We start from the raw sequence: 99,539 nt of genomic DNA, 5'->3' as shown, positions 1-99,539 counted from the left end.
AAAGTACTCAAATTATCGGAATTAACGTTGACATATTGTCATTCAGTTTTCAATGTTCATTTCATTCTGTTGTTAACATCATTAACTAAGTTTACTATAAATCAACTTAATTAACAACACTTTTAACATTTTATATTTATTCTCACATATTTGCAATAGTAAATTTTACACCATTCAAATATTTTTGAATAAAATTCTTTTTTGTCGCTTTTAGCGACTTTTATATCTTATCATCGTCTCAACGATGTGTCAACAATAAATTAATAATTTATTTTATTGTTGAATTAGTGATTTGTTTCGCTCACAAGAATATATTCTATACAGATTGATATAAAAAAGCAAGTCTAAATTTCAATTTTTTAAAATTTATTTTAATAGTCCAAAAACTGCTGATTCTGATGGTATTCTCCCCTTATCAATCACTCTAATACAGATTATACAAATTTCATAAACACGTCTATTAAAGCAGTCAGAATTTAATAAATGGCATTAGATGTTTGGATCGCGCGTGCAATTATCTATTACTTTACGCAATCCTAATCATCCATGCCATTACAGACCATATCACCTGTTTAACTTTTCCCGCTTCATAACATCTATGAAACAACTTTACTTATTTTGTTTTATCAATAATTTTGAGTGCAATGTCTCGATAAATTTGCCCTAAACGATCTTCTGGTTGATAAATAGAAGGTGAGAAATCCACTGGTTTCCATGAAGGTTGTTCTAACGGCAATTGACCAAGTAACTCTGTACTTAATTCATCAGCTAACTTTTGGCCGCCGCCTTGTCCAAACACATATTCTTTATTGCCAGTTTCCTTACTCTCAAAGTAAGACATGTTTTCAATAATACCGAGAATAGAGTGCTCTGTATGTTTAGCCATAGCACCAGCTCTTGCTGCAACAAATGCCGCAGTTGGATGCGGTGTTGTGACAATTATTTCTTTACTAGAAGGTAACATCGTATGTACATCTAATGCGACATCTCCAGTACCCGGTGGTAAATCAAGAATTAAATAGTCTAAATCTCCCCACTTTACCTCTGTGAAAAAGTTCGTAAGCATTTTACCTAACATAGGACCACGCCAAATTACTGGCGCATTTTCTTCTACAAAGAAAGCCATCGAAATCACTTTAACACCGTGACGTTCTACTGGAATAATCGTTTTACCTTCTATGCCCGGCTTTTCATCGATACCCATCATATCAGGTACACTAAAACCATAAATATCAGCATCAATGAGACCGACACGTTTTCCTTCTCGCGCAAGTGATACAGCCAAATTGACGGCTACGGTTGATTTACCAACGCCCCCTTTACCGGATGCAATCGCAATAAACTCTAGCGGATTGTCTTTTGATAAAAATTCTTCTATTGTCTGTTTTTTTGCTTTTTGATTCCCTTTGTATTTTGCAACCGTTTCTTCTGGCAAGCTTTCAAAACGAATACCAACTGTTTTAGCACCGTTTTCTTTCAATTTCTCAACGATAGCCATTTGCAATTCAAGTTGTGGCTGTCCCCCTAACTGTGCCATCGCAACTTTGACACTAACATGTGCTTTTTCTTCTTTTATAGAAATATCAATGATACCTTGCGTTTCTTTTAAAGGTACATTAATAATTGGGTCTTTAATTTCTCCTACAAGTGCGCTTACCTTTTCTTCTGTTAACACTTCCGACATCTCCTTTTGAATACGCTTTAATCTTAGTTTAACAAAACTCTCTCAACTTTCATAAGGTAAAAAACTATAAAAACTTTATTTTCATACATAAAAAATGAGATAGCTCACTCAGTGCTCTAACTCAGTTTGCCATCTCGTTTCATTTTGTTATTCTCATACACTTACTTATCGATTGGGTTGACGCACATAATTTTGCTTTCTTGCCTTTTTCTCTTTACCACGATCATAAATAAAAAAGCTAATGATGAGGCCTATTAATAGAAATCCAGAAGTCACATAAAAAGCTAAATCTACACCAAAAGCAATGGCTTCTCTATGAATCATTCCTTGTGCTACAGAATGATCCGGATGATACCAGCGCGCTCCTATACTCATAAGGGTCACCATCAAGGCTGTCCCCATAGAACCAGATATTGTCCGTAAAGTATTCATAATCGCTGTTCCGTGGGAAACCATATCATTAGATAATGAATTGATACCTGCCGTATTTAAAGGCATTGTCAATAATGATATAGAAAAGAGTCGGATTGTAAAAATACTAATGACATATAAATAAGAAGTATGCGCTGTCAGTTGCGCCATCATTAAAGTGGTAATCAGTAATAAGATAAAGCCAGGAATGACTAAAACCCTTGCTCCCACTTTATCATAGAGGCGACCATTGACAACAGACATCACACCGTTGATTACAGCACCCGGAAGCACAACTAAACCAGATAATAAAGCAGATAAACCTAATGCATTTTGGATATATACAGGAATTAATAATGCCGGGCCAACCATAGACGTAAATGCGATCATAGATGCAACTGACGTAAGTGTAAAGGTTCTCGATTGAAAGACATGTAAATTAAGAATTGGGTTATCTATTTTTAATTGTCTGTGAATAAAGATACCGACAATCACCAGTCCAGCAATCAAACTGATAATAACTAGCGGATTATGAAAACCTTGTGTACCTGCGATACTAAAGCCATATAACATCAGACCAAAACCGAATGTAGAGAGTAAGACTGATGTTTTATCGAGTACAACTTCTTTCGTATCACTAAAGTTTCGCATTGACAGCCAACCAAAAATAAAGCCAAATGTTGCTACAACGACCACCACCATTAAAGGCGCACGCCAAGTATAATGATCAACGAGAAGCCCTGAAAGTGTAGGTCCTATAGCTGGAGCAAATTGTATCACTAAGCCTGATAATCCCATCGCAAATCCACGCTGACTTTTAGGAAATAGCGTAAAAAGCGTGAATTGACTTAGTGGCATAATGACTCCAGCACCCATTGCTTGAATGACTCGTGCCAACATAAGTACTAGAAAGGTAGGTGCAAAAACAGCTATCACAGAGCCTAATAGAAAAGTCCCCATCGCTGCAAGATACAAGTAACGCGTAGGGACTCTATCCATTAAATAAGCAGTTAATGGAATCATGATCCCGTTAACAAGCATAAAACCAGTGACTAACCATTGTGATGTACTTTCATCAATGTTTAGCCCTCTCATAATACTAGGAAGTGCGGTATTCAATAGCGTTTGATTCAGTATTGCTATGAATGCACTGGCCAAAATGACGGCGACGATAAAGTTACGTTGTTTTTTATCAATTTGAATACCCTCGTGCATACACTTTCCTCCTTCATAAATCTTTAGCATTGACTTATTTTATGTCTAATCAGTTAGCTTAGCAAAGTATTTGCTTTCATTCCGTTTTCATTCTGTGCTAGTGACGTTTATTCTGATTTAGATCTTCTGATTCAGGATAAAATATCTCTTTACAAATATATAAAAGCGCAATAATCAACATAAGTACCCAATAGTCAATGCGTATATATTGATAATGAATATGAATTACAAAGAAAAACATTGTCATAATTATCGAGTACGCTATCAAATGAAATGTAAAGCCTTCTAAATAAGGATTTGGATATAATTTTTTTCTGAGCCAATCCATTAAATATTCAACACAGTAAATCACAAAATATCCTAAGATGATATAACTACCGTAATAAACTAAATTATCATAAAAGCCTTTGTTGTAAGTAAAAGACCCTAAATGAAAATAAATCAACAAACGACTCAATCCAAACAAACCAAAACCTAATAGTGTTAAAAAGATAGCCCCTGAAATAATAAAAATGGAGAGTATGATCATTAAAGTGACTAAGTTAAATAAATTAAACTTACCTTTCATGCTCAAACCCTCCTTTTTTTATACTATATCACGCTTCTGAAATTGAACGTAAAGTTTTATCTTTTTGCACGAACCATACAAAACCTAGTCCTATCAATACAATCATACAAAATATCATTACATTTTGTATTGAATTATGAAATAGTGTGTGTTGCATCGCATAAATATAACCAATCACTGCTGATCCTACTGAATTCCCCATATTACGTGTCAATGTAAAGAGCGACATCATTTTTTTCATACTCTCAGGTGAGGTTTTTTCTTGAACCATTACGCTATCTTTTGTATACGCTGTACCAAAACTCATTCCTATGAAAATTAAAGCAATCGCAATAATAATCGGATGATATGCACTGATAATAATAAGAATACTTCCTACAACTAAAATACCTATTGCGATTAAATATAAACCTCTAATAGACCGATTTGCTTCGATTTTTTCAAGCGTAAAGTTCACAAGTAGCCAACCAATTGAAAGCGGAAAAATGACCAAACCACTTTGTAGTGGACTTAAATGAAGATGATCTTGTAAATACGATGGTATAAAAACATTAAATCCAATCAGTGCCATAGCAATGAAAAAATCTGTAAAAAAGGCTAAACGCACAGTGGACTTAAATTCCTTAATTGGTAAAAATGAAATTTTAGCTGTCTTGCCTCTACGGATGATGTACCAAAAAACAAGGAGAAATGAACAAAACGCTAAAATATTGATCCACACATGTCCTGAAACTAAGACAGTTATCATTAAAAGCGCTAATAAAATATAGAATAAAACCATACCCATCACATCAACTTGATGATTGGATGTTGTTTCCGCTTCAAAACGATAAGAAGCAAGTACAATCCCCATGACAAGAATCCCAATTGGAATATTGATATAAAATAGCCAATGCCAAGATGAAACTTCTAAAATAAAGCCCCCTAAAAAAGGACCAAGTATACTCGAAATGCCCCAGACACTTCCGACTATCCCCATTACTTTGTATCGAAACGGAATTTCAAAAGCTAACTTAGGTACGATTTGAGCTAAAGACATATTCACACCAGCACCTATTCCTTGTAGTAATCTTGCAAAGATAAGCATCTCAAAGTGTGTGCTCATTCCAGACATAAGACTCCCGATAATAAATAATAATAAGCCAATTATCGTCACATAAATAATTTTAATACGTGACATCAATTCACTTAAAATTGGAATGGCTAATACAATACCTATAAAGTAAACCGTAAATACTAAAGAAATCGGTTGTGTCGCGTTAAGATCATCACGCATAGTTGGCAATGCTAAAGACACAATGGATGTTTCTATAGCTGCCATAAACATAATCAGGACAAGCGAGCAAATAATACTAACTTGTTTTAATTTCATAGTTATCGACCTTTCTTTAATGACAATGTCGACGGATGCGGAAAGCTTGAAAAGTCTTTATCCATCCCAGACATCTACTGAGCCATTGTTTATTTTTAAGTGATTTAATAAATTAAAGTATATCTCATTCATTTTGTTTTAAAAGTACAATTAATCATCAAAGTAAATTGTAAAAATGAAAACCCGCTTTGGATTCAATTTACCCCCTATTAAGAAGAGGTTAATTGTTAAACCACCACTTCTAAATCACTCTCTACTTCGTTACTTTACTTTTTAAAACGTTCTATTAAAACATGTACATTATACACGTTACAAAATGGATACGTATTCGATTCTGCTCAAATAGCGCGATATCTGACCCACGCATCCATCTTCAATTTTAGATAAAGTGATTTAATCAGACGCGATGTTCTAATGATTAAAATGATCTATAGTTTCAAAATATGTGTAAACATGTTATAAAAGACTGCCAAAGTCCCCTCACTTATCAATTGATGATGATAAAGAGCGCCTATAACAGTCTTTTTTATCTGTATTATTTATTTTTTTGATGATAACGATAAATAGAAGCCATAATCATCATTAGGATAACACCTAAAAATAATGACACTACACCAAGGTACGGAGAAGATGTAACTGCTCCATCCCCTAACAAATAATAATAGCCAAAAAACATTTGAAAGAGGATTAATACACTTAGTGCAAACATTAACAATTTATAATTTGATTGCATGCTAACACCTGCCTACATAAAGTATAAAATACCTATAAAGTGAAAGATTGATGCAATAAAGATAAAAATATGCCATATCATGTGAAAATAGGGTCTATTTTTTTGCGCATAAAACCAAGCGCCGATCGTATAAGCTAATCCACCTAACAAAATAAAAATAAAGAAGAGCCACGCGCCCTTATTTATAATAATAGGCAAATAGATGACACCTACCCATCCCATAATGAGATAGATGATGAGACTTAATTTAGCATTGACTTGAGTGGCAATCGCTTTGTATAAAATGCCCCAAAGCGTCGTCCCCCATAACAAAATCATGATGCTCCAACCAAGCCATCCCCCTACAAGTACTAGTGATACAGGCGTATATGTCCCAGTAATCGCTACGTAAATCATACTATGATCAATGATACGCATGACGTATTTATGAGGCGAAGCTTGTTGCATTGAGTGATAAACAGTAGACGATATAAACATCAAAAATAAACTGATTACAAAAACAGATACACTCACCGACATTAACACGCCGGAATGTGCATAACTATGGACAGCTGCATATGGTAGTGCAATTAACATCAAAAACGCAGCAACGCCATGTGAAACTGCATTCCCTATTTCTTCGCCGAAAGATAAGGGATTCATTTCTTTAAATGTTTCTAAAGTTGTTTTCTTCTTTTTCTTTGTGGCACTCGTCACAGTTGGCATATGGCCACCCCTATTCAATAATATTCATACGTTTAAGGTCAGCTGTCGCAGTTTCTACACTATCTCGACCTTCTTTGTTTTTGAGCGGACTAAATTCTTCCGCTCTAGGCACTTGTAGCGTCATAAATGAAGTTGCATATTGAAAAATATCAAAATAAAAAAGTTCGAATTTTAGCGTTTCTTTTTTTACAACCCCAAAATCTTCATCTAATTGCTCTAAATTTTTAATTGCTAAATGATAAGGTAATGCTTTATCAACAGCGGCTTCGATAAAGGAACGTCTAAAAGCATGAATCCCTATATTCGCGTTTTTAAATTGGTCAGCAATTTCATCTTTATCAAATTCAGAATACTCTAAAACAGTATCTTTCCCATCTTGAACAACTAATCGACCGACACTTTCACCTAACTTAGGTTCGATGGACTTAGATGTTACATCTTTATGATGATGTACGGTAAAGCCTGCAAATACAGGATCTAAAACTTTAACGAGTACATTATCTATATTATTCATAAAAATATATTCATTACCGCGTTCAGCCATTTGGTCTAATAAACCAGATGCTTTAAGAGATTTAAAAACGCCTCCGTTCCCATTTGGTGTTTCCATAATTAAAGCATCTTTATCAAGAACTAATTGACCATTTTTCGTTAAAGCGACGATATTATCTTGTTTGAAAAAGTATACATGCTCTGGATGATAGCCAAAATAATCATGTTCAAGAAAGAATGCTCTCGTCTCTCCATCGTTGACATCACTAGTCATAATATACCAATCTACAAAACGCCCAGTTTCACTTTTCAATTGCAGTAACTGCCTCGCTTGTAATTCAAATAGGCTGATTCCTTCTATTTGAAATGAACCTTTTGGTCCTTGATAACCAAGACGTGTCCCTTGTCCCCCCGCTAAAAGCAAGACCGCAAATTGTCCTTCACGAATCGCATCGATACCTTTTGATTTGTATTGTTCAATTGTCTCTTCTTGCAATTGAGCTTTGACTTCATAGTTTACCTCTTGAACTGAAGAAACATCTTTAATGGTTTGACGATTAACGTAAACCTGTTCATATAGTGAATGAATTGCCTCTAAGTCTAAAGTATCAATTTTTTGGTTAAGTCGTTCTTTTTCATTCGTACTCATCAGTTTTTCATACTCATTCAGATGACCCTGTCCATACTTTTCAAGTTTATTCTTATCTAACATATCAATTATACGCTCCTTTAATAAAGCTGTGATTTGACGCTAAGTTGGTTTGTTTGTATTCTGTGCCTAAAATCAATACAACAACAGTTATAATCCATTTAAAATAAGATGCTTTACACTCGATTCAAATAAGACATATATCGTCACAAGACTGAAAGTTGTTGCCAAAGATAAATCCATCAAACCACCTGTTTTGAAATAAATTGGGAAACGTACTCGAATCGGTATTGGAAATAATAAATGTACGCCTCTAGGTGTTAACATATCTAATATTATATGTGAAAGCATACCACAAATGATGCTAATCATATAGTAAATCGGTGTTTCTATCATATGTAAGACAAAATATATACTTAAAACAAAAACCAACGAATGGGTTAATGTCCGATGACCAAACAAATGTTTGATAATAAAGCTAAGCAAAGGAAGTTTTTGGCCAATTTTGCTCTTTGTGTGGCAAATATCGGGAAAGATGCTCGCTAAAGCTGATAAAACAATACTTGTAGTCATTTCAAAAATATCAAGTTGATAATGTGTGGCAACTGCTGCACCCACTAAAATACCTGCAGCAGAGTGTGTTTTACCAGTCATGTTCATCACCTCACTATTATGAAAGGATTATAACATAATCTATTCTCTCATACGAACATATTTTCGCTCTTTCATCATCTTTTTAATTAGTATGTCATAATTAATCAAAAAGTATCACATAATGGTTGCAAAAACGTTTTCAATAAGATACAATAACTGTACAAAATTTGAAAAAGGATGTGTCAGTGAAATGGCTATGACAGTTAAAAAAAATGAAAATGAAGTCCATATTCAATGGAGAGTTGCAGATATTCGAATTCCGAATGACCAAATTCGTAATGTAACAGAGGATCAAGATATCCACGCAGTTCCTGAAACAGATTCTAAAAGAGTATCACGCATTGGCTCTACTTTTGGTAAAACAAATCGTGTCATCATCGACACTGACGACCAACAATACATTATTTATACATTTAATGATAAAAAAGTATATAACGAAGTCACGAAGTAAACTAAGATTATTTAGGATTCCCAGTTAACTAATTTACAATATAAAGATTCCGGGTCATTAATCCCAAAATAAAAAGCGCTAAGATGATTCTCAATAGAAATCATCTTAGCGCTTCCTTTTTAATATTAAACTTCATACGATATGACTCCGGTAATGCATATAATCATTCATTATTGTAATAATAGAAAATGATATTTCAGCTACACTAGATACGAAGTAAAATTTGATAAAACTTAATGCATAAACAATTAGAAAAATAAATGCGCGATAAGCACGATAATAGGTAACGTAATGATAGTACGAATCAAAAAGATCATAAATAGTTTTCCAATACTTACTGGTATTTTAGACCCTAAAATAACGCCACCGACTTCAGATAAATAAATCAATTGACATACACTTAACACACCGACAACAAAACGTGTAAGGTCACTGTGAACGCCCTCGATTAATATTGAAGGTAAGAACATGTCTGCGAACCCAATAATCATTGTTTCAGATGCAGCATGTGCTTCTGGAACATGAAGAAATTCTAAAATTGGAACAAAAGGAATACCTATCCAAGTGAATATAGGCGTATATGTCGCAAGAATTGTAGCTAATGTCCCAATCGTCATAACAACAGGAATGACCACAAGCCACATATCCATTACCGTTTTAAAAGCGGTCACCATATATAATTTTAATCCAGGCGCTTTATAGCCTGTGATAACAGCATCTTCATAACCTTTTTTAAGTGCTTCTTTATAATCATATTGTTTTTCAGGTCTTTCTTTTGCTGAAACACCATCAACGTAATGGTCCTCTACTGAACGTAACGGCCATATTCGTGGCATAATGAACGCCGCTACTAAACAGGCTATGATCACAGTACTATAAAATAACGCAAAGTGATCAATGAGACCAATTGTTTCAGCAATAACAATAGCAAATGTTAATGAAACAACACTAAACGTTGTAGCAATAACTGTCGCTTCACGGCGTGTATAAAATCCTTGCTCATATTGCTTACTTGTAATCATGACACCCACAGTACCATCTCCAATGAAAGACGCCAAGTTATCAATTGTAGAACGCCCTGGCAACGTAAACAATGGTCGCATGACAGGTCTAAAAATCGGACCTAAAAATTCAAGGAGCCCGTATTCAAGCAATAATGGCAAAAAGATTGCCGCAAAGAAAAACACCGCAACTAACGTAGGTAACAATCCTGTAAAAATAAGCCCACCTGTATCTTCTGAATAGACCCATGGCAATCCGATTTTTAAAAATGTAATCCATACAAAAATGATTGATAAGAGTCGAATCACCAACCAAGGCCATGTCACGATAAATGCATTTGCTCTAAAACTATCTTTTTTTACTTTTGATTTTAATACGGTGCTATATAATAACGTTAAAATACCAGAAATCGTAATAATCCCAACGATAACCCATGGCATTAAACCCCCAAAAAGTGCTTGAAACTGCTTGGCTAAATAAGCAATCGGTAATGTTGAAGTATGCTTACCATCTTCTACAACAGGTATAGGAATTAAAAATAAAATCACACCCATAATCGAAAGTAAGGTAAACTTTAATTTTCCAATTGTCCACTGTTTCTTAGTATATTTTTCCATAATTAACGCCTTTCTCTTTTTCAAATATGTCCCCCATTAAAATAAAAAACGTCTCCAATAGTTGGTATTTATTATACCGATATTGGAGACGTTATGCAATGTTTATTTGAATATTCATACGTTTAAATGCATATTTTGGCATTACATTTTACGTAAAACATATAAAAAGTATGGTGCACCAATCACAGCAATTAATACACCGACAGGAATATCAATAGGTGGTGCAATGACACGTGCTAACCCATCGCCAATCACCATTAATAAAGCACCTACTAAACCTGACATCGCTATAATATGACCGTGTCTATGTCCTACAATACTTCTTGCTATATGGGGTGCGATTAGTCCAAGAAAACTCAAACCACCCACAACTGAAATCGCAGAACCTGCTAACATAACGGCTGCAAATAGCAAAATCATTTTCGTTCTTTTCACAGGTGTACCTAAGGCAGTCGCAACTTCTTCTCCTAAATGAAGAATGTCTAACTTTTTAGCGTAGAAGAAAATCACCGGTAACGAGACTATCATCCAAGGTAAAATGGTTAATACATGATCCATTGAACGCCCAAAAAGACTTCCCGTTAACCAAACTAATGCAATATTCGCTTCCATTGGGCTTCGAATCAATAAGTATTGAACTAACGCCATTGCGACAGCACCGATGGCCATCCCAATAAGCGCAAGTTGCGAACCTTTAATGCCTTTTAAACTGATTAAAAGCGATAAAATCAAACTAATGACAAGTGCCCCTACAAATGAAGCAAGTGGTAAGACAAATAAAGGTGCAGTTGGAAACACGATAATAACAATAACCGCAGCCAAACTTGCTCCTTTAGTAATCCCAATCACGTCTGGAGATGCAAGTGGGTTTCGAATCACACCCTGAATGACTGCACCTGAAACGGCTAAGGCAAAACCGACTAAAATACCAAGCAACATTCTTGGTACGCGATATTCTGTCAAAATAAATTGCTTGCCCGTCCAAACCTCTTTAAGCACAGTGATTGGCGAAATCCAAACTGCTCCAGCGCTCAAACTTAAAATCGCACACACAATCAGAAGTAGCGTGACAATAACGTAACGTTTTGTATAGTTAATCTTCATCGCGCTTTCACCCCTCTCATTGTGATCCATAAGAAGTACAATGCACCAACAAAGGATGTCACAATACCGACTGGAGATTCAAATGGGAAAGTGATAAGTCGACTGATTACATCCGAAATCAGAAGCAAGTTCGCTCCCATAATCATAGATAATGTAATGATCAAGAAATAATTGCGATTTAGATAGTGCTTCACGATGTGAGGGACAATTAAACCCACAAAGCCAATAGGTCCTGCAATGGATACACTAGCACCTGCAAGAACAATGACGATTAATCCAGATAAAGCACGAATTAATTTCGTATTTTGTCCAAGGCCCGTCGCCAATTGATCTCCTAAATCCATAATCGCCAACTGGCGTGCGAGCAGTAATGCAGCAATTAAACCACTTATAATCCAAGGCAAGATTTGAAATATTTGTGGCCATTTAATCGTATGCAGTGCACCAACAAGCCAAAACATTACTGTCGTCGTCGCATCTTCATTTAATAAAATGATACCTTGCGTCAGACTTGTGAAAAATAAATGAATAGTCATCCCCGCGAGGGCCAGTTTTATCGGTGTCATCCCTTTAGTTGTATCCGCTAAGGTATATACCGCTAAACCACCAATAAAAGCCCCAACAAATGCAAATACTATCGTGTTGCTAGCTAAACTAGGGACTAAAACCGTAATTAATACAACAGTAAATGATGCACCCGCATTAACACCAAAAATTTGAGGTGATGCTAATGGGTTTCTTGTGATTGCTTGCATTAAAACACCTGCTACACCAAGTGCAGCACCAATTAAAATACCTGCAATTAATCGCGGCATACGAACACTATGTATTAAAAATGTTTCTTTCGTTGACTTAAGATGAAAGAAATAGTCGATAAGTGATTGAAATGAAATTTTTGATGAACCAATTGCAAGATTTAAATAAATTGCAAAAATAAGAAAGCACACGCTTACGATAAAAGTAAGCGTAGTGCGTCTTCTCTGGTGATGTCCATCATAAATTTTTTGATTGAATTTTGACATATGAAATCACCTTTTATATTGCATTGTAAGGGAAAGGAAAAAGTCGTTCACTTGAACACATGATGATGCATCATCCCTTCCCTTTCATTCAAAAGCAACTTATTTTTTCTCTTTTTCCGAAATTTCTACTAATTCTTTGGCAATTTCTTCAGAAGAAATGAGACCTCTAAACTTAGCCCATGTTTGACGATCTACAACGTGAACGCGATCATTTTTAACAGCATCGATTTCGTTCCATACTGGATCCTTTTTCATTTTAGCTAAGTGCGGATCGTTTTCACCATTAACCATAATAAACATACGTTGTGGGTTAACATCAGAAAGCTGTTCCGAGTTCATATTTAAGTATGGTGCATTTAAGTATTCAGGTAATTGATCAGCCACTTCTTTTGTTAAAGCTTCTTTAAAACCTAAGTCATGTAAAAATTGACCTACGTATGATTGGTCAGAATGTGCTAAGAAACCTGATTGAGAAATAACAGCTGGTAAAACTTTTTTACTTTTATCCATTGTAATTTCTTTTTTGTATTTCTCAATTTTTTCTTCATGCTCTTTTAAACGTTGATCTGCTTTGTCTTTTTCTGATAAAGCTTTACCGATTGTTTTAAACGCTTCGATGTTATCTTTATAGTTTGAGTCTAAACTTGGTAATAAAATTGTCGGTGCAATTTTGCTCAATTGTTCATAGTTATTTTTATGTCTGTTACTATCTGCAATAATTAAGTCCGGTTTCAACTCACTAATTACTTCTAAGTTCGGTTGTTTACGTGAACCTACTGATTTATAGTCGCCTACTTTATCACGAATAGGTTCGATGATATTTTTCTTCTTACCATCGTCCGCAATACCTACAGGTTTAACACCTAATGCAACAAGCGCATCAACAAATGAATATTCTAAAGCAACCACTTTTTTAGGTTTTTTATCAATTTTAGTTGTGCCACCCGCATGTTTAATTTCTACACTTTTCCCAGTTGATTGTGTGTCATTTTTAGAATCTGACTTGCCAGAATCACTGACATTCCCACATGCTGCAACAAGAAGCATGATTGCCACGATTGCTAAAAACCCCATCCATTTCTTCATCTTCACTGCATTGCCACTCCTTTAATGATGTTGTTTTATTTACATAATTCTATAATAGTTGATAACGATTCTCAATGTCAACTCTGTTTTATAAAATTATTCTTTTTTATTTCTACAAATCCATTAATGAGTTGTTCAATACCTTTATCTTCAATATAATTTTTCGGTATATGTGGCATATGCATACTCTGAGCTAAAGATGAATAGTTTAATTGGAAAGTAATTTCATCACCTATTTGATAATAATCCGAGTGACCTAGATCAATCATTAAAGCATCACTTGAGCTTCCAACAATTTTCAAATGGGATTCGATAGGTTGGATACCATCAATGACTGTATCAAGTTGTCCAACATCGACAATAGCCTGCATATAAGCTTGTCGCTTTTCAATATCTAAGCGCGGTTTAATTTCTAAAATCCGTCCACTCAACAAAATTGCATCGTCATACAAGTATGGTAAACGCATGTTGTAGGAAGTCTCATATCCTCTAAATAGCGCCTCACCAATTCTAAGTTCATTAATCCTGCCTAAGTCAGTGTACATCGCTAAAGTCAACAGACTTGAATTACCTCCTGAAATAGAGTTAAAACGCACGCCTGTATCACGTTCAACCGATTCTATAAAATAATTCATATAAACGATATCTTCTTCTGTCGGTTGGATTGGACGAAAACACATAAAATTAAATGCTAAGCCTTTCAGATATATACCTTTGAGTTTGATAATTTTTTTAACAAGATGCACGACTTCATATGTCAATGCACCTTCTCTGCCGTCTTTCCAATCAACCATTAAATAAATTGCGTGCTTAACCCCTTTTTGGACAGCCATATCATTCAATGCTTGAATCGTTGAAAATTCTGTTTGAATACTCACTTGACTCTTCAAGACCACATCTTCAATCTCATTTGGCAAAGTACCTTTAATCATCATATCTTGTTGCGTAGGTTGTTTTTGATGATGTGTCATCTTGGAAAGTCGAGACTCAGCAAGTGTGCTAAAGCCGATGTCACGTAACATTTCTCTAACCTTGATATCTCCACCTACACACTTCGTTACAGGAATCATTCGAACACCTTGTGCTGAAAGCATATGTTGTAATGCCATTGCATTATATTTGATTTTACTTAAATTAACATGAAGTTGTGGCATAGGCTACATCTCTCTTTCTAGCGGATTATCAATTTCTATTTGCACATATTGCTTCACTTTTTGTTCCATTCTCATATTTAGCAACGCCTTAACCGTCATTTTCTTACCAAATAATAATCTTTTTAGCGCTTCCGCATGATTTAAATTCGACGTTATTGCATTTTCAATGATTTCACCGGCAACGTTGTAAAGTACCTTCTCATTGATTCCGTGTCGATGATGAAAGTGATGGATTACCGTGCCAAGTTGATTTTGAATGACTGCATGCTGAAATTTAGCAATGACTTCATCTATGTTTTCAGTGATTAAACTTTGATTTGATACAGTCAACTCTGGCACCGTCTGTTTTAATGTTTGAGGTTCAATACGAGAACCTCCTAAATCACGCACAATAAATGACAATGCATGTGTATCTTTATCGATTTGTAATACCGTATTTTGTTGATGCGCTTCTAAAGCAATGCCGTATTTTTGAATATAGCCGATAAGAGGCGGGATTAATGCCTGCATATATTGTGTCATAAACTGTACGATTGTATCTTGGCTGATTTCTCCGTATACGTATTCAATCAAACTATCGATCACGATTTGACCATCAACGGGATTGATTTGTGTCAAAGCCGCTGTAACAATCTGTGTATGATTTTGTTTTTTATCCTCTATTGCGTATCTCACAATCATCGCAAATTGGCGTGCAAGATCCGCTTCAACATCTAAGTGTGCACCATAAGGTTCAGCAGCAATTGTTAAAGTTGGATAAATGTCCAACATTTCTTGAAGTTGATAACTCAATTTTGGACCATCTACTGTTGTCACTGTTGATACCGTACGGACAGCACTTGTCGCTTGAACATTCATAGGCAATTTAATATGAAACGGATATTTGAGCAATCTCATTGTTCGAAATGACAACGTCGCTTTTGAATCTACAGTAAAAGGGGTTGGGATAACGAGATGTTCAGCAATCCATTGACCAAACTCTTCAGTAATCACATTTTCATATTGCCACGGATGTACAAACATCACCCGATATTCATCTAAAGATGACTGATACATTTGCATCCATTGTCTCAATTGACTTTCCATATCTGGAATAATTTCACTTAATACAAAATCTTCTTGATCTGTCATTGACGTAAATTTTAAAATACTTTGATGGACAAGTACAATTTTTAAAGGAATGACTTTCATAAACTCAGGCGCATACTTTTGAATTTCATCAACAGTAAGTGGTAATTTTGTTTTCGTTAAAGGATGTGAAGGATGGCCGTCCCAAACCATCCCCTCTGTATAACCTAAAGCTGAAAAATCAGAGTCATCATTAATATGGTTTAGCCATGCAATAAAATTAAGTGACTCTGGCATTCGTGAAAATTTCAAAGAATGACGCATCATACTTTGGCGTTGTCTTAGCTGTTGATAACTCAATTCAAGTCCAAGACGACTATGTAATAATTCCTTTACTAACTGTTCATGAAATTCAATACCAAATTTGCCTTCAAGTATTGCTAACAATTCCTCAACCGTTTGAACTTCTATGTCTTCATGATTCACTTTCTCATAAATCGGTCCCTCTAATTCAAATTGAAAAAGCATACTTTTCGCGACACACGCAACATGTAAAATGTGTTGGTGCAACTGAATCACAAGTTTATCTTTTTCGTATTGAACTGCTGTTTGTTCAGGGAATAGCCGCTCTTTGATACATGCAACGAGAATACGATATTGTATATTTTGATCAGCATTTAGATGATGAATGGTTGTCATGGATTGTCTTTCCTCCGTTTATTTTAAGATTCATTGCATACCCCAATATTGCGATAAGTGTCGTTGCCACTCCCATTACTAAAAAAGTAGTTGTAATCCCAATGCGTTCCGTAAAATAACTCAATACCACTGCGCCTAATGGAATCATACCTCTGTCCATCATGACAATACTTAAAATTTTTCCCCTGTTTTCTTCTTCTACATCATTTTGAAAATATATTCGATTTGTTGTACGTGCAAATTGACCAAATAACCCCACACAGAATATAGCGATAAATAAGCCTGTCGTTCCAAATGGGTAGAGTAACATTAAAGCGAGACCGAATAAGACCGAACTCAAGAAATAAAATTTATCTGTCGACACTGTTTTTAAAATATATGGAATAATCAAAGTAGCAAGTATTCCACCTATTGCACTAAAAGTCATTGCCGTGCCGAAGATAGATGCTTTTTTAGGAAATAACTCATTGGTCAAAATGGGTAACATAGTAGTATAGGAATACCCCATCGCCATAATTAATAACGATGTCGTAAATATTCTTCGACTCACAACGTTTAATTTAAAGTAGTTCCATGCGATAGGTAAAGAAAATTTGGGTGCCTTGTTTTGTTTTTTTACCATCAATTGTAGTGGTAAACTTAGAGATAATGCTAAAAGGTAACAAGCCGTTTGGATGACAAATGCAATAGAAATATCCCAAATTGCAATAATAAAGCCCGATATTGCTGGGCCGATGGAGCGACATACATTTAATATAAAAGAATGATAAGAAACGACTTTTGAGATGGATAACCGTTCAGAGATATCAGGTAGGACTGCTTGTCTGACCGGTGTTTCAATGGCACTCATACATCCACGTAAACATGAATAGATGTATAAAAATGTCATTGGTAATTCACCCATTGTTAAGACAAAAATTGTGAGCGTACCCGTAATAAGGAATGAACTCGTTAGTGTCAATTTAATCAAAGTGCTTCGTCGATAACGATCTGCTATGGCGCCCGCCCATAAGCTTAATAAGAAGATAGGGGCTAATCGAAAAAAGTTGATTAATGCAAGATCCATCGCATTATGATTTAATTGATAAGCGTACCAGTTAAGTGCAATTTGCCCAATCCAGTTACCCAGAAATAGTAAAAAAGGTACTCGAAAAAAACCACTTTGCCAAAATCTTCACCTTCTTTAATTGATAACGGTTCTCATTTCCGATATTATGGATTATACGAATCATCTTACTATTTGTAAAATAAAATGAATGAGGTGTACTCATGAATAAAGAGAGAAATCAGCAAAAAACTGACATTCTTTTGACAAAAGATGAACAAGAATGCTTTCAAACGCTCGTCGAAATCGATTCGAACTGGGCGCAATTATTTAAAGAAAACATATTATCCAGCCGCGATAAAATAACTGCTCGTTTAATGGCATCGATTTATCGTGAAAACTTAGTTGGCGGCTTTGATCATTGTGAAATCAAAGAGGCACAACATTTTCAAAATTGTGCCATTCCTGCTGGCCAATTATTATGCATTCATTTTACATATACTGGACGAACATTATTCGCAAAAATCAAAGGACAACATGCATTCAACCGTATCGACTTAGAAGGCCCTTTTTATTGGTATCATGAAAGTAGCGAAGATGAACGCGTTTTACATCCAAATGAGATTTTGGATGTTATCATTCAAGAAGATACACAATATGACGGAGAAGCGGCGAAGCAATTTCGAGATGATTTAGAAAACAGTGCTGCTCATATGGCTTTAGCATTGAGCTATCAAGCGCAGCATTCATTAAATGTCTTTCCGACGCTTCTTGATTACATTGAAGCTCAAAATGATCGCTATCTAACTTCAGAGCAACTCGTCATTGAGGGGCATCCCGTTCATCCTGGCGCAAAACTTCGAAAAGGGATGACTGCCAAAGAAAGCATATGTTACTCGTCAGAGTATCAGCACGGCATTCCAATGCAATTTATTTTAATACATCGAGATTACGCAAGAACGATGTCTGCGCATTCAAATTATGCTGAGGTCGTTTATGATGCATTTGAAGGATTAAAAGAAGCAGCTCAAAATCAGTTGGAAGGATCATCGCAGTCATTGAATAACTATGTGCCTTTGATTGTACACCCTTGGCAATACGCACATATCATTACTGAAGAATATCAAGATGCTATAAGTCAACAAATCATTGTTCCTTTATCGTATCAACAAAACTATTATGCCGGTCTGTCATTCCGTACGTTAATGCCTGAAAAACCTGAGCAGACACCTCATATAAAACTTTCGACGAATGTCCATATTACAGGGTAAATTCGTACATTGTCAGAGCAAACAACACATAATGGTCCTTTAATGACAAATATTTTAACGCATATCGCACACAATGATCCATTATTTAAAGATGTCGCCACACAAGCGGTTCCGGAACTTGCAGGTGCGCATTTTTATAATCCAAATGATAAAAATCCCGCATATCAAGAGCAACGAAGTGAACAATTGGGTACACTTTATCGAGAAAATATATATGATTTACTCGATGATAATGCACTACCGCTAATTCCATCAAGCTTTGTTGTCAATAAACCTAGCGAACATCGTACATTAGTCATCGAACTTATCGAGCGTTTTGCCGCACATCAAGGACGTTCTGTCGACATGTCACCACTGTGTCAAGACTGGTTTTCACCTTATGCACGTGCACTGATTGATTATGTTGTACCTTTACTTGTGAAGTATGGAATTGCATTAGAAGCGCATCTACAGAATACGATTGCAGTGTTCGATGATAGAACAGGTGCATTCCAACAAATGCTTATACGTGATTTCGAAGGTTTGAGAATTGACCAGCATCAACTTTCATCTATGGGCTATGACACATCTGATTTTCACGAGAAATCTAGAATATTAACTGAGAGCCAGACTTCAGTTTTTAATAAAGCTTTTTATTCTACGATTCAAAACCATCTAGGTGAAATCGTCGCAGCCATTGCACATTACTACAAAGATGAACAGTTAGAAAACAAATTGTGGCAAATTGTACAAACACAAATCCAACAATGCTTTGAGCGAATCAAACAAACGCAAATGAATCAAGATCGAATCAACAGTATTTACCACACATTTTTCAACCCAGTTATTGACTATAAATGTGTGACGACGATGCGCCTCATAGATGAAGCACATCATTACACCTATATTAAAGTAGACAATCCGCTTCACATGACATCAGAATAAATATATGGAATATCAAACGGCTGTGGAAATAGAGGCACATTAAGATGACAATTGCGCTTTTGGAAATGTATGTCATTATAATAAGGACTATATGCCCCCTCCCCATAGCTCTAGGATCAGACTGAGACATTAATTCCATAAATATATATAGCGCTAGGATGATTTTAATAGAAAACATCTTAGCGCTATTTATTATAAAACTTCGTATACTACGACTTCTTTTATACGTACAATGTCACTTCTCAATGACAAATTTTTATGACTAAAATTATAATCAACTTACTTCTCTCTCATACAGATAAAGGCGTAAGTATTTCTTATTGTAACCAATTGTATTAAAATGAAAAACAGAACTGAATATACGATTAAGGAGTATTGCTATGACTATCATGAGAACCTTAACTTTTATGTTAAGTATTTTCATTGTAGGTATGGTTGAAATGGTCGTCGCGGGAATTATGAATCTTATGAGTACTGATTTAAATATTTCTGAAGCATGGATCGGTCAGCTTGTTACGATTTATGCTTTTACTTTTGCGATTACAGGTCCTATTTTAGTCAAACTTACTGAAAAATATTCACCAAAGTATGTATTGTTATATTCAATTGCTTTCTTCGTATTAGGTAATTTGATGATTGCACTATCTCCTAATTTTACGATATTAATTATTGGGCGTATCCTTTCATCTGCCGCTGCTGCCCTAATAGTTGTTAAAATATTAGCCATAACAGTTGTGCTCGCAAAACCTGAAAACCGGGGTAAAATGTTGGGTCTCGTTTATACAGGTTTTAGTGCGGCAAATGTTTTCGGTGTCCCTATTGGAACATTAATTGGTGATTGGATAGGATGGCGCTATACTTTTGGATTAATTATTGTCGCGGGATTACTTGCTGGTCTATTGCTCACGCTCTACTTACCCACACATTTAAAAATGACCTATGCGACGGAAAACACCTATCCAACTCGAATTCGAAGCAAATTAGAAGTGAGCAAATTGTTATCAGTCACTTTTATTATTTTAACAGCAAATTCTGTAGCTTATATTTACATTAACCCATTAATTTTATCTGGTGGTCATGACATTAAATTCGTTTCTTTAGCATTACTGATTATCGGTGTTGCGGGAATGTGTGGCACATCGTTAGGCGGATTTTTTACAGATAAATTCTCATTCAAAACATGGCTCACAGTGAGTGGTTCAGCTTTTGTAGTTGTTATGCTATTATTAAACGCTTTGTGGCAAACGACGATTTTACTTTTAATTGGATTATTTGTTTGGCATATCATTCAATGGAGTACAAACCCTGCTGTACAATCGGGCTTGATTGATCAAGTTGAGGGTGATCATAGTCAAGTGATGAGTTGGAATATGTCAGCTTTAAATGCAGGAATTGGATTTGGCGCCATGCTTGGAGGTTTAATCGTTTCACACATTCACCTCCATGCAACAATCTATTTTGCAGCTGGCATAGGGTTTATAGGTTTTATCATTATTTTATCGCTCAAAGGAAAGCAAGCAATAATGCAATAAAAAGAAGCGGCTGGGACAATAATCTTATCCCAGCCGCTTTTTTTACGTCAGTTTACCTGATTTTTAATTACATTGAAACCTGTCGCTTCAATGGTTAAACCTTATTGTAAACCTTTGTTTTCGTTTTGGTCTCTATTTTTTTCATTTTTTTGTTGCCATTCTTTACGTGTCATCACATCATCAACTTGCATATTTACTTCCACAACATCTAAGCCAGTGATGTGTTTCACTTGCTCTTTGATTAATTCAGTTACTTTACGGAAAATTTTAGGTGCTGATTCACCGTATTCTAAAATCACTTTAAGATCGATAGCGGCTTGTTTTTCACCTACTTCAGCAGATACACCTTGTGTTACGTTGTTTCCACCGTTGAATGAACCACTAATGCTATCTACAAAGCCGCCTTTCATGTCTAAGATTCCGCGAACTTCACGTGCAGCAATACCTGCAATTTTTTCAACAACTTCATCAGAGAATGTTAAGCTATTAGAAAATTGTGGTCCTTGATTTTCTTGTGATTGTTGTCTTTCTCTTTCGTTTACACCAGTTTCTTTATTGTAAGTTTCTTTTGCTTTGTTATTTTCTACAGCCATAATTAAAAACTCCTTTATTGTTTATTTTAAATCGAAATATTTTAAATGCTTGTCATTTGCATGTATTAACTTAACCGATTTAGGAAATTCAAGAAATCTTGCGTACAATCTTTAATATACCCTACACCAACTCCGATTAAACATAACACGATGATAAGAACAGTCTTCCAGAAGCCAAGTGTTAAAAACAAGATAGCAATGATGAGGAAAAAGAAGAACCCAATGATTCGCCATTTATAATTTTGCAAAAGTGTTGCAAACTGCTCAACTGCATCTCGTTTACCTTGACCATTTTGGTTTTGGTTAGACATAGGACCCCTCCTTTACACAACGCGTGGACCGTTGTCTCGTTTTTGGTCACGCACATTGACTTTTACTGTTTTAACTTGTAATTCAGAAAAACGTTCAACGCTTTCTTTAATATCTAAGCGTAATTGTTCAACTAACGATTGGACATTCGTCGCTTCTGATGGCACCAGAAAATCCGCTGTGATATCAATGAAACTATTATTTTTCTTATTATATAGTTTTGATACAACATTAGGTTGACGAATGGCATCATATTTCGCAATTGTATCGTAAACCGTATTTTCAATTGATTTACGTGAAATGTAAATATGACCATCATTATAGTCTTTATACAATCCTGGTTTACGATATGTAGGTTTAAATGCTCTAAAGAATAGAATTAAACCGATTAAGATTAAGAACGCTGCTAAACCTATCAGTAATGGATAGAACCAGTTAAACTGATAAAAATAGTCTTGGTAACTTTTGATCGGTTTATAATCGATATACATAAACAATAGAAAACCTACAATTATGACAATCAATAGGCCAAGAATAAAATTTTTGATCCGTGTCATTACGAATGCCACCTCCTATTCAATTTGTTACATCAACTATTTACCCTTAATTTTGTAATAAAAACTAAAATCATGTCATATTGTTCAAAAAAATTTAATATTTTTGTAATTATCTCTTTTGATATTTTGTTATATTTTTCTTTAAACGTGGGTGTTCAGCTGATAATGCTTTAAATAACGCCCATACCATTAAAATGATGACAAATGAGAAAGGTAAAGCAGCAATAATGAGTATGTTTTGAATCGCTTGTGTGCCCCCAGTGAATAACATGATGAGCGCAAACAGAGCTAACATAATGCCCCAAGTGACTTTTACCCAATTTTTAGGATGATTATCACCTTTTGTACTTAACATACCTAAAACATAGGTTGCAGAGTCTGCAGAAGTGACAAAAAATATCATAATGACAACGAGTGTGACAATACTGATCACATAACCGAATGGAAAATGTTCAAGCGTCGCAAAAGTCGCAGTTTCCATAGCTTCTGATGCAATATCTGCTATCCCACGATTCTGTAAATAAATCGCAGAAGCACCAAAGACTGCAAAGAAAATAAAACAAATGAATGACGGAACAAAAAGAACACCTATGATAAATTCTTTAATCGTTCGCCCTCGTGAAACACGTGCAATAAAGATTCCAACAAAAGGCGCCCATGATATCCACCATGCCCAATAAAAAATAGTCCAATTTTGAATCCATTTCGTTCTTGAAGGATTATCAATGGATAAACGTAAACTCATATCAAAAAAGTGAGCGATATAGTTGCCTAGACTATTTGTAAACATATTTAAAATATAAAGCGTTGGCCCTATAATAAAAACAACAAGAAGCACAGCAAAAGCTAAAGACATATTAATATTGCTTAACATTTTTATTCCTTTACTAATGCCTGACCATGTCGACCATGTAAACAAAACCGTTGCGATAACGACAATAATAATTTGTGTTGTAAATGTGGCTGGTATACCAAATAAAAACTTTAATCCTTCGCTAATCTGTAATGCACCAAAACCTAATGTGGCAGCGACACCCGTGACTGTCGCAATAATCGCAAGCACATCCAACATCTGTCCTAGAGGTCCTTGCATACGTTTCGCACCAAATAAAGGTGTTAACGTTGCACTGACTAAACCAGGATACCCTTTATGGAAATTGAAATACGCAAAAGATAATGCGACAATCGCATAGACTGCCCAAGCATGAATGCCCCAATGGAAAAACGAAAACTGCAAACTGTCATTGATTGCTGCCTGTGTTCCAGTTTTATGTATCGGTGAGGCTTTAAATGCATGAGAAATTGGTTCAGCTGTCGTCCAGAAAACTAATCCGATTCCCATGCCAGCACTAAATAACATTGCGAACCAAGATTTTAATGAGAACTCTGGTTCCTCACCTTCTTTACCAAGTGTAATGTGACTGTATCTAGAAAAGAGTAAATAAATGCAAACTAAAAAAAATATAAGTACGAGTAATAAATAGTACCAACTAAAATGGTAACCAATCCATTGTGTGATTGCTTGCGTTTGTTGTTCCATTTGTTCTGGGAATATCGCCCCAATTAGAACAAATAAACTACACAATACAACAGCAATCCAAAAAACTAAACTCACCTTTTGATTTTGTTGCTTTAACATATAGACTTTCCCCTTAAACTAATGATTTACAGTCACATTCCCTCTTTCAATTAATTTAATCAGCTATTTTTATAACTAACTTACCGATATGTGCTTGTGATTCCATCTGCTGATGCGCTTTAAATATATTATCGACTGTTAAACCTTCTAAAACATCATTTAGTGTAGACTGATAGACACCCTGTTCAATCTTTTCTGCGACATCTTTTAGATAAGTTTGATACATCTGTTCTTCCACACCATGTACTGCTCTTGTAAACATAAATTCATGTGTCAAAGTAATACTTTTAGCTTTTAACGCATTTAAATCTTGCTTATTTTGAAAAGCAACTATTGTCGCAATATGCCCCCTAGGTTGAATAAGGTCAATCATTGTGTCGTAGTAACCATCTGTATCATATGTACAGAAAATATAATTTGGCTGCTTAAGTTGTTGCGCCTTAAACTGAGCTTTCAAATCACTTTTATGATTTAAAACAACATCGGCGCCCATTTTTTGAGACCATTCGATTGTTTCCTCGCGTGAAGCTGTTGTAATCACGTTTAGTCCATAAGCTTTTGCAATTTGCGTTGCAATACTACCCACGCCCCCTGCGCCATTAATAATTAACAACGTTTGACCTTTGTTTTTTTCAGTATCTGTGGAAATTCCAAATACATCAAATATCGTTTCATATGCGGTAATCGCTGTGAGCGGTAGTGCCGCTGCAGCCTCGTAGGAGAGGTTTTTAGGCATATGCGCAACATATTGTTCATTCATTAATTGATAGGTCTGATTTGAGCCTTCACGTTGATTTGAACCCGAATAGAAAACTTGATCTCCCGGTTTAAAACCTTCCACCGCTGATCCTACTTGTTCTACAACACCTGCTGCATCAAAACCTAATACACGCTCCGATTGATTCAATGGCGTTTGACGTATTTTCGTATCAACAGGATTGACCCCTGTTGCGTACACTTTAATTAAAATATCATGTCCTGTCGGTTCTGGACGTTCACGTGTTACCTTTTCAAAACAATTTCCTTCTGATAAAGAAAAAGCTTTCTTTGCGATAATGGCTTCCATTTCATTCCCTACTTTCTTTTTATTTTTAAGCATTGTACTCGTGTTTATGCTTATTTTGCTTGATAATTGTAGTATAACACGCTTGGAAAGGAAGTCTTATATGCAACTCAGCATTCTAGATTATAGTCCTATTTTTGAAGGACGCACACCGCAAGAAGCACTCAATCATAGTGTGAATCTCGCGCGTTATGCTGAAAAATTGAACTTTCACCGCTATTGGCTAGCTGAGCACCATCAAGTGCACTCCGTCGCATCAACAGCGCCTGAAATTTTAGCAACGATGATTTTAGAACAAACATCACGTATCCATGTTGGCGCCGGGGGCATTATGTTGCCACACTACAGTCCATATAAAGTAGCAGAAACTTTTAAAATGCTAGAAGCACGCCACCCTGGACGTGTTGATATAGCACTTGGAAAATCACCTAGTTTTCAAAATGTGTCTCAAGCATTGAATGAAGGCAAACAAACTTTAACAGACTTTGATCAGCAATTGATAGATTTAAAAAAGTATTTTAACAATGACACCTCGTCCCCACATCGTTTTCAGCATTTAAAAGCAATGCCTATCATTGAAACGCAACCGCAATTTTGCATCTTAGGTACGAGCGAAAACAGTGCAGAACGAGCCGCACAATTAGGAGCTATTTTTGTATTTGGGACATTCGGGCAAAGAACTGCAGAAAAACAACGTATTGTTCAACATTATCGAAAACAATTTCAACACTATCATCCTGCAGGTCAACCTTATGTCATCGTCTCTACTTTCGTCTTAGCACATGAGGATAGTCAAATCCGTGCACAATTAGAAGACAGTCTGCATTACTGGTTGCAACGTATTCATTATTTAAAACAGCCGAAAACGCTATTAAGTCTAGAAACGATACAACAGAAAAATTGGAGTGAACGTGAACTTGAAAAACGCGCCGAAAACGAACCACGTATCATTAGCGGGGATGGGGAAATCGTAGCGCAAGAACTCCACGAATTGCAACGTACATTTGATGCTGATGAACTTTTATTATTTCCTCAACTTTATGGTGAGGAGAATAGAAAACATTGTTTAGCACTCATTGCAAAGCATGTATAACACATCAATAAAAAGGTAATGCTGCTCATAACGATAAGCTTTTATCGCTAATGAACACATTACCTTTTTTCATTTCTTAGTGATCTGTTGATTTCCGTTGTGATCTATTTTAATTATCAAATACGTACTAACTTGGGAATATTGAGTCAGAACAGTGTCATCGATTAGATTTTTGTCTTACTTCTGAATTTCTTTTTTGTTTTGCATAACTGTAATGACCCGGATAATAATGAAGTTGTTTATTGTCAATCCAGTACGTTTTTGAAAAATGATTATCCAGAAAATATCGATCATGTGAAACAGCAATAACAGTGCCGTCAAACTCCTCTAAAGCTTCTTCCAATGCTTCTTTGGCATCAATATCTAAGTGATTTGTCGGCTCATCAAGTATGAGCACATTGAATTGTTGAGAAATCATTTGCGCCCATCTTAAACGCATCTTTTCACCACCACTTAAATCTTTTACTTTTTTATAGACATCGTACCCATAAAAAAGATATTTTGCCAGATGGTTTCTCGCTTCTCCTACAGACACATGTGCATATTGTCTAAAAGCCTCAAGTACTGACATCTCTCCAGTATTAAATTGATGTTGGGACAAATAACCAATGCGGTGTGTTTCAGCAATTTGAACATGACCTTCGTCAGGCACAACTTCTTTTAACAACAATTTTAACAGCGTGCTTTTACCTGTTCCATTTGCACCTACAATGGCCACCCTATCATGGCGTCTAATTTTCATATTTACCCCTTCAAATAAGATATCATCATACATTTTAGCAACATCTTTTAAGACAAAGATATCTTTTGAAGCACTTTCTGTTTGGGCGATATCTAATTTCATTTTGTTATGCTCTAATCGAGGCTTAGGTTTGACTTCAATCCGCGCTAGAGCTTTTTCCATGCTTTTTGCACGACGATGCATCGACGCATTGGGTGGCTTCGCTTGGTTCGCCCAAATTTTTAATTGCTTAATTTGGGCTTTCATTTTTTGAATTTTCTTTTGCTGGGTTTGATATGCTTTAAATTCGCTTAAAATACGTTTCTCTTTTTCAATGACGAAATTTGAATAATGACCGGGATATACATATAACTGATGTTGATCAATTTCTAATATTTGAGTGACCGTTTCATCTAGAAAGTAACGATCATGTGAAATTACCATCACGGCACCTTTATATTGTTGGATAAACTTTGTTAGCCATTCTATACTTTCTATGTCTAAATGATTCGTAGGTTCATCAAGCAGTAACAATTCTGGTGATTGGAGTAACAACATCGCTAAACCTACTTTTGTCTGCTCCCCTCCAGATAGATCGGACCATTTTTTCGTTTTAAGGTATGCAATTTTTAAACCGTTGAGCACAAAATCAATTTTGTAATCTCTCTCGTAACCCCCTAAAGTCTCAAATTCATTTTGCAATCGGTCATATTGCTTTAAAATCTGATCGATGTCATCCATTCCTTCAACCATCTTAGCTTCCAGCTGTCTCATTCGTTGTTCGATACCATTCAAAGTGTCGAAGGCTTGATAAAGCTGGTTTATTACAATAGCATCGGCTGGTAGATTTGGAATTTGTGCTAGGAGTCCTACTTTGACATCCTTAGCAATACTAATAAAGCCTTCATCTGCTTGCTCTTTTTTAGCTAATAATTTAAATAAAGTCGTTTTCCCTTCACCATTTCGACCTATTAAACCAATTCGATCATTTTTATTCACTTCAAATTTAATATGATCAAAGACTTTATCTCCGGCATATGATTTCGTGAGTTGACTCACATTGACGATATTCATTTTTTATTCCTCCATATCGCTAGAGGAATTTGTGTCAGTATTCCTCTAGAAGATGTATTTGTTTAAAATTAGACAGACTCCACCAATTTTTAACAAAAAACGCAAATTTCCCACGTATAATAAGGACAAATCTTACACGCTTCACATCTTCTAAAAACATACTGACACCTCCGTTCATATAATGATATATCTAATTATATTCTAGTTTCACTTGTGTTTCAAATCGCTTATACCTATTTTAACTCAAACAGAATTTTAGCCCCAACCTTATTTTATTGCTATTATGATGAATAAGCGGTGTTGAGACATGATTTCCAATTCTCTACTTAAGTTGAACTTCGTATCATACTTTCAAACTATTGAATGATTTGATTTCTGAATGAGATTTGACGTAGAAATTCATTCTCTTTCAGAATCTGTATTTTACGATTATGCCCAATTTCTAAAAAACTAAAAATAATATTTAAGCTGGAATGTTTGATGTCTCGGTACACGATGAAAGTGATTTATTATTCTTATTAAGAAGGAGCGTATACGAAAATGACAAAACAAGGTTTACTTATTATAGATGTTCAGAATGATTACTTTGAAAACGGCAAAATGCCTCTCCATAATCCTGATGAGGCATTAGCTCACATTAACTTACTTGAAACATGGTTCCATGAGCATGATTTTCCAGTATTTTACATCCAACATATATTTCCTAATGACGACGCTGCATTTTTCGTACATGACACAGAAGGCGTTCAATTACACCCTCAACTTAAGCGTAATGAACAAGACCCGGTGATTACGAAGCAAGCGCCTAACAGTTTCTTTCAAACAAATCTTGCCAATCAATTAGCTGATTATGGTGTCACTGACATAGTCATTACAGGAATGATGACACATTTATGTGTAGACTCAACCACACGTGCTGCTAAAGAACTCGGTTATCCATCCACATTAATCCATGATGCGACTGCAACACGTGCATTATCACTAAATGATCAAACTGTCGCACCTGAAGACGTCCAAAATGCCTTTATCTCCAGTTTAAGTAACTTCGCAGAAATTCAATCGACTAATCAATTTTTAAGCCAACATGAGTAAATAAACCTATAAATCCCAACAAAGTTGACTGGGGCTGTACACACTTGCTTTAGCGTTGAACAGCCCCTTCATCTATTGCAATTTAGAGATTTAAAGTGCTTTGAAGACTCACATTTTATATCTCAGTTGTTATTTTTAATACATGATTGTGCCAAGTGATAATGAACCGCTTCAACGATAAAGTGAGTCAACTTTGGATGATCAAATTGCTTAAAATAATCTTTAAATCGTTCATCTTGATGATAAGTTGTTGCAATACAGCAGAGTGTCTCATCATCAAAGTCAGCAAAAGTGCGCATGAGATTTTTCCATTCTATTACAACATGATAAACTTCCGTATCGTTGATATCCCGCTCTGATACATGTACAAAAGCTTTAAATATTGTCATCATTTTATCTTTAGACTCAACACTATTTAATTGATGGTCCTCATTATGTTCAATAAAACTACGATAAGCGGGTGTATTACCATATTTTATTTTAGCTTCTTCTTGATATTGAGCTTGTAAGTTATTGTTCAACTCATCAATTTCTAGAACCGGCATGCCCTCTATCCATTTGGACACTGCTTTTTTCGCTTTTTCTAATCGTTCAATTTTTTCATTCAAAATGACCATTTCATCTTTTAATGATGCCATTAAATTTGTTTCGTCCATTGCCATTATTTTAATGATTCTTTTAATACTTACATCCATCGATCTCAGTAATAAAATTTTTTGTAATTGCATTAAATGACGTTGCGTATAGACTCTGTGATGATTTTCATTTTTTTGGGGTGATAATAAACCAATTTCATCATAATAATGTAAAGTCCGCTTCGTTACGCCAGTGATTTTGATGATGTCTTTTATACGATATTCGTATTCCAAAATGATTCCACCTCGTTTAAAATTTCTTGTGCTGACCTCATAGTTGCTTCTTCAATCCCGCAGTTTGTCTTGTCTAAATAAGTTTTAACAAGATAATAACCGCAAGTATAACCTGCTGAGTGAGGTAACCCTACTTGATTGCCACTATATAATTGAGCAATCTCATCCCCGTATAAATAAGGCATTGCTTCAAACATGTTATCAATGTCTAGATGTTTTCCTATGATATTTTTTATTAATGCTTGTGATTGATTCCAATCTATCGCCGTTACCCAAGGTCCTAAATATGACTTCCCATACATGGCCTCAACAAAATTCTCAGCTAAACCTTCAGAAATAATTAATTCTGCAAGAGAGCCACCGTCCCATTGAATGTATTGGTATCTCAAGTTATGATTGAACTCATGTGCAATGGCACTTTTTGTTCGCTTCAAAGTATACGCATTTGGAACTAATGAAAGCCATACATATCCCGGTATTCCGCCTTCTCCTCCATAGTTTTGATTAAGGAACATCGTTGGCTTTTTTTCATCTCCTAATAAGACCGTAAATGTATACTAACTAACCTTTGAATGCATCCCCTTCTTTTCAAAACGCTTCAGTACATCTTCAATCGCACTTATACAATTATCCCAAAAATCATCATCAAGCATATCCATTTGTTTTTTATAACTCGAATTAAATTCTGCAGGCGAAACATGGGTTTGATTCATCAGCATTAAGGCATCAAAACCTGATGCTGTTGGTTCAAAGGGTATCTGTTGAATTTCAAATTTTTCTCGAAAATGCTTTAATAAATTTTCTCGAAAATAAGCGTCTCTCTGTGCGCGATCTAATTCCAATAATTTCAAATAAATTTTATCAGATTTTATGATATGAATGGGTGGCATTGTTATCCCTCCTTAACCTCAATATAATGGATGACGTAACGTGACGCGCAAGACTTTCAACGTTATTTTTTTATATTTATAAAGTTCTTTTATATTTATGTTTGAGGTTATTCATGATTATATATGGGAGCTTTATTTTTTTGAAAACGCGTATAAAAAAAGAAGCGAGTAAGTAAATATTTTTTACTTAGTCACTTCTTTTTTTGATAAGGATATTATTCTTCAACTATATTTGTTTAGCAATATAGAAATATCATGTGTAAAAAAAGAGTATTGATTCATGCTTAGCCAGACAGCATTTGAGCTTTCTTGGGTTTAACGCAATCATTTCATGCAGGACAGAAAATATTGTTAACTTTACAATTCGCGTGGTGATTTAATACCTAATAATCTCAAACCTTCTTCGATAACTGTAGATACTGATAATAAAACGCCGATTCTATCGTTAAGCATCTCTTGATCATCTAATATTCTCACTTTTGCATAGTAAGTATTGAAGCGACGTGCTAACTGCAATAAATATTTAGCAAGTTCAGCTGGCGACTTTCTTTCCATTGCTGATATTAATACTTCATCAAATAAATCTATAGTTTTAACAATATCCCACGCTTCTTTATCTAAATTTTTTATTTTTAATTTCTCACTTTCTACATTTGCTTTACGAATAATAGCGTGGATTCTGGCGTTGGTATACTGAAGATATAGACACGTATTACCTTCTGGCTTTAACATTTCTTCTAAATTAAATTCGATATCATTCTGACGATCATGCTTCAAGTCATTAAATATAACAGCACCTATGCCTACTTGTTCACTCACTTCATCAATATTTTTCAGTTTTGTTGATTTTTCTTTAATATTATACTTTGCTAATGCGACTGCCTCATTCAATACATCTTCGAGAAAAATCACTTTACCTTTACGTGTCGACATTTTCTTGCCATCTTTTAAAATCATACCAAAGGAAATATGTTTCATATGGTTTGCCCATTGATACCCCATAAGTTTCAATACTTCTATCAGCTGTTTAAAATGAAGCGATTGCTCATTACCAACAAAGTAATATGAATAAGAAAAATCATACGTTTCCTTTCTATAAATGGCTGTGGCTAAATCTCTCGTTATATAAAGGGTAGAACCATTATTTTTCTTTATTAAAGCTGGAGGCATATCAGAAAGCTTTACAACTTCTGCACCTTGATCTAGGACTAATAAGTGTTTTTTCTTCAATAATTCTACAACGCTCTCCATTTTATCATTATAAAAAGCTTCTCCATTATATGAATCAAAAGTGATGTTCAAGCGCTGATATAACTGATTAAAAGCATTTAATGAGACTTCTCTAAACCACTGCCACAACTCAGTATACGCTTGATGATTCTGCTCGAGCATTAAAAATGCATGGCGCCCTTCTTCGTTAAGCTTTTCATCATGCTCAGCCGCTTCATGAAATTTTACATAGAGTTTGAATAATTCAGTAATAGGGTCTGCAGTAACAGCATCCTTATCTCCCCATTTCTGATAAGCTACAATTAATTTTCCAAACTGCGTCCCCCAATCCCCTAGATGATTGATCTTAACAGGCTGATAATTCAGTTTCTCCATAATAAGTGCCATTGCATTCCCAATTACAGTTGATCTCAAATGTCCCATCGAAAATGGTTTAGCAATATTAGGTGAAGAAATATCCATCGTCACGACTTGTTGTTGACCTATATCCTGCTCGCCAACAGATTTACCTTTTTGTAAAACATCATTAATGACATCCAATCCTACATAGTTTGGAGCAAAAAACACATTTAAATAGCCGTTGATAGCTTGGATTGACTTAATTTCTTTCCTTTCAATATTGTCCTTTAGTTCTTCTGCAATAACTCTAGGATTCTTTTTTAAATGTTTACTTAAAGCAAAACAAGGAAATGAAAAATCGCCTTGTTCTTGATATTTAGGTCGCTCTATTAGTTTTAAAATCTCTTGTACTGTTAAGAACGAGATATGTTCAGATAATATATTAGCTAACAATTGCTTCATTAAAAATCACTCCCTATTAAAATAAAAAAAGTCCACCCCCTATCATAGAGGTGAACTTTACATCCACGGTACCACTCATATTTATGCCTAAAAACATACACTCTCATTGTTAACGATGTGACCACCGAACGTACCTACTTAAGTTCAATACGTTACCCACAAGACGCGCTTCATCAATATAATTTTTGCTATTCTCCCACCCTCAATAGCTCGCTATAAAAAAATATACAATTACTCTTCTTGTGCAAAGTTTGCTTATATAATTTTAATTATAATAACATAAAGCAATTTCTTTATCTAGCCCGTATGGATAATTAGGTATATACATTCATCATACATATATTGTTAGGGTTTCTTTTAGGGCCTCAAGCAAAAAAGATTAAGCAACACGATGCTACTTAACCTCTATAGTATGCTCATTAGTCCTATTTGACAGAGGGCCTAATATAGGACCAAACTGCTTGTGCCATTCTTTATCTTTAACAAATTCATTTACATATTCAGTTGCAAAAATAATATCTTAATCTTGAAGTCGATCATTCCCACTATAGGGATTAGCTCTTGACCCATTTAGTAAGACGGATACAATACGTTCATCTTGTTTAGCTATATCGAGAATTAGTTTCAATATATCACGAGCATCGCGCATAAGTAATCTCCTTTATTACATTATCTAGTAATTAGATCAATAGTCACATGATTGCATAAACTGAACAGTTTAAGTTATCTTTAAATTACTTCTATAGTATCCAAATATCACCTAAGTCAATATGATCAGGCTCAACAACCAATTCAAATAAAAAATTTTTAGCATACTCTTCCTTTGTAGCGTTACAGTACTCGAAAGTTTTTTATTTTACTCGAAACTCTTCGAACACCTTGATATTATTGGATTTTCTATATAGCTCAGCACTCTACCTTTTGAGCTACTCGAAAGTTTTTTATTTTACTCGAAACCCTTCGAACACCTTGATGTTATTGGACTTTCTATATAGCTCAGTACCTTTCCTTTTGAGTTACTCGAAAGTTTACAAATTATTTATCAATCTAATAAGTAATACGTTCTTTTCGGATCATTTTTACTTGATCCATGCGTAGATATGACATTCATTTCTTCTAATTCTTTTAACCTTTTTCTTGCTGTAGGAACAGATCTTTGAATTATCGCAGCAATTTTCGATGCTGTTAATTCTCCTTGGTTATATAAATGTCTCACAATTAATTCTTGTTGCTCATTTAAGCTATCAAATAACTCAGGCGTGATTATATTGCTTACTCGACCTGTTTCTCTTTCTTTCCTAGCAACAATATTATTCTTCAAAGTCAGCTGAACTGAACTATTATTGGGCTCTGAATAAACAGGATCATCTAGAAAATAGTCTTTCATTTCATCAAATATACGTCCAACACCTTCATTTGATTCTCTAACCCACTTATATTGAGTTAATGCAGCGGCTAATTTAGGATTTCGTGAATACCTTTCTTCTTTAATATTTTCTAAAGTAACAGAAGCAGGAAGTGCACCTGGACTACTAATTTCTAATCTATCATCAAACATTTTTATTCTAATATGATCACCTTGATTATCATATCTGCGATGTATAATCGCATTAATCATCCCCTCAAACCACGCAAATTCAGGATATTCAGGTAGCGTGACAAATTTGCCTTCTTTTCCTAGAAAGGTGTATTCTCGTAATTGAGTATTGATAAAAGCTCTTGCTTCTCTGATTGCTATCGGTAAGGCTTTTTCAAAAGTAATATCTTTAACTACATTAAGTCGAGCACCTGTCTCTTCTTTAGTACCTTCATATCTCATAAATCGAATTCTAGCACTGGGTAAGTAAACATTGATATTATTACTAAATAATAACAAACCAGCTACTGTCAATTTACCTTCACGCATGAAGCCCCTAGCTTTTAATAGTTTTTCGTTTTCTACATTTGTATTAAGTAATTGTTTAAATTCATTTACTAGATTTTCATCCACATCTTCAAAACTCGAGTACTCCACTAATTCTTCTTCAAAGCGACGTGCACCACGATCGTACTCTAAATTTGTAATTTGGTTATGTGTAAGTTTTCTACTCTTATCGTTAATTCTTAAATAAACTGAATCATCCTTTAAAGTGATAATAGCATCATAACTAGGTTCAATATCAAAAACCAAAATTTGATCTAGGGTTCCATCAAGTTTTTTCACGTCTATTAATTCATATGTATATTTAGGTATTCTGTATAAATGTTCAAATGGTGCTTCTATATATAATTCTTTCTTTTTTGCTTTTGCATGATTAAAACCTGAGATCTCTCCATTGTCCTCAATACCAATCACTAATTTGCCACCTTCCGCATTCGCAAACGCACAGATATGCTGAGCAACATCTTTAGGGCTTATTGATGCTCTCTTTCTATCTAACAGTTGCCCCTCAACCTCAGTTTGTAAGAAATGTAGATAATTACTAATAGTCATATTTAAACCTCTCAATCATGCATATTATTGATTTCATTATATCATTCAATCAAATATCAATCGATTAACATTTGCAGCTATACCATCTTTATGAATAAATTATAGAGTAAAAAATATCAATTGATATAGTTACATTAGGTTGAACTTCGCATATTTTACTAAACAAAATAGGCTCTCTGTCAAAAATCGGACTGGTGATTGATAGAATCACCAGTCCGATTTATATAAAGCCATTTAAATTCCTGGATTGTATAATTAACGGTCTCTTATTATATTTGCATCATACAACTTTATGGGTATATCGTTACTTATCTTTTATTATATCTACTGTACTTTCCTTCTAAGTAAAAAATTGGCTACGTTAAGTGCTTATTATATTTTATGTTATTTCAATCCCTATGATTCGTCAGTAATTTTAAATACTATAAAATATTCCATTAAACTATCAATAATAGCTACTGTATCAACCCTTATCATTAAATGACTTCAAAAAATTATTTTTAATGTTTCTTATATCTGGTTTTTAGTATTATAAAATTTATTATTATTAAAAATAAACTAATGTATACGAACGTTTCCCAAGCATAAAAGACATCTCTTCGCTCTGAAACATACCCATTGAATGGTAATAAAGACATCGTTACAATAGATTCTATAGTATAAAACGTAGATATAAAAGAAGATCTTATGCTGTCATTCTTAACTAAATCTCTATGCATATATACACTTGTCTTAACACTAATAATAGTGAATATAATTATATGTACCATAAAAAATATGGTAGAATATTCACTATGTGTCATGATAAATATAATTATTATATCAATGAATATATATACCATAATTTCTTTCAGACCATCAAAAATTTTAGGGATTTTTGGAATAATTAAATTTGTTAGCATTCCAATCAATGATATTCCTACCCATAAATATGCTATGTTGCTTTTAAAAGCTACTTGCCATTGGTTTGATGGACCAATGTCAAGAATAGTAGGTACTACTAGCATTATTAATATCAAAACTAAAGATTTGTCTCCTCTAAATATTGATATAAGTTTTTTGAAATTTGTGAACCATATTGATTTTATTTGTAGTACTCCAGCATTGAGATTTTCAACATCTGAGTTACCTTTTCTTTCCGGTAATAAAATGTATATCAAGTATGATAGTACAATAAAATATAAAGCACTTAATATTATAGGAAGGTTAATGTTTATTTTAAATAAATACTCAGCACTAATGAATCCTACAACCAAAGAAAATAAAGAACCAAATAATGCCACTTTAGAAAATACACGCTCTAAATTCATAGCTTTTTTGTCAGTCAGTTGGTTCATGTACCAACTTCCTAAACTTCCAGATAACATGGATTCCGCTACACCTGTTATAAGCCCCGAGACAATTAGTAAAAAGAAATTTTCACTAACTAGAAGAATTAATCCACACGCTCTCATTAAACAGCTGTATATAACCACTCTTTTCTGGCCTATAGTATCAGCTAAAATTCCAGTAGGTAATTCACTGATGGCTGCCGCACCCCAGAAAATAGACAAGTATAGTCCAGCTTCAGTAAAGCTATATCCCAAGTTAATTAAAAAAATATAGATAACTGGCGAAAAGAGTGCAATCCCTGATAAAATTGATGTATTGAATCCAATAAATAATTGGGTTAATTTATACTCATTCATTTTAGCTAATCTCTTTTCCCCTAGTTGTTAATTTATACTCTTGTCCTTCCTTATCTCGAGATAATAGCGAGTAATCAACCAAATATCGTCTCAATAACACATAATCATCATAAAAAGAACGTAGTATTAAATTTATTTCTTTTTCTTTATAAGTTCTATTTTCTTCAAACTCCATAGCCAATATTTTCATTAACTCTCTTTTATCTTTTTCTTTTCTAGGTATTGTATGAATTTTATTATTTTTCATAAATCTTTCTTTAATTTCACTCATTTTTCCGCCTCCAATATAATTTCTCAATATATATATTTGTATATTTCTCTTTCTTTTTCAATGTCTACGCCCATTATTCTATTATTACTCATATGAATAATTGATAATACTTCTTCTATATTAGATATATCGTAATTACTTTGAATAATTTTCTCATCAAAATCGATACGTCTATCTCTTATAACACCTGTAATGTACTTCAATCTTTCTCGATCACAATTTCCAACTTTATATCGTTTGAAAGCTTTTAATACTTGTTCATTGCTTAATTTAAATTCTTCAATTAATGTCAATGTGTTACATAATAAATCTCAGTATTTATTTCTTTTAGACTAAAAAAATCAGTTGCAGATTTATTATAAAAAGAGAGGATTCTATTCGTATCTTTTAATGACATTTGTTCAAAGTTTTCAATTCCAATATCTTTATACCTTAGATTTTCTCGAAAATATGGTTCTAAGATATAATAATCAACCAATTCGCTTTGATTAAAATAACTTTCAATACTTAAAGCATCTTCTTTATAAAATCTTATTCTTAGATACTCTTTATTATTGTCTTTGTAATTAACATAAAAAAACCGTTGAAAAACCGTTCTTAAATTAATCAAAAATTCAACTACATCCATATTATATTCATATAAATATACTTTATAATATTTCCACTTTCTTAATGATAATTCATCATTATTATCTAATTCATATTTTTTTATAATTTCATTACTTATACTATTCGAGTTCGATTCATTGTCTACAACAGAATATATCAATTCATTGTTATGTATATTTTTATCTACCGAGAAATTTAACTGTGATGACAATAATTCCTTTAAAATTATTTTATTATATAATCGATACTCTTTAAATAAATAATCAAAATCTTCTTTGAGATTCAGGATTAATTCCTGGTCTTCTTTGATATAGACGACATACATTTCTATCTTACCAAGGTGTAACAGACTATCAATATAATCTTTTAAACTAGCTCTACTTCCAAATACATTTCCAATAATCCATGTTCTTCGAATAATGATATACTTATTATCTATAACCACTCTAGGTATATATATCAAGACGTCATAAAGTTTAGGATGAATAATATTTTTATCTAAATTATTTATATCTCCTAGTAAAAGTAACGCTCTTAATTGTGGTGTATAATGCAGCATAGATAAATTAGTTAGCTTTCTTATATTAATCAGTTTCTTTTCTGCATTATATATGCTTAAAATTTTTTTATTCTTATCGTATCCAACATATAAATCAGAAATATTATATCCACTTCTACTGTAAATATTAATATTTAAGTTGTTAGATTTCACAGGAGGCATAAACTTAGCTAAGTCTTTATCTTCCGTACTTAAATTCATTCCTAATAAGTTTTGTTTTATTGCTATATTTGTACTACCTATATTTTTGACTGTTCTTAAGTTATCCAAGTTATACTTGTTATCCAATACATTTAAGTGAATATCTACAGATCCTATATCATTTTTACAAGTTGGTATTTCTTTTAATGATAGGTTAATTTCTTCTTTATTATTGTTTCTTTGAGCAAGATAGTTTAAATATTCAAATAACTCGTTTTCACAATTATATTCGTATCTTACATTACAACATAAATCTATAAAACCCTCGTCTTTCAACACTTCTTCAAGAGGAACTAAATAATTATTATATTCCTCAAAAAAGTAGTCTGTTAGTTCAGAATACCCCTCTAGCTCATTAATACCCGAAAAATTTTGTATAATTTTATAATTTTTGGTTGTATATTTTTTGAACTGAACCCCTCATTTTAGACACATAAAATAAAAATTAATTCATTGATTTTTTTAATATATAATATGAACTTATTAAGTCCAGAGGTATTAACGGGGTATTATTCATGCACAAATCATATAAAAAGCACCTCTCGAGTATTTTCGAGAAGTGCTGTAAATGTTGATATAACAACGATATTAACGTTTTGAGAATTGTGGTGAACGACGTGCTTTTTTAAGACCTGGTTTTTTACGTTCTTTCATACGTGGGTCACGAGTAAGTAATCCAGCACGTTTTAAAGAACCTCTGTATTCAGGATCTGCTTCTAATAATGCACGTGCAATACCGTGACGGATTGCTTGTGCTTGACCAGTGAAACCGCCACCGTGTACATTAACTAAAACGTCATAGTTACCTTTAGTTTCTGTTACATCAAATGGTTGGTTTAAGTCTAAGATTAATGATTCGAATGGTAAGTAGTCGCGTACATCGCGATCGTTCACTTTGATGTTACCTTCACCTGGTACTAAACGTACACGTGCTACTGAGTTTTTACGACGGCCTGTGCCTTTATATTCAACTTGTGCCAATGTAATTTCCTCCTTCTAATTAACCACGTAACTCGTAGTTTTCTGGTTGTTGTGCAGCGTGTGGATGTTCAGCGCCACCATAAACGAATAATTTTTTACCTTGTTTTTCACCTAAACGTGAACTTGGTAACATCCCTTTAATTGCGTTTTCTAATAAACGTTCTGGGTTTGTACGTCTTAATTCACCAGCAGTGATTGATTTTAAACCACCTGGGTGATTTGAGTGACGGTAGTAAATTTTATCGCTTTCTTTTTTACCAGTAAATTCGATTTTTGAAGCGTTAATGATGATAACGTAATCACCACTGTCAACGTGTGGTGTGTAAGTGACTTTATTTTTACCGCGTAAGATAGCTGCGACTTCTGAAGCTAAACGTCCTAAAGTTTGTCCTTCAGCATCAACAACATACCATTTGCGCTCAATGTTTGATTCATTTGCCATAAATGTTTGACGCATAATATTGTCCTCCTAGTGAATAAATCTTTCCTATTTGTCTTTCAGCTGGTTGTGACAGCACAACCTAGAGCGAGATATTTATTCCGTTAACTGTTGTTCTTTCCTGCTTATATATCTTTGTAACACAATAAGTTTCCGGGGCTTATCGTGGGGTGATATAAAACAATACCGTTAACTATCTTATAAGTTTTACGCCTTAATGTCAATGTATTTCATTAAATTTGTGACGATTTTTTCGTATGAATATTAATTGTTTCACCAAAGTCTATTTTGAGCTGTTCTGGCGATAAATATACCTTTTCTAAATAGAGACCTTCTGCCGGTGCTGTATGTGGTACAAGCGTTCGATCTTTCATTTTAAGAATATGTGGAATATCCTCACCTTGTCGCTTACCTTTTCCGACTTCAAGTAAGTAAGCCATAATGACACGTACCATATTATATAAAAAACCTGACCCTGTAATAATAAAATCTAAGCCATCTTCAGTGACTTCAATGCGACTTTCATAAATCGTACGTGTTTTACTTTCAACTTCAGTCTTTTGAGAACAGAAACTAGTAAAATCATGCGTTCCAATAAAATGACGTGCAGCTGCTTGCATCGCTTCAATATTAAGTGCATGGGCCTCGAGCGTTTTTAAATGCGCGAGAAATGGATTGCGATGTGCATCTTGATAAATAGCGTATCGATAGCGTTTACCTACACAATCATAACGACAGTGAAAATCTGAATCGATTAAAGAGACTTCATGAACATAAATATCATCTGGTAACGCACTATTCATGGCATGTTGCCACTTATTAGGCGTAATATTCAAATCCGTATCGAAATGGAAATACTGTTCTTTTGCATGAACACCACGATCTGTGCGACTTGTAGGATGAATTCGAACAGGCTTTTGATGCATGCGTTTCAATATTTTTTCAAAATAGCCTTGCACTGTACGACCTTGGTTTTGAATTTGAAAGCCTAAAAATTGTGCCCCATTATAACTGATTTTCACTAACACACGTTGCATAAAATTCTCCTTTTCTCAATCTAAAAATGATGGCCTAACCATATCGAAATGACTGCAATTGGAATGATACTTAGTAAGGCAAGCGTATCTTTAACGTGCCATTCTAGTACACGATAACTTGTTCTCTGCTGATTTGCATCATAGCCTCTCACTTCCATAGCGATAGCCAATTCTTCTGCACGTTGAAAGGCAGAAATAAACAATGGAATCATTAAAGGGATAAACGCCTTAATACGTGCCACAATGGAGCCAGAACTAATATCTGAGCCCCGAGATTTTTGTGATAACACAATTTTATCTAATTCTTCCATCAAAGTAGGAATAAATCGTAGTGCAATAGACATCATCATACTTAACGCAGCTACAGGGACTTTGATATATTTCAACGGTTTAAATAAACGATCAAAAGCTTCTGTAAGGTTTAGAGGACTTGTCGTCAAAGTAAGTAGTGTTGAAATAATCATAATGTAAGCAAGGCGCAGTACAATTAAAATCCCTTCTCTAATTCCATTAGAATCAATAGACAGAATGCCCCATTCAAATAATCGTGTTCCGCCTTTCGTTAAAAACAGATGCATCACTAGTGTTAATAGTAAAAAGATAAAAATTGGAAGTAACCCTTTTAAAAGAAACCCCAGTGGAATACGTGCGGCTTTTAAAATCATTAACAATATGAAAGCAAGCCACAAATAACTATACGGATGGTGACTCAAAAAAATAACAATAATAAATAAAAATACAAAGATGAATTTACCACGTGGGTCTAAGCGATGAACGAAAGTGTCTAATGGTAAGTAACGTCCAATAATCAATTTATCTTTCATGACGTTGCCTCCATTCTTTGAACATCGTAGCAAACGCCTCTTCTGTCATTGCAAGCTGTTCAAATTGAATCCCTAAGCGCGCTTCAATATCTCTTTGTAAACGCACGATATCAGGCAAACAAAGGTGCAAAGCTTGAACGTCTCCAGTACGTGAAAAAAATTGTTGTGGTGTCGTCGATTCAATAAGGCTCCCTTTTTGCATTATTTTAACTTCGTCAGCAAATCGTGCCACATCATTCATATCATGTGTCACTAAAATGACCGTTTTATGCTGTTCCAGTTGCAATTTTTTAAATAACTGCATAACCTGTTCTCGACTGCGTGGATCTAATCCTGCTGTAGGTTCATCTAAAATTAAAATATCAGGATCCATCGTGAGAATTGCAGTGAGTGCGACTTTTCTCATTTGACCGCCTGACAGTAAGAAAGGAGATTGCTTCATTGTGGCTTCTGCATCAAAACCTAACTCTGTTAATAAGCGCATCGCTTTGGCACGCGCTGCTTCAATATCCAGTCCGTAGTTTTGAGGACCAAATAGTACTTCCTTTTCGACTGTCTCTTCAAAAAGTTGTGACTCAGGAAATTGAAACACCATCCCAATTCGTTTTCTAATTGACTTTAATTTTTTATCTTTTGTCTTTGGATTGATGGCGACGTCTAATACTTGCATATGGCCTTGTGTAGGTTTTAAGAGCCCATTGAAATGTTGAATTAAAGTTGATTTCCCTGAGCCTGTTTTTCCAATAATGGCATAATAACGCCCAGGTGAAAATTCAGTTGATATTTGATTGAGTGCTTGATATTCATACGGCGTCTTTTTCTGATACGTGTATGAAACTTCTTCAAATTTAATCATATTAAACGCTCCAATAATCCTTCATAAGTCATAAAACCTGGTTCCATATTTAATAGATTCGCGACACGCATTTCAAATGGCAAGTCTAAGCCAAGTGTCACTAATGACTGCCCGTGTTTAAATATCGAATCTACTGAACCATTTAAATAAACTTCACCTTGGTTCATCACGATTACTTGATCTGAGCTGACAACTTCAGAAAGGTCATGCGTAATCGCAATCACTGTCACCCCTTTTGTTTCGTTCAAGTGTTTGACCATGGCAAGTATGTCACGCTTTCCTTCTGGATCCAACATGGCTGTCGCCTCATCTAAAATAATTAATTGTGGCTCTAATGCAAGGACACCCGCAATCGCAACACGTTGTTTTTGTCCCCCTGACAATGCGGTCGGCTCATGATTTTGCTTGTCATACATATCGACGTCTTTCAAAACAGCTGGCACAATTTGATGCATCTTATCATAAGAAACATTTTTATTTTCTAAGCCGAAAGCAACGTCATATTTCACAGTTGAGCCAACAAACTGATTTTCAGGATTTTGAAATACGATTCCAATATGATGGTGAAAAGCTGGCCGATCTTTGCCTTTAATCGATATGCCATTGACCTTTATATCTCCAGTAAAATCTTGCTCGATGCCTGTTAGAAGTTTCGCTAAAGTAGATTTTCCTGAGCCATTGTGACCGACAATCGAAACCCAATCACCTTTTTTAACTTTAAATTGAACATCATTCAAAACACGCGGTTGTTGTTCGTCGTATTGAAATGATACATGTTCAAATTCAATCAGGTTTTCGTCTTTCATTCAGCGTCCCTCCATTTGTACTAATACGCTTATTTTACAAAAAAAGACATGATTTGTATATGTATCAAGCCATATAAATAAAGAGCGGAACAGAAATCGAATGGATTTCGTAGTTCCGCCCTTCGCAGAGATGATGCGTTTTTATAAAAAATTGAGTTCACATGCATAAAGCATCGTTTACTCATTTTTATCGTTGATAGTACATGGCGCAGTTATAAACCAAGCATGAACAACTTCTGCTTGGTTTATTCGATGTTAAAATGAATCGCTAAGTATTATGAGTGCACCATTCAGCGACACATACGTGTAAAGAAGCTGGATGTGATTCAATAAGATTTGGCGATGTCATCTTGATTTACGACCGATTACACTAAAAAAGCGCGCACCCCATCCTCATTGAGTTCACGCTTTGTCGTCAATATTTAGTTGGATGGGGTACTCTGAGCTAGACAATATTTGTATGTGGCAAACATTATCGTTGCACTCATTTGCTTTAATGTAGTAGTAGTGTATTAATTAAACTAATTCGATAATTACTTTTAATGCGCCATCGCCGTGACGTGGAGCAACTTTAAGAATACGAGTGTAACCACCTTGACGTTCTTCATAACGTTCAGCGATTTCACCGAATAATTTTTGAAGTGCTGTTTGTGTTGTTTCATCTTCGTTTAAGATTTCAACATTACGTAAAGTTTTTGCTGCTTGACGACGAGAAGCCAAGTCACCTTTTTTACCTAAAGTGATTAGTTTTTCAACTACGCTACGAAGTTCTTTCGCACGTGCTTCAGTCGTTTCGATGCGCTCACTTACGATTAATGATGTAGCTAAATCACGTAACATTGCTTTACGTTGATCTGAAGTACGACCTAATTTTCTGTAACCCATGAGTTAACCTCCTTTATCAATCTTCTTTTCTTAGACCTAAACCTAAGTCTTCTAATTTATATTTTACTTCTTCAAGAGACTTGCGACCTAAGTTACGAACTTTCATCATATCAGCCTCTGATTTATCAGCGAGTTCTTGTACAGAGTTGATGCCTGCACGTTTAAGACAGTTGTAAGAACGTACAGATAAGTCTAATTCTTCGATAGACATTTCTAATACTTTTTCTTTTTGATCTTCTTCTTTTTCAATCATAATTTCAGCATTTTGTGCTTCATCAGTTAAACCAACAAAGATATTTAAATGCTCAGTCATGATTTTCGCTGCTAATGAAACAGACTCTTGTGGTGTGATTGAACCATCAGTCCATACGTCTAATGTTAATTTATCAAAGTCAGAACTTTGACCCACACGGGTATTTTCCACTGTGTAATTCACACGTTCTACTGGTGAGTACAATGAATCAACTGGAATAACACCGATTGGTAGATCACTTGAGTTGTTTTGATCAGCTAATGCATACCCACGCCCTGTACTTGCAACTAAACGTAATTTAAGGTGACCACCTTGCGCTACTGTTGCAATTTTAAGATCTGGGTTTAAGATTTCAACATCACTGTCATGTGTGATATCTTTTGCAGTGACTTCGCCTTCTTCTTTAACATCGATTTCAAGTGTTTTATCTTCTTCTGAATATATTTTAAGTGCTAACTTTTTAATATTCATAACAATTGTTGATACGTCTTCAACGACATGATCAATTGCTGAGAATTCGTGTAAAACACCTTCAATTTCGATATATTTAACAGCCGCACCTGGTAATGATGATAGTAGGATACGACGTAAGGAGTTTCCTAGTGTAGTACCGTAACCACGTTCTAGTGGTTCAACAACGAACTTACCGAATTTAGCATCATCACTAACTTCAATTGTCTCAATTCTAGGTTTCTCAATTTCAATCATTTACATATCCTCCTTAAGTACGTCGACTTGCATAAACTTTAAATTCAAGTGATTTGTGACAAAACAAAAATTTAATTATACGCGACGACGTTTTGGTGGACGGCAACCATTATGTGGTACTGGAGTAACGTCTTTAATCGCTGTTACTTCTAAACCTGCTGATTGTAATGCACGGATCGCTGATTCACGACCTGGACCAGGGCCTTTTACAGTTACTTCTACTGATTTTAAACCATGTTCCATTGCTGCTTTTGAAGCTGTTTCAGATGCCATTTGTGCTGCGAATGGAGTAGATTTTTTAGAACCTTTGAAACCAAGCGCACCTGCAGATGACCATGATAAAGCATTACCGAATTCATCTGTAATAGTTACAATTGTATTGTTGAATGTTGAGCGGATGTGTGCCACACCGTTTTCAATATTCTTTTTCACTCTACGTTTACGTGATACTTGTTTACGTGCCATAGTATAATTTGCCTCCTTTACCTATTATTTTTTCTTGTTAGCTACAGTTTTAACTGGGCCTTTACGCGTACGCGCATTGTTTTTAGTTTTTTGACCATTTACTGGTAAACCACGACGGTGGCGGATACCACGGTATGATGAGATTTCCATCAAACGTTTGATGTTTAAGTTTGTTTCACGACGTAAGTCACCTTCAACTTTATAGCCGTCAACAACTTCACGGATACGACCTAATTCATCATCAGTTAAGTCTTTAACACGTGTATCTTCTGAAACGTTTGCTTCTGAAAGGATCTTTTGTGCTGAAGTTTTACCGATACCGTAGATATAAGTTAATGAGATTACTACGCGTTTATCACGTGGGATATCAATTCCTGCAATACGTGCCATTATATTTTACACCTCTCTTTTAATTAACCTTGTTTTTGTTTATGCTTAGGATTTTCACAAATTACCATTACTTTACCTTTACGTTTAATGACTTTACATTTTTCGCAAATTGGTTTTACTGATGGTCTTACTTTCATTTTTAAACCTCCTTCAATGTTGGAGTGACAATTATTTATAACGATATGTGATTCTTCCGCGTGTCAAATCATACGGAGACATTTCTACTGTTACTTTATCGCCAGGTAGAATACGAATATAGTTCATTCGAATTTTACCACTCACATGTGCTAGAATTTCATGACCATTTTCTAATTCTACTTTAAACATTGCGTTTGGTAAAGTATCTAATACTGTACCTTCAAGTTCGATAACGTCTTGTTTTGCCATTGGAATAACGCCTCCTTTTTGTTGTAAGGATGTTGAATATTAACTCAATAATCGCTTGGCTCGTTTCACTTTCAAAATATCGTTATAAAGCCTTATCACAATCAAATACATTTATGATACTAAAGATAACGACTTAAGAAGTGATAACCAAGTCGCTATTATTTTAATGATTCCAAAATATTTATGACGTCTGCTGTAACTTCATCAATATTTCTAGAACCGTCAATATTTTTCAGAACACCTTGTTTGCTGTAAAAATCTAAAATAGGTTTAGATTGTTTTACGTTTACTTTCAAACGATTAGCAACAGTTTCTGGGTTGTCATCTTCACGTTGATAAAGCTTACCACCATCAAGATCACAAACACCTTCAACTTTTGGAGGGTTGAAAACAAGATGATACGTTGTGCCACAAATCTCGCAAATACGACGACCTGTAAGACGATTCATTAATTCCTCTTCTGGCACTTCGATATTCACAACTGCATCAATTGTTCTACCAAGTTCTTCTAGAATAGAATTTAAAGCTTCTGCTTGCTCAATCGTACGAGGAAATCCATCTAATAAGAAACCTTTTTTCGCATCGTCTTCAGAGATACGTTCTTTGACAATACCTACTGTTACTTCATCTGGTACGAGTTCCCCACGATCCATAAATGATTTTGCCTCTTTACCAAGCTCAGTTTCATCTTTAATCGCTTTTCTAAACATATCCCCCGTTGAAATATGAGGAATAGGGTACTTTTTGGTAATCTCAGTCGCTTGAGTCCCTTTACCAGCACCAGGTAATCCCATTAAGATAATGTTCATGAGTGCCCTCCTACATATTATCGTCTACCAAAGCCTTTATATTCTTTTTCATTCACTTGTGCTTCTAAGCTTTTCATTGTCTCAATCGCTACACCGATAACGATGAGTAAGCTTGTCCCACCTAACTGAATGGCTTGAGGTAAGTTCATTACTTTAGTCGCAATAATTGGCAAGATTGCAATGACTGCTAAGAAAATTGAACCTACAAAAGTTAAGCGATAAAGGACTTTCGTAATATATTTTTTAGTTTGTTCACCAGGACGAATTCCTGGAACATAACTGCCTTGCTTCTTAAGATTTTCTGCCATTTTTTCTGGGTTAACTTGGACAAATGCATAAAAATAAGTAAATGCAATGATCAAGATCACATAGACAACCATACCCATATTATTAGATGGGTCTGCATAGTTCCCCACTTTTTGTGCCCAATCTGCTTTTGGGAAAATCAATGTTAACGTTCTTGGCAATAAGAAGAATGCCATAGAAAAGATAACTGGAATAACCCCTGCAGAGTTCACTTTTAACGGTAAGTACGTTGCTTGTGAACCAAGTCGCATGTTGGATTGTTTTTTTGCATATTGAATCGGTATTTTACGAATGGCTTGTAAAACATATACAGCCCCAACAGTAAGTAAAATCATACCTAATACGAGACCGCCTACTTTTAACCAAGCAAGTGTCACATCATCTTGACCGATAAATTCTTGTTGATAGAATTGGATCAAGGCAGATGGAAGTGTAGATAAAATACCTGCAAAGATAATGATAGAAATACCATTACCCACACCATATTGTGTGATTTGTTCACCCAACCACATTAAAAACGCAGTTCCTGCTGTAAGCACTACTGCAATAAGCAAATAAGACATTACACTTTGCTCTTTAATAAGAGTTCCGTTCAAATAGTTATTGAACTGAAACGCCATACCAATGGACTGAATAAATGCTAAAACAATTGTAAAATAACGCGTAAAGTTAGTTAACTTCTTACGTCCTGTTTCACCTTGTTTTGCCCATTCAGTAAATTTCGGTACAATGTCCATCTGCAACAATTGTACTACGATAGAAGCAGTGATGTAGGGCATGATTCCCATTGCGAAAATGGAAAAGTTCTTCAAGGCTCCGCCACCAAAAGTGTTTAACAAGTCAGTGACGCCTTGAGAACCTTGTCGATTATCAAAAGCTTCTGGATTAACACCAGGTGCTGGGATGTACGTACCTATTTTGAAAATGACTAACATTGCAAGAGTAAAAAGTATCTTGTTACGAACTTCTTTTGTTTTGAAAAAGTTCACAAGCGTGTGAAACATTAGATCACCTCGTGTGCTCCGCCTTTCGCTTCAATAGCGTCCTTAGCTGATGCTGAGAATTTATGCGCTTTGACAGATAATTTCTTTTCTAATGAACCATTACCTAAAACTTTAATGCCAGATTTTTCACTTTTAACTACGCCTGTTTCGATTAATAATTCAGGTGTTACCTCAGTACCATCTTCAAATTTGTTAAGTTGGTCTAAGTTAACGATAGCATATTCTTTACGATTAATGTTTGTGAAACCACGTTTAGGAATACGACGGAATAATGGTAATTGACCACCTTCGAAACCTGGTCTTACGCCACCACCTGAACGTGCTTTTTGACCTTTTTGACCACGACCACTAGTTTTACCGTTACCTGTAGCCGCACCACGACCTACACGGTTACGTACTTTACGTGAGCCTTCTGATGGTTTTAATTCATGTAATTTCATTTTGGCACCTCCTTAATTATTTTTCTTCTACTGATACTAAGTGACTTACTTTGTTGATTTGTCCACGAATTGCTGGGTTGTCCTCAACGATAACAGAAGAATGGATCTTGTTAAGACCTAAAGCTTTAACTGTTTTACGTTGTGTTTCTGGACGCCCGATAACGCTTCGAGTGAGGGTGATTTGTATTTTAGCCATTTAAATGTTTCCCTCCTTAATTATAAAGTTCTTCTACTGATTTACCACGTAAACGGGCAACATCTTCAGCATTTTTTAAGTTTTGTAAACCATCAATTGTTGCGCGCACCATGTTGATTGGTGTGTTTGAACCTAAAGATTTACTTAAAATGTCAGTAATACCTGCAAGTTCTAATACGGCACGAACTGGGCCACCTGCGATAACACCAGTACCAGGTGCTGCTGGTTTCATTAAAACACTTCCTGAACCAAAACGTCCAGTAATTGTGTGTGGTGTTGTACCATCAACACGTGTTACAGTGATAAGATTTTTCTTCGCTGCTTCAACTGCTTTTTTGATTGCTTCAGGTACCTCTTGTGCTTTACCAGTACCGAATCCAACGCGACCATTTTTGTCACCTACTACTACAAGTGCAGTAAAACGGAAACGACGACCACCTTTTACTACTTTAGCAACACGGTTAATCGTAACTACGCGTTCTTCAAATTCTTTAACTTCTTCTTCTCTACGAGCCATTATATATTGTCCCTCCTTTTAAATTAAAATTGAAGTCCATTTTCACGAGCTGCATCTGCTAATGCTTTCACACGGCCGTGGAATAAGTATCCTCCACGATCAAATACAACTGCTTCGATTCCTTTTTCGCTTGCTTTTTTAGCAATTGCTTCACCGACTTTAGATGCTAATTCAACTTTTGTAGCTGAAGCGTCTGCATCAACGTCTTTAGTAGAAGCTTGTGCTAGAGTTACGCCTTTAGTATCATCAATGATTTGTGCATAGATGTGTTTGTTTGAACGATATACGTTTAGACGTGGCTTTTCGCTAGTACCTGACAATTTCGTACGAACGCGTGCATGTCTTTTTAAACGTACTTTGTTTTTATCAATTTTGCTGATCATGTCAATACTCCTTTCTGTAGAGTTTATTTATTATTTACCAGTTTTACCTTCTTTACGACGAACATATTCGCCTTGGTAACGAATACCTTTACCTTTATAAGGTTCTGGTGGACGAACGTCACGAATTTTAGATGCTGTTGCACCTACTAATTCTTTATCGATACCTTCAACCTTAACAGTTGTATTTTTATCTACTGAGAAAGTAATGCCTTCAGCAGCTTCGATTTCAACTGGGTGAGAGTAACCAACGTTTAATACAAGATTTTTACCTTGTACTTGAGCACGGTAACCTACACCGATAAGTTCAAGTGATTTTTCGTATCCTTTAGATACACCTTGTACCATGTTATTGATTAACGCACGAGTTGTACCATGAACAGTTCTGTGTTCTTTAGAATCTGATGGTCTAACAACTTCAAGTGTGTTTTCTTCTTGTTTGTAAGTCATTTCTTCATTTAAAGTTCGTGATAATTCACCTTTAGGCCCTTTAACTGAAACTGTATTACCTTCGATAGTTACAGTAACGTCGCTAGGGATTTCGATAATTTTTTTACCAACACGGCTCATGCTATGGCACCTCCTTATTTATTATATCTTACCAAATGTATGCTAATACTTCTCCACCAACATTACGTTTTCTTGCTTCTTTATCAGTGATTACACCTTCAGAAGTAGAAACTAATGCGATACCTAAACCATTTAATACTTTAGGTACTTCGTTTGCTTTCGCATATACACGTAAACCAGGTTTAGAAATACGTTTTAAGCCTGTAATAACACGCTCGTTGTTTGAACCATATTTTAAGAATAAACGGATAACACCTTGTTTATCATCTTCGATATATTCTACATTTTTGATGAAACCTTCGTTTTTAAGGATTTCAGCAATTTCTTTTTTAATATTTGATGCAGGTAATTCTAATTTTTCGTGACGCACCATGTTTGCGTTTCTTACACGAGTAAGCATATCTGCAATTGGATCTGACAATGTCATAGTTTGTTGCCTCCTTTCAAGAGTTAAATTTTTACCAGCTAGCTTTACGTACGCCAGGAATTTGACCTTTGTAAGCTAATTCACGGAAACAAATACGGCAAAGTTTAAATTTACGAAATACAGAATGTGGGCGACCACATTGTTCACAACGTGTATATTCACGAACTTGGAACTTTTGTTCACGTTGTTGTTTAGCAACCATTGATTTTTTAGCCATTTAATTCGCCTCCTTCAGAAATTATTTTTGAAACGGCATACCGAATTGAGTTAATAATTCGCGCGCTTCTTCGTCTGTATTAGCAGTAGTAACAATAACGATATCCATACCACGTACTTTTGATACTTTATCGTAGACAATCTCAGGGAAGATTAATTGTTCTTTAACACCTAAAGTGTAGTTACCGCGACCGTCAAATGCGTTTTTAGAAACACCACGGAAGTCACGTACACGTGGAAGTGATACTGAGATTAATTTATCTAGGAATTCATACATTCTTTCGCCACGTAAAGTTACTTTTGCACCGATTGGCATACCTTCACGTAAACGGAATGTTGCAACTGATTTTTTCGCTTTAGTGATTAATGGTTTTTGACCAGTGATTGCAGTTAATTCCTCAACAGCGTTATCTAAAACTTTTGAGTTTTGTACTGCGTCACCAACACCCATGTTCACAACGATCTTTTCGATTTTTGGTACTTCCATTACTGAACTGTAGTTAAATTTCTTAACTAAGTTTTCAGTAACTTCTGAGTTAAATTTTTCTTTTAAACGGTTCAAAGTGGATCCTCCTTTCAACTATTATGAATTAGACTTGATTTCTTCGCCAGATTTTTTAGCGATTCTTACTTTTTTACCATCGACAAATTTGTATCCAACACGAGTTGGTTCGTTTGTTTTAGGGTCTAATATTTGTACATTAGAAACGTGAATTGCTGCTTCAGTTTCTAAGATTCCACCTTCAGGATTAAATTGAGTTGGTTTTTGGTGTTTTTTAACGATGTTTACACCTTCCACAACGACACGGTCTTTTTTAGGTTCAGTTGCTACAACTTTACCAGTTTTACCTTTGTCTTTACCTGCGATAACGATTACGTTGTCACCTTTTTTGATATGCATGTGGGCACCTCCTTAAGATTTATGATTATTATTTACGATTAATTATAGTACTTCTGGTGCAAGGGAAACGATTTTCATAAAGTTTCCTTCACGTAATTCACGTGCTACTGGACCAAAGATACGTGTACCACGTGGTCCTTTGTCATCACGAATTACAACACATGCATTTTCATCAAATTTGATGTATGAACCGTCTTTACGACGTACACCTGATTTAGTACGTACGACAACAGCTTTAACAACATCGCCTTTCTTAACAACGCCTCCAGGTGTAGCATTTTTAACAGTAGCTACAATAACGTCACCGATGTTAGCAGTTTTACGGCCAGATCCACCTAATACTTTGATTGTAAGTACTTCACGAGCACCAGAGTTGTCTGCTACTTTTAAGCGTGTTTCTTGTTGTATCATGATTAAACCTCCCTTATCTTTTAAATAGTCATTAAATAATTACTGATTCTTCGACGATTTCTACTAAACGGAAACGTTTTGTCGCTGATAAAGGACGAGTTTCTTGGATTCTAACGATATCTCCGATTTTAGCTGTATTGTTTTCGTCATGTGTTTTATATTTTTTAGAGTATTTTACACGTTTACCATATAGTTTGTGTGTTTTATATGTTTCAACTAAAACAGTGATTGTTTTGTCCATTTTATCTGAAACAACTTTACCAACGTAAACTTTACGATCATTTCTTTCGCTCACTTTAGTAACCTCCTCTTTCAATCATTATTGGATTGCTTTACCTTGTTCTAATTCTCTTTCACGTGCAACAGTTTTTAGACGTGCAATTGTTTTTCTTACTGTTTTAATGCGTGCCGTCTCTTCTAATTGACCTGTAGCTAATTGAAAGCGTAGGTTAAAAAGCTCTTCTTTTGAAGATTTGATTTGCTCTTCGATTTCTGAAGTGGTTAAGTCTCTAATTTCCTTAGCTTTCATTTGTTTCACCACCCAATTCTTCACGTTTTACAAACTTCGTTTTAACTGGAAGTTTGTGACTCGCTAAACGTAATGCTTCACGCGCAACTTCTTCAGATACGCCTGCAACTTCAAATAAAATTCTACCTGGTTTTACTACTGCAATCCAGCCTTCAACCGCACCTTTACCAGCACCCATACGTACTTCTAAAGGTTTTTGTGTATATGGAGTGTGAGGGAAGATTTTAATCCAAACTTTCCCGCCACGTTTCATGTAACGTGTCATAGCAATACGAGCTGATTCGATTTGACGAGATGTGATCCATGAAGTTGTTGTTGCTTGAAGACCAAACTCACCGAATGTTACAAAGTTACCGCCTTTTGAACGACCCTTAGTGTCAGGACGATGTTGACGACGATATTTTACACGCTTTGGTAGTAACATAATTATTTTCCTCCTTCACTATTTTTCTTAGTAGGAAGAACTTCACCACGATAAATCCATACTTTAACACCTAACTTACCATAAGTTGTGTCAGCCTCTGCATGTGCATAATCGATGTCTGCACGTAAAGTATGAAGTGGTACAGTTCCTTCTGAGTATTGTTCAGCACGTGCGATGTCTGCACCGCCTAAACGACCTGAAACTTGAGTTTTGATACCTTTAGCACCTAATTTCATTGCTCTTCCGATAGCTTGTTTTTGAACACGACGGAATGAAGCACGGTTTTCTAATTGACGTGCAATGTTTTCAGCAACTAAACGTGCATCAAGATCAACTTTCTTGATTTCAATAACATTGATGTGAACTTTTTTATCAGTTAATTGATTTAATTTGTTACGAAGTTTTTCGATTTCAGAACCGCCTTTACCGATAACCATACCTGGTTTACCAGTATGAATTGCAATGTTGATGCGGTTAGCAGCACGCTCAATCTCAACGTGAGATACTGAAGCGTCTTTTAATGCGTTATCAATAAATTTACGAATTTTTAAATCTTCATGTAAAAGTGATGCGAAATCTTTCTCTGCGAACCATTTCGCTTCCCAGTCACGGATAATACCAACACGAAGACCGATTGGATTAATTTTTTGACCCACGGTATTCCCTCCTTAATATTTGATTAAGCTTCTTGAGCTTCCTCTTTACCATCACTCACTACGATTGTGATGTGGCTTGTTCTTTTGTTAATTGCGCTTGCACGTCCTTGCGCACGTGGACGGAAACGTTTTAATGTTGGTCCTTCGTTAGCATATGCTTCTTTAACAACTAATTCATCTGTGTTCATGCCATAGTTGTGCTCTGCATTAGCTAAAGCGGACATTAATAATTTTTCTACTACTGGAGAAGAAGCTTTGTTTGTTAATTTTAAAATCGCTACTGCTTCTCTAACATCTTTTCCTCGGATTAGGTCTAATACTAATCTTACTTTACGAGGTGCGATTCTGATCGTTCTAGCAACCGCTTTTGCTTCCATTCGTTTTTCCTCCTCTACTGATTAAAGATTGTTTATCTTCTTGTTTTCTTATCGTCTGCAGCATGTCCTTTGAATGTACGTGTTGGAGCAAATTCACCTAATTTGTGTCCAACCATATCTTCAGTTACATATACAGGTACATGTTTACGTCCATCGTATACAGCAAATGTGTGCCCAATAAAGTTTGGGAAAATTGTTGAACGACGTGACCATGTTTTAATTACTTGCTTTTTCTCGCTATCGCCTTGAGCTTCCACTTTTTTCATTAAGTGATCATCGACGAAAGGTCCCTTTTTAATACTACGAGCCATAGTGGCGCCTCCTTTCTTATTATGTGCGTGCAGCGATTACGCCGCACACCCAAATAAGCTATTTTTATTTTCTCTTACGTCCACGTACGATAAGTTTATCAGAACGTTTTTTACCACGACGAGTTTTCTTACCAAGCGTAGGTTTACCCCATGGTGACATTGGTGATGGACGACCGATTGGTGCGCGACCTTCACCACCACCGTGTGGGTGATCGTTAGGGTTCATTACAGAACCACGAACTGTTGGGCGTTTACCTAACCATCTAGATTTACCAGCTTTACCAACGTTAACAAGTTCGTGTTGTAAGTTACCAACTTGACCGATTGTTGCACGGCAAGTTGAAAGAATCATACGTACTTCACCAGAGCGAAGTCTTACAAGTACATATTTACCTTCTTTACCAAGTACTTGTGCGCTTGCACCTGCTGAACGAGCAAGTTGACCGCCACGTCCTGGTTTTAATTCGATGTTATGAATTACTGTACCGACTGGAATGTCTTTTAATTGAAGTGCGTTACCAACTTTGATGTCAGCTTCTGAACCACTTTCAATGACTTGACCTACTTCTAAGCCTTTAGGTGCGATAATGTAGCGTTTTTCACCATCTGCATAGACGATTAAAGCAATGTTTGCTGATCTGTTTGGATCATATTGGATTGAATCCACTTTACCTGGGATTCCATCTTTGTTACGTTTGAAATCAATAACACGGTATTGACGTTTGTGACCGCCACCATGGTGACGTACTGTCAATTTACCTTGGTTGTTACGACCCGCTTTTTTCGGTAGCGGTTGTAATAATGACTTTTCAGGTTCAGATTTTGTGATCTCAGCAAAATCTAATGTAGTCATATTACGACGACCATTAGTAATTGGCTTATAATGTTTAAGAGCCATTGTCGCTTACCTCCTTATTGGTATGTTTTTAGTTGAATAAATCGATTTGACCTTCTTTAAGTGTCACAATCGCTTTACGGCGTTTGTTTGTATAGCCTTGGTAACGGCCCATACGTTTTTTCTTTGGTTTATAGTTGATGATGTTAACATTTGCAACTTTAACTTCAAAGATTTCTTCTACTGCTTTTTTAACTTGAGTTTTGTTCGCACGAACATCTACATCAAAAGTATATTTATCTTCAGCCATTGCTGCAGATGATTTCTCAGTGATTACGGGGCGCTTTAGAATATCTCTAGCTTCCATTATCCGAGCACCTCCTCAACTTTTTTAGCTGCTTCTTGAGTGATTAATACGCTATCAGCGTGTGTTAAATCTAAAACATTTAAACCTTCTGGTGTTGTGATTTGTACGCCAGGAATGTTACGTGCTGATAATTCAACATTTACATCTTCTCCAACTGTTACAACCAACACTTTTTTAGGTAGCTCTAAATTTGTTAAAGTTGTTTTGAATTCTTTTGTTTTTGGTGCTTCTAAGTTAAAGCTGTCCACAATTTTGAATTCATTTTCTTTAACTTTGTAAGAAATTGCAGAACGTAATGCTAAACGACGCATTTTCTTAGGCATTTTGTATGCGTAGCTTCTTGGTGTTGGACCGAATACGACACCACCACCACGCCATTGAGGAGCACGAATTGTACCTTGACGCGCACGTCCTGTACCTTTTTGTCTCCATGGTTTACGTCCACCGCCACGTACTGCTGAACGGTTTTTTACCGCATGTGTACCTTGACGTAATGAAGCACGTTGTAAGTTAATTGCTTCAAATAAAACTTCATTATTAGGTTCGATTGCAAATACTGCATCGCTAAGTTCTACTGAACCTGCTTTTGAACCATCAACTTTGAATACATCATAATTTGCCATTATGCATTTCCTCCTTTCGCTACGATTTATTTGTTAGCTTTAATTGCTGATTGGATTTGAACAAAACCTTTTTTAGGACCAGGTACGTTACCTTTAACTAAAATTACGTTGTTTTCCGTATCGACTTGAACAACTTCTAAGTTTTGAACAGTTACTGTATTACCACCCATGCGGCCTGGTAATTTTTGCCCTTTAAATACACGTGATGCGTCTGAAGCCATACCGATAGAACCTGGCGCTCTATGGAAGTGTGAACCGTGAGACATTGGTCCGCGAGCTTGATTATGGCGTTTGATTGCACCTTGGAAACCTTTACCTTTTGAAGTTCCTGTTACATCAATGATGTCTCCAACTTCAAATGTATCTACTGAGACTTCTTGACCTACTTCGTATTCGTCAACATTAACGTTTCTGAATTCACGAATGAAGCGCTTAGGTGCTGTGTCAGCTTTTTTAGCGTGACCTTCAGCTGGTTTATTCGCATATTTGTTTGTTTTTCTATCTTTTTTGTATGCTTCTTTGTTTTCAAAACCGATTTGGATTGCGTTGTAACCGTCAACCTCAACCGTTTTCTTTTGTAATACTACATTTTCTTTTGCTTCTACTACAGTTACTGGGATTAAGTCGCCGTTTTCACCGAATACTTGAGTCATCCCAATTTTTCTTCCTAAGATTCCTTTGGTCATCGAAAGTCCACCTCCTAAAATTTTCTATTATAATTTAATTTCGATGTCTACACCTGATGGTAAGTTTAAGCCCATAAGCGCGTCAACTGTTTTTGGCGTAGGATTAACAATATCGATTAAACGTTTATGTGTACGTTGTTCGAATTGTTCACGAGAATCTTTATACTTATGAACCGCACGAATAATTGTGTAAACTGATTTTTCTGTTGGTAATGGAATTGGACCAGAAACATCCGCTCCAGAACGTTTTGCAGTTTCAACAATTTTCTCAGCTGATTGATCAATCACACGGTGATCATAAGCTTTTAATCTAATTCTGATTTTTTGTTTTGCCATAATTTACCCTCCTTATACGTCTTCATTAAAGTGATAGACTTCTCCACGAAAACTATCTCACACAACGCCATGGCAAAGCGGCCGGGTGTGTCAGTAACCTTTCGCTTCATCGCATTTAAAGTCCAACATTAGACATGATACATGAAAACCGTTGACTTGGCAACCATTTCCCTAAAGTTTTTTATGTCTAATTCACATACCATGTTATTTTACTTGAAATACGGCTTAAGTTCAATAGTTTCAAAGAATTTTTTTCGTTATCATAGAGATAGTTTTTGTGAGTCATTGGATTACAGTCTATAATAGAAGAAAATGATCTTCACTGATAGATCATCATTTTTAAGTGTAGTTATTATTTCTGGTGAATCACTCGTGCGGTGTATGTAAAATGCTTAAACTTAAAGTTTTTTATTTAATGAGTGAGCCAGATTTGTCACTTCTTTTTAAAGATAGGAGGTGAATCGAGTGACTAAAAATTCTAAAACAGCCTTAATTATTCTTGCGCTAATTGCCTTAGTTTCTGAATTTATTGCTGGTTTCCCATTTTTTGGAGGCTGGTATGTATTAGCTTTAGGATGGCAGCCATTAGCTTTTAATGCTTTTATTTATTTGGTGATGGTTTTAATCTTTATCTTTGGTCAACAAAATACGATACGTCCTATGCTTTTAATTCCAGCATTTGGTATCGTAGCGAATGGTATCGCTATTATCCCTGTCATCGGCATGGTTTTACACTGGATTATGTTAATTTTGCTTATCTTTTTCTTTATGATCGTATTAGTCTCTCCAGTGTATATTCGTAACGCTAAAGCTACTGTGATTTACACAGATGAAGATCAAAATAAAACACAACACAATAAGTAATCTAAGTCATTATTTGAAGTATGTAAGCATACTTATAATTGTCAATGATTAGATATATACTTTAAATTTAAAACCTAAAAAAAGAAGTTAGATACATGAACAAGTCAAGCCTGTTCGTTCTAACTTCTTTTTTATATATACTTATATATCAATCTAATGAGTTTATCCGTGAACAAATACAAAATATAGAATAAAGATAACCAATAAACCGTACATAATAGGATGGACTTCTTTATGACGTTTCGTTAATAACATTGTAATAGGATAGAAAATGAAGCCACACGCAATCCCTGTCGCAATAGAATAAGATAAAGGCATCATAATAATTGTGACGAAAGCTGGCACTGCAACTTCAAATCGTTTCCAACTAATTTCCGCTAGACTAGAAGCCATCAATACCCCTACAACAACGAGTGCAGGTGTCGTTACTGCTGGTGTGACTACAGCCATTAGCGGATTAAAGAACAACGCAAGAAGGAAACAAAAGCCTGTAACAATACTTGCAAAACCTGTTCGAGCCCCTACTGCTACGCCTGATGTCGATTCAATATAAGAAGTCGTCGTTGTTGTACCAAAAATAGCACCTGTCATCGTCGCAAGTGAGTCTGAAAACAACGCTCTCCCTGCACGAGGTAACTTGTTATCTTTCATGATACCTGCTTGTGAAGCGACGGCAACAATCGTTCCCGCAGTATCAAAGAAATCAATAAATAAAAATGTTAGGATGACAATTAAAAACTGGATTGTAAATAATTGTGATGGATCTTGAAATGATTCAAAAGCAGCACCAAATGTAGGCGCAATGCTAGGTACCTTACCTAAGACCGCATGTGGTGGTGCGATTTGTTGTGTCACTAAACCAGCAATCGCTGTGACTACCATACCAATAAATATTGCGCCTGGTACTTTCTTTGCATAAAGTACAACGGTAACGATAATCCCCACGATAGCAAGTAAAACGTTAGGGTCAGTGATTTTTCCTAGTGTTACAAGTGTCGCATCTTGATTTTTAATAATTCCTGAACTTTGTAATCCTACAAAGGTAATAAAAAGACCAATCCCTGCTGACACTGCCATCTTCATTTCATATGGGATGGCATTAATAATGGTTTCTCGCAATCCAGTTGCTGTTAGAATCGCAAAAATAAATCCAGAGAAGAACACACCTGTTAAACCTGTTTGCCATGGAATCCCCATTGTTAACACGACAGTAAAGGCAAAAAAGGCGTTCAATCCCATGCCCGGGGCAAGTGCAATAGGATATTTTGCAATGAGTCCCATAAATAAACAGCCTACAAATGCTGCTAATGCAGTCGCAACAAATACCGCACCTTGATCCATTTTTTGATCAGCTGGAACACCATCCACCCCTGCTAAACTTAAAACTTGTGGATTAACAGCTAAGATGTATGCCATTGATAAGAAAGTCGTCAAGCCACCTAGAATCTCTCGTTTATAATTCGTTTGATTCTCGTCAAAACGGAAATAATTTCTCACTTTAAATTTCTCCTTTTAATGAAATACTTTAACATTTTAATACGATTACTCACGAATTTCAATATGAGAAACGAACTTTAATTGATAAAATTAGATTTTTGTTCGATTTTTAGCTTACTTATAAGTTTAAACCTTTCAATGCATCTTTGAATGGATTGTTTTCCAACGTATCCTCTTTCATATACTTTTTCATATCTTTTCTATTTACTTTATCTTTGCCTTTATTTTTAAATCTTTTATCCATTTGCACTTGCGATTCAGTATAGCCACACGAACAACGATACGTTGCTTGTTTACCTGTACCAAATTTAGTCAAACGTTTTTTACATTGCGGGCAACGCGCTTTGGTTTGAGTTTTAACATCTTTTTTAGTTTTACATGATGGATCTTGACAGACGAGCATTGAGCCGTTTTTCGTTTTTACTTTTAACATAAACTTTCCACATGTCGGACATTCTGCAGATGTTAAATTATCATGCTTATATTTTTGTTCACTCGATTTAATCGTATGAATGATTTCATTTGTAAAAGCTTTCATTTCTTGAATAAACTGTTTGCGTTGATACTGCCCCTTTTCAATTTGAAGCAGTTTATCTTCCCATTGCGCCGTTAAGCGTGGCGATGTAAGTGATTCAGGCGCTAAATCTAATATTTGCTTTCCTTTAGACGTGACCTTAATTTTTCCGTCTTGACTTTCAATTGCGTTCATATGAAAAAGTTTATCTATAATATCCGCACGTGTTGCCACTGTACCGATACCGCCAGTCACTTTAAGTGTTTGTGCTGATTTTTTATCTTTTAAATCAAAGTATTTATCTGGTCGTTCCATCGCTTTTAATAGAGAGCCTTCATTAAAATAAGGTGGCGCTGATGTTTCATGCGTTTTAATAACATATTCATTCACGGTTAACTGTTCACCTTGCTCAAACTGAATTAGCGGATGGCTCGTATCTACATTTTCTTGTAAAGCCTTAAAGCCCATGTCTATCGTTTCTTTGGATTTATACAGAAACATTTTGCCCATGAGTTCTATTTCGACTTGTGTTTCTCTATAGCGATAAGGAGCAGATAAAGCTTCCAAAAAGCGCTGAACAATCAATAGATAAATTTTCTTTTCTTGTGTTGATAAATCTGCCATGTTTGCGCGTACTTCTGTAGGTATAATGGCGTGGTGATCAGATACTTTTTGATTATTTACAAAAGACGATTGTTTCGTGTAACGTTGATTCATCAGTCCGCGTGCATGCGGTTGATATTCTGTTCCCATTGTCGCCTGAATACGCTCTTTTAAAGTATCTACCATGTCTGTTGTTAAGTAACTTGAATCTGTACGCGGATATGTGACAAGTTTATGCCGTTCATAAAGTTGTTGTAGTGTGTTCAATGTCTGTTTTGCGCCTAAACGATAGCGTTGATAAGCGGCTTGTTGTAAATCTGTTAAATTAAACAACGGCGCCGGATATGTTTTCTTCTCTTTCGTCACGACTTTTTTCACGAGCGCTTGCGCATGATTCACTTTTTGAGCTAGTTTTTCTAATTGTGCACGTTCATATATCCGCTTCTCATGCTGATAGACAAACGTTGCCCCTTTCACATTGATTTCAAGCGTATAATAATGTTGCGACTTAAAATGCTTTATCTCTTCTTGTCTCATTGCTACTAACTGAATAGTAGGCGTCTGAACACGGCCTAGTGAGAGTTGGGCATCATACTTCGTTGTTAATGCACGTGTTGCATTAATTCCGACAATCCAGTCAGCTTCACTTCTTGCTAATGCCGCTTGATAAAGGTCACTGTATGCTCGACCATCTTTCAATTTTTTAAAGCCTTCTTTGATTGCTTTGGTTGTTACTGAACTGATCCATAAACGCTTGATTGGTTTTTTAACATGAGCTTTTTCAATAATTAAGCGTGCAACTAACTCCCCTTCGCGTCCAGCATCTGTGGCAATAATTATTTCATTGACATCATTTCTTTTCATCAAATGTTGAACCGTGTTGAATTGTTTTCTCGTTTTACCAATGACAACAGTTTTCATATGCTTCGGTATAATAGGTAAATCATTCAATTGCCAGCGTTCATATTTTTTATCATATTGCTCTGGTGTTGCATTTGTCACAAGGTGACCTAATGCCCAGGTCACAATATAACGTTGATTTTCAAAGTAACCTTCTTTCTTTGAGTTAACACCTAGCGCTTGTGCAATGTCGCGCCCTACTGAGGGCTTTTCTGCTAAAATGAGTGACTTCATTAATTGTTCATTCCTCCATCAAAAACACTTCTTCATTTTTATTGTAACACGCCCTATCAAAATTTATAGAAAAGGTTGAGCTCGTTTCAAATGTCTCACATTCATCCTTCATAACTATTAAACCTCGATACTCACGTGTTAAGCACTGAATCACTGAATTCATCACCTACAAACATATCGAAGTCTATTCTTCTTACACGTTTATTTCAGTGGACATACGCCTTTCATTTCAAATCGAAAAAACTTATAATAAGATAAAGTATCATACTAAGGAGGCGCACGATGAAGATTAGTCAAGTCACTCCCAGTCGAGAAATTGCGTCATTTATACAAAATTATGCCACTGAAAAACAATCGTATACAAATAAACTGCCACTTAATCATATTGATGCTTTAGAACATTTTTTAGAAACAGCTGATGGTGAAATCAGTATATTTGTCGTTGAAGAAGCCTCAGACATTAAAATGGTTTTACTGTGCATGAGCTACGCGGAAAACCGTTATAAAGTAATCGGTCCTATTAAACAGAAAGATTATACATCTTCTGGAGAAGTATTTAAGCAGTTATTTGATCAAATGACAGCACAACATACGCAACCTTCTACCTATTATTTTGCATTTTCAGTTCATCATGAATTAATCAAAGACTACATGAAAAACATTGGCGCATCTTATACGTTTACAGATTATCATTTAGAAACGAGTCAAGATTTGGGCGAAACCGACAACTTACGTCACATTGTTCCATATGCTAAAGCGTATCATCGCTATTTCCAAAAATTACATGAAGATACGTTTACACATCATGCGATGACAGCAAAAGAAATTATCGCATCACTAGATGATCAACATGAACTCGTCCTTTATATGGCAGAGGGCCTTTTAAAAGGTTACTTATATTTAATCTATGACGAAGAACAACACCATGCTGAAATTAAATATTTTTCTAGTCATTCAGACTATCGTTTAAAAGGCATCGCTTTTGATTTAATCCAACATGCAATACATCGTGCTTTATCTCGTCCTCAAATAGACCGTGTGTATTTTAAAATACGCAGTAAAAATCATCGCTTAGTTACTCGTTTTCATGAACTCGGCTTTAATATTACTTCAGAATATCAAAAGTTCAAGATATATCAATAAAAGTGTAAATAGCCCATCTTACACGATTCGATCGACTTGCAAGCATTTATAAAAGAAGCGTAGGCAACTTGACTTGCCAACGCTTCTTTTATATACCTATTCAATCTCGCGTTTTTAATTAATGTTCGAGCTTAACTTATCCTTCCCCAATCAGACAAACAGATATTGATAGACGTACAAAATAACAATACTTATTACAATGGTTACATTACTGGCCATAGCAATGACGGGTAACGTTTTATATTTAAATTGAACCGCATACGAAAGTGCTGCAACACCTACAGGCAATAACCAAGTCAATTGTAATGTCGTTTTAACCATCTCATCTTGGACAGGTAGAAAATAATACACAAGCGTACCAAACAAAATACCGAAACCATAATGTATGACGAGATATTTTAGAGTCAATGGTAAAAATTGACGTTCGATTTTAAAGTCCATTAAAACACCTAATAAAATCATTGACAATGGTAAATTTGCGTATCCTAAAATCTCGAAAAAGTGAATTGCAAAACTCGGTAAGTGTAATTGCAAAAGATTAAGCGTCAACATCAAGATATACGTCATTAATGGGACTGACTTGAGCATATTGAGTCCGACTTGTTTAGGATTAAATCCGCCACCCACTTGCTTAAAATAACTCGCTGCAAAATAAGTCAAACCAAACATGACAATGGCTCCACCAATATCTGCCATACCAAAATAAAGCAAGCCCTTTTCTGGCCAAATTTGCTGAACGAGTGGATAGGCAAAAATACCAATATTTAAAGCCGCCATCATCATTGCTACCGTACCTCTGATTTCGTTATTATATTTAATAAAGAGAATAACGATAAGTATTTTAGTGATGATACCGTATACCAACATCATGATTGGAAGTATGGTGAGTGACGGATTTAAAGTCACATGATTTAAGTTTACAATGACCACTGCGGGAAGTGTCACATTTAAAACAAGTACAGAAAGAACGTGACTCTCATGTCCCTGAATAAACCCGATTCGCTTAAGTACGTAGCCTACAGCAATGAGAAGTAAAATCATTAAGAAATTCTCTGTCATGCTACACCCCCTAGAAAATACCTTTCAAAAATTACTTAATTCTATGTTACTGTAAAACGTTTTAATAAAGCAATGTGAACATGCTATAATAGTAGAGATTCATTCAAGGAGGAAATTTATGGATTTAGAAAATCAGTTACAAGAACTTAAGCTGGATTACATTCGTATACAAGGAGATATAGAGAAACGCGAATCAACTTCACAGCAAGTAGATCCACTCGTTAGACAACTTGAGCACATCGAACATCAAATTGCTGACATTCGCGCTGAACTACAACAGCAGTAATGTCCCACAATGCCTTAATAGGACGATACAGAAAGGATGTACTTCATGTTAGCTTATCTTATCTTACTTCCACTGATGTACTTAATCGTAGGATATATCAGTATCTTTAAATTACAAATCGCGATGCCTAAAATATTACGCGCGATTATGGGAATTTTATTAATTATCGTTGTTGCGACTTCTCTCATTTACTACCCTGCACAAACTTGGTGGTTATTTGTCGTACTCTTACTACTGATTGGTAATGTTGAAATAACAGCCTTCAAACATTCTAAAGGAGACGAAAAAGGGGTTCAAATTTTAAATATGATGACCCTTTTTATACTCGTTATTTATATCATCGTCGCTTTTATTTTTGTATAAATCCATGCATAATTATCATTAGATGATATAACGTCTAACCATCAAACCAATAAGCACAGCACGTCTATGTTGAGATATGACCACATCTCAACCTATTTTAGCTTTTATTACAAGTATTCAGAAAGAGGCTGGGACTTCAATCCCAAAATAAATAGCGCTAAGATGATCTTTAATAGAAAATCGTCTTAGCGCTTCTTTTTATGATAAAACACTTTATTTATTTCAAACTTTTTCGTAAGTTCCGGTTTCTGTAACGCGCCATTCTTTTTATTCGTCAAAAAACGATCAATTTAACCTCTTATTTTGCAGAATCGTTTTGATATAAAGCTTTCAAAGAAACTAATCTTTCTAATGCGGTATTTAATTGCGCTTCGTCGATAGCAAAAGAAATTCGAACGTAGCCCTCCCCTTCTTCACCAAAAGGGTGACCAGGCGCCGCAAGTATTGACTTTTCTTGTAACAAATAGTCTATGAACGCATCGCTAGTAAATCCATTTGGACATTGTAACCAGAGGAAAATGCCCCCTTTGATAGGTTCATGTGGAATCTCTGCTTCATTTAATGTTTTTTCGATTAAATCACGACGATGGCCAAACACACGACTCTGCTCATTTAATACATCATCGCATTCGTTTAATGCCACTGTACAAGCATCTTGTAATGCACCATACATACCGGCTTGTGTATGGGTATGATATTTTTGTAAATTTTCAATCATTTCAGCGTTTCCGACGGCGAATCCAACGCGATAGCCAGACATATTATAGCCTTTAGAAAAAGAAAACACTTCAACAGCACAAGACTTTGCACCTTCAGCCTGTAGAATACTCGGATTGGGTTGGTCAAATCCAAAGGCTTGATACGCAAAATCATGAACAATTTTCGTCTTCGTTTCTTTAAAACGATCAATTGTGTCTTGGAAAAAGGCTTTTGTAGCTACCGAACCTGTTGGATTATTTGGATACGTCAAATAAATAAGGCGTGTATTTGTCGTGTCTACCACATTCCAATCGGGTAAGTAATGACGTGCTCTAGACAGTTTCAATGGTTTAGGCTGTCCTTTTGCTAATAACACACCCGCAAGGTAATCCGTATACCCGGGATCTGGCAATAGCACTTCATCCCCTGGTTCAATAACACATGTCGGCAAGGCCACTAAACCGTTCTTCGTACCATAGAACAGACAAACTTCCTTTTCTGGGTCTAAAGTGACACTAAACTGACGTTGATAAAAATCAACAATAGCTTGCTTAAAGGTCGCTTTACCTTGGAATGCTAAATATTTCTGATTTTCCGGCTTCACAATAGCCTCTTGTAAAGCTTTAATAATCACATCTGGTGTATCAGCATCAGGTATTCCTACTGCTAAATTAATTAAGGGTAAGGGGCCGTGTTCAACCTTCTTTCCCATTGTTTTACCAAAATAACTATCTGGAATCCCACTGAGTATTGTCGTGTACGCCATCCTATCGTCCCCCTTATTGTTATGGCTAATCGAAATTACGCTTAGTTCTTTTTAAACGTCTAAGTAGAGATAACCGAATTGAAATGCTCAATACTTGTAGCGACTTCAATTCGGAATGCTCTTCATCACTCGCCGTCATTTCAGGCTTCAACATGATGACTCTATCCAATGTTTAGAGAATTGATAATGATTCTATATTACAAAAGCTCTTACTGAACGTCAACGACTTATGAACGATGCTGACGTCGCATTAATTTATTTCTAAGAGTGAATAAGATTTCATAAATAACAGGGACCACAACAAGTGTCAATATTGTTGATGATAAAAGTCCACCGATTACTGTGGCAGCAAGTCCTTTTGAAATCAAAATTGAATTGTCTTGACCAAACAATAATGGAATAAGTGCACCAATCGTAGCTATCGCAGTCATCAAAATCGGACGAATCCTTGTGCCCCCCGCTTCAAGTAACGACTCTTTCATCGACATACCTGACTTTTCATTATTAATCACTCTATCAATTAGTACAATTGCATTTGTCACAACAATACCAATTAACATCAATAAACCGATCATACTAGGTACAGAAAGTGTTTCTCCAGTTAAGATAAGCGCAAGGACAACACCAATCACGGTATATGGTAGCGCAAACAAAATTGTAAATGGTGCGAGCCCGCCTTTAAATGTAAGGACAAGCACTAAATAAACAATAATAATGGCAGCAAGCATCGCAAATGCGAGTTGTGAAAATGCTTCTTCGATGTCTTTATTTGTACCACCTACAGAAGTATGCACATCACTTGGTGTTTTAACTTTGTTCACTTGTTTGTTAACCTCTTGTGCAATAGAACCGACATCTTTCCCAGAAATCGTAGCAGAAACGGTACTTGTGTAATCTCCGCCTTCTTTAACGAGTTTATTCGGTGTTGATGATGTTTTTAACGTTGCAACATCACTCAATTTCAAGTTCTCACCTGTTGGGGATGGTAATGGCGTTTGTTCTAATTTATCTTTTGTCCAATTCGTTTGTTTATCACGTTTAACGACAACATTGTACGTATGATTTTTCTCTTTCACTTTTGAAATGGTCATGTCAGGAATATTTTGATTGAGCATCATTGCGAGTTGCGCTGATGTGATACCTGTTTTACCTGCTTTATTCGGATCGACTTGAACTTCATATTGGTCATATGTTTCTGTTAAATCTGATTTGACATTCGTTAAACCAGATACTTTGTCCATTTTCTTTTCGACCGCTTTGACAGTGCCTTCAATTTCTTCTGTAGAAGGACCTGTAACTTGGACTTCTAAAGTATTGGATTTGCCTCCTGTGCCCATATCAAGGTTTTTCCAATCTCCCGGGTGATGATAGGTCTTAATATGATTCAAGACACGGTCAGGCTCCTCTTTAAAATTAGGCGTATGTGTATCATATTTCACCATCATTGCCATACTATTCGTTGAACCTGTTGGATCGATTGGCGACGCGCCTCCAACTGAATATTGTACATGTTGAACATGTTTCTGCTTAGACAAATATTTTTCGACTTGTTCGGCATGATGTAAAACACCTTGCTCCGTTTCACCTGGTTTTGGTGAATATGTCAGTGCCATAAATTTATCTTCCCCAGTAGATATGAAACTTGTTCCTACTTTCATCGTACCTAAGACCACACTTCCCACCAATAACAGTGTGCTTAAAATAATGACAATCCATTTATGATCTAAGCTCCAGCTTAATACCTTTTTATAGTAGCGACTGATGACACCGAGCTCTGACTTCGGTTGACGCTTAATCCCATTCTTAAAGAATACAGATCCCAGTACTGGAACAATCGTAATAGAAACTAATAAGGACGCAAGTAAACTAAATGTGACAGCATAGGCAAACGGTCTAAACATTTGTCCAACAGAGCCTGTAACGAAAGCTAAAGGTGCAAAAACGACAATCGTTACAAGCGTTGAAGACATAATCGGAATAAAGACCTCTTTCGTTGCAGAAATAATTAAATGATCACCAGAAAACGACTCCTCTTTCCTTGTGAGTCTCCGGTAAATATTTTCAATAACAACAATTGAGTCATCAATGACACGACCCACTGCAACAGTTAAAGCACCTAGCGTCAAAATATTTAAAGAGACGTCAGTCAGTTTTAATGCCACTATAGCAATGAGAATTGACAATGGAATCGAAACTACAGATATAGCCGTCATTCTTACATTTCTAAGGAACAGTAAAATAACGATGATAGCCACAATTGCGCCGAGTAATGCTTTTTCAATCATGGTATTTAAAGCGTCTTTAATCGGTTTTGCAGTATCCATAATTTGTACGGATTTTAAATCTTTGTGCTGTTTAATAAAATCCTTCACCGTTTTTTCAACTTCATTTGCGACAGCTACAGTGTTTGCATCTTGTGCTTTAATAATTTGTACATCGACAGCATCTTTACCATTCGTTCTTGAAATTGACTCTCTTTCGTCTGCAAGTTTCACATCTGCGAGTTTTTTTAACGGCACAGATTGAGTTGCGTCCGCTGCATTTGCAGATTGTCCTGACGCAGGCTGTGCTGACGACGATTGTGTTGACTGCAATGCCTGATTCTCTTTTTTATCATCACCTTGCTGTTCAGGACGACTTGATGATTGAGAAGCGATGGCTAAAGGAATCTCCATATTTTTCAGTGCATCGACAGAGGTATATTGACCGTCAATGACAATCGATTTTTCTGTATCACCAAATTGAAATAATCCTAAAGGTGATTTTTTGGTCGCTCCTTCAATATAATCTGAAACTTGTTGTGCATTAAGCCCTGCCTTTTGTAACTTTTGTTCATCAAATTTAACAGTCACTTTACGTTCCGTTTGTCCGTTGACAGTTGCTCGTTGCACGCCATCAATTGTTTGAAGCTTAGGAATTAATTGCGATTCTACTTCTTTCGTGCTCACTTTAACATCGTGATCATGCAAAATAGAGTATGCGACAACAGGAAAAGCATTAACTGTACTTCTTCGGATTTCTGGTTCTTGCACACCATCTGGAAAATCGATTTTCTTCAAAGCTTTTTCGATATCTTGTTCTGCTTTATCAAGATTCGTTTTTTCATCAAAATTTACAGTTACCATTGAAGCATTGGAGAGTGATTCCGTTTTTACACTTGTCACACCTGCCATGCCACGTATTTCTTCGTCAATAGGGTTACTGACTTCTTTCATAACCGTTTCTGGTGTTGCACCTGGCATTGTTGTAGTTAACGTCATTGTTGGAGGTTCAGTATCTGGTAAAAGTTCTAACTTCATTTTAAAACTCGCATAGGCCCCACCCAATACGATGAGTATCACCATTAACATGATTGCAAATTTATTTGACAATGAAAAATCTATCAATTTTTTGACCAAGTTTAACGCGCCCTTTCTCCCGCATTCATTCTTAAGTAGCGTTTATCCATCATTTTTTTAAAAGTTTATTTCGCAATTGTCTTATGTAACGCAAAAATACTGCTCAAACATAAGCAATGATAACCGTACGGCGTATTATCATTGTTAAAGTGAATAGTGTCTTGCTTTAATTTAGTTTTCTTTATTTCGAAGCGCTTTAATCCGGCGAACCAGTTTGATTTTTAAATGTGTGAGTTGTGGTTTAAATTGCTCAACCGCTTTATAAACGATTGGGTTTAACACATAATCAAACTCCCCTATTTTTTCACTTAAGTGTGTACCCCATGCTTTTTTAAATGCCCACAAGCCATAGTGACTTGAATCTTTATCGGGTTGATTGTCTGTACCACCAAAATCATAAGTCGTTGCACCTTTTTCACGTGCATATCGCATCATTCTAAACTGCATATGGTGATTTGGTAAAAAATCACGATAATGATTAGAAGATGCACCATATAAGTAATAAGATTTCTGACCGGCAAACATCAATAGCGCGCCTGAAAGGTATATTCCATCAGGATGCGTACGTTCTAGCGATTCCATGTCTTTAATCAATGCACTATTCTTATCACGCTTTTGTTGTGCATCTTTTAATTTATTACGCACTTTTTTATTGGCTTGATCTTTTTCCGATAGCCCCTGAATCTCTTGTTCTAATTTTTCTTGCTCATCACGCAAGTCTTTTAATACAGGCTTAGGCTCAAGTTTAACTAAGAAAAGTTCTGCGTCACCATCTGGATGTAGCGCATCATAAATCGTTTCAAAATATGAAACATCACGTGTTAAGAAACCATCTCTTTCACCCGTTTCTTTCATTAAATTAGCAAATATTTTTAAATCTTTGCGTCCTTTGCGTTCTACTTTCGTTCCGCGTTTAAGTGCAAGTCTTACTTTTGAACGATTGCGGTTCTCAAAGCTTTGGATAAGCGCATCATCACTTTTATCGATAGGCGTCACCATGGTCATTCGCGGTTGAATATAGTCTTTTGCGAGGCCTTCTTTAAACCCTTTATGCTTAAATCCTAAATCTAATAAATCTTGCACTACAGTCATCCCTTGCTCAACTTCAACATCGGGATCAATTTTAATTGTGTAAGCTTTTTCATCTTTCGCGACTTTGATAGCCTCGACCAGTAAAGTCTTGAGTGCCCGTTGATCTGAATAATCAACGACAAAGCCTCGTGAAGCGTAGCATAGTGTATACGGAAGTTTCGGTATTTTTTTAAATAGTAATTGGGCAACCCCTTTAATTTCACCATTTTCTCCGACTGCAATTCGCTTCGCATACCAACCTGTCAGCTTTTTAGTTTCTCCCCATTTTGTCAATTGTAATAAATCGCCATTCGGATGACTTTTAACAAAGGCGTCATGTGCTTGATCAGTAATATTCATTAATTTCATTTTGACATTAATACTCCTTTAAATTATGGTCTTTATTTATTTTTTAGTATAATCAATCATACGTATCATTGAATTATCAATGAGATAGACATTTCAATTTTAAAATGAGGAAGCCTACTTGTCATCCAAACGGAGCAGATTCAAGTTCAAAATTGTTATGACACACTTTCTCTCATTTAAAAGGGATTGCAAGTAACAAGCAATCATCTAATACAATCACTGGAGGTACTTAAATGCGCAATATCATACTTATTTTTTTATCTATTGTAAACTTAATCATTATAGAAATCACACTTAGCTTTAATACCGGAATAGATTACTTAAGTTTGCGCATTATTTTTGTTGCTTTTTCATTAGTTACGAGTGTCTATATGATTTTACTTTATCGAACATCGAAGCAACTTATTATTGCGCTTATAGCCGTTTTCATCTCGCTTATTCATATATTGCTTATCATACGTATCGTGTTTCAGGCGATTTATTCTTGAGGTGGTACGAATTGATAATTTGCACCCCGTGTCCGAATTGAGACTGGAGAATCAATGGTTTGATCGACAAACTGTACCGTATCGATTGCATCATCTTTACCCTCTACAATTTTAAATTTCACCTTTTTTGCTGGACTATGTAATATTGTATAGCGATCAGCAGTTTCTACCGTTTCCATATCAAACCATTGCTTCCAGTTTTCTACCATTGTTTGGCGTTGATGAGACAAGAACGTAACCATGTCGATTTTAAAGTTAGTTTGAAAGTTTTCTTCCAATTCAGCTTCTCTTTCTTCATCTGTTTTTTGCCACTGGATAAAAAATGGCATCATCATATCAAAATGATGGTTATTGACGTATAAAAGTTGCCATTGAACCGAATGCCCCTTTTTATTTTCACGTGTCATTGTAATAGGACCCACTGTTTCCAATCCACGCGCTTCGAACGCTTTCTTAAGTTTGACAATATCATGCGTTCTAAAGCAGAGCTTTTTAAAACCTTGCTTATAATCACTTTCCATAATGGCCTTCGCAAATGAATATTTACCATTTTGCGTTTTTGATTGTTGCTTCATTTTCCCTTGATTATAAATATCTAACAACTCAATATAGGATAAATCAATCTGAACTAAGCGATTGAATGTTCCTAGCGATTCATGTTGGCCGCCATATTGAATTTCTAAATATTTCCCAGGAAATTCAAAACGCTTTAAACCATGTATATAATGAATGATATGATCCAATTCTATATCTATCATTTACTTACCTCCCACTTCGCAAGCCTTTGCTTCATTTTAACAAATATCATTCATGAAATCTCGATATACACTTAATTTAGCACGATACGTTTGATACCTATTATATTGCTACCCCATTCATCATGCATCCATTTAAAATCTTTGAAACTATGCTTGAACTATCTATGTTAAATCAAATAGATACGATTCATATATAAAGATATCGTAAACGCTCTGCTTTTTCGTCTATTTAGATGACGTGATATAATCAAGCTATTACGCAACAGAAAGGAAATCCTTATGAAACCTTCAGTATTGTTTGATGATTTGATGAAACTTCATCGTCCATATATTAAATATGTCCAACCTTTATTGAATGAATATGATTTACACTCTGCACAATGGCTTGTATTAAAAGATATCGCTGCCCATCCCAACACAACACTCGTCCAAATTTCAAAGCGTCGTTCAATTGAGAAGCCGACGACACGAAAAATATTGAAAGTACTCAATGAAAAGAACTGGTTGACTATCCAAACTGGCGAAGACAAAAGAGAAAAATTGTTAAATCTCTCTTCATCAGGTCGATTATTACACGATACTTTAGCGCAGCGCATTACTGAGCTACAAATGTCACTCTTAAACGAACTTTATTTATCAGATCAAGAAGTTTTAGCAGCAACCAAACTGATTGATCAAATTTACCATATCCTCCTTAAACATTTAGAACACAATGAAGAAAATAAAAAATAATAACTTAAAGTCATACGAGTCACAAAACGAGACTCATATAGACGATATCTCTTCACAAATATAGCAATTTAACGCTTTTAGCATCATCAACTTATTTGTAGTGAGAAATTACCCTACTTCATCTCTATATTTTACTCAATTTTTACATTCTTTATATTCCTCTTTTGATATACTAAATATGAAATATATATTTTAGGAGGCAATCTATTGAAAAAGAAGTTAATTGGTAAAACTGTTGTTTTAAGCTTATTGCTGGCGCCCCCTGTTTTTCACGCGCAAAATACGTTCGCTAATGCACAAGGACAAGCACAATCAACACATTCTATTCAAATTCATGATATTCAAGGTGCAGGACACTTCTCACCTTTGAAAGGACAACATGTTCACAATGTTGAAGGCATCGTTACATACCAATATCAAGTAAAGGGGAATCATTATTTCCATTTACAAACACCTGACAAATATAAAGACAAAGACCCTAATACGTCAGAGGGGATTATAGTTTATGCAGGCCACTCTGCACCGTCCGTCAAGGTAGGTGACCTTGTGCAAGTTTCAGGTATGGTTGATGAGTATGCAATCGAAGGTTATGATACAAAGCAACAAACGGATCTGCCGATCACAGAAATTGATGCACGTACTTCTAAAAATGGAAATATTAAAACATTAAAACATGATCAACCTTTACCAAAACCGATTAAAATAAAAAAAATACCTAAAACCATCGCATCTGATCAACATTTCTCAGTATATAATCCTAAAAAATACGCGATAGATTATTGGGAATCGTTAGAAGGTATGCGTGTGCAAATAGGAAATGTTCGAAGTGTAGGCCCACAATCTCACGGAGAAGTTTTTACTGTTTTAAATCGCAATCGCCAAGAAACTAAAAATGGTGGCGTGTTATTAAAAGAAGACAATCAAAATGGGCAACGTATCGCTTTTAAAATGAATAATAGCAAAAATCGTGCTCATCAATTTAATGTCAATACGGGGGACTACTTCAAAGGGCCTCTCATCGGTTATGTCAATTATAGTTTCCAAAACTATAAAATCAATATTGACTCAAAAGAGATGGAAGTCGCATACCGAAAGGGTAAAGCACAACAACAAGGCACTTACCTTAAACCTTCTGAAAATAAATTGTCTGTTGCATCATACAATCTTGAAAACTTTTCAAATGATGTGAAAACGTCAAGTCAAGATAAAGCTCAAAAATTAGCTAGAGGCATTGTTACCGATATGAAAAAACCTGATATTATCGGTGTTACAGAAGTGCAAGATAACGATGGACCTGGCAAAGGCGGCCCCGAAGCCCAAGCTTCATATGAGCGTCTCATTAAAGCAATAGAAGCGGCTGGTGGTCCAACCTATCGCTACGTGAACATTGATCCTAAAATGAATGTAGATGGTGGTCAACCGGACGCTAATATTCGCGTCGGCTTCCTATACAATCCAGATCGTGTTAAATTTGATGATCAAATCAAACCTGGTGATGCTGATACAGCCGTCGCATATCGAAATAACCAACTAACACATAACCCTGGACGTATTTCACCACAGGATCCAGCCTTCAAAGAGGTTCGAAAATCTTTAGCTGCACAATTTGAATTCAAAGGCCAACAAGTCATTGCCATCGCAAACCATTGGAAATCTAAACGCGGTGATGATGGTTTATTCGGACGTCACCAACCTGTCAACGTTCGCACTGAACCTCAACGTATTGAAATTGCAAAACGTGTAGGTGCATTTGTCGCACAAGTTCAACAACAAAATCCTCAAGCGCATGTGATTTCTGTTGGAGATTATAACGATTTTCAATGGACACCTTCGTTGAAAACATTTGAAAGTTATGGCCTTAAAAATATGGTCAATACAGTGCCTAAGAAAGCAAGATATTCTTACGTATATCAAGGTAATACACAAACATTAGACCATGTTTTAGTGTCTAAACATTTGGCACCCCAAACACGTCTTGATATGATTCATGTTAATAGTGATTTCACTGAAATGTCTGGCCGTGCGAGTGACCATGACCCATTACTTGCGCAAATCGACTTATCAAAATATATTAAGAAGCAACATAAAAAATAATGCTACAACTTTAAAAACCCTTCAAAAGTCACATGAAAGATGAGACCTTGAAGGGTTTTATTTGATTATGAGGCAATCTTGACATCTCAGTCTATCTGCGCTGTCGATTAACCCCCGATATAGTTCATATTTATTTTATTCTTACGGCGACGCGCAACAGTTTGTGCTGTACGTTCATCAGAGTAACGGTCATCACGGACATGCCATAACTGTTTAAGTTGTGCTATGATCTCCTCATCTGTCATCTGGCTTCTTAAAAGTTGTCGCACATCGAATCCATTGACACTGCTAAACAGACAGCCATAAAATTTACCATCGGATGAGAGTCGTGCACGTGTACACGTTGAACAAAATGAGTCAGAAACGCTTGTAATCAAGCCGAATTTGGACTGAGCGCCTACGTATCGATAATACTTTGCAACTTCTCCAAAGTATTTAGGTGGCTCTGCTTCTACCTCAAATTCCTTATGAATCATTTCTAACATTTCATCTTTTGTCACAACTTTACTAAAATCCCATCCGTTATCATTACCTACATCCATAAATTCAATAAAACGTATTGTAACATCTTTATCTTTAAAATAATGGAGCATTGGAATAATTTGATTATCATTAATCCCTTTTTGGATAACGACATTGACTTTAACTTGTAAACCAATAGCGACTGCATAATCAATTTGTTCAAGTATTGTTGAAGCTTTAATACCACGATTGTTAATCGACTGAAATACCGGATCTTCAATAGCATCTAAACTGACATTGATTCTTCTTAATCCAGCATCATACAACTTTTGTCCATGCTTTTTAAGTAACAAGCCATTGGTTGTCACGCCGATATCTTCTATTCCTTCTATCGCATTAATTTGAGCGATTAATCGATGCAAATCACGGCGCAGTAATGGTTCTCCACCGGTGATTCTTACCTTTTTCACACCTAATTGTGCATAAAGTCGTGTAATTCTCGTAATCTCTTCAAAACTCAATAATTGATCTTTAGGTAAAAAGACATAATCATCCCCGAAAATTTCTTTTGGCATACAGTAATCGCATCGAAAATTACATCGATCTGTGACGGAAATGCGCAAATCACGAATGGGTCTTCCCAACTTATCTAATATTTGTTCAGCCATTTTGCGCCCCCCTTTTTTTCCATTACTCTATCATTTCTGCTTCTAAAGTTGCCAAATCATCTTGGTAGTTAATATTTTTAAACCAATAACTTGGGCCGTTAATTGAATCTGCATCCAACCAATCGGTAGAAACTTGTTCATAAACATGCTTCATACTTAAATCATCCGATTGAAGCACTTGTTCAATAACCGGAAATACACGTTTATGATAAAAGGCAATCGTAGGTATTGGTGCCCCTTCATTTGCAAACCCTGCAATATCTAAATGTTCTTCTATAAGATTAGAGACCATAAATTGATAAAGCTGGCTAATCGCTTTTTTAGTAACCATCGGCGTATCCACCGAAATAACGAAGTAAACATCTTCCATTTCATCTTGAACCATCGCACTATAAATACCTGCAAGAGGTCCCTTACCGCGATGATTTGCATCATCAATGACCACTTGTGCTTTTTGCGCTTCGAATTGCATAGCCAAACTTTCATTCGTACTAATAATAATATCACTGAACATATTTGTTTCTTGTAGCGTATCGATTAACTTATGATAAAAGGGTGTGCCTTTAATTTCTGCAAATGCTTTGGGTGAACCAAACCTTTCGGAGTGACCACCTGCTAAGATGATAGCTTTCATGATTTGTTTTTAACCTCCACTGACTGGTGGTATGAGCGCAACCACATCGTTCGGCTGTATCACATCATCCACTTGAGCAAAATCTTCGTTGATTGCCACTTGGAATTTTTTCCCTTGAATGGCAGGATAATTTTGATATAAATGTTGTTTCAAAGCTGTGACCGCAATCGGATGATCAAAGTGGAATGTTTCTTCAGATTGACCTAATAATTCTTTGATTTCGGCAAAGTATAATACTTTCACGACTGCTGTCCTCCCTTTTGAATTGCATCTTCATGGTACCCTTTTTGGTGTCCTTGCCATTCAGCACCATCTTCCCATATTTCTTTTTTCCATATTGGAACCATTTCTTTTATACGTTCTATCGCGTACTCATTCGCTTGGTATGCATCTTTTCGATGCGGCGATGACACACTAATACAAACCGCAATGTCCGAGATTTCTAACGCACCAATACGGTGACCAATTGCAGTTATTGTGCCTGGCCAACGCTCAGCAATCTCATCACCAATTTGCTTCAATTTATTTTCAGCCATCGGAACATAAGCTTCGTATTCAAGATATTGTGTCCGTATGCCTTTGGTCCACTCACGTACATGTCCTGTAAAGACAACAATCGCCCCTTGCTTTTCATTCAAAGTGTACATGCGATATTGTTCAGGATTGAGTGGTTCCGTTGTAACTTCAAACTGTTTCAATCTCTTCATCCTTTATTATTTTGCACCCACGTATCAAGCCATCTTTCAAATTGACCAAATTCATCGACAACTTTATCTCTATGCAGTGCATATTTTACATTACTCAATCTATTTAACTGTTCAAATTCCGCTTGATTACGATATAAAACCACTTTATCATAATCAGCATCCTTATACCCTTCAACTAGAATAATACTGTCATCAATGGTAACACATTCACCGATCAAAGTCTGTAAACTCATTTCATCATAGCGTTGTATTGATTCTATATATTGATGACCTTGAACAATACTTTGATCTGCGCCCGCATTAAAATGTCGCATGTGATCTACATGCTCATGTGGTAGTGTAATCTCTTCATGTGCATGGCCATGATGCTTAATCGTAACGACAGGATAGCCTAATCTTTTAAAATGTTTTACGATTCGAGATACAATTGTTGTTTTACCTACATCTTTATAGCCGACCACTTGTAAAATCATAAAAACAGTTCCTGTTGATAGGCTTCAGATGATGTGAGCACGACACTTACTTGATGCCCCTTCTGGAACCCTCTTGTTCCGCCAGGCAATACCATCATCGCATTACTATGCGCAATAGATACTACGGCACCAGATTTGTTAAAACCTGATGGTGAAACAGTGGCTTCACGCCCTGTCAAAACAACATTAGCACGTACAAATCTTGTAAATGGGTTGGCCTTTTTAAAGTCTTCCATTAATGTAGCACGGATGACTGCTGGATAATAGCGTTGTGCATGCATCATATGATAAATGGCTGGTTTAACGAAAAGCTCAAACCCTGAATAACATGCAGATGGATTGCCCGATAAGCCGAACAAATATTTTTCGTTCGCAACAGCGACAGTTGTTACACTTCCAGGTCTCATTGCAACCTTATTAAACAGGACCTCTGCGTTTAAAGCGCGATAGATGTCAGGTAAATAATCATAATCACCGACCGAGACGCCCCCAGTAGTTATCACGATGTCATGTTTCTGATGCGCTTCTTTGACAACAGCTAAACTGCTGTCAAAATCATCTTCTTGAATCCGATATAACGTGCCTTCAATTCCTTCTTTACGCAACAGTGCATGAATCATAGGTCCATTCGAATTTCTAATCTTTCCAGGCTCTAACGGTGCGTCAATATCGAGCAGCTCACTGCCAGTGGCGATGATAGCGACACTTGGCTTTTGAAAGACAGGAACGTCGACATAACCGAATGTAGCTAATACGGCCACCACACCAGCATTAATGCGGTGACCTTTTGTCAGTACAACATCCCCTTCACGTGTCTCTTCACCCATCATGGAGATATTCTCATTTTTATTGAAAGGTTTACGAATAGTAAAACCTGATTCACTTTCAACAGTTTGTTCTAGCATAACGACCGCATCGGCACCTTGTGGAATTTCTGCACCAGTCATAATACGGACAGCTTCCCCTTTTTGTAATTTTTGAGTTGAGACCGCACCTGCGCCGATATGATCAACCACTTTAAATGCTTTGCGATGGTCATGACTCGCACCTTGTGTATCTTCACTGCGCAATGCAAATCCATCATAGGGCGATTTATCAAAGCGTGGAATTGCATAAGTGGCAACAATATCTTCTGCTAAAATATAGCCTTCACTTTCATATATGTTGACCTTTTTGGCAGACAACAAAATATTTTGTTTCACAACACGTTCAATAGCCTCCATCACTGGAATGGGGTGTCTCTTTTCTATTGGCATTCCGCATACACTCCTAACAAATTAAAAGATTCATGCTATACTAACCTTGCATCATTAAGGAGGAATAGCATGTCTGAATTTACACATCTAAACGAACAAGGTAACGCCAAAATGGTCGATGTTTCTGATAAAAATACGACCCAACGTACTGCCATTGCTCACGCAAGCATCCAAGTAAATGCGACAATTTATGAACAAATCATTCATAATTCTAATAAAAAAGGAAATGTCTTGAATACTGCACAAATTGCAGGAATCATGGCAGCTAAAAACACGTCAAACATTATTCCTATGTGTCATCCACTCGCACTGACTGGTATTGATATTGCTTTTGACTGGGAAATGAAGGACGCTGAATACCGACTTCATATCGACGCCACTGTTTCAACGACTGGAAAAACAGGTGTTGAAATGGAAGCACTGACTGCCGCCTCTGTCGCAGCACTAACGATTTACGACATGTGTAAAGCTGTCGACAAAGGGATGATTATTGGCGAAACTTACTTAATCAAAAAAACAGGCGGAAAATCAGATTTTAGTCGTCACTAGCTCTATTACCAAATGTAGATAATGGTCTTATTCAATCAAGTGGGCCACTCAAGTCATTCCTATTTCTTACTTTATGCGTTGCCCGCTTGATTAAATTGCAATATGTGCACAGTAAATCACTAAACTGTCTGAAAACCACATTTTCTCTTCAAAACACTCTTCTTTTTACTCTCCGTTAATGCTAACGATTCATTTCATGAACGAGATGATTGATTTCAGGTAAGATCAATCGATTCATTCCCAACTTAACTGCGCCTGTCGAACCCGGCAAACTAAAAATTAATGTTTGACCTGCCGTACCGCCTATAGCTCTTGATAATAAAGCCCGTGTACCGACGTCTTCTACAAAGCTTAAATAACGGAAGAGTTCACCAAAGCCTTCGATTTCTTTCGTCAGTAACGGTCGTACCGCTTCGATAGTGACATCCCTAGGTGCAATTCCTGTCCCACCTGTCGTTATAATGACATCGAGCGGCTCTGTTAACCATCGCTTAAGTTGTGATTCAATTGCAGAGCGGTCATCTTTAACAATTTGATAGTGTTCGGGCTGAACCACACAATTCGTTGTTTGTAACAACGTTTGAACGAGTTGCCCCCCTTTATCTGTATCAACAGTTCTTGTATCAGAAACTGTAAGTACAGCACAACGTATTTCACGATTGAGCTTTACATTCGTATGCATTGAATAACCTCCTTTTATGACTAACCAAACAATTTATGTACTAAAACTTGTGCTTGATGTAAATCTTTTAACCCATGTATGAGTAAGCGGCCATCTTGAAAAGCCACAATACGATAAGTTTCAAAGTTGAAGCGAATTAAATAACCATTCGATTGATAAGGGATATGACGTTCTTGTAAAAATATAATGAGCGCTTCATGTGTCAACGAAGGATGTTGATATTGTACAGTATCCCTTCCGCACAATGCCGCAAAGTGTGTCGCATGTGTATTCATATAAGGGTAAGTCGGTGCTGTCCCACATGTTGGACAATCTGAACGATATAGGCGTTGCATGCCAAATCGATAATGTGTCCCCTCCCAAATGTCACCGTATGTGAGTTTTGCTTCTATTGGCGTTTCAGTCAAAATTTTCAAAGCATCAGCTAATTGTAGACTTGTGGTCATCGTCACAGCAGGCTGAATCACCCCCACTGTGTCACACGTCAAATTCATTGATGGAATTTGTGGCACGAGACATTGAAAGCAAGGCGTTTCACCCGGAATAAATGGCGCTTCCACATAAGTACTTTGTACCACACCCCCATAAATCCATGGTGTGTGATATAAATAAGCGGCATCGTTAATCAGTAGACGTGTTTCAAAGTTATCTGTTGCATCCATAATTAAGTCTGCTTCTGGTACAATTCGGTCTAAAAAAGGACTGTCGACATGTTCGATAAACGTTTCGATTTCTACATCACGTCGTATCGCATGCAACATTTGTTGCGCTGCAATCACTTTAGGTACACTTTCATCAGCATCTTGCTCTGTAAACAATGTTTGTCTTTGCAAATTTGAATGTTCAATATAATCTCGGTCGACAATCATTAGTTTTCGGATACCTGCACGCACTAAGCCTTCAGCAACGTGGGTCCCAAGCGCACCCATCCCTACAATCAACACTGTCTTTTGATTTATTTTTTCTTGGCCACTTTCACCGATGCCTTTATATCGTATTTGTCTAGAATAGCGATCCTTTGCCATATTAAAACGCCTTTCCATTGATTCTTTTTATTTATTATACGGCCTCTATTTTATCTACTCAATTGATTAAAACTTAATTCTAATTTTTTCACAATTAGGTAAAACCGTATTATTCTCTCAGTAGATTCCCTACATTTTAATGACACGTTTGAAGCTCAATAATAGCCTCACTCATTACACTATTAAGATGAATAGGTACTTTAAAACTCATAGATGTCTTCATTGAAGCACGATAGTTTCATCCGCTAATGCATTGGCTTCCCATTTCGAGTGCGTAACAAAAATAATAGGTATTTGCCATTGTTGATATATTTCTTTGATTAAATCAATCCCTTGTTGCTTTGTCTCATCGTCTAAACTTGAAAATGGTTCATCTAACAGTATTAAATCTGGTTTCATACTTAATGCACGCGCTAACGCAATACGCTGTTTTTCTCCACCAGAACAACGCTCTGGATATGACGATAATAAGTGCTTTATGTTTAATTGGTCAATTAAACGTTCAATGTGCGCATTATTTTGTGCCATAAAGGTAATATTTTTAAATACTGTCATGTGTGGAAATAACTGATAATCTTGAAACAGATAGCCTATACGTCTATGTTGAATGGGTATATGTACACGTTGTGACGTATCAGTCAATGTCCGATGATGTATGCGAATAAATCCTTTATCTGGTATACGAATGCCAGCAATCATATTTAGTAATGTCGTTTTACCAATACCAGAATTACCTTGTATCGCATAGATACGTGGCTGATCATTTTGAATATGAATATGAATCATGCGATGGTTAATCTCTGTTTGAATATTTATCTCGAACAATTACTCCACCTCCTGATAACGATCACGGTTTAACATGTTCATTGTACCGATGACCGATATGGCAAAAGCGACGAGTACAAGTACCCATAGCCAAGCTTGGCTCTCTCGACCTTGTTGGACTAAAAAGTAAATCTCTAAAGGCAATGTATTCGTTTTCCCCGGAATATAGCCTGCCACCATCAATGTTGCGCCAAATTCACCAATGGCACGTGCAAAAGCTAACATCGTTCCGGTGATTAACGCCCGCTTAGATAACGGCAAAATAATTTTAAAAAAGATTTTCAGCTCAGATGCCCCCATCGTACGTGCGGTATTTAACATTTTAGGATTAATATTTCTAAATCCTTGGACGACGTGTTGATACATTAACGGAAAGCTCACAATCACTGAAGCAACCGTTGCCCCTATCCATGTAAAAACTACTTTAACACCAAGTACATCCGTTAAAAAATGACCGAAACCTCCATTCACTGAAAAGAGCATCAGTAACAAAAAACCAAGAACTGTTGGAGGTAAAACAATAGGAAGTAATACAATGCTTTCGATCATATGCGTCCACTTTTGTTTTCGATGATACATCGACTTTGCGAGTAAAATACTCAAAATAAAAACGATGATGGTGCTTACCACTGCTACACGTATTGAAATCCAAAGCGGCGTTAAATCGTGCATATCAACTCACCTAATTCTTAAAATGATAATCTTTCATAATTCGTTGTGCTTTGTGACTCTTCATAAAGTTGTACCAAGCTTTTGCTTCTTTTGTATCTGTAACTCTACCCATACGATAAACAATAGGTTTTTTAAGTGGCGCTTCAGCTACTTTTTCGACACCGTTACGTTGTTGCTTTCCGACGTATAAATCTGTGTTATAAACAAATCCTAATTGCGCGTTCCCTTTATCAACATAATTTAATACTTCACGCACATCTTTTGCATAAACGACTTGAGGTTCTACTTTTGACCACAATTTTTGGCTTTCGAGATAAGTTTTCGCATATTTTCCAGCCGGTACAGATTCAACTTCACCCATTGCAAGATGATCTTCATCGACTAATTGATTCACGCTTTTGATAGGGCTTCCTTTTTTGTGAATTAATACGAGTGTATTGCGTGCATAATCATACGTCTCTTTAACTTTTCCTTTTTGATTGAGTAAATCTACATCTTTCGTATTTGCCGACATCAATACATCTGCAGGTGCCCCTTTATCAATTTGTTGACGTAAAGCGCCTGATCCTCCGTAGTTGAAGTTCACCTTAACATTAGGATGTTCTTTATGAAAAGCTTGCTCCAAATCTTTTGTCACATCTGTCAAACTTGCAGCCGCTGACACAGTTAACGTTTTCGACTGGTCTTCTTTTGAATTGGATGAAGACTGTCCGCAGGCTGACATTAACAATAAGCAACTTAATACAAGTAATCCAAATAACTTTTTCACCTAAACCGCTCCTTTTTGTCAATGCTATCTATAATAAAAAACGTTCGAAATCAGTATATCAAATTTCGAACGTTTTGATGTGTCACGATTCATTTAATGTGATGATAAAGCGATTAAAAGCAGTTTGACCTTTTGGGTTTCTTTTAAACACGCCTGCATCATGTAACACTCTTTCAAATTTATAACCTACTTCTTTTCGGACAATTTTAGAAGCATCTAATTGCTGAAAATCATATTGACGTTTCATCTCATGTGCCCATTTTTCGTGTACACCTAATGAAACATTTTTGTCGCCTTCTAAATAGGCAATCACATTTTGGAGCTCATCTTTTAACCGTCCGGGTAAAATGGCGGTGCCCATGACTTCGATTAAACCTATATTTTCCTTTTTGATATGTTGGACATCTTGATGTGGATGAAATAGGCCATCTGGATAGGCTTCGGTCCGTTGATTATCACGTAAGACCAAGTCCATTTCATAACATTGATTTCGATACCTCGCAATCGGTGTTACCGTATGATGCCGTTCTCCAGAGTTACTTCTAGCCTTAATTTGCACTGTAGGATCACTATAGTCTTCCCATCTTTTTCTGATCCATTCACTTGCTGCAATCAGTTGTTTGGTATCTTTTGAAATGAGACGAATCACACTCATTGGCCATTGAACGACACCTGCTGTCACTTCTGGATATGACTGTAAAGTAAAGGTCCGTTCTACTTTAGCGAGCGCCATTGGAAATTCATGTCGTCCTGCTTGATAATGGTTGTGGGATAATATGGAGCCCCCTACGACTGGAATGTCCGCATTAGAACCAATTGTATAATGTGGAAACTGCCTTACAAAATCGAGCAAGTTTTCAAATGTGCGTTGGTTAATTATCATTGGTGTATGGGTTTCAGATAATAAAATGCTGTGTTCATTAAAATAAACATAAGGCGAGTATTGGAATCCCCAAGTTTCCCCATTAATGTTCAACCGGACTATTCTGTGATTTGAACGCGCGGCTTGGGTCATACTGCCATAGAACCCTTCGTTCTCTATACAAATCGCGCACTGCGGATATTTTGACGCAGGTGCAAGCTTTTCTTTCTCAATCTGACGTGCATCTTTTTCAGGTTTCGATAAATTAATTGTAATCTCGAGTTTGCCATATTCAGTCGATACATCATACACAATGTTTTTGGCGACTGCTTCTTGCTTAATGTAGTGATTAAGATGGCTTAATTCATAAAAGTAATCTGTAGCCGCTTGGGGTGATTGTTGGTATTTTTGGTAGAACATTCGATTCACAGTAGAGGGTTTTGGGGTAAGCAAATCCATTAAACTCGCTTCTAACTGTTCGCGTTCAGCCAAAATATCATCGCATACACCACGCTGAATCGTATCTTCAATAAGAACATTTACAATGTCAATCGGTGTCTGAGGTTGCACATCAAATTGATTATCCAGTAGCGCAACATCGTTTGCTTTCAGACGCGCTAAAATTTGGTTCACAACATAAATTCGGTCTTCTATTTCAAAATCGCCTTGTTTAATAACAGCATCCGCGAATTGATAAACATGTGATGCATTTGCCATAATGCGCCTCCTCTAAACGTTTTCATAACCATTCGGATGACTTTGATGCCACTGCCATGCCGTTGCGATAATTTCATGAATATCGTCATGTTGAGGTGTCCAACCTAATCGCTGCATTGCTTTCTCACTAGAAGCAACCAGTTTACTCGGATCACCTGCGCGTCTCGGTGCAACAACTGCTGGAATTTCACAACCTGTCACTTCACGTGCAGCATTTAAAATTTCTTTAACGGAGTAGCCGTGGTTTGTTCCTAAGTTAAACGCACCACTCTCCCCACCTTCTTTTAAATAATTGAAAGCAAGTATGTGTGCAGCAATCAAATCCGTCACATGTAAATAGTCTCTAATCGGTGTTCCATCTGGTGTATCATAATCATCGCCAAACACCTTTAAAGCATCTCGTTGACCTAAAGCCACTTGAAGAACAACAGGAATCAAATGCGTTTCTGGATGATGGTCTTCGCCAATGGAACCATCCGCTTTTGCACCTGCCACATTAAAGTAACGTAAAGCAGCATAACGGATACCGTACGCCTCGTGACACCATCGCATCATTTTCTCCATCATTAACTTACTTTCACCATAAGGACTCGTAGGCACTTTTTTAGCAGTTTCTTCGATTGGAATAACTTCTGGTTCACCGTATACCGCTGCTGTCGAACTAAAGATAATATATTGTACATCGTGTGCACGCATCACTTCGAGTAGCACTTGTAAGCCGTACACATTGTTATTAAAGTATTCGAGTGGCATGGTTACAGATTCCCCAACTAACGAAAAGGCACAAAAGTGAAAAACGCCCTCTATTTGTTCTTGCTCAAATACTTGATTGAGAAAAGCTGCGTCACGTATGTCTCCTTCATAAAATTTTGCTGTTTCATGTACAGCTTGGCGATGCCCTTTCACTAAATTATCAACAACGACAACTTCATGTCCCGCTTCCACTAACTGATTAACACAGTGACTTCCTATATAACCGGCGCCTCCTAAGACAAGTAATGACATGTTTTATCCACTCCTTTAATCTTCCTCTAAAGTACGTACGCCATTGGCAATATCAACATGATAAAACGATGGTGCATAACCGACTGTGCGTGTATATTCTTCTGTCACAATGCGCTCTAAATCTTTAATCTTATCTTGGTGAACAAGCGCAATGGCACAACCTGCAAAGCCAGCCCCCGTCATTCGCGCACCTAACACACCCTCTACTTTTTGTGCGCATTCCGCTAATGTATCCAACTCAATCCCTGTCACTTCATAATCATCTTTCAATGAAGCATGAGAAGCATTTAATAACTGTCCAAACGTATCAAAGTCATGTGCCTTTAATGCTTCATAGGCTTGCTTCGTACGCTCATTTTCAGAAATGGCATGTTTGGCGCGGCGACGCAATTTTTCATCTCTAATGACATGTGCATAATCTTCAAATTGCGCCATCGTTATTTCTCCAAGCGACTGTACATCAAGATGTTGCTGTAATTGTGCTAGCGCTTGTTCACATTCAGCGCGACGCTCATTATATTTAGACTCTGCCAATTCGCGTCGCTTATTTGTATTCATAATTGAAATTTTGTACGTGCCAAATTCCGTAGGGACATAATGGTATTCCAAAGTGTTTGTATCTAACAATATTGCATGATCCTTTTTACCAAACCCAATAATAAATTGATCCATAATTCCAGAATTCACACCAATAAAATCATTTTCAACGCGCTGCCCCATTTTAACGAGCTCTAGTCGATCCATGTTAATGTGAAATAAAGACGTAATTAAATGGCCAGTAAGCAACTCAATTGAAGCAGATGAAGATAAACTCGCTCCGTTCGGAATATTACCTTCATAAATGATATTGAAGCCTGTTTCAATTTGAGGATATCGTTCAACAAGAAAGTGAATGATGCCTTTAGGGTAATTGCCCCATTGGTCTGAAGGCTTGTATTGCAAATGGTCTAAATCAAATGAAATCACACCTACTTCTTCAAAATTTGTAGAGTATAGTTGAATTAGTCTGTCGGATCTCTTAGAAATCGCACCATACGTGCCTAATTCAATTGCGGCTGGGAAAACAAATCCCCCATTATAATCCGTATGCTCACCAATTAAATTAATCCGTCCTGGTGCAAAAGCTGTCAATGTGGGTGCTTCATGAAAAATATCAGTAAATTTTTGCGTTAGTTTTTGCATAGGTCACACCTCAAAGTTAAATTTATAGTAAACATCAACTACATTTTACTGTTTAGCGAAAGGGCTGTCAATAGAGGTTAGTGCTTAGGAAAACTACTTCGGTATTGCAATTCTGTATTAAGCTGCATATGAATGGCGACTTCACGTTGTCCTTTCATTAAATCTTGAGCCAAACGCACAGCCTGACGCCCAAATTCCTCTATCGGAATATGAACACTTGATATCATAGGTACGGTATATTGGCTAATTTCTGAATCATTAAAACTCACAATTTGTGTATCCTTTGGAATATGAACGCCATACTGTTGTAATCCTTGGATGACACCCACCGCAAGCATATCATTACCAGTAATAATCAATTCAGGTAATGTCGACTGCTGCGCTATTTTCTGTCCTATTTCTAAGCCACTTTCCCGATCCCAGCCAGACGGGTAAACAACAGGCGCCTTCTGATTTAAGTCGCACCAATCCAAATAGGCACGTTGTCTTGCATCCAATTGAAGGCTATAATCTGAACCTATGCCTCTTATCTTAGTTTCGCCGCCCACATAAACAATCGATTCCATTTGACGTTTTTGAATATCACTTAACAACACTTTCATACTTTGATACAAATCAGAAGAAATGGCATCAATATCACCTGGAGCATCAAGCTGATTGATTAAAATGAGCCGCTCATTATATTGATAAAGCTGTTCGATAAAAGATTGCTTAAAAGGACCAATGACGATGACTGAACCTGCCTTTTGAATACGCTCAAGCATTTTATGATGCGTTATTTCATGTGTGCGTATCGTCTTTTTCAAAGTAAGGTTTAAATGTTGAACTTCCTTTTCGATTGCCAAACGAAGCTCTCTATAATAAGGATCGATCATTTCCTTTTCCTTTGATGCATGTGTCACAATTTGGATTTTCCGTGTCAACCGTTTTTGCTTTGTGTAACGTAATCTATTTGCAATTTCAACAATGCGTTCCCTCGTTGCGGTTGCAACGGATAATGAAGGGTCTTCGTTCAAAACACGAGAAACCGTTCCCGGACTTACGCCCGCCTCTTTCGCTATTTCTCTTATACTTGCCATCGTAATTCACACTTCCTTAGTTTGTTTACTACATTTTACTAATTTTAAATACTGTTTTCAATCACCATACTAGTAATATTACTTTTAAAAGACAGCATTAACACTTAAAATAAAAACTATATAATTTGTCAATTCTGTGTCAAACAAATTTAACAATTTTCACATTGAAAGGGGCGACAGACGATTGGACTCAGATATTCGTTTAAATCAGTCCATTATACGTTATGAGAATGGGAAATTATATGCAACGACAGATGATTACGTCACGGAATTCCCACTCACGATAATGGTGAATCAAGAAGAGTTTGCGACCGTCATATGTAGTCCAAACTATATCGAAGAATTGGTATTAGGCTTTCTTGCATCTGAAGGCGTGATACTTAAAAGAGATGAACTTAAATCTATAGACATTGATGATCAAAGGGGTTATGCACATGTCGAAACGACAGTCCCGCTTCATTACCGAATCCAACTATCAACTAAACGTTTAGTCGCTTCGTGTTGTGGTAAAAGCCGCGAATTTTATTTTCAAAACGATGCTGCTATTGCTAAAACAGCAATGACAACCATCCAAGTCACACCCGAACAAGTGTTAACGATGATGGCTGAGCTACAAGAACAAAGTGAAGTCTTCCACGCTACTGGTGGGCTACATAATGCTGCTATTAGCGATGGCGCTCAATTTTACATTCACCGTCAGGATATCGGACGGCATAATGCATTGGACAAGCTTTATGGTTATTGTATCGAACGCCATATTAGTGTGCGAGATAAAATTCTTATTTTTAGCGGTCGTATCTCATCCGAAATCTTAATTAAAGCAGCTAAAATAGGTGTAGGTATGATTATTTCTAAATCTGCCCCTACGACACTTGCGGTTCAACTCGCTGAAGACTTGAATATCACGGCCATTGGCTTTGTTCGAGACGGTCACTTTAACATATATAGTCATCCAGAGCGCATTCAAAATCTTTAAATGAAAAACCATAATAAAAAGCGCTAAGTTGATGTTTAATAACTATCAGCTTAGCGCTCGATTCATTTGATATGCAATTGCTTTTTTATAGGTATACAACCTTCAATCTTTACTCCATACCACTTTCCAAAATAGCTTGACCAAATAATTTAACGCTATCTTTAGACTAAATATGTAGACTGGCAGATTCGGATGGATGCGTGTCAATGTGTTCTTTGAGCGCACTGTATTGAAAACTTACATAAGTGTATCCTTGCTTGATATACATCTCTTTCGCTGTATCCTCTGCGTCCGCAACTAAAATAACAGGTCGTTTTCCTGCAATTTTACCTACTTTAGCTTGCATACTCGAACCTATCCCTTGACCGCGATACTTCTCTACAATAGCAAACCCATCAATTTCAACCGTACTTTCTTTCTCAATCAGGTTCAAAATACCAACGGGTCGGTCATCCAAATAAGCAACGTAATAATCCAATGTGCGCTCTCCTAATTCAACATGCTTTCTTACAGCATCACTAAACTCTGCAGCATAATCATCTCCATAAGGAAGGTTTAACGGTGTAGCCACTTGCAGAAAATCTTCCACATAATTCGTTGTAACACGTATCATTCGAATTGGTTTCTCTTTTAATTGTCGCAACATATTTGCTTCAATCACATAGAGTTCCAAACATCCTAATTGAAAACCTTGCGCACGAAGAAACTGCATCATTGAAGGCTTTGGTTTTACATTCTCAGGAAACTCAAACTGTAAGTGAGCTGCCCCTATTTTTTGATGCATCACTTGCTGTTGCAACATATCCCCTTTCAATGTAAGTTGATCAGGCATTTGATGGTAAACCCATTTATTTGCGTCATAAGCGAGCGGACGCGAAGGCTTAGCATAAATCGTATATCGCTCATTTGATTCAATGATTTCACCTTCTGTATAAATACTTTTCATTTGAATTTCCATCGTCTTCCTCAACCCCTTGGACAAATTTTTAACGTGCCATTTGGCGCATCACACGGGAAACGATTGGATTTTTTAACAATGCTACCGCAATGAGTGTAGCAACAATCGCTTTTATCAAATCACCCGGTACAAATGATAGTGACAACCATAATGCTTTAGGAATAGGCATATGTATAATCAAGCCCATTACAATCGCACCGACAACATCTAATAAAATAACACCAATCAACAATAATATAAGAAAAATACGTTTAAAGTCGAGTTGCTCAAATTGACGGTCTCTTGCCCAACCGATTAAAAAGGCAACTACCGGATACATAATAAGAAATCCTGCGCTCGGTCCAAAGAAAACACCATATCCCCCACGTCCGCCAGATAATAATGGCGCACCTAGTAATACGAGTAATAAAAACACGATGACACTTAATGCACCATATTTACGTCCTAACAAGATTCCTGCTAAAAAGATACCTACATTTTGTAAAACAATCGGCACCGGGAAAAACGGTAATGGAATCGCAGGAACAAATCCCATAATCGCGATAATCGCTGTCATTAACGCTGTATAAACTAGAAATTTTGTATTCACTTCATTTCCTCCTCAATACTGAAGTCACTCGAAGTATGACCACTTCATTACAGTATTATAGCATTAATGTAAACGAAAATTCTATATCAGTTTACAATTCAGAAACCGCCCCGATAAGCGCGGCATTATTTTGCAACACGGCAACTTCAATTCGTGCATGCCCATAGCCTTCAGGAAGAAATTGCGTGATCTGCGGTTGTATATATTGCAACAGCTGTTCACCTTGCGCTGACACACCGCCACCGATAATGATAATTTCTGGATCATAAATCACTTGGATTTCAGCTATCCCTCGTGCGATTTCATAAGCCCATTTTTGAAGATATTGTCTTGCTATGACATCGCCACCTTGAGCATCTTCAAATAATTGTCGAACATTACACTCAGGGTATGTGGCTTGAATTTGTTTTTTTAGTGCTTGAGTTGAACCGCGTTGTTCATAATTGGTTTGTGTGACTGGATCATAAAGCAGGTGACCGATTTGATTTGGACGATGCCGTTGTCCAGTCAGTAACCCCATATCATGATGATAATAACTACCGCCTATTCCTGTCCCTAACGTTAGGCAAAATGCGCTGTGATAAGTCTCATTTCTAAAACTCAGCTCCCCTAACAAAGCGGCATCAACATCGTTATAAATACACAGATCATTTACAAATGGTGCCAGCCTTTTCCCAAATTGTGTGCCTGTGTAATCTTTAATATTAGGATTTGCATAAGCAATAGACGCTGTTTCACGATTGACCGCCCCTGCTGTAGAAATCCCTACCAATACTTTTGAAGTACGATAACGTTCAATATATTGTTTTAGGCGTTGCGCCACAACATTTAGAATCGCTTCATTTTCATTGATGGGTGTTTTAACTTTTTCATAATCTATCAATTGATTCTCTTCAGTGATAACAGCTGATTTGATATAGGTGCCCCCAATATCAAAAGCAAATTTATTCATAAAACTCCGCCCCTCTCATCAGATGTTGCGTCAAAAGTTCTTTTGCCAATATATAATTTTCATTCATTAAAGCTTCGTATATTTTTCGATGTTCCGACAAACTCCGTTCATTTTCAGTTTGTGTTGTTTCAATCGCCATTTGATAAAAATACGCCTGTACGACTGCACTCATTTGCTTAAATAATGATGAATCTACAGCAGCTAATAAACTTTCATGAAAAGCTTGGTCTGCCTCAACATTGAAATCCTCTACATTATCAACTAATGCTTCCTTGATTGCCGTGAGTGGCACATTTTTTCGTTCAATGATATCAATCGCAGCGAGTTCAAATGTCAATCTCAACATCATCAAGTCTTTTAAATTCCCTTGTGAAACTTGAAAACTAAATAAAAACCCCTCTATTAATGGGGTAATATCTTGTGCTTTCACTAAAGTCCCACGACCTTGAACACTCTCAGTCACCCCTGTATTTTCCAAATAACTCAATGCTTCACGTACAACAGAACGACTCACTTGATACGTTTCAGCGAGCTTGCGTTCTGTCGGAAGTTTATCTCCCGCTTGAAGTGATTCAGCTAAAATATAATCTTTTATTTTTTTTACTACAATTTGTTTTAAATTGGTGCCTGATTGTCCTACTTCTTTGCCCATCCAACAGCAATCTCCTTGTTATTAATTTGTTATATTTTACCACAATCTGAACATTCTCAAATAAAAATTAATATTGACCCCATTTATAATAACGCTTACAATTGAATTATAAATTGGTCTGACCAATATTACAAATCTGTTTTGGGAGGTTTTAAAAAGATGGAGGATCATCTCAAAGGCTTATACGCAGCTTTACTTGTTCCATTTAATGAAAAAGGCGAAATCAAAGAAGCGGGTTTACGTCAGATTGTACGAAATGCGATTGATACGCAAAAACTTGATGGTTTGTATGTCAATGGTAGCTCAGGAGAAAATTTCTTGATGAACACAGCTCAAAAGAAAGAAGTTTTTCGTATTGCTAAAGATGAAGCAAAAGATGCCATTCGGCTAATCGCACAAGTCGGTGCACTTGATTTAAACGAAGCCATTGAATTAGGGCAATATGCGACAGAACTTGGTTATGATGCATTATCCGCAGTTACGCCTTTTTACTACCCTTTTACATTCGAAGAAATTCGAGATTATTACTTCAAAATCATTGAAGCAACAGGCAACAAAATGATTGTTTACTCTATTCCAGGTCTTACTGGTGTCAATATATCAATACAACAATTTGAAGAATTATTCCAAAACGACCATATCATTGGCGTGAAATATACTGCACCTGACTTTTTCTTACTTGAACGTTTAAGAAAAGCATTTCCAGATAAATTGATCTATTCTGGTTTTGATGAAATGCTGGTCCAAGCGGCCATTTCAGGGGTAGATGGGGCAATTGGTTCGACTTTCAATGTCAATGGCATACGTACACGTCAAATTTTTGAAAATGCACAACAAGGGCGGATCGAAAGTGCCTATCGAATTCAACATGAAACGAATGACATTATCGAAACTGTATTAAAATTAGGTCTTTATCCAACACTTAAAGCCATTTTAGCTGAGAAAGGCTTGGATACGGGTGTACCTAAAGCACCTTTCCATCCATTTAATGAAACAAATCGTGAAACACTACAACAATTGATTCAACGTTATCAACTTTAATTCATAGGTAATGTACCCTATGTATGAAAAACCGGAGTGAGTCATGTCGTGTCTCTATGTATGTTACATACTCACTCTCTTTTTTACACTTATTTGTAAGCGCTTACTAATTATTTAATTTATTTTAAAACAAAATGAGAGGTGTCATTAATATGCATACAATCGGATTTGGATTTTGGAATTGGGTAGCATTACTTTGTTATTTATTGTTAATGTTAGGTATTGGAGCATTCTTTACTAAGCGAGCGGGTAAAGATACAAATAGCTTTTTTACCGCAAGTGGTCGACTGCCTTCTTGGGTCGTAGGGTTCTCTATTTATGCGACAACACTAAGTGCCATTACTTTTATGTCTACACCCGAAAAATCTTATTTAACTGATTGGTCTTATATTGCAGGTAATGTTGCAATCGTTGCAATTATTCCATTGTTAATCTATTTTTATATTCCTTTTTTCAAAAAGTTAAAGATTACATCTGCTTATGAATATTTAGAAGCACGTTTTAATCCAGCGGTTCGTGTTTTAGGTTCTTTATTATTTGTACTTTTCCATTTAGGACGTGTCGCAATCGTTATCTATTTGCCAACACTCGCAATTACAGCTGTATCCGATATTAATCCATATCTCGTTGCGAGTTTAGTCGGCGTGCTTTGTATTGTTTATACATTTTTAGGTGGTTTTGAAGGCGTCGTTTGGAGTGACTTTATTCAAGGTGTAATTTTACTAGGCGGTGCACTGGTCATTATCATTATTGGTATCGTTCATATCGATGGTGGCTGGGGCACTGTAGTCAATGAGGCTGTTGACAAACAAAAACTCATCAGCGCAGACAATTGGAAATTCACCGCCGCATCAGCAGCCATTCCAATCATCTTTTTAGGAAGTATTTTTAATAATTTACAACAATATACAGCAAGTCAAGACGTGGTACAACGTTATCAGGCCTCTGAATCACTTAAAGAAACTTCACATTCTTTATGGACAAATGGCCTTCTAGCTATGATCTCAGCACCGTTATTTTATGGCATGGGGACTGTCTTATTTGTTTTTTATACGCATCATACGACGCTCCCAAAAGATTTTAATACCTCTTCTATCGTGCCTTATTTTATCTTAACTGAAATGCCACCTTTTGTAGCTGGATTAATGATTGCTGCTATCTTCGCTGCTGCACAATCAACGATTTCATCGAGCTTAAATTCTATGGCTGCTTGTTTATCAGTCGATATTAAACAACGGTTCTTTGGTAAAAAAAGCGAGGAAGCAGAAGTACGTTTTGCACGACTTGCCACTATTGTAGTCGGTCTGCTTGGCATGTTGATTTCTTTATACCTTATTGCCGCAAACTCTAATGATGTATGGGATTTATTCTTATTGATTACTGGTCTCTTCGGGGTACCGATTGCTGGTATTTTTGCCGTAGGTATTTTCACTAAACGTACACATGGCGTTGGTGTAATTATTGGCATCATCATCGCTGTCATTGTCAGCTACTTCTTACAAGGTGTTGGCGGTGCAGGTTCCCCATTTTATGTATCGATTATTGCTTTTATTACAGCCTTTGTGACTGCTTATATCGCCAGTCTTATAATTCCTGCGCCAAATAAAGACATTTCTGGTCTTACGATTTTCGATAAAAATGGTGCAATCACATACGAAAGAAAAGTAAAATAATGATTTAATACGGTGATAAATGCTCAAAATATGAAAAAGCACTAAGATGATTATTGTTCTTCCAATCATCTTAGTGCTTATTATTTTATGATGAATTTCATCGTCTTTTAACGCTCTAAGTTTAACTTCGCTCTATTGATGTGCTAATAATTGTTTCTTTAAGTCTTTTCGAATTACATCTAATGAATAAGGATCATTATACCAATAGACTTGTGAATCTACATCGAATGCATGATGTTGTTTAACTGCTGGCAAGTTATTCCAAATTGACGTATTTTGGAATTCTGGTTTTGCAGCATCTTTTACTTTTGCAGTAATCACATAGTCACCGGCGTATTTGTCAATTTCTTCTTTAGAAATCTCTTTCCAACCTTCTTTTTCAGTTGCTTTTTCTAAAGCCTCAGGCATTTTCAAACCAAATGCTTGATAAATTACTTCACTGCCTCTTCCCCAGTTTTTACCATATGCATAAAGTTTTTTATCAAAATCTTCGACAATAGAAACTGATGTGTTGTCACCTAATTGTTTTTTAATTTCTTTACCATCTTTTTCAGTTTGAGCTTTCCAATCTTTAATCCATTTTTCCGCTTCAGCTGATTTACCTAAAATTTCACCCATTGCTTTTTGTTGCTCTAAATAATCGTATTGCCCGTAATCAAAAGCAAGTGTTGGTGCAATCTTTTTCAACTTGTCTGTATTTTTATCAGTGTTGTATGTGATGATTAAATCAGGTTTCAAAGTCGCAACTTTTTCCACATCTTCCGCGCCTACTTTGTCCACATCTTTGAATTCTTTTGACAGCACAGGACTTTGTGTTATTTGATCAGAAACCCCTACAATCTTTCCTCCCAAATACTTCAAACCGCCTGCATAAGTCGGCGCAAGTACAACGATGCGTTTTGGATTTTTAGGAATATCCACTTTATCTTCACCTTTTGCTGTTTTTAATGCAAAAGATTTTGTATCATTTTTGCTATTTTGTCCTCCATTTTGGCCACAAGCAGATAAAACAAGCAAGATTGCCAATAATGGTAACCATAATTTTTTCATTTATTCGCCCTCCAATTGATAACGATTATCATTATTATATAGTGGATACATTTTTAAGGCAATCTTTTTTTAAAATATTTTTTAACTTAATAAAAATTACCGATTTGAAAATGTAAAGTTTCTAAAAAGCGTGCGCACTATATAATAACCACATCAATAAAAAGAGTAAGCTAAAAATCTCACTTTGCCTCACAAGATTTCTAACTCACTCTATTTTTGACATATTCATATTAATCTATCTCATTTACGTTAAGCGTACGATTACGCTCTACTTCATGCTGCTTTGGCAATGTCTTAACAAAAGTAAAAAGTACGATTGTTTGAAGAATGACCATCACCATTAACCCCAACCGAATCATTGGCATATCCATCGTCCATATTGAAAAACCGACGACAATATATAAACTCACTAACAATTGAATTTTCTTTTTCATTGTGTAGCCACGATAGCGACGAAAATCCTCGATATACGCTTTATAAATAGTCGTTTGGATGAGCCAATCATGAAAACGGTCCGAGCTCTTTGCGAAACAGAGTACAGCCACTAATAAAAAAGGTGTTGTAGGTAACAATGGTAACACGGCCCCTGCAAACCCAAGTAATGTAAAGATACCCCCTATGCCCACTAAAAGATATCGCATATTAGCATTCTCCTCTGTCCATTTGATGTCCTCATATTATATAAAGTATTCACAAAAGTATCAATAGACAATTAAAGTGTGATACACTAACTTTTAAATTTTGACGCTACTTTCAGATGTCACATATCCTTTTAAAACTATTTAAAAAGAGTAAGACGTCATCTAAAAACGATAGATGATCCATCTTACTCTCAAAAAAAATATATTTTTCATTCATATTTTAGCCAACTTCATTGAAATGGCTCAATTGACTTATCACTAAGTGGCTTATTTTTTAAATTTATCTACAAGATCGTTCACTTTATCTTTCGCATTTTCAGCGACTTCTTTAATTTTTCCAGCCGCTTTATCTTCTTTACCTTCTTGTTCTAATTCTTTATTGCCAGAGATATTTCCTACTGTTTCTTTGATGTTTCCTTTTGCTTGATCAAATTTACTTTCATCTGCCATTTTGTAAACCTCCGTTGTAGTTGTTTGAATAAATTACAACATAAACTATAACATAATTTTTTAAAGTTTAATCAAAATTGCATTCCATAACTTTGAATGTTCAATCATCAAACATCTGAGTCTCTAAACTCTGTATCACGCTGTCTGCACGCTGCATTCATTTTTAGCTATTACTCTAGGCATAACGCGACAAAACTAGAACTTCAAATATTTTAGAATTCAATGTGAAGTGTCAGTCGCTTTGAAATAAGCTTAATGCTTTTTTAGCAATTTGAGTGTAAGCAAGATCTTCCATTGGCGGGTTGTGTAAACCTGCACGCATATCGCGATAATAACGTTGAATCGGACGATCCATCTCCAAACTTTTAGCACCTATAATCCGCATAGCAAGATCAACGACCTCTAAACCTTCATTCATCACTACAACTTTGCTCGCAGCGGTTTCGTTACTGATTTCATCTTTCTCACTTAAGTCTGTGTATGCTTTTGCTGTACTCCATAACAAGTGTCTCGCACTCAACAATTTTGTTTCCATTTTCCCAATATTTTGTTGAACGACAGGCAATTCAGAAATTGGCGTTTCGATACTATTAGGCTGGTGGGTTAAAGC

109 protein-coding genes, 3 pseudogenes and 1 other annotated feature (1 of these 113 cut by a window edge) are annotated in these 99,539 nt (G+C 36.0%); of the genes and pseudogenes, 17 read left to right on the top strand and 95 right to left on the bottom strand.

Going from position 1 to position 99,539, the window contains the following annotated elements:
* Positions 1-613 precede the first annotated feature (613 nt).
* The 7 genes from KM149_RS03630 to KM149_RS03600 form a co-directional block, all read right to left on the bottom strand.
* Entirely contained in the window at positions 614-1,675 is a 1,062-nt protein-coding gene (locus KM149_RS03630; RefSeq protein ID WP_060829570.1) for an Mrp/NBP35 family ATP-binding protein, read from the bottom strand.
* Between the two features lie 174 nt (positions 1,676-1,849).
* On the bottom strand, positions 1,850-3,310 hold the full coding sequence (locus KM149_RS03625; protein WP_050345332.1) for an MDR family MFS transporter: 1,461 nt from the start codon (positions 3,308-3,310) through the stop codon (positions 1,850-1,852).
* 97 nt (positions 3,311-3,407) lie between these two features.
* Positions 3,408-3,878, bottom strand: coding sequence for a SepA family multidrug efflux transporter (locus tag KM149_RS03620; RefSeq protein WP_165546225.1), 471 nt, complete (start codon positions 3,876-3,878; stop codon positions 3,408-3,410).
* A 28-nt stretch (positions 3,879-3,906) separates the two neighbouring features.
* Positions 3,907-5,250, bottom strand: coding sequence for a multidrug efflux MFS transporter SdrM (gene sdrM, locus KM149_RS03615; protein ID WP_050330317.1), 1,344 nt, complete (start codon positions 5,248-5,250; stop codon positions 3,907-3,909).
* 745 nt (positions 5,251-5,995) lie between these two features.
* Entirely contained in the window at positions 5,996-6,679 is a 684-nt protein-coding gene (gene trhA, locus KM149_RS03610) for a PAQR family membrane homeostasis protein TrhA (protein WP_241415581.1), read from the bottom strand.
* A 19-nt stretch (positions 6,680-6,698) separates the two neighbouring features.
* The gene (locus tag KM149_RS03605) at positions 6,699-7,892 is read right to left on the bottom strand and encodes a UTP--glucose-1-phosphate uridylyltransferase (RefSeq protein WP_214970830.1); all 1,194 of its coding nucleotides are present in this window, start codon (positions 7,890-7,892) and stop codon (positions 6,699-6,701) included.
* Positions 7,893-7,979: 87 nt separating this feature from the next.
* Positions 7,980-8,483: a metal-dependent hydrolase gene (locus tag KM149_RS03600; RefSeq protein ID WP_165546221.1), complete on the bottom strand. Its 504-nt coding sequence runs from the start codon at positions 8,481-8,483 to the stop codon at positions 7,980-7,982.
* Positions 8,484-8,673: 190 nt separating this feature from the next.
* Here KM149_RS03600 and KM149_RS03595 point away from each other — a divergent pair, with 190 nt between their 5' ends.
* Complete coding sequence (locus KM149_RS03595; RefSeq protein WP_016426399.1) at positions 8,674-8,934, top strand: SunI/YnzG family protein; 261 nt, start codon at positions 8,674-8,676, stop codon at positions 8,932-8,934.
* A 248-nt stretch (positions 8,935-9,182) separates the two neighbouring features.
* Here KM149_RS03595 and KM149_RS03590 read toward each other — a convergent pair whose 3' ends face one another.
* The 7 genes and pseudogenes from KM149_RS03590 to KM149_RS03560 form a co-directional block, all read right to left on the bottom strand.
* Complete coding sequence (locus KM149_RS03590) at positions 9,183-10,553, bottom strand: YjiH family protein (protein ID WP_165546227.1); 1,371 nt, start codon at positions 10,551-10,553, stop codon at positions 9,183-9,185.
* Between the two features lie 141 nt (positions 10,554-10,694).
* On the bottom strand, positions 10,695-11,657 hold the full coding sequence (locus KM149_RS03585; protein WP_050330310.1) for a FecCD family ABC transporter permease: 963 nt from the start codon (positions 11,655-11,657) through the stop codon (positions 10,695-10,697).
* Positions 11,654-12,679 (bottom strand): FecCD family ABC transporter permease, encoded by a 1,026-nt coding sequence (locus KM149_RS03580; RefSeq protein WP_165546220.1) that lies wholly within the window; start codon positions 12,677-12,679, stop codon positions 11,654-11,656. The genes KM149_RS03585 and KM149_RS03580 overlap by 4 nt, the downstream gene beginning before the upstream one ends.
* A 99-nt stretch (positions 12,680-12,778) precedes the next feature.
* Positions 12,779-13,771: an ABC transporter substrate-binding protein gene (locus KM149_RS03575; protein ID WP_214970833.1), complete on the bottom strand. Its 993-nt coding sequence runs from the start codon at positions 13,769-13,771 to the stop codon at positions 12,779-12,781.
* Between the two features lie 71 nt (positions 13,772-13,842).
* Positions 13,843-14,919, bottom strand: a complete 1,077-nt coding sequence (locus KM149_RS03570) for an alanine racemase (RefSeq protein WP_165546218.1) — start codon at positions 14,917-14,919, stop codon at positions 13,843-13,845.
* A gap of 3 nt (positions 14,920-14,922) precedes the next feature.
* Positions 14,923-16,686 (bottom strand): IucA/IucC family protein, encoded by a 1,764-nt coding sequence (locus KM149_RS03565; protein WP_165546217.1) that lies wholly within the window; start codon positions 16,684-16,686, stop codon positions 14,923-14,925.
* Positions 16,658-17,855, bottom strand: a pseudogene (locus tag KM149_RS03560) (MFS transporter). Before KM149_RS03560 ends, KM149_RS03565 begins: the two are co-directional and overlap by 29 nt.
* A gap of 100 nt (positions 17,856-17,955) precedes the next feature.
* Here KM149_RS03560 and KM149_RS11975 point away from each other — a divergent pair.
* The 3 genes and pseudogenes from KM149_RS11975 to KM149_RS03545 all read left to right on the top strand — a co-directional run.
* A pseudogene (locus tag KM149_RS11975) lies at positions 17,956-19,236 on the top strand (IucA/IucC family protein); the annotation flags it as partial.
* A 111-nt stretch (positions 19,237-19,347) separates the two neighbouring features.
* The gene (locus KM149_RS03550; RefSeq protein WP_241415579.1) at positions 19,348-19,926 is read left to right on the top strand and encodes an IucA/IucC family C-terminal-domain containing protein; all 579 of its coding nucleotides are present in this window, start codon (positions 19,348-19,350) and stop codon (positions 19,924-19,926) included.
* 380 nt (positions 19,927-20,306) lie between these two features.
* Positions 20,307-21,458, top strand: a complete 1,152-nt coding sequence (locus KM149_RS03545; RefSeq protein WP_182318279.1) for an MFS transporter — start codon at positions 20,307-20,309, stop codon at positions 21,456-21,458.
* A gap of 101 nt (positions 21,459-21,559) precedes the next feature.
* Here the strand turns inward: KM149_RS03545 and KM149_RS03540 are convergent, their stop codons facing one another.
* The 5 genes from KM149_RS03540 to KM149_RS03520 form a co-directional block, all read right to left on the bottom strand.
* Positions 21,560-22,051, bottom strand: a complete 492-nt coding sequence (locus tag KM149_RS03540) for an Asp23/Gls24 family envelope stress response protein (RefSeq protein WP_050330300.1) — start codon at positions 22,049-22,051, stop codon at positions 21,560-21,562.
* 65 nt (positions 22,052-22,116) lie between these two features.
* Positions 22,117-22,362 carry a DUF2273 domain-containing protein gene (locus tag KM149_RS03535; protein WP_214970842.1) on the bottom strand — a complete coding sequence of 82 codons (246 nt, stop codon included), beginning with the start codon at positions 22,360-22,362 and terminating at the stop codon, positions 22,117-22,119.
* A gap of 12 nt (positions 22,363-22,374) precedes the next feature.
* Positions 22,375-22,917: an alkaline shock response membrane anchor protein AmaP gene (gene amaP / locus KM149_RS03530; protein ID WP_050330296.1), complete on the bottom strand. Its 543-nt coding sequence runs from the start codon at positions 22,915-22,917 to the stop codon at positions 22,375-22,377.
* Between the two features lie 109 nt (positions 22,918-23,026).
* Positions 23,027-24,556, bottom strand: a complete 1,530-nt coding sequence (locus tag KM149_RS03525; protein ID WP_216341986.1) for a BCCT family transporter — start codon at positions 24,554-24,556, stop codon at positions 23,027-23,029.
* Between the two features lie 55 nt (positions 24,557-24,611).
* Complete coding sequence (locus tag KM149_RS03520; RefSeq protein WP_214971009.1) at positions 24,612-25,622, bottom strand: zinc-binding alcohol dehydrogenase family protein; 1,011 nt, start codon at positions 25,620-25,622, stop codon at positions 24,612-24,614.
* Positions 25,623-25,722: 100 nt separating this feature from the next.
* Between KM149_RS03520 and KM149_RS03515 the strand changes: the two genes are divergently transcribed.
* A complete protein-coding gene (locus KM149_RS03515; RefSeq protein WP_214970848.1) occupies positions 25,723-26,712 on the top strand; it encodes an LLM class flavin-dependent oxidoreductase in 990 nt (329 codons plus the stop codon).
* A gap of 157 nt (positions 26,713-26,869) precedes the next feature.
* On the opposite strand, the gene abc-f is transcribed toward KM149_RS03515, so the two are convergent.
* Positions 26,870-28,507, bottom strand: coding sequence for a ribosomal protection-like ABC-F family protein (gene abc-f / locus KM149_RS03510; RefSeq protein WP_214970851.1), 1,638 nt, complete (start codon positions 28,505-28,507; stop codon positions 26,870-26,872).
* Positions 28,508-29,047: 540 nt separating this feature from the next.
* On the opposite strand from abc-f, the gene KM149_RS03505 reads away from it, so the two are divergent.
* The gene (locus tag KM149_RS03505; RefSeq protein ID WP_214970854.1) at positions 29,048-29,599 is read left to right on the top strand and encodes a cysteine hydrolase family protein; all 552 of its coding nucleotides are present in this window, start codon (positions 29,048-29,050) and stop codon (positions 29,597-29,599) included.
* Between the two features lie 122 nt (positions 29,600-29,721).
* Here KM149_RS03505 and KM149_RS03500 read toward each other — a convergent pair whose 3' ends face one another.
* The 45 genes and pseudogenes from KM149_RS03500 to rpsJ all read right to left on the bottom strand — a co-directional run bounded on the left by KM149_RS03500 (position 29,722) and on the right by rpsJ (position 58,542).
* The gene (locus KM149_RS03500) at positions 29,722-30,468 is read right to left on the bottom strand and encodes a MerR family transcriptional regulator (RefSeq protein WP_214970858.1); all 747 of its coding nucleotides are present in this window, start codon (positions 30,466-30,468) and stop codon (positions 29,722-29,724) included.
* Positions 30,447-31,001 (bottom strand): annotated as a pseudogene (locus KM149_RS03495) (DUF2268 domain-containing putative Zn-dependent protease); the annotation flags it as partial. The gene KM149_RS03500 and the pseudogene KM149_RS03495, both read right to left, overlap by 22 nt.
* A 24-nt stretch (positions 31,002-31,025) precedes the next feature.
* Positions 31,026-31,358 (bottom strand): hypothetical protein, encoded by a 333-nt coding sequence (locus KM149_RS03490; protein WP_241415525.1) that lies wholly within the window; start codon positions 31,356-31,358, stop codon positions 31,026-31,028.
* 357 nt (positions 31,359-31,715) lie between these two features.
* On the bottom strand, positions 31,716-33,389 hold the full coding sequence (argS, locus tag KM149_RS03485) for an arginine--tRNA ligase (RefSeq protein ID WP_214970861.1): 1,674 nt from the start codon (positions 33,387-33,389) through the stop codon (positions 31,716-31,718).
* 43 nt (positions 33,390-33,432) lie between these two features.
* Positions 33,433-33,646, bottom strand: a binding site (T-box leader).
* A 263-nt stretch (positions 33,647-33,909) separates the two neighbouring features.
* Positions 33,910-34,038, bottom strand: a complete 129-nt coding sequence (locus KM149_RS12010) for an aminoglycoside 6-adenylyltransferase (RefSeq protein ID WP_214970864.1) — start codon at positions 34,036-34,038, stop codon at positions 33,910-33,912.
* Between the two features lie 393 nt (positions 34,039-34,431).
* Positions 34,432-35,862, bottom strand: coding sequence for an ATP-binding protein (locus KM149_RS03480; RefSeq protein WP_060829552.1), 1,431 nt, complete (start codon positions 35,860-35,862; stop codon positions 34,432-34,434).
* 500 nt (positions 35,863-36,362) lie between these two features.
* Positions 36,363-37,550, bottom strand: a complete 1,188-nt coding sequence (locus KM149_RS03475; protein ID WP_214970868.1) for an MFS transporter — start codon at positions 37,548-37,550, stop codon at positions 36,363-36,365.
* A 1-nt stretch (position 37,551) separates the two neighbouring features.
* Positions 37,552-37,821, bottom strand: coding sequence for a DUF2087 domain-containing protein (locus tag KM149_RS03470; protein WP_165546202.1), 270 nt, complete (start codon positions 37,819-37,821; stop codon positions 37,552-37,554).
* A 23-nt stretch (positions 37,822-37,844) separates the two neighbouring features.
* Positions 37,845-38,114, bottom strand: coding sequence for a hypothetical protein (locus tag KM149_RS03465; protein WP_165546201.1), 270 nt, complete (start codon positions 38,112-38,114; stop codon positions 37,845-37,847).
* Entirely contained in the window at positions 38,111-39,466 is a 1,356-nt protein-coding gene (locus KM149_RS03460) for a lantibiotic dehydratase C-terminal domain-containing protein (RefSeq protein WP_214970871.1), read from the bottom strand. Before KM149_RS03460 ends, KM149_RS03465 begins: the two co-directional genes overlap by 4 nt.
* Before the next feature lie 312 nt (positions 39,467-39,778).
* On the bottom strand, positions 39,779-40,171 hold the full coding sequence (gene rpsI, locus KM149_RS03455; protein WP_016426376.1) for a 30S ribosomal protein S9: 393 nt from the start codon (positions 40,169-40,171) through the stop codon (positions 39,779-39,781).
* Between the two features lie 19 nt (positions 40,172-40,190).
* Positions 40,191-40,628, bottom strand: a complete 438-nt coding sequence (rplM, locus tag KM149_RS03450; RefSeq protein ID WP_016426375.1) for a 50S ribosomal protein L13 — start codon at positions 40,626-40,628, stop codon at positions 40,191-40,193.
* A 215-nt stretch (positions 40,629-40,843) separates the two neighbouring features.
* Complete coding sequence (gene truA / locus KM149_RS03445) at positions 40,844-41,647, bottom strand: tRNA pseudouridine(38-40) synthase TruA (protein ID WP_214970873.1); 804 nt, start codon at positions 41,645-41,647, stop codon at positions 40,844-40,846.
* Positions 41,648-41,667: 20 nt separating this feature from the next.
* Entirely contained in the window at positions 41,668-42,471 is an 804-nt protein-coding gene (locus KM149_RS03440; protein WP_050330271.1) for an energy-coupling factor transporter transmembrane component T family protein, read from the bottom strand.
* On the bottom strand, positions 42,461-43,327 hold the full coding sequence (locus KM149_RS03435; RefSeq protein WP_241415524.1) for an energy-coupling factor transporter ATPase: 867 nt from the start codon (positions 43,325-43,327) through the stop codon (positions 42,461-42,463). Before KM149_RS03435 ends, KM149_RS03440 begins: the two co-directional genes overlap by 11 nt.
* Positions 43,324-44,133, bottom strand: a complete 810-nt coding sequence (locus KM149_RS03430; protein WP_050345312.1) for an energy-coupling factor transporter ATPase — start codon at positions 44,131-44,133, stop codon at positions 43,324-43,326. The genes KM149_RS03435 and KM149_RS03430 overlap by 4 nt, the downstream gene beginning before the upstream one ends.
* 516 nt (positions 44,134-44,649) lie before the next feature.
* Complete coding sequence (rplQ, locus tag KM149_RS03425; RefSeq protein ID WP_016426370.1) at positions 44,650-45,018, bottom strand: 50S ribosomal protein L17; 369 nt, start codon at positions 45,016-45,018, stop codon at positions 44,650-44,652.
* Positions 45,019-45,034: 16 nt separating this feature from the next.
* Positions 45,035-45,979, bottom strand: a complete 945-nt coding sequence (locus KM149_RS03420; protein WP_016426369.1) for a DNA-directed RNA polymerase subunit alpha — start codon at positions 45,977-45,979, stop codon at positions 45,035-45,037.
* Between the two features lie 75 nt (positions 45,980-46,054).
* Positions 46,055-46,444, bottom strand: coding sequence for a 30S ribosomal protein S11 (gene rpsK / locus KM149_RS03415; protein WP_014613235.1), 390 nt, complete (start codon positions 46,442-46,444; stop codon positions 46,055-46,057).
* Between the two features lie 24 nt (positions 46,445-46,468).
* Positions 46,469-46,834 (bottom strand): 30S ribosomal protein S13, encoded by a 366-nt coding sequence (rpsM, locus tag KM149_RS03410; protein WP_014613234.1) that lies wholly within the window; start codon positions 46,832-46,834, stop codon positions 46,469-46,471.
* A 23-nt stretch (positions 46,835-46,857) separates the two neighbouring features.
* A complete protein-coding gene (gene rpmJ, locus KM149_RS03405) occupies positions 46,858-46,971 on the bottom strand; it encodes a 50S ribosomal protein L36 (RefSeq protein ID WP_002509257.1) in 114 nt (37 codons plus the stop codon).
* A gap of 31 nt (positions 46,972-47,002) precedes the next feature.
* Positions 47,003-47,221, bottom strand: coding sequence for a translation initiation factor IF-1 (gene infA / locus KM149_RS03400; protein WP_001118443.1), 219 nt, complete (start codon positions 47,219-47,221; stop codon positions 47,003-47,005).
* A gap of 158 nt (positions 47,222-47,379) precedes the next feature.
* A complete protein-coding gene (locus KM149_RS03395) occupies positions 47,380-48,030 on the bottom strand; it encodes an adenylate kinase (RefSeq protein ID WP_016426368.1) in 651 nt (216 codons plus the stop codon).
* 17 nt (positions 48,031-48,047) lie between these two features.
* Positions 48,048-49,340 carry a preprotein translocase subunit SecY gene (secY, locus tag KM149_RS03390; protein WP_016426367.1) on the bottom strand — a complete coding sequence of 431 codons (1,293 nt, stop codon included), beginning with the start codon at positions 49,338-49,340 and terminating at the stop codon, positions 48,048-48,050.
* Positions 49,340-49,780, bottom strand: a complete 441-nt coding sequence (gene rplO, locus KM149_RS03385; protein ID WP_016426366.1) for a 50S ribosomal protein L15 — start codon at positions 49,778-49,780, stop codon at positions 49,340-49,342. Before rplO ends, secY begins: the two co-directional genes overlap by 1 nt.
* Positions 49,781-49,796: 16 nt before the next feature.
* A complete protein-coding gene (rpmD, locus tag KM149_RS03380; RefSeq protein ID WP_050330247.1) occupies positions 49,797-49,976 on the bottom strand; it encodes a 50S ribosomal protein L30 in 180 nt (59 codons plus the stop codon).
* A 16-nt stretch (positions 49,977-49,992) separates the two neighbouring features.
* Positions 49,993-50,493 carry a 30S ribosomal protein S5 gene (gene rpsE / locus KM149_RS03375; RefSeq protein ID WP_016426364.1) on the bottom strand — a complete coding sequence of 167 codons (501 nt, stop codon included), beginning with the start codon at positions 50,491-50,493 and terminating at the stop codon, positions 49,993-49,995.
* A 23-nt stretch (positions 50,494-50,516) separates the two neighbouring features.
* Positions 50,517-50,876: a 50S ribosomal protein L18 gene (gene rplR, locus KM149_RS03370; RefSeq protein ID WP_050330246.1), complete on the bottom strand. Its 360-nt coding sequence runs from the start codon at positions 50,874-50,876 to the stop codon at positions 50,517-50,519.
* A 30-nt stretch (positions 50,877-50,906) separates the two neighbouring features.
* A complete protein-coding gene (rplF, locus tag KM149_RS03365) occupies positions 50,907-51,443 on the bottom strand; it encodes a 50S ribosomal protein L6 (protein WP_016426362.1) in 537 nt (178 codons plus the stop codon).
* A gap of 28 nt (positions 51,444-51,471) precedes the next feature.
* Positions 51,472-51,870, bottom strand: a complete 399-nt coding sequence (gene rpsH, locus KM149_RS03360) for a 30S ribosomal protein S8 (RefSeq protein WP_014613226.1) — start codon at positions 51,868-51,870, stop codon at positions 51,472-51,474.
* Positions 51,871-51,901: 31 nt separating this feature from the next.
* Positions 51,902-52,087, bottom strand: coding sequence for a type Z 30S ribosomal protein S14 (locus KM149_RS03355; protein ID WP_016426361.1), 186 nt, complete (start codon positions 52,085-52,087; stop codon positions 51,902-51,904).
* Between the two features lie 21 nt (positions 52,088-52,108).
* A complete protein-coding gene (gene rplE, locus KM149_RS03350) occupies positions 52,109-52,648 on the bottom strand; it encodes a 50S ribosomal protein L5 (RefSeq protein ID WP_241415523.1) in 540 nt (179 codons plus the stop codon).
* Between the two features lie 21 nt (positions 52,649-52,669).
* Positions 52,670-52,987: a 50S ribosomal protein L24 gene (gene rplX / locus KM149_RS03345; RefSeq protein ID WP_016426359.1), complete on the bottom strand. Its 318-nt coding sequence runs from the start codon at positions 52,985-52,987 to the stop codon at positions 52,670-52,672.
* Positions 52,988-53,029: 42 nt separating this feature from the next.
* The gene (rplN, locus tag KM149_RS03340) at positions 53,030-53,398 is read right to left on the bottom strand and encodes a 50S ribosomal protein L14 (RefSeq protein WP_016426358.1); all 369 of its coding nucleotides are present in this window, start codon (positions 53,396-53,398) and stop codon (positions 53,030-53,032) included.
* Positions 53,399-53,429: 31 nt separating this feature from the next.
* Complete coding sequence (rpsQ, locus tag KM149_RS03335) at positions 53,430-53,693, bottom strand: 30S ribosomal protein S17 (RefSeq protein ID WP_016426357.1); 264 nt, start codon at positions 53,691-53,693, stop codon at positions 53,430-53,432.
* A 24-nt stretch (positions 53,694-53,717) separates the two neighbouring features.
* On the bottom strand, positions 53,718-53,927 hold the full coding sequence (gene rpmC / locus KM149_RS03330) for a 50S ribosomal protein L29 (RefSeq protein ID WP_241415522.1): 210 nt from the start codon (positions 53,925-53,927) through the stop codon (positions 53,718-53,720).
* Positions 53,917-54,351 carry a 50S ribosomal protein L16 gene (gene rplP, locus KM149_RS03325; protein ID WP_016426356.1) on the bottom strand — a complete coding sequence of 145 codons (435 nt, stop codon included), beginning with the start codon at positions 54,349-54,351 and terminating at the stop codon, positions 53,917-53,919. The genes rpmC and rplP overlap by 11 nt, the downstream gene beginning before the upstream one ends.
* A gap of 2 nt (positions 54,352-54,353) precedes the next feature.
* Complete coding sequence (gene rpsC / locus KM149_RS03320; protein ID WP_016426355.1) at positions 54,354-55,007, bottom strand: 30S ribosomal protein S3; 654 nt, start codon at positions 55,005-55,007, stop codon at positions 54,354-54,356.
* 23 nt (positions 55,008-55,030) lie between these two features.
* Positions 55,031-55,384 carry a 50S ribosomal protein L22 gene (gene rplV / locus KM149_RS03315; protein WP_016426354.1) on the bottom strand — a complete coding sequence of 118 codons (354 nt, stop codon included), beginning with the start codon at positions 55,382-55,384 and terminating at the stop codon, positions 55,031-55,033.
* Between the two features lie 32 nt (positions 55,385-55,416).
* Entirely contained in the window at positions 55,417-55,695 is a 279-nt protein-coding gene (rpsS, locus tag KM149_RS03310) for a 30S ribosomal protein S19 (protein ID WP_014613216.1), read from the bottom strand.
* 64 nt (positions 55,696-55,759) lie between these two features.
* Positions 55,760-56,593 carry a 50S ribosomal protein L2 gene (gene rplB, locus KM149_RS03305; RefSeq protein WP_016426353.1) on the bottom strand — a complete coding sequence of 278 codons (834 nt, stop codon included), beginning with the start codon at positions 56,591-56,593 and terminating at the stop codon, positions 55,760-55,762.
* A gap of 28 nt (positions 56,594-56,621) precedes the next feature.
* Positions 56,622-56,897, bottom strand: a complete 276-nt coding sequence (gene rplW / locus KM149_RS03300) for a 50S ribosomal protein L23 (protein WP_016426352.1) — start codon at positions 56,895-56,897, stop codon at positions 56,622-56,624.
* Positions 56,897-57,520 (bottom strand): 50S ribosomal protein L4, encoded by a 624-nt coding sequence (gene rplD / locus KM149_RS03295; RefSeq protein ID WP_016426351.1) that lies wholly within the window; start codon positions 57,518-57,520, stop codon positions 56,897-56,899. Before rplD ends, rplW begins: the two co-directional genes overlap by 1 nt.
* Positions 57,521-57,546: 26 nt before the next feature.
* Positions 57,547-58,206: a 50S ribosomal protein L3 gene (gene rplC, locus KM149_RS03290; protein WP_016426350.1), complete on the bottom strand. Its 660-nt coding sequence runs from the start codon at positions 58,204-58,206 to the stop codon at positions 57,547-57,549.
* 27 nt (positions 58,207-58,233) lie between these two features.
* Positions 58,234-58,542, bottom strand: a complete 309-nt coding sequence (gene rpsJ / locus KM149_RS03285) for a 30S ribosomal protein S10 (RefSeq protein ID WP_001118667.1) — start codon at positions 58,540-58,542, stop codon at positions 58,234-58,236.
* A gap of 465 nt (positions 58,543-59,007) precedes the next feature.
* On the opposite strand from rpsJ, the gene KM149_RS03280 reads away from it, so the two are divergent.
* Positions 59,008-59,406, top strand: coding sequence for a hypothetical protein (locus KM149_RS03280; protein ID WP_165546084.1), 399 nt, complete (start codon positions 59,008-59,010; stop codon positions 59,404-59,406).
* A gap of 162 nt (positions 59,407-59,568) precedes the next feature.
* On the opposite strand, the gene KM149_RS03275 is transcribed toward KM149_RS03280, so the two are convergent.
* Positions 59,569-60,903: an NCS2 family permease gene (locus tag KM149_RS03275; RefSeq protein WP_050330236.1), complete on the bottom strand. Its 1,335-nt coding sequence runs from the start codon at positions 60,901-60,903 to the stop codon at positions 59,569-59,571.
* Between the two features lie 118 nt (positions 60,904-61,021).
* The gene (locus tag KM149_RS03270; protein ID WP_214970875.1) at positions 61,022-63,154 is read right to left on the bottom strand and encodes a DNA topoisomerase III; all 2,133 of its coding nucleotides are present in this window, start codon (positions 63,152-63,154) and stop codon (positions 61,022-61,024) included.
* A gap of 282 nt (positions 63,155-63,436) precedes the next feature.
* Between KM149_RS03270 and KM149_RS03265 the strand changes: the two genes are divergently transcribed.
* The gene (locus KM149_RS03265) at positions 63,437-64,297 is read left to right on the top strand and encodes a GNAT family N-acetyltransferase (protein ID WP_214970877.1); all 861 of its coding nucleotides are present in this window, start codon (positions 63,437-63,439) and stop codon (positions 64,295-64,297) included.
* Positions 64,298-64,447: 150 nt separating this feature from the next.
* Here KM149_RS03265 and KM149_RS03260 read toward each other — a convergent pair whose 3' ends face one another.
* Positions 64,448-65,356 carry an AEC family transporter gene (locus KM149_RS03260; protein WP_214970880.1) on the bottom strand — a complete coding sequence of 303 codons (909 nt, stop codon included), beginning with the start codon at positions 65,354-65,356 and terminating at the stop codon, positions 64,448-64,450.
* A 118-nt stretch (positions 65,357-65,474) separates the two neighbouring features.
* Here KM149_RS03260 and KM149_RS03255 point away from each other — a divergent pair, with 118 nt between their 5' ends.
* Both KM149_RS03255 and mspA read left to right on the top strand, forming a co-directional pair.
* Positions 65,475-65,642, top strand: a complete 168-nt coding sequence (locus KM149_RS03255; RefSeq protein WP_016426344.1) for an SE1832 family protein — start codon at positions 65,475-65,477, stop codon at positions 65,640-65,642.
* A gap of 45 nt (positions 65,643-65,687) precedes the next feature.
* Complete coding sequence (mspA, locus tag KM149_RS03250) at positions 65,688-66,005, top strand: membrane stabilizing protein MspA (RefSeq protein ID WP_165546081.1); 318 nt, start codon at positions 65,688-65,690, stop codon at positions 66,003-66,005.
* 298 nt (positions 66,006-66,303) lie between these two features.
* Here the strand turns inward: mspA and KM149_RS03245 are convergent, their stop codons facing one another.
* The 3 genes from KM149_RS03245 to KM149_RS03235 form a co-directional block, all read right to left on the bottom strand.
* Positions 66,304-67,470, bottom strand: a complete 1,167-nt coding sequence (locus KM149_RS03245; RefSeq protein ID WP_214970884.1) for an aminotransferase class I/II-fold pyridoxal phosphate-dependent enzyme — start codon at positions 67,468-67,470, stop codon at positions 66,304-66,306.
* A gap of 227 nt (positions 67,471-67,697) precedes the next feature.
* A complete protein-coding gene (locus KM149_RS03240; RefSeq protein ID WP_214970888.1) occupies positions 67,698-70,868 on the bottom strand; it encodes an efflux RND transporter permease subunit in 3,171 nt (1,056 codons plus the stop codon).
* Positions 70,869-71,039: 171 nt separating this feature from the next.
* Entirely contained in the window at positions 71,040-72,308 is a 1,269-nt protein-coding gene (locus KM149_RS03235) for a lipid II:glycine glycyltransferase FemX (RefSeq protein WP_214970891.1), read from the bottom strand.
* Positions 72,309-72,541: 233 nt separating this feature from the next.
* On the opposite strand from KM149_RS03235, the gene KM149_RS03230 reads away from it, so the two are divergent.
* Positions 72,542-72,796 carry a hypothetical protein gene (locus tag KM149_RS03230; RefSeq protein WP_050330225.1) on the top strand — a complete coding sequence of 85 codons (255 nt, stop codon included), beginning with the start codon at positions 72,542-72,544 and terminating at the stop codon, positions 72,794-72,796.
* Here KM149_RS03230 and KM149_RS03225 read toward each other — a convergent pair.
* Entirely contained in the window at positions 72,787-73,554 is a 768-nt protein-coding gene (locus KM149_RS03225) for a VOC family protein (protein ID WP_050330223.1), read from the bottom strand. The two genes, KM149_RS03230 and KM149_RS03225, sit on opposite strands and share 10 nt — an antisense overlap.
* A 279-nt stretch (positions 73,555-73,833) precedes the next feature.
* Here KM149_RS03225 and KM149_RS03220 point away from each other — a divergent pair, with 279 nt between their 5' ends.
* On the top strand, positions 73,834-74,286 hold the full coding sequence (locus KM149_RS03220; protein WP_165546077.1) for a MarR family winged helix-turn-helix transcriptional regulator: 453 nt from the start codon (positions 73,834-73,836) through the stop codon (positions 74,284-74,286).
* Positions 74,287-74,493: 207 nt separating this feature from the next.
* Positions 74,494-76,380: a DUF8508 domain-containing protein gene (locus tag KM149_RS03215; protein WP_214970894.1), complete on the top strand. Its 1,887-nt coding sequence runs from the start codon at positions 74,494-74,496 to the stop codon at positions 76,378-76,380.
* A gap of 107 nt (positions 76,381-76,487) precedes the next feature.
* On the opposite strand, the gene moaA is transcribed toward KM149_RS03215, so the two are convergent.
* From moaA to KM149_RS03185, 6 genes are read right to left on the bottom strand one after another with little or no spacing between them, the layout of a single operon-like run.
* Positions 76,488-77,510 (bottom strand): GTP 3',8-cyclase MoaA, encoded by a 1,023-nt coding sequence (gene moaA, locus KM149_RS03210; protein ID WP_050330217.1) that lies wholly within the window; start codon positions 77,508-77,510, stop codon positions 76,488-76,490.
* A gap of 22 nt (positions 77,511-77,532) precedes the next feature.
* A complete protein-coding gene (gene mobA, locus KM149_RS03205) occupies positions 77,533-78,144 on the bottom strand; it encodes a molybdenum cofactor guanylyltransferase MobA (RefSeq protein WP_182361080.1) in 612 nt (203 codons plus the stop codon).
* A gap of 9 nt (positions 78,145-78,153) precedes the next feature.
* Positions 78,154-78,387 (bottom strand): molybdopterin converting factor subunit 1, encoded by a 234-nt coding sequence (gene moaD, locus KM149_RS03200; protein ID WP_050330214.1) that lies wholly within the window; start codon positions 78,385-78,387, stop codon positions 78,154-78,156.
* Positions 78,384-78,842: a molybdenum cofactor biosynthesis protein MoaE gene (locus KM149_RS03195; protein ID WP_037559482.1), complete on the bottom strand. Its 459-nt coding sequence runs from the start codon at positions 78,840-78,842 to the stop codon at positions 78,384-78,386. The genes moaD and KM149_RS03195 overlap by 4 nt, the downstream gene beginning before the upstream one ends.
* Before the next feature lie 5 nt (positions 78,843-78,847).
* The gene (gene mobB / locus KM149_RS03190) at positions 78,848-79,324 is read right to left on the bottom strand and encodes a molybdopterin-guanine dinucleotide biosynthesis protein B (protein WP_060829536.1); all 477 of its coding nucleotides are present in this window, start codon (positions 79,322-79,324) and stop codon (positions 78,848-78,850) included.
* Complete coding sequence (locus KM149_RS03185; protein ID WP_241415521.1) at positions 79,321-80,580, bottom strand: molybdopterin molybdotransferase MoeA; 1,260 nt, start codon at positions 80,578-80,580, stop codon at positions 79,321-79,323. The genes mobB and KM149_RS03185 overlap by 4 nt, the downstream gene beginning before the upstream one ends.
* 69 nt (positions 80,581-80,649) lie before the next feature.
* Here KM149_RS03185 and moaC point away from each other — a divergent pair, with 69 nt between their 5' ends.
* Complete coding sequence (moaC, locus tag KM149_RS03180) at positions 80,650-81,129, top strand: cyclic pyranopterin monophosphate synthase MoaC (RefSeq protein ID WP_165546073.1); 480 nt, start codon at positions 80,650-80,652, stop codon at positions 81,127-81,129.
* A gap of 181 nt (positions 81,130-81,310) precedes the next feature.
* Here moaC and KM149_RS03175 read toward each other — a convergent pair whose 3' ends face one another.
* The 9 genes from KM149_RS03175 to KM149_RS03135 form a co-directional block, all read right to left on the bottom strand.
* On the bottom strand, positions 81,311-81,811 hold the full coding sequence (locus KM149_RS03175) for a MogA/MoaB family molybdenum cofactor biosynthesis protein (protein WP_165546072.1): 501 nt from the start codon (positions 81,809-81,811) through the stop codon (positions 81,311-81,313).
* Between the two features lie 20 nt (positions 81,812-81,831).
* Positions 81,832-82,836 carry a ThiF family adenylyltransferase gene (locus KM149_RS03170; protein WP_214970897.1) on the bottom strand — a complete coding sequence of 335 codons (1,005 nt, stop codon included), beginning with the start codon at positions 82,834-82,836 and terminating at the stop codon, positions 81,832-81,834.
* Positions 82,837-83,055: 219 nt separating this feature from the next.
* Positions 83,056-83,661, bottom strand: coding sequence for an ATP-binding cassette domain-containing protein (locus KM149_RS03165; RefSeq protein ID WP_182280707.1), 606 nt, complete (start codon positions 83,659-83,661; stop codon positions 83,056-83,058).
* Positions 83,662-84,333 (bottom strand): molybdate ABC transporter permease subunit, encoded by a 672-nt coding sequence (gene modB, locus KM149_RS03160; RefSeq protein ID WP_165546070.1) that lies wholly within the window; start codon positions 84,331-84,333, stop codon positions 83,662-83,664.
* Between the two features lie 10 nt (positions 84,334-84,343).
* Complete coding sequence (gene modA, locus KM149_RS03155; RefSeq protein ID WP_082165713.1) at positions 84,344-85,102, bottom strand: molybdate ABC transporter substrate-binding protein; 759 nt, start codon at positions 85,100-85,102, stop codon at positions 84,344-84,346.
* Between the two features lie 82 nt (positions 85,103-85,184).
* Positions 85,185-86,684 (bottom strand): UDP-glucose--hexose-1-phosphate uridylyltransferase, encoded by a 1,500-nt coding sequence (gene galT / locus KM149_RS03150; protein WP_425353677.1) that lies wholly within the window; start codon positions 86,682-86,684, stop codon positions 85,185-85,187.
* A 9-nt stretch (positions 86,685-86,693) separates the two neighbouring features.
* The gene (gene galE / locus KM149_RS03145) at positions 86,694-87,686 is read right to left on the bottom strand and encodes a UDP-glucose 4-epimerase GalE (RefSeq protein WP_182280705.1); all 993 of its coding nucleotides are present in this window, start codon (positions 87,684-87,686) and stop codon (positions 86,694-86,696) included.
* Between the two features lie 15 nt (positions 87,687-87,701).
* Positions 87,702-88,868 (bottom strand): galactokinase, encoded by a 1,167-nt coding sequence (locus tag KM149_RS03140; protein WP_165546068.1) that lies wholly within the window; start codon positions 88,866-88,868, stop codon positions 87,702-87,704.
* Positions 88,869-88,945: 77 nt separating this feature from the next.
* Positions 88,946-89,947, bottom strand: a complete 1,002-nt coding sequence (locus KM149_RS03135) for a LacI family DNA-binding transcriptional regulator (RefSeq protein WP_214970904.1) — start codon at positions 89,945-89,947, stop codon at positions 88,946-88,948.
* Between the two features lie 184 nt (positions 89,948-90,131).
* Between KM149_RS03135 and fdhD the strand changes: the two genes are divergently transcribed.
* Positions 90,132-90,923 (top strand): formate dehydrogenase accessory sulfurtransferase FdhD, encoded by a 792-nt coding sequence (fdhD, locus tag KM149_RS03130; RefSeq protein ID WP_060829526.1) that lies wholly within the window; start codon positions 90,132-90,134, stop codon positions 90,921-90,923.
* 166 nt (positions 90,924-91,089) lie between these two features.
* On the opposite strand, the gene KM149_RS03125 is transcribed toward fdhD, so the two are convergent.
* The 4 genes from KM149_RS03125 to KM149_RS03110 all read right to left on the bottom strand — a co-directional run bounded on the left by KM149_RS03125 (position 91,090) and on the right by KM149_RS03110 (position 94,074).
* Positions 91,090-91,881: a GNAT family N-acetyltransferase gene (locus KM149_RS03125; protein ID WP_214970907.1), complete on the bottom strand. Its 792-nt coding sequence runs from the start codon at positions 91,879-91,881 to the stop codon at positions 91,090-91,092.
* Positions 91,882-91,909: 28 nt separating this feature from the next.
* Positions 91,910-92,470, bottom strand: coding sequence for a biotin transporter BioY (locus tag KM149_RS03120; protein ID WP_050330191.1), 561 nt, complete (start codon positions 92,468-92,470; stop codon positions 91,910-91,912).
* Positions 92,471-92,561: 91 nt separating this feature from the next.
* Positions 92,562-93,422, bottom strand: coding sequence for an ROK family protein (locus tag KM149_RS03115; protein ID WP_165546066.1), 861 nt, complete (start codon positions 93,420-93,422; stop codon positions 92,562-92,564).
* Positions 93,415-94,074 (bottom strand): FadR/GntR family transcriptional regulator, encoded by a 660-nt coding sequence (locus KM149_RS03110; RefSeq protein ID WP_214970910.1) that lies wholly within the window; start codon positions 94,072-94,074, stop codon positions 93,415-93,417. The genes KM149_RS03115 and KM149_RS03110 overlap by 8 nt, the downstream gene beginning before the upstream one ends.
* A gap of 159 nt (positions 94,075-94,233) precedes the next feature.
* On the opposite strand from KM149_RS03110, the gene KM149_RS03105 reads away from it, so the two are divergent.
* Both KM149_RS03105 and KM149_RS03100 read left to right on the top strand, forming a co-directional pair.
* On the top strand, positions 94,234-95,115 hold the full coding sequence (locus KM149_RS03105; RefSeq protein ID WP_060829522.1) for an N-acetylneuraminate lyase: 882 nt from the start codon (positions 94,234-94,236) through the stop codon (positions 95,113-95,115).
* A gap of 152 nt (positions 95,116-95,267) precedes the next feature.
* Positions 95,268-96,788 carry a sodium:solute symporter family protein gene (locus KM149_RS03100; protein WP_103356286.1) on the top strand — a complete coding sequence of 507 codons (1,521 nt, stop codon included), beginning with the start codon at positions 95,268-95,270 and terminating at the stop codon, positions 96,786-96,788.
* A 132-nt stretch (positions 96,789-96,920) separates the two neighbouring features.
* Here the strand turns inward: KM149_RS03100 and KM149_RS03095 are convergent, their stop codons facing one another.
* From KM149_RS03095 to KM149_RS03080, 4 genes are all read right to left on the bottom strand, one after another.
* A complete protein-coding gene (locus KM149_RS03095; RefSeq protein WP_165546064.1) occupies positions 96,921-97,838 on the bottom strand; it encodes an ABC transporter substrate-binding protein in 918 nt (305 codons plus the stop codon).
* A gap of 230 nt (positions 97,839-98,068) precedes the next feature.
* Complete coding sequence (locus tag KM149_RS03090; RefSeq protein WP_060829519.1) at positions 98,069-98,479, bottom strand: YbaN family protein; 411 nt, start codon at positions 98,477-98,479, stop codon at positions 98,069-98,071.
* A gap of 267 nt (positions 98,480-98,746) precedes the next feature.
* Complete coding sequence (locus KM149_RS03085; protein ID WP_060829518.1) at positions 98,747-98,929, bottom strand: CsbD family protein; 183 nt, start codon at positions 98,927-98,929, stop codon at positions 98,747-98,749.
* A gap of 232 nt (positions 98,930-99,161) precedes the next feature.
* Positions 99,162-99,539 carry the final stretch of an acyl-CoA dehydrogenase family protein gene (locus KM149_RS03080; protein WP_214970913.1) on the bottom strand. 780 nt of this gene lie beyond the right edge of the window, so 378 of the gene's 1,158 nt are visible here — the last part of the coding sequence; its start codon lies off the right edge, out of view; the stop codon is at positions 99,162-99,164.

Source organism: Staphylococcus coagulans (assembly GCF_022557135.1).
Lineage (GTDB): Bacteria > Bacillota > Bacilli > Staphylococcales > Staphylococcaceae > Staphylococcus > Staphylococcus coagulans.
Note: the sequence above shows the minus strand (reverse complement) of the source record. Positions and strands in the feature narration are given on the sequence as shown.

Bases quoted from the DNA above. Each gene is read 5' to 3' on its own strand.
- KM149_RS03625 (WP_050345332.1), bottom strand. From the start codon at position 3,310: ATGCACGAGGGTATTCAAATTGATAAAAAACAACGTAACTTTATCGTC.
- KM149_RS03620 (WP_165546225.1), bottom strand. From the start codon at position 3,878: ATGAAAGGTAAGTTTAATTTATTTAACTTAGTCACTTTAATGATCATA.
- sdrM (WP_050330317.1), bottom strand. From the start codon at position 5,250: ATGAAATTAAAACAAGTTAGTATTATTTGCTCGCTTGTCCTGATTATG.
- KM149_RS03605 (WP_214970830.1), bottom strand. From the start codon at position 7,892: ATGTTAGATAAGAATAAACTTGAAAAGTATGGACAGGGTCATCTGAAT.
- KM149_RS03600 (WP_165546221.1), bottom strand. From the start codon at position 8,483: ATGACTGGTAAAACACACTCTGCTGCAGGTATTTTAGTGGGTGCAGCA.
- KM149_RS03595 (WP_016426399.1), top strand. From the start codon at position 8,674: ATGGCTATGACAGTTAAAAAAAATGAAAATGAAGTCCATATTCAATGG.
- KM149_RS03590 (WP_165546227.1), bottom strand. From the start codon at position 10,553: ATGGAAAAATATACTAAGAAACAGTGGACAATTGGAAAATTAAAGTTT.
- KM149_RS03585 (WP_050330310.1), bottom strand. From the start codon at position 11,657: ATGAAGATTAACTATACAAAACGTTACGTTATTGTCACGCTACTTCTG.
- KM149_RS03580 (WP_165546220.1), bottom strand. From the start codon at position 12,679: ATGTCAAAATTCAATCAAAAAATTTATGATGGACATCACCAGAGAAGA.
- KM149_RS03570 (WP_165546218.1), bottom strand. From the start codon at position 14,919: ATGCCACAACTTCATGTTAATTTAAGTAAAATCAAATATAATGCAATG.
- KM149_RS03565 (WP_165546217.1), bottom strand. From the start codon at position 16,686: ATGACAACCATTCATCATCTAAATGCTGATCAAAATATACAATATCGT.
- KM149_RS03550 (WP_241415579.1), top strand. From the start codon at position 19,348: ATGTCACCACTGTGTCAAGACTGGTTTTCACCTTATGCACGTGCACTG.
- KM149_RS03545 (WP_182318279.1), top strand. From the start codon at position 20,307: ATGACTATCATGAGAACCTTAACTTTTATGTTAAGTATTTTCATTGTA.
- KM149_RS03540 (WP_050330300.1), bottom strand. From the start codon at position 22,051: ATGGCTGTAGAAAATAACAAAGCAAAAGAAACTTACAATAAAGAAACT.
- KM149_RS03535 (WP_214970842.1), bottom strand. From the start codon at position 22,362: ATGTCTAACCAAAACCAAAATGGTCAAGGTAAACGAGATGCAGTTGAG.
- amaP (WP_050330296.1), bottom strand. From the start codon at position 22,917: ATGACACGGATCAAAAATTTTATTCTTGGCCTATTGATTGTCATAATT.
- KM149_RS03525 (WP_216341986.1), bottom strand. From the start codon at position 24,556: ATGTTAAAGCAACAAAATCAAAAGGTGAGTTTAGTTTTTTGGATTGCT.
- KM149_RS03520 (WP_214971009.1), bottom strand. From the start codon at position 25,622: ATGGAAGCCATTATCGCAAAGAAAGCTTTTTCTTTATCAGAAGGAAAT.
- KM149_RS03515 (WP_214970848.1), top strand. From the start codon at position 25,723: ATGCAACTCAGCATTCTAGATTATAGTCCTATTTTTGAAGGACGCACA.
- abc-f (WP_214970851.1), bottom strand. From the start codon at position 28,507: ATGAATATCGTCAATGTGAGTCAACTCACGAAATCATATGCCGGAGAT.
- KM149_RS03505 (WP_214970854.1), top strand. From the start codon at position 29,048: ATGACAAAACAAGGTTTACTTATTATAGATGTTCAGAATGATTACTTT.
- KM149_RS03490 (WP_241415525.1), bottom strand. From the start codon at position 31,358: ATGCCACCCATTCATATCATAAAATCTGATAAAATTTATTTGAAATTA.
- argS (WP_214970861.1), bottom strand. From the start codon at position 33,389: ATGAAGCAATTGTTAGCTAATATATTATCTGAACATATCTCGTTCTTA.
- KM149_RS12010 (WP_214970864.1), bottom strand. From the start codon at position 34,038: ATGCGCGATGCTCGTGATATATTGAAACTAATTCTCGATATAGCTAAA.
- KM149_RS03480 (WP_060829552.1), bottom strand. From the start codon at position 35,862: ATGACTATTAGTAATTATCTACATTTCTTACAAACTGAGGTTGAGGGG.
- KM149_RS03475 (WP_214970868.1), bottom strand. From the start codon at position 37,550: ATGAATGAGTATAAATTAACCCAATTATTTATTGGATTCAATACATCA.
- KM149_RS03470 (WP_165546202.1), bottom strand. From the start codon at position 37,821: ATGAGTGAAATTAAAGAAAGATTTATGAAAAATAATAAAATTCATACA.
- rplM (WP_016426375.1), bottom strand. From the start codon at position 40,628: ATGCGTCAAACATTTATGGCAAATGAATCAAACATTGAGCGCAAATGG.
- truA (WP_214970873.1), bottom strand. From the start codon at position 41,647: ATGCAACGTGTGTTAGTGAAAATCAGTTATAATGGGGCACAATTTTTA.
- KM149_RS03440 (WP_050330271.1), bottom strand. From the start codon at position 42,471: ATGAAAGATAAATTGATTATTGGACGTTACTTACCATTAGACACTTTC.
- KM149_RS03435 (WP_241415524.1), bottom strand. From the start codon at position 43,327: ATGATTAAATTTGAAGAAGTTTCATACACGTATCAGAAAAAGACGCCG.
- KM149_RS03430 (WP_050345312.1), bottom strand. From the start codon at position 44,133: ATGAAAGACGAAAACCTGATTGAATTTGAACATGTATCATTTCAATAC.
- rplQ (WP_016426370.1), bottom strand. From the start codon at position 45,018: ATGGGTTACAGAAAATTAGGTCGTACTTCAGATCAACGTAAAGCAATG.
- KM149_RS03420 (WP_016426369.1), bottom strand. From the start codon at position 45,979: ATGATTGAAATTGAGAAACCTAGAATTGAGACAATTGAAGTTAGTGAT.
- rpsK (WP_014613235.1), bottom strand. From the start codon at position 46,444: ATGGCACGTAAACAAGTATCACGTAAACGTAGAGTGAAAAAGAATATT.
- rpsM (WP_014613234.1), bottom strand. From the start codon at position 46,834: ATGGCACGTATTGCAGGAATTGATATCCCACGTGATAAACGCGTAGTA.
- rpmJ (WP_002509257.1), bottom strand. From the start codon at position 46,971: ATGAAAGTAAGACCATCAGTAAAACCAATTTGCGAAAAATGTAAAGTC.
- infA (WP_001118443.1), bottom strand. From the start codon at position 47,221: ATGGCAAAACAAGACGTTATCGAACTTGAAGGTACAGTATTAGATACT.
- KM149_RS03395 (WP_016426368.1), bottom strand. From the start codon at position 48,030: ATGAACATTATCTTAATGGGATTACCTGGTGCTGGTAAAGGGACTCAA.
- secY (WP_016426367.1), bottom strand. From the start codon at position 49,340: ATGTTTCACACGCTTGTGAACTTTTTCAAAACAAAAGAAGTTCGTAAC.
- rplO (WP_016426366.1), bottom strand. From the start codon at position 49,780: ATGAAATTACATGAATTAAAACCATCAGAAGGCTCACGTAAAGTACGT.
- rpmD (WP_050330247.1), bottom strand. From the start codon at position 49,976: ATGGCTAAAATACAAATCACCCTCACTCGAAGCGTTATCGGGCGTCCA.
- rpsE (WP_016426364.1), bottom strand. From the start codon at position 50,493: ATGGCTCGTAGAGAAGAAGAAGTTAAAGAATTTGAAGAACGCGTAGTT.
- rplR (WP_050330246.1), bottom strand. From the start codon at position 50,876: ATGATCAGCAAAATTGATAAAAACAAAGTACGTTTAAAAAGACATGCA.
- rplF (WP_016426362.1), bottom strand. From the start codon at position 51,443: ATGAGCCGTGTTGGTAAAAAAATTATCGAAATCCCTAGCGACGTTACT.
- rpsH (WP_014613226.1), bottom strand. From the start codon at position 51,870: ATGACATTGTCAGATCCAATTGCAGATATGCTTACTCGTGTAAGAAAC.
- KM149_RS03355 (WP_016426361.1), bottom strand. From the start codon at position 52,087: ATGGCTAAAAAATCAATGGTTGCTAAACAACAACGTGAACAAAAGTTC.
- rplX (WP_016426359.1), bottom strand. From the start codon at position 52,987: ATGCATATCAAAAAAGGTGACAACGTAATCGTTATCGCAGGTAAAGAC.
- rplN (WP_016426358.1), bottom strand. From the start codon at position 53,398: ATGATACAACAAGAAACACGCTTAAAAGTAGCAGACAACTCTGGTGCT.
- rpmC (WP_241415522.1), bottom strand. From the start codon at position 53,927: ATGAAAGCTAAGGAAATTAGAGACTTAACCACTTCAGAAATCGAAGAG.
- rplP (WP_016426356.1), bottom strand. From the start codon at position 54,351: ATGTTACTACCAAAGCGTGTAAAATATCGTCGTCAACATCGTCCTGAC.
- rplV (WP_016426354.1), bottom strand. From the start codon at position 55,384: ATGGAAGCAAAAGCGGTTGCTAGAACGATCAGAATCGCACCTCGTAAA.
- rpsS (WP_014613216.1), bottom strand. From the start codon at position 55,695: ATGGCTCGTAGTATTAAAAAGGGACCTTTCGTCGATGATCACTTAATG.
- rplB (WP_016426353.1), bottom strand. From the start codon at position 56,593: ATGGCTCTTAAACATTATAAGCCAATTACTAATGGTCGTCGTAATATG.
- rplW (WP_016426352.1), bottom strand. From the start codon at position 56,897: ATGGAAGCTAGAGATATTCTAAAGCGCCCCGTAATCACTGAGAAATCA.
- rplD (WP_016426351.1), bottom strand. From the start codon at position 57,520: ATGGCAAATTATGATGTATTCAAAGTTGATGGTTCAAAAGCAGGTTCA.
- rplC (WP_016426350.1), bottom strand. From the start codon at position 58,206: ATGACCAAAGGAATCTTAGGAAGAAAAATTGGGATGACTCAAGTATTC.
- rpsJ (WP_001118667.1), bottom strand. From the start codon at position 58,542: ATGGCAAAACAAAAAATCAGAATTAGATTAAAAGCTTATGATCACCGT.
- KM149_RS03270 (WP_214970875.1), bottom strand. From the start codon at position 63,154: ATGAAGTCACTCATTTTAGCAGAAAAGCCCTCAGTAGGGCGCGACATT.
- KM149_RS03265 (WP_214970877.1), top strand. From the start codon at position 63,437: ATGAAGATTAGTCAAGTCACTCCCAGTCGAGAAATTGCGTCATTTATA.
- KM149_RS03260 (WP_214970880.1), bottom strand. From the start codon at position 65,356: ATGACAGAGAATTTCTTAATGATTTTACTTCTCATTGCTGTAGGCTAC.
- KM149_RS03255 (WP_016426344.1), top strand. From the start codon at position 65,475: ATGGATTTAGAAAATCAGTTACAAGAACTTAAGCTGGATTACATTCGT.
- mspA (WP_165546081.1), top strand. From the start codon at position 65,688: ATGTTAGCTTATCTTATCTTACTTCCACTGATGTACTTAATCGTAGGA.
- KM149_RS03245 (WP_214970884.1), bottom strand. From the start codon at position 67,470: ATGGCGTACACGACAATACTCAGTGGGATTCCAGATAGTTATTTTGGT.
- KM149_RS03235 (WP_214970891.1), bottom strand. From the start codon at position 72,308: ATGAAATTAATGAATATTACTGATCAAGCACATGACGCCTTTGTTAAA.
- KM149_RS03230 (WP_050330225.1), top strand. From the start codon at position 72,542: ATGCGCAATATCATACTTATTTTTTTATCTATTGTAAACTTAATCATT.
- KM149_RS03225 (WP_050330223.1), bottom strand. From the start codon at position 73,554: ATGATAGATATAGAATTGGATCATATCATTCATTATATACATGGTTTA.
- KM149_RS03220 (WP_165546077.1), top strand. From the start codon at position 73,834: ATGAAACCTTCAGTATTGTTTGATGATTTGATGAAACTTCATCGTCCA.
- moaA (WP_050330217.1), bottom strand. From the start codon at position 77,510: ATGGCTGAACAAATATTAGATAAGTTGGGAAGACCCATTCGTGATTTG.
- mobA (WP_182361080.1), bottom strand. From the start codon at position 78,144: ATGAAAGCTATCATCTTAGCAGGTGGTCACTCCGAAAGGTTTGGTTCA.
- mobB (WP_060829536.1), bottom strand. From the start codon at position 79,324: ATGATTTTACAAGTGGTCGGCTATAAAGATGTAGGTAAAACAACAATT.
- KM149_RS03185 (WP_241415521.1), bottom strand. From the start codon at position 80,580: ATGCCAATAGAAAAGAGACACCCCATTCCAGTGATGGAGGCTATTGAA.
- moaC (WP_165546073.1), top strand. From the start codon at position 80,650: ATGTCTGAATTTACACATCTAAACGAACAAGGTAACGCCAAAATGGTC.
- KM149_RS03175 (WP_165546072.1), bottom strand. From the start codon at position 81,811: ATGCATACGAATGTAAAGCTCAATCGTGAAATACGTTGTGCTGTACTT.
- KM149_RS03170 (WP_214970897.1), bottom strand. From the start codon at position 82,836: ATGGCAAAGGATCGCTATTCTAGACAAATACGATATAAAGGCATCGGT.
- modB (WP_165546070.1), bottom strand. From the start codon at position 84,333: ATGCACGATTTAACGCCGCTTTGGATTTCAATACGTGTAGCAGTGGTA.
- galE (WP_182280705.1), bottom strand. From the start codon at position 87,686: ATGTCATTACTTGTCTTAGGAGGCGCCGGTTATATAGGAAGTCACTGT.
- KM149_RS03140 (WP_165546068.1), bottom strand. From the start codon at position 88,868: ATGCAAAAACTAACGCAAAAATTTACTGATATTTTTCATGAAGCACCC.
- KM149_RS03135 (WP_214970904.1), bottom strand. From the start codon at position 89,947: ATGGCAAGTATAAGAGAAATAGCGAAAGAGGCGGGCGTAAGTCCGGGA.
- KM149_RS03125 (WP_214970907.1), bottom strand. From the start codon at position 91,881: ATGGAAATTCAAATGAAAAGTATTTATACAGAAGGTGAAATCATTGAA.
- KM149_RS03115 (WP_165546066.1), bottom strand. From the start codon at position 93,422: ATGAATAAATTTGCTTTTGATATTGGGGGCACCTATATCAAATCAGCT.
- KM149_RS03110 (WP_214970910.1), bottom strand. From the start codon at position 94,074: ATGGGCAAAGAAGTAGGACAATCAGGCACCAATTTAAAACAAATTGTA.
- KM149_RS03105 (WP_060829522.1), top strand. From the start codon at position 94,234: ATGGAGGATCATCTCAAAGGCTTATACGCAGCTTTACTTGTTCCATTT.
- KM149_RS03100 (WP_103356286.1), top strand. From the start codon at position 95,268: ATGCATACAATCGGATTTGGATTTTGGAATTGGGTAGCATTACTTTGT.
- KM149_RS03095 (WP_165546064.1), bottom strand. From the start codon at position 97,838: ATGAAAAAATTATGGTTACCATTATTGGCAATCTTGCTTGTTTTATCT.
- KM149_RS03090 (WP_060829519.1), bottom strand. From the start codon at position 98,479: ATGCGATATCTTTTAGTGGGCATAGGGGGTATCTTTACATTACTTGGG.
- KM149_RS03085 (WP_060829518.1), bottom strand. From the start codon at position 98,929: ATGGCAGATGAAAGTAAATTTGATCAAGCAAAAGGAAACATCAAAGAA.